The organism is Thioclava sp. DLFJ4-1, from assembly GCF_002020145.1.
GTDB classification, from domain to species: domain Bacteria; phylum Pseudomonadota; class Alphaproteobacteria; order Rhodobacterales; family Rhodobacteraceae; genus Thioclava; species Thioclava sediminum.
On record NZ_MPZT01000003.1, the window covers coordinates 56654 to 169968 of the forward strand.

Annotated in this window: 101 protein-coding genes, 1 tRNA gene and 1 riboswitch (2 of these 103 running past the window's edge); of the genes, 64 read left to right on the forward strand and 38 right to left on the reverse strand. The window is 64.6% G+C overall.

All coding sequences use genetic code 11. From position 1 onward, the window contains the following. Together BMI85_RS10160 and BMI85_RS10165 are read left to right on the forward strand one after the other, a co-directional pair. Positions 1 to 441: the final stretch of a biopolymer transporter ExbB gene (locus BMI85_RS10160; RefSeq protein WP_078520972.1), read on the forward strand. 756 nt of this gene lie to the left of the window's left edge; the window shows 441 of its 1197 coding nt (coding positions 757-1197); the start codon falls outside the window, past its left edge; the stop codon is at positions 439 to 441. Between the two features lie 3 nt (positions 442 to 444). Then, positions 445 to 1836, forward strand: coding sequence for a peptidoglycan -binding protein (locus BMI85_RS10165; RefSeq protein WP_078601223.1), 1392 nt, complete (start codon positions 445 to 447; stop codon positions 1834 to 1836). 183 nt (positions 1837 to 2019) lie between these two features. Here BMI85_RS10165 and BMI85_RS10170 read toward each other — a convergent pair whose 3' ends face one another. Beyond that, entirely contained in the window at positions 2020 to 3396 is a 1377-nt protein-coding gene (locus tag BMI85_RS10170; RefSeq protein WP_078570876.1) for a dipeptidase, read from the reverse strand. Between the two features lie 222 nt (positions 3397 to 3618). Here BMI85_RS10170 and hemA point away from each other — a divergent pair, with 222 nt between their 5' ends. From hemA to BMI85_RS10190, 4 genes are all read left to right on the forward strand, one after another. Next, the gene (hemA, locus tag BMI85_RS10175; RefSeq protein ID WP_078520969.1) at positions 3619 to 4848 is read left to right on the forward strand and encodes a 5-aminolevulinate synthase; all 1230 of its coding nucleotides are present in this window, start codon (positions 3619 to 3621) and stop codon (positions 4846 to 4848) included. Positions 4849 to 4956: 108 nt separating this feature from the next. Further along, positions 4957 to 6228, forward strand: a complete 1272-nt coding sequence (locus tag BMI85_RS10180) for a helix-turn-helix domain-containing protein (RefSeq protein WP_078520968.1) — start codon at positions 4957 to 4959, stop codon at positions 6226 to 6228. 84 nt (positions 6229 to 6312) lie between these two features. Continuing rightward, entirely contained in the window at positions 6313 to 7434 is a 1122-nt protein-coding gene (ispG, locus tag BMI85_RS10185; protein ID WP_078540524.1) for a flavodoxin-dependent (E)-4-hydroxy-3-methylbut-2-enyl-diphosphate synthase, read from the forward strand. Between the two features lie 155 nt (positions 7435 to 7589). Further along, positions 7590 to 8288 carry a DUF1236 domain-containing protein gene (locus BMI85_RS10190; RefSeq protein WP_078540526.1) on the forward strand — a complete coding sequence of 233 codons (699 nt, stop codon included), beginning with the start codon at positions 7590 to 7592 and terminating at the stop codon, positions 8286 to 8288. Positions 8289 to 8478: 190 nt separating this feature from the next. Here the strand turns inward: BMI85_RS10190 and BMI85_RS10195 are convergent, their stop codons facing one another. From BMI85_RS10195 to BMI85_RS10200, 3 genes are all read right to left on the reverse strand, one after another. Further along, positions 8479 to 10164: a methyl-accepting chemotaxis protein gene (locus BMI85_RS10195; protein WP_168174773.1), complete on the reverse strand. Its 1686-nt coding sequence runs from the start codon at positions 10162 to 10164 to the stop codon at positions 8479 to 8481. 70 nt (positions 10165 to 10234) lie between these two features. After that, positions 10235 to 10531: a hypothetical protein gene (locus tag BMI85_RS21140; RefSeq protein WP_143595052.1), complete on the reverse strand. Its 297-nt coding sequence runs from the start codon at positions 10529 to 10531 to the stop codon at positions 10235 to 10237. A 184-nt stretch (positions 10532 to 10715) separates the two neighbouring features. After that, the gene (locus tag BMI85_RS10200) at positions 10716 to 11486 is read right to left on the reverse strand and encodes a DsbA family protein (RefSeq protein ID WP_078601225.1); all 771 of its coding nucleotides are present in this window, start codon (positions 11484 to 11486) and stop codon (positions 10716 to 10718) included. 203 nt (positions 11487 to 11689) lie between these two features. Here BMI85_RS10200 and BMI85_RS10205 point away from each other — a divergent pair, with 203 nt between their 5' ends. From BMI85_RS10205 to BMI85_RS10215, 3 genes are all read left to right on the forward strand, one after another. Beyond that, positions 11690 to 12829, forward strand: a complete 1140-nt coding sequence (locus BMI85_RS10205) for an aminotransferase class I/II-fold pyridoxal phosphate-dependent enzyme (protein ID WP_078601226.1) — start codon at positions 11690 to 11692, stop codon at positions 12827 to 12829. Between the two features lie 202 nt (positions 12830 to 13031). After that, positions 13032 to 14246 (forward strand): N-acetylmuramoyl-L-alanine amidase, encoded by a 1215-nt coding sequence (locus BMI85_RS10210; RefSeq protein ID WP_246832538.1) that lies wholly within the window; start codon positions 13032 to 13034, stop codon positions 14244 to 14246. A gap of 167 nt (positions 14247 to 14413) precedes the next feature. Continuing rightward, entirely contained in the window at positions 14414 to 16981 is a 2568-nt protein-coding gene (locus BMI85_RS10215) for a PBP1A family penicillin-binding protein (protein ID WP_078601227.1), read from the forward strand. Positions 16982 to 17134: 153 nt separating this feature from the next. Here the strand turns inward: BMI85_RS10215 and BMI85_RS10220 are convergent, their stop codons facing one another. The 3 genes from BMI85_RS10220 to pyrC all read right to left on the reverse strand — a co-directional run bounded on the left by BMI85_RS10220 (position 17135) and on the right by pyrC (position 20697). After that, positions 17135 to 18634 carry a replicative DNA helicase gene (locus BMI85_RS10220; protein ID WP_078540536.1) on the reverse strand — a complete coding sequence of 500 codons (1500 nt, stop codon included), beginning with the start codon at positions 18632 to 18634 and terminating at the stop codon, positions 17135 to 17137. A gap of 235 nt (positions 18635 to 18869) precedes the next feature. Continuing rightward, a complete protein-coding gene (locus BMI85_RS10225) occupies positions 18870 to 19547 on the reverse strand; it encodes an orotate phosphoribosyltransferase (RefSeq protein ID WP_078550681.1) in 678 nt (225 codons plus the stop codon). A gap of 109 nt (positions 19548 to 19656) precedes the next feature. Continuing rightward, positions 19657 to 20697 (reverse strand): dihydroorotase, encoded by a 1041-nt coding sequence (gene pyrC, locus BMI85_RS10230; RefSeq protein WP_078601228.1) that lies wholly within the window; start codon positions 20695 to 20697, stop codon positions 19657 to 19659. Positions 20698 to 20869: 172 nt separating this feature from the next. On the opposite strand from pyrC, the gene BMI85_RS10235 reads away from it, so the two are divergent. After that, positions 20870 to 21082, forward strand: coding sequence for a DUF1127 domain-containing protein (locus tag BMI85_RS10235; protein WP_078601229.1), 213 nt, complete (start codon positions 20870 to 20872; stop codon positions 21080 to 21082). A gap of 93 nt (positions 21083 to 21175) precedes the next feature. Here the strand turns inward: BMI85_RS10235 and BMI85_RS10240 are convergent, their stop codons facing one another. From BMI85_RS10240 to infC, 5 genes are all read right to left on the reverse strand, one after another. Next, a complete protein-coding gene (locus BMI85_RS10240) occupies positions 21176 to 22114 on the reverse strand; it encodes a hypothetical protein (RefSeq protein ID WP_078601230.1) in 939 nt (312 codons plus the stop codon). Between the two features lie 176 nt (positions 22115 to 22290). Continuing rightward, on the reverse strand, positions 22291 to 23334 hold the full coding sequence (locus BMI85_RS10245) for a glycosyltransferase family 2 protein (RefSeq protein ID WP_078601231.1): 1044 nt from the start codon (positions 23332 to 23334) through the stop codon (positions 22291 to 22293). A 44-nt stretch (positions 23335 to 23378) separates the two neighbouring features. Continuing rightward, a complete protein-coding gene (locus BMI85_RS10250) occupies positions 23379 to 24044 on the reverse strand; it encodes an SDR family oxidoreductase (RefSeq protein WP_078601232.1) in 666 nt (221 codons plus the stop codon). Positions 24045 to 24109: 65 nt separating this feature from the next. Next, positions 24110 to 26425, reverse strand: coding sequence for a glycosyltransferase family 2 protein (locus tag BMI85_RS10255; protein ID WP_078601233.1), 2316 nt, complete (start codon positions 26423 to 26425; stop codon positions 24110 to 24112). Between the two features lie 639 nt (positions 26426 to 27064). Beyond that, a complete protein-coding gene (infC, locus tag BMI85_RS10260; protein WP_078549943.1) occupies positions 27065 to 27607 on the reverse strand; it encodes a translation initiation factor IF-3 in 543 nt (180 codons plus the stop codon). A gap of 234 nt (positions 27608 to 27841) precedes the next feature. Between infC and BMI85_RS21420 the strand changes: the two genes are divergently transcribed. The 4 genes from BMI85_RS21420 (at position 27842) to BMI85_RS10285 (ending at position 32406) form a co-directional block, all read left to right on the forward strand. Then, positions 27842 to 28825, forward strand: a complete 984-nt coding sequence (locus BMI85_RS21420; RefSeq protein WP_168174771.1) for a hypothetical protein — start codon at positions 27842 to 27844, stop codon at positions 28823 to 28825. Between the two features lie 138 nt (positions 28826 to 28963). Beyond that, positions 28964 to 29644: an FAD-binding oxidoreductase gene (locus tag BMI85_RS10275; RefSeq protein ID WP_078601235.1), complete on the forward strand. Its 681-nt coding sequence runs from the start codon at positions 28964 to 28966 to the stop codon at positions 29642 to 29644. Between the two features lie 144 nt (positions 29645 to 29788). Then, entirely contained in the window at positions 29789 to 30943 is a 1155-nt protein-coding gene (ctaA, locus tag BMI85_RS10280; protein WP_078601236.1) for a heme A synthase, read from the forward strand. Next, the gene (locus BMI85_RS10285; protein WP_078601237.1) at positions 30940 to 32406 is read left to right on the forward strand and encodes a carboxypeptidase M32; all 1467 of its coding nucleotides are present in this window, start codon (positions 30940 to 30942) and stop codon (positions 32404 to 32406) included. The genes ctaA and BMI85_RS10285 overlap by 4 nt, the downstream gene beginning before the upstream one ends. Before the next feature lie 85 nt (positions 32407 to 32491). On the opposite strand, the gene BMI85_RS10290 is transcribed toward BMI85_RS10285, so the two are convergent. Beyond that, positions 32492 to 34345: an ABC-F family ATP-binding cassette domain-containing protein gene (locus BMI85_RS10290; RefSeq protein WP_078601238.1), complete on the reverse strand. Its 1854-nt coding sequence runs from the start codon at positions 34343 to 34345 to the stop codon at positions 32492 to 32494. Between the two features lie 274 nt (positions 34346 to 34619). On the opposite strand from BMI85_RS10290, the gene ndk reads away from it, so the two are divergent. Continuing rightward, complete coding sequence (gene ndk, locus BMI85_RS10295) at positions 34620 to 35042, forward strand: nucleoside-diphosphate kinase (protein WP_078520946.1); 423 nt, start codon at positions 34620 to 34622, stop codon at positions 35040 to 35042. A 1-nt stretch (position 35043) separates the two neighbouring features. Here ndk and BMI85_RS10300 read toward each other — a convergent pair whose 3' ends face one another. Further along, positions 35044 to 35403 carry a TfoX/Sxy family DNA transformation protein gene (locus BMI85_RS10300; RefSeq protein WP_078601239.1) on the reverse strand — a complete coding sequence of 120 codons (360 nt, stop codon included), beginning with the start codon at positions 35401 to 35403 and terminating at the stop codon, positions 35044 to 35046. A 140-nt stretch (positions 35404 to 35543) separates the two neighbouring features. Here BMI85_RS10300 and BMI85_RS21555 point away from each other — a divergent pair, with 140 nt between their 5' ends. Then, positions 35544 to 35714: a hypothetical protein gene (locus BMI85_RS21555; RefSeq protein ID WP_158522176.1), complete on the forward strand. Its 171-nt coding sequence runs from the start codon at positions 35544 to 35546 to the stop codon at positions 35712 to 35714. A 246-nt stretch (positions 35715 to 35960) separates the two neighbouring features. Here BMI85_RS21555 and BMI85_RS10305 read toward each other — a convergent pair whose 3' ends face one another. Further along, positions 35961 to 36440 carry an Rrf2 family transcriptional regulator gene (locus BMI85_RS10305; RefSeq protein ID WP_078520944.1) on the reverse strand — a complete coding sequence of 160 codons (480 nt, stop codon included), beginning with the start codon at positions 36438 to 36440 and terminating at the stop codon, positions 35961 to 35963. Positions 36441 to 36763: 323 nt separating this feature from the next. Here BMI85_RS10305 and BMI85_RS10310 point away from each other — a divergent pair, with 323 nt between their 5' ends. Then, positions 36764 to 37774: an SLAC1 anion channel family protein gene (locus BMI85_RS10310; RefSeq protein ID WP_078601240.1), complete on the forward strand. Its 1011-nt coding sequence runs from the start codon at positions 36764 to 36766 to the stop codon at positions 37772 to 37774. A gap of 12 nt (positions 37775 to 37786) precedes the next feature. Here the strand turns inward: BMI85_RS10310 and BMI85_RS10315 are convergent, their stop codons facing one another. Then, on the reverse strand, positions 37787 to 38752 hold the full coding sequence (locus BMI85_RS10315; protein ID WP_078601241.1) for a homocysteine S-methyltransferase family protein: 966 nt from the start codon (positions 38750 to 38752) through the stop codon (positions 37787 to 37789). Positions 38753 to 39089: 337 nt separating this feature from the next. Here BMI85_RS10315 and speB point away from each other — a divergent pair, with 337 nt between their 5' ends. From speB to BMI85_RS10360, 9 genes are all read left to right on the forward strand, one after another. Then, on the forward strand, positions 39090 to 40061 hold the full coding sequence (speB, locus tag BMI85_RS10320; protein ID WP_078601242.1) for an agmatinase: 972 nt from the start codon (positions 39090 to 39092) through the stop codon (positions 40059 to 40061). Then, positions 40058 to 40483 carry a DUF1499 domain-containing protein gene (locus BMI85_RS10325; protein ID WP_078540557.1) on the forward strand — a complete coding sequence of 142 codons (426 nt, stop codon included), beginning with the start codon at positions 40058 to 40060 and terminating at the stop codon, positions 40481 to 40483. Before speB ends, BMI85_RS10325 begins: the two co-directional genes overlap by 4 nt. 113 nt (positions 40484 to 40596) lie before the next feature. Beyond that, entirely contained in the window at positions 40597 to 41643 is a 1047-nt protein-coding gene (locus BMI85_RS10330; RefSeq protein ID WP_078601243.1) for a DUF475 domain-containing protein, read from the forward strand. Positions 41644 to 41672: 29 nt separating this feature from the next. Next, positions 41673 to 41867: riboswitch (cobalamin riboswitch) on the forward strand. Between the two features lie 136 nt (positions 41868 to 42003). Then, positions 42004 to 43827: a TonB-dependent receptor gene (locus BMI85_RS10335; RefSeq protein WP_078601244.1), complete on the forward strand. Its 1824-nt coding sequence runs from the start codon at positions 42004 to 42006 to the stop codon at positions 43825 to 43827. A gap of 103 nt (positions 43828 to 43930) precedes the next feature. Continuing rightward, positions 43931 to 44680: an ABC transporter substrate-binding protein gene (locus tag BMI85_RS10340; RefSeq protein ID WP_168174774.1), complete on the forward strand. Its 750-nt coding sequence runs from the start codon at positions 43931 to 43933 to the stop codon at positions 44678 to 44680. After that, the gene (locus BMI85_RS10345) at positions 44677 to 45660 is read left to right on the forward strand and encodes an iron ABC transporter permease (RefSeq protein ID WP_078601245.1); all 984 of its coding nucleotides are present in this window, start codon (positions 44677 to 44679) and stop codon (positions 45658 to 45660) included. Before BMI85_RS10340 ends, BMI85_RS10345 begins: the two co-directional genes overlap by 4 nt. After that, entirely contained in the window at positions 45660 to 46406 is a 747-nt protein-coding gene (locus BMI85_RS10350; RefSeq protein ID WP_078601246.1) for an ABC transporter ATP-binding protein, read from the forward strand. Before BMI85_RS10345 ends, BMI85_RS10350 begins: the two co-directional genes overlap by 1 nt. Next, complete coding sequence (locus tag BMI85_RS10355; RefSeq protein ID WP_078601247.1) at positions 46406 to 47197, forward strand: cobalamin-binding protein; 792 nt, start codon at positions 46406 to 46408, stop codon at positions 47195 to 47197. Before BMI85_RS10350 ends, BMI85_RS10355 begins: the two co-directional genes overlap by 1 nt. Positions 47198 to 47274: 77 nt before the next feature. Next, positions 47275 to 48885, forward strand: coding sequence for an FMN-binding glutamate synthase family protein (locus BMI85_RS10360; protein WP_078601248.1), 1611 nt, complete (start codon positions 47275 to 47277; stop codon positions 48883 to 48885). 276 nt (positions 48886 to 49161) lie between these two features. On the opposite strand, the gene BMI85_RS10365 is transcribed toward BMI85_RS10360, so the two are convergent. Beyond that, positions 49162 to 50052: a serine hydrolase domain-containing protein gene (locus BMI85_RS10365; protein ID WP_246832539.1), complete on the reverse strand. Its 891-nt coding sequence runs from the start codon at positions 50050 to 50052 to the stop codon at positions 49162 to 49164. Between the two features lie 154 nt (positions 50053 to 50206). Between BMI85_RS10365 and BMI85_RS10370 the strand changes: the two genes are divergently transcribed. The 4 genes from BMI85_RS10370 to BMI85_RS10385 all read left to right on the forward strand — a co-directional run bounded on the left by BMI85_RS10370 (position 50207) and on the right by BMI85_RS10385 (position 53024). Further along, positions 50207 to 50722, forward strand: a complete 516-nt coding sequence (locus BMI85_RS10370) for a YeeE/YedE thiosulfate transporter family protein (RefSeq protein WP_078540566.1) — start codon at positions 50207 to 50209, stop codon at positions 50720 to 50722. Next, positions 50719 to 51369: a DUF6691 family protein gene (locus BMI85_RS10375; RefSeq protein ID WP_078540567.1), complete on the forward strand. Its 651-nt coding sequence runs from the start codon at positions 50719 to 50721 to the stop codon at positions 51367 to 51369. Before BMI85_RS10370 ends, BMI85_RS10375 begins: the two co-directional genes overlap by 4 nt. Positions 51370 to 51410: 41 nt before the next feature. Further along, a complete protein-coding gene (locus BMI85_RS10380) occupies positions 51411 to 52163 on the forward strand; it encodes a protein tyrosine phosphatase family protein (RefSeq protein ID WP_078520931.1) in 753 nt (250 codons plus the stop codon). Between the two features lie 69 nt (positions 52164 to 52232). Further along, entirely contained in the window at positions 52233 to 53024 is a 792-nt protein-coding gene (locus tag BMI85_RS10385; protein ID WP_078601250.1) for a hypothetical protein, read from the forward strand. A gap of 9 nt (positions 53025 to 53033) precedes the next feature. On the opposite strand, the gene BMI85_RS10390 is transcribed toward BMI85_RS10385, so the two are convergent. Further along, the gene (locus BMI85_RS10390) at positions 53034 to 53618 is read right to left on the reverse strand and encodes a hypothetical protein (protein ID WP_078549985.1); all 585 of its coding nucleotides are present in this window, start codon (positions 53616 to 53618) and stop codon (positions 53034 to 53036) included. Positions 53619 to 53729: 111 nt separating this feature from the next. Beyond that, the gene (locus BMI85_RS10395) at positions 53730 to 54548 is read right to left on the reverse strand and encodes an alpha/beta hydrolase (protein ID WP_078601251.1); all 819 of its coding nucleotides are present in this window, start codon (positions 54546 to 54548) and stop codon (positions 53730 to 53732) included. A 327-nt stretch (positions 54549 to 54875) separates the two neighbouring features. Here BMI85_RS10395 and BMI85_RS10400 point away from each other — a divergent pair, with 327 nt between their 5' ends. Continuing rightward, entirely contained in the window at positions 54876 to 55082 is a 207-nt protein-coding gene (locus tag BMI85_RS10400; RefSeq protein ID WP_078520927.1) for a cold-shock protein, read from the forward strand. Positions 55083 to 55145: 63 nt separating this feature from the next. Here the strand turns inward: BMI85_RS10400 and BMI85_RS10405 are convergent, their stop codons facing one another. From BMI85_RS10405 to acnA, 3 genes are all read right to left on the reverse strand, one after another. Further along, positions 55146 to 55757 (reverse strand): thioredoxin family protein, encoded by a 612-nt coding sequence (locus tag BMI85_RS10405; protein ID WP_168174775.1) that lies wholly within the window; start codon positions 55755 to 55757, stop codon positions 55146 to 55148. Between the two features lie 290 nt (positions 55758 to 56047). Next, entirely contained in the window at positions 56048 to 56509 is a 462-nt protein-coding gene (locus BMI85_RS10410; RefSeq protein ID WP_246832540.1) for a TM2 domain-containing protein, read from the reverse strand. A gap of 105 nt (positions 56510 to 56614) precedes the next feature. Then, positions 56615 to 59365: an aconitate hydratase AcnA gene (gene acnA, locus BMI85_RS10415; protein ID WP_078601252.1), complete on the reverse strand. Its 2751-nt coding sequence runs from the start codon at positions 59363 to 59365 to the stop codon at positions 56615 to 56617. A 307-nt stretch (positions 59366 to 59672) separates the two neighbouring features. Here acnA and BMI85_RS10420 point away from each other — a divergent pair, with 307 nt between their 5' ends. The 6 genes from BMI85_RS10420 (at position 59673) to BMI85_RS10445 (ending at position 63706) form a co-directional block, all read left to right on the forward strand. Further along, positions 59673 to 60515: a DUF1223 domain-containing protein gene (locus tag BMI85_RS10420; protein ID WP_232621609.1), complete on the forward strand. Its 843-nt coding sequence runs from the start codon at positions 59673 to 59675 to the stop codon at positions 60513 to 60515. Positions 60516 to 60719: 204 nt separating this feature from the next. Continuing rightward, a complete protein-coding gene (gene rpsF, locus BMI85_RS10425; protein ID WP_078520924.1) occupies positions 60720 to 61073 on the forward strand; it encodes a 30S ribosomal protein S6 in 354 nt (117 codons plus the stop codon). Between the two features lie 22 nt (positions 61074 to 61095). Next, positions 61096 to 61320: a 30S ribosomal protein S18 gene (gene rpsR, locus BMI85_RS10430; protein WP_038073027.1), complete on the forward strand. Its 225-nt coding sequence runs from the start codon at positions 61096 to 61098 to the stop codon at positions 61318 to 61320. 12 nt (positions 61321 to 61332) lie between these two features. Further along, positions 61333 to 61956, forward strand: coding sequence for a 50S ribosomal protein L9 (gene rplI, locus BMI85_RS10435; protein WP_078520923.1), 624 nt, complete (start codon positions 61333 to 61335; stop codon positions 61954 to 61956). Positions 61957 to 62165: 209 nt separating this feature from the next. Further along, on the forward strand, positions 62166 to 63329 hold the full coding sequence (locus BMI85_RS10440) for a YihY/virulence factor BrkB family protein (RefSeq protein WP_078601253.1): 1164 nt from the start codon (positions 62166 to 62168) through the stop codon (positions 63327 to 63329). Positions 63330 to 63415: 86 nt separating this feature from the next. After that, positions 63416 to 63706, forward strand: a complete 291-nt coding sequence (locus BMI85_RS10445; RefSeq protein ID WP_078601254.1) for a hypothetical protein — start codon at positions 63416 to 63418, stop codon at positions 63704 to 63706. A gap of 97 nt (positions 63707 to 63803) precedes the next feature. Here BMI85_RS10445 and tig read toward each other — a convergent pair whose 3' ends face one another. The 3 genes from tig to BMI85_RS10460 all read right to left on the reverse strand — a co-directional run bounded on the left by tig (position 63804) and on the right by BMI85_RS10460 (position 66761). Continuing rightward, positions 63804 to 65132 (reverse strand): trigger factor, encoded by a 1329-nt coding sequence (gene tig / locus BMI85_RS10450; RefSeq protein WP_078601255.1) that lies wholly within the window; start codon positions 65130 to 65132, stop codon positions 63804 to 63806. Positions 65133 to 65625: 493 nt separating this feature from the next. Next, the gene (locus tag BMI85_RS10455) at positions 65626 to 66615 is read right to left on the reverse strand and encodes a hypothetical protein (RefSeq protein ID WP_210402341.1); all 990 of its coding nucleotides are present in this window, start codon (positions 66613 to 66615) and stop codon (positions 65626 to 65628) included. Between the two features lie 62 nt (positions 66616 to 66677). Continuing rightward, positions 66678 to 66761 (reverse strand) — tRNA-Leu (locus BMI85_RS10460). A 173-nt stretch (positions 66762 to 66934) separates the two neighbouring features. On the opposite strand from BMI85_RS10460, the gene BMI85_RS10465 reads away from it, so the two are divergent. Then, positions 66935 to 67474: a Hint domain-containing protein gene (locus tag BMI85_RS10465; protein ID WP_168174776.1), complete on the forward strand. Its 540-nt coding sequence runs from the start codon at positions 66935 to 66937 to the stop codon at positions 67472 to 67474. A gap of 211 nt (positions 67475 to 67685) precedes the next feature. Then, on the forward strand, positions 67686 to 68417 hold the full coding sequence (locus BMI85_RS10470; RefSeq protein WP_078601258.1) for a Crp/Fnr family transcriptional regulator: 732 nt from the start codon (positions 67686 to 67688) through the stop codon (positions 68415 to 68417). A 6-nt stretch (positions 68418 to 68423) separates the two neighbouring features. Here BMI85_RS10470 and BMI85_RS10475 read toward each other — a convergent pair whose 3' ends face one another. Continuing rightward, on the reverse strand, positions 68424 to 69179 hold the full coding sequence (locus BMI85_RS10475) for a Crp/Fnr family transcriptional regulator (RefSeq protein WP_078520910.1): 756 nt from the start codon (positions 69177 to 69179) through the stop codon (positions 68424 to 68426). 215 nt (positions 69180 to 69394) lie between these two features. Here BMI85_RS10475 and BMI85_RS10480 point away from each other — a divergent pair, with 215 nt between their 5' ends. The 4 genes from BMI85_RS10480 (at position 69395) to BMI85_RS10495 (ending at position 74403) form a co-directional block, all read left to right on the forward strand. Further along, the gene (locus BMI85_RS10480) at positions 69395 to 69592 is read left to right on the forward strand and encodes a hypothetical protein (protein WP_078550005.1); all 198 of its coding nucleotides are present in this window, start codon (positions 69395 to 69397) and stop codon (positions 69590 to 69592) included. A gap of 76 nt (positions 69593 to 69668) precedes the next feature. Further along, a complete protein-coding gene (locus BMI85_RS10485) occupies positions 69669 to 71069 on the forward strand; it encodes a surface lipoprotein assembly modifier (protein ID WP_078601259.1) in 1401 nt (466 codons plus the stop codon). 284 nt (positions 71070 to 71353) lie between these two features. Next, positions 71354 to 73771 (forward strand): hypothetical protein, encoded by a 2418-nt coding sequence (locus BMI85_RS10490; RefSeq protein ID WP_078601260.1) that lies wholly within the window; start codon positions 71354 to 71356, stop codon positions 73769 to 73771. 26 nt (positions 73772 to 73797) lie between these two features. Beyond that, positions 73798 to 74403, forward strand: coding sequence for a hypothetical protein (locus BMI85_RS10495; RefSeq protein ID WP_078520906.1), 606 nt, complete (start codon positions 73798 to 73800; stop codon positions 74401 to 74403). Positions 74404 to 74581: 178 nt separating this feature from the next. Here the strand turns inward: BMI85_RS10495 and BMI85_RS10500 are convergent, their stop codons facing one another. The 3 genes from BMI85_RS10500 to BMI85_RS10510 all read right to left on the reverse strand — a co-directional run bounded on the left by BMI85_RS10500 (position 74582) and on the right by BMI85_RS10510 (position 79308). Further along, positions 74582 to 75886 (reverse strand): HlyD family type I secretion periplasmic adaptor subunit, encoded by a 1305-nt coding sequence (locus tag BMI85_RS10500; protein ID WP_078601261.1) that lies wholly within the window; start codon positions 75884 to 75886, stop codon positions 74582 to 74584. Continuing rightward, positions 75883 to 77580 carry a type I secretion system permease/ATPase gene (locus BMI85_RS10505; RefSeq protein WP_078601262.1) on the reverse strand — a complete coding sequence of 566 codons (1698 nt, stop codon included), beginning with the start codon at positions 77578 to 77580 and terminating at the stop codon, positions 75883 to 75885. The genes BMI85_RS10500 and BMI85_RS10505 overlap by 4 nt, the downstream gene beginning before the upstream one ends. Before the next feature lie 162 nt (positions 77581 to 77742). Beyond that, positions 77743 to 79308, reverse strand: coding sequence for an NAD(P)H-hydrate dehydratase (locus BMI85_RS10510; protein WP_078601263.1), 1566 nt, complete (start codon positions 79306 to 79308; stop codon positions 77743 to 77745). A 186-nt stretch (positions 79309 to 79494) separates the two neighbouring features. Between BMI85_RS10510 and BMI85_RS10515 the strand changes: the two genes are divergently transcribed. The 15 genes from BMI85_RS10515 to cysE all read left to right on the forward strand — a co-directional run bounded on the left by BMI85_RS10515 (position 79495) and on the right by cysE (position 93922). Further along, positions 79495 to 79833, forward strand: coding sequence for a P-II family nitrogen regulator (locus BMI85_RS10515; RefSeq protein WP_075775041.1), 339 nt, complete (start codon positions 79495 to 79497; stop codon positions 79831 to 79833). A gap of 71 nt (positions 79834 to 79904) precedes the next feature. Continuing rightward, positions 79905 to 81311, forward strand: coding sequence for a type I glutamate--ammonia ligase (gene glnA, locus BMI85_RS10520; RefSeq protein ID WP_078520902.1), 1407 nt, complete (start codon positions 79905 to 79907; stop codon positions 81309 to 81311). A 281-nt stretch (positions 81312 to 81592) separates the two neighbouring features. Further along, positions 81593 to 82024: a glyoxalase superfamily protein gene (locus BMI85_RS10525; RefSeq protein WP_078601264.1), complete on the forward strand. Its 432-nt coding sequence runs from the start codon at positions 81593 to 81595 to the stop codon at positions 82022 to 82024. 81 nt (positions 82025 to 82105) lie between these two features. Then, the gene (locus BMI85_RS10530) at positions 82106 to 82660 is read left to right on the forward strand and encodes a sugar O-acetyltransferase (RefSeq protein ID WP_078601265.1); all 555 of its coding nucleotides are present in this window, start codon (positions 82106 to 82108) and stop codon (positions 82658 to 82660) included. Between the two features lie 64 nt (positions 82661 to 82724). Further along, complete coding sequence (gene fabD / locus BMI85_RS10535) at positions 82725 to 83654, forward strand: ACP S-malonyltransferase (RefSeq protein ID WP_078601266.1); 930 nt, start codon at positions 82725 to 82727, stop codon at positions 83652 to 83654. A gap of 220 nt (positions 83655 to 83874) precedes the next feature. Further along, positions 83875 to 84612 (forward strand): 3-oxoacyl-[acyl-carrier-protein] reductase, encoded by a 738-nt coding sequence (fabG, locus tag BMI85_RS10540; RefSeq protein WP_078521048.1) that lies wholly within the window; start codon positions 83875 to 83877, stop codon positions 84610 to 84612. A gap of 215 nt (positions 84613 to 84827) precedes the next feature. Next, on the forward strand, positions 84828 to 85061 hold the full coding sequence (locus BMI85_RS10545) for an acyl carrier protein (RefSeq protein WP_075775036.1): 234 nt from the start codon (positions 84828 to 84830) through the stop codon (positions 85059 to 85061). A 106-nt stretch (positions 85062 to 85167) separates the two neighbouring features. Further along, positions 85168 to 85740 (forward strand): RNA 2',3'-cyclic phosphodiesterase, encoded by a 573-nt coding sequence (gene thpR / locus BMI85_RS10550; protein WP_078601267.1) that lies wholly within the window; start codon positions 85168 to 85170, stop codon positions 85738 to 85740. Between the two features lie 121 nt (positions 85741 to 85861). After that, positions 85862 to 87271, forward strand: a complete 1410-nt coding sequence (locus BMI85_RS10555) for a GGDEF domain-containing protein (protein ID WP_143595055.1) — start codon at positions 85862 to 85864, stop codon at positions 87269 to 87271. Positions 87272 to 87393: 122 nt separating this feature from the next. Then, the gene (gene fabF, locus BMI85_RS10560) at positions 87394 to 88656 is read left to right on the forward strand and encodes a beta-ketoacyl-ACP synthase II (protein ID WP_078601269.1); all 1263 of its coding nucleotides are present in this window, start codon (positions 87394 to 87396) and stop codon (positions 88654 to 88656) included. Beyond that, positions 88656 to 89822 carry an endolytic transglycosylase MltG gene (gene mltG / locus BMI85_RS10565; protein ID WP_078601270.1) on the forward strand — a complete coding sequence of 389 codons (1167 nt, stop codon included), beginning with the start codon at positions 88656 to 88658 and terminating at the stop codon, positions 89820 to 89822. Before fabF ends, mltG begins: the two co-directional genes overlap by 1 nt. 202 nt (positions 89823 to 90024) lie before the next feature. Further along, positions 90025 to 90345 carry a hypothetical protein gene (locus BMI85_RS10570; protein WP_078540609.1) on the forward strand — a complete coding sequence of 107 codons (321 nt, stop codon included), beginning with the start codon at positions 90025 to 90027 and terminating at the stop codon, positions 90343 to 90345. After that, positions 90275 to 92740: a glycoside hydrolase TIM-barrel-like domain-containing protein gene (locus BMI85_RS10575; protein WP_210402342.1), complete on the forward strand. Its 2466-nt coding sequence runs from the start codon at positions 90275 to 90277 to the stop codon at positions 92738 to 92740. Before BMI85_RS10570 ends, BMI85_RS10575 begins: the two co-directional genes overlap by 71 nt. Before the next feature lies 1 nt (position 92741). Beyond that, complete coding sequence (locus BMI85_RS10580; protein WP_078601272.1) at positions 92742 to 93086, forward strand: hypothetical protein; 345 nt, start codon at positions 92742 to 92744, stop codon at positions 93084 to 93086. Positions 93087 to 93115: 29 nt separating this feature from the next. Further along, entirely contained in the window at positions 93116 to 93922 is an 807-nt protein-coding gene (gene cysE, locus BMI85_RS10585) for a serine O-acetyltransferase (RefSeq protein ID WP_078550039.1), read from the forward strand. A 193-nt stretch (positions 93923 to 94115) separates the two neighbouring features. Here the strand turns inward: cysE and BMI85_RS10590 are convergent, their stop codons facing one another. The 4 genes from BMI85_RS10590 to BMI85_RS10605 form a co-directional block, all read right to left on the reverse strand. After that, positions 94116 to 95486: a pyruvate dehydrogenase complex dihydrolipoamide acetyltransferase gene (locus tag BMI85_RS10590; RefSeq protein ID WP_078601273.1), complete on the reverse strand. Its 1371-nt coding sequence runs from the start codon at positions 95484 to 95486 to the stop codon at positions 94116 to 94118. Positions 95487 to 95498: 12 nt separating this feature from the next. Continuing rightward, a complete protein-coding gene (locus tag BMI85_RS10595; protein ID WP_078601274.1) occupies positions 95499 to 96893 on the reverse strand; it encodes a pyruvate dehydrogenase complex E1 component subunit beta in 1395 nt (464 codons plus the stop codon). A gap of 14 nt (positions 96894 to 96907) precedes the next feature. Then, positions 96908 to 97933 (reverse strand): pyruvate dehydrogenase (acetyl-transferring) E1 component subunit alpha, encoded by a 1026-nt coding sequence (gene pdhA / locus BMI85_RS10600; protein WP_078520888.1) that lies wholly within the window; start codon positions 97931 to 97933, stop codon positions 96908 to 96910. A gap of 182 nt (positions 97934 to 98115) precedes the next feature. Beyond that, a complete protein-coding gene (locus BMI85_RS10605) occupies positions 98116 to 98412 on the reverse strand; it encodes a septum formation initiator family protein (RefSeq protein ID WP_152844401.1) in 297 nt (98 codons plus the stop codon). Between the two features lie 266 nt (positions 98413 to 98678). Between BMI85_RS10605 and BMI85_RS10610 the strand changes: the two genes are divergently transcribed. Further along, positions 98679 to 99623: a glycosyltransferase family 92 protein gene (locus BMI85_RS10610; RefSeq protein ID WP_168174777.1), complete on the forward strand. Its 945-nt coding sequence runs from the start codon at positions 98679 to 98681 to the stop codon at positions 99621 to 99623. Here BMI85_RS10610 and BMI85_RS10615 read toward each other — a convergent pair. The 3 genes from BMI85_RS10615 to BMI85_RS10625 all read right to left on the reverse strand — a co-directional run bounded on the left by BMI85_RS10615 (position 99585) and on the right by BMI85_RS10625 (position 103033). Next, the gene (locus BMI85_RS10615; RefSeq protein WP_078601276.1) at positions 99585 to 100508 is read right to left on the reverse strand and encodes a hypothetical protein; all 924 of its coding nucleotides are present in this window, start codon (positions 100506 to 100508) and stop codon (positions 99585 to 99587) included. The genes BMI85_RS10610 and BMI85_RS10615 overlap by 39 nt on opposite strands. A gap of 211 nt (positions 100509 to 100719) precedes the next feature. Further along, positions 100720 to 101613 carry a fructose bisphosphate aldolase gene (locus BMI85_RS10620; protein WP_078601277.1) on the reverse strand — a complete coding sequence of 298 codons (894 nt, stop codon included), beginning with the start codon at positions 101611 to 101613 and terminating at the stop codon, positions 100720 to 100722. A 223-nt stretch (positions 101614 to 101836) separates the two neighbouring features. Continuing rightward, complete coding sequence (locus BMI85_RS10625; protein WP_078601278.1) at positions 101837 to 103033, reverse strand: phosphoglycerate kinase; 1197 nt, start codon at positions 103031 to 103033, stop codon at positions 101837 to 101839. A gap of 181 nt (positions 103034 to 103214) precedes the next feature. Between BMI85_RS10625 and BMI85_RS10630 the strand changes: the two genes are divergently transcribed. Both BMI85_RS10630 and BMI85_RS10635 read left to right on the forward strand, forming a co-directional pair. Continuing rightward, positions 103215 to 103721, forward strand: coding sequence for a peptidylprolyl isomerase (locus tag BMI85_RS10630; RefSeq protein ID WP_078601279.1), 507 nt, complete (start codon positions 103215 to 103217; stop codon positions 103719 to 103721). Next, positions 103714 to 104319, forward strand: coding sequence for a peptidylprolyl isomerase (locus tag BMI85_RS10635; RefSeq protein ID WP_078601280.1), 606 nt, complete (start codon positions 103714 to 103716; stop codon positions 104317 to 104319). The genes BMI85_RS10630 and BMI85_RS10635 overlap by 8 nt, the downstream gene beginning before the upstream one ends. 170 nt (positions 104320 to 104489) lie before the next feature. Here the strand turns inward: BMI85_RS10635 and BMI85_RS10640 are convergent, their stop codons facing one another. After that, complete coding sequence (locus BMI85_RS10640) at positions 104490 to 105425, reverse strand: nucleoside hydrolase (RefSeq protein WP_078601281.1); 936 nt, start codon at positions 105423 to 105425, stop codon at positions 104490 to 104492. Between the two features lie 195 nt (positions 105426 to 105620). On the opposite strand from BMI85_RS10640, the gene BMI85_RS10645 reads away from it, so the two are divergent. After that, positions 105621 to 106394: a hypothetical protein gene (locus tag BMI85_RS10645; protein WP_078570942.1), complete on the forward strand. Its 774-nt coding sequence runs from the start codon at positions 105621 to 105623 to the stop codon at positions 106392 to 106394. Between the two features lie 85 nt (positions 106395 to 106479). Here the strand turns inward: BMI85_RS10645 and BMI85_RS10650 are convergent, their stop codons facing one another. Beyond that, positions 106480 to 107481 (reverse strand): Fe(3+) ABC transporter substrate-binding protein, encoded by a 1002-nt coding sequence (locus BMI85_RS10650; RefSeq protein ID WP_246832541.1) that lies wholly within the window; start codon positions 107479 to 107481, stop codon positions 106480 to 106482. A 231-nt stretch (positions 107482 to 107712) separates the two neighbouring features. Between BMI85_RS10650 and BMI85_RS10655 the strand changes: the two genes are divergently transcribed. Continuing rightward, the gene (locus BMI85_RS10655; RefSeq protein ID WP_078601283.1) at positions 107713 to 111087 is read left to right on the forward strand and encodes a transglutaminase family protein; all 3375 of its coding nucleotides are present in this window, start codon (positions 107713 to 107715) and stop codon (positions 111085 to 111087) included. 21 nt (positions 111088 to 111108) lie between these two features. Beyond that, positions 111109 to 113315, forward strand: the 5' portion of a protein-coding gene (locus BMI85_RS10660; protein WP_078601284.1) for a circularly permuted type 2 ATP-grasp protein. The gene runs 229 nt beyond the window's last position; only the first 2207 of its 2436 coding nucleotides appear in the window; it begins with the start codon at positions 111109 to 111111; the stop codon falls past the right edge of the window.

The following is a 113315-nucleotide window of genomic DNA, read 5'->3' on the forward strand; positions in this document are numbered from 1 at the left end:
TCGATGGTGGCGGGCGTCCTCGATCACATGTCCGAGCAGATGGACCAGATCCAGACGCTGTTCGTGCGCTCCGATGCGGGGCGCGTGCAGACCGAAGCACGGATCGCGCATCTGTCGAACGCCATTCACGACCTGTCGGAACGGCTCTCGGCGGAGATGGATGCGCGGCACCGCCAGCAAGGCGCGCTGCAGCAGATGGCCGAGGGGCAGGAGCGGCTGATCGGCGCGCTCGATCACCTCGCGCAGCGCACGGCCGAGGGCGCTCCCGAGGCGGAGGCGCTGATGGAGACCCGGATGCGGTTGCGCTCGATCGACCAGCAGATGATGCGGATGCTCGAGGAAGTCAGCGCCGGGCGGCAGGAAAGCATGGCCGAGCTGCGCCATGATTTCGCAGGTCTCACCCGGGCGATCCTCGGCTACAAACCGCATCGCGAGGATTAATTCATGGCTCTGGCACGGCGCGGCGGCAATCGGTTCTCGACCAATATCTGGCCGGGTTTCGTCGATGCGATGACGGCGCTTCTTCTGGTCCTGATGTTCGTGCTGTCGATCTTCATGATCGTGCAATCTGTGCTGCGCGATACGCTGAGCACCAAGGAAGGCGAGCTGATCCAGCTGAACGAACAGGTGTCGAACCTCGCCAAGGCACTGTCGCTGCAACAGACCAAGACGCAGCAGCTGACCGGCGAGTTGGAGAATGCGAAGGACAAGGCCGACCAGCAGGACTCGCTGATCGCGACGCTCACCTCGCAGCTCGATGACCGCAAGGCCGCGCTGGCCGATGCCAAGCAGAAGATCACCGAATTCGAGGCCCGCGTCGCGCAATTGGTGGGCGAGCGCAACGCCGCGCAGCAGGATGCGAGCGCCAAGGCCGACGAAATCCGGCTAAGCAAGGAAACCATCGCCGATCTGCGCGACAAGCTGACGAAATCGGGCGATGAGGTCGCGGCGATGACGCTGCAACTCGAAGAGGCGCGCAAACAGGCCGAGGACACGCTGACCAAGCTCGCCGCCGCGCAGACCGCGAAAGACGATCTGGAAAAGCAACTCGGCAAGCAGCTCTCCGAGGCCGAGAAGCAGGCGGCGCTGAAGGCCACCGCGCAGAAGGCGCTGGCCGATCAGCAGGCGATCTCGGAAGGCGCGCAGAAGAAAGTCGCGCTGCTCAATCAGCAGGTTGCGGCGCTGCGCGGTCAACTCGCCCAGCTGCAAAATGTGCTCGACGAGGCGCAGCAGAAGGATGCCGCGGCCAAGGTGCAGCTCGACAATCTCGGCCAGCAGCTGAACGCGGCGCTCGCCCGTGCCGCCTCCGAGGAGAAGAAGCGCGCCGATCTGCAGGAGAAGATGCGCAAGGAGGCCGAGGCCAAGGCAAAAGATCTGGAGAACTACCGCTCTGAATTCTTTGGGAAGCTGTCGCAGCTTCTGAAGGGCAAGCAGGGCGTGAAGATCGAAGGCGACCGCTTCGTGTTCTCCTCTGAGGTGCTGTTCGCGCCGGCCTCCGCCACCCTGTCGGATGCGGGCCGCGCACAGATCAAGCAGGTGACATCGCTGCTCGACCAGCTGCGTGGGGAAATCCCGGGCGACATCCCGTGGATCATCCGCGTCGACGGCCATACCGACGACACGCCGCTGTCGGGGCAGGGCGAGTTCAAGGATAACTGGGAACTGAGTCAGGCCCGCGCGCTGTCGGTGGTGAAATACATGGTCGAGAGCCTCGGCTTCCCGCCGCAACGCCTCGCCGCCGCGGGGTTCGCGCAGTTCGACCCGGTGAACACCGCCGACACGCCCGAAGCGCGCGCCCAAAACCGCCGGATCGAGTTGAAGCTGACCGAGCGCTGAGGCGTCGGTCAGCTGGGTTCCGTCCGCCAGTCGAGGAACGCCCCGAGCCGTCGCTCGGCACTGCCCTGCAAGCTGCGAAATGAGTGCGCCCCGATGACAAATGAAAAGGCTGCCGGGCCAAGCTCCGGCAGCCTTCTGCGTTAATCGCGTCTGCCGAGGGCCGCGAAGCCCCCGGCTGCGTGCTTATTTCGCGATCCGGTCGAGGATGCGCGCCCAGGAGCGGATGCCCTTGTGGAAGCTTTTCACGTCGTATTTCTCGTTCGGCGAGTGGATCGCGTCGTCGTCATTGGCGAAGCCGATCAGCATCGCGTCCATGCCGAGGATCGACTTGAAGTAGTAGCCGATCGGGATCGAGCCGCCCATGCCGACGATCACCGCCTCACGGTTCCATTCGTCCGAAAGCGCCTGACGCGCGGCTTCGAATTCGGGGCGCGAGGTGTCCATCACGGAAGCCGGTGCGCCATCGAGATCGCCGTCCCAGGTGATGCGCGCATCGACGGGCAGGCGTGCCTCGACATGGGCGCGCAGCGCCTTGCGGACGTGGGCGGGGTCCATGTCGCCCACGAGGCGGCAGGTGATCTTGCAATGCGCCTCGGCCGGGATCACGGTTTTCGAGCCCGCACCCTGATAGCCGCCCCAGAGGCCGTTGATCTCCAGCGTCGGGCGTGCCCATTGCTGCTCCAGCGTCGAATAGCCCTCTTCGCCATGCGGCACAGTCATGCCCGCGTGCTGAAGGTATTCCTTCTCGTCGAAGCCGCAGGTCTTCCACGCTTCGAGCTGTTCGGCCGGGACTTCGTGGACGCCCTCGTAGAAGCCATCCACCGCAACGCGGCCCTGATCGTCATGGAAGCTCGCGATGACCTTGGAAATCTCGCGCAGCGGGTTCAGGGCAGGGCCGCCGTAATGGCCCGAATGCAGGTCGATGCGCGGCCCGTGCAGGGTGAATTCTTCCTTCAGCATCCCGCGCAAGGAGCCTGCGATCGAGGGCACGCCGGGCGAGACCATCGAGGTGTCGCAGATCAGCGCCAGATCGGAGGTCAGCTCTTCGCGGTTGTTCTCGAGGAAGGGCACCAGCGAGGGCGAGCCCGATTCTTCCTCGCCTTCAAGAAAGATCACAAGATTGCCAGGCAACTCGCCGTTCACGGCCTTGTAGGCGCGGCAGGCCTCGATGAAGGTCATCAGCTGACCCTTGTCATCGGACGCGCCGCGACCGCGGATGACGCGACCGTTCTCGGTATCCTCGATCTGCGGCTCGAAGGGGGGCGTGTCCCACAGCTCCAGCGGGTCCACCGGCTGCACGTCGTAGTGACCGTAGAACAGCAGGCGCGGGCCCTCGCCCTTGGAATGCGCAACCACCATCGGGTGCCCCGTGGTCGGGCGCAATTCGGCGTCGAAACCCAGCGATTTCAATTCCTTGACGAGCCATTCCGCAGCTTCGTGGGTCTCTTCGCGATAGGCCGGATCGGTCGAGATCGAGCGGATTTTCAGCAGCTCGAAAAGACGGTCCATCGCGGCGTCCAAGCCGCTATCGATTTCGGTGAGAACCTCGTTCAGTGCCATGCTGGCCTCCTTTATTTTGGCCTCAGCCTAGGGCCGCGCGCGGCACTGTCCAGAGGGGGTGACGCAAGGGCGCGACAAATTGCGAAAACTGAATGTTTGCTTTTCATGACTATTTGCGACATTTTTGCGCTTCAGGGAGAGGAATTTGACATTTATCAATGTCGCGCTTTGTGGTGCCCGGTAGGGCAGACCCAGCGAACAGTCATGCAAGGGAAGCACGAGATGGATTACGACCGCGCACTCGATCAGGCGATTGACAAGCTGCACGAGGAAGGCCGCTATCGCGTCTTCATCGATATCGAGCGCGAGAAGGGTAATTTCCCCCACGCCGTCTGGACCAAGCCGGACGGGTCGAAGCAGGACATCACCATCTGGTGCGGCAACGACTATCTGGGCATGGGCCAGCATCCGGTCGTCCTGGCCGCGATGCACGAGGCGCTGGACGCCACCGGCGCAGGCTCGGGCGGGACGCGCAACATCTCGGGCACGACGGTCTATCACAAGCGGCTGGAGCATGAGATCGCCGATCTGCACGGCAAAGAGGCCGCTCTGGTCTTCTCCTCGGCCTATATCGCGAATGACGCGACGCTGAGCACGCTGCCCAAGCTGTTCCCCGGCCTCATTATCTATTCCGACGAGCTGAACCACGCCTCGATGATCGAAGGCATCCGCCGCAACGGCGGGGCGAAGCGCATCTTCCGTCACAATGACGTCGCGCATCTGCGCGAATTGCTGGCCGCCGACGATCCGGCCGCGCCGAAGCTGATCGCCTTCGAGTCGGTCTATTCGATGGATGGCGATTTCGGCCCGATCTCCGAACTGTGCGATCTGGCCGAGGAATTCGGTGCGCTGACCTATCTCGACGAGGTGCACGCGGTCGGCATGTATGGTCCGCGCGGCGCCGGTATCGCCGAGAAGCTGGGCGAGATGGACCGGATCGACATCTTCAACGGCACGCTGGGCAAAGCCTTCGGTGTGTTCGGCGGCTATATCGCGGCTTCGGCCAAGATGGTCGATGCCGTGCGCTCCTATGCGCCGGGCTTCATCTTCACCACCTCGATCCCGCCGGCGGTTGCGGCTGGCGCTGCCGCGTCGATCGCCTTCCTGAAAGGCGAGGGCGGTCAGGAGCTGCGCGACAAGCAGCAGCTGCACGCGAAGATTCTCAAGATGCGCCTGAAAGGTATGGGCATGCCGATCATCGACCACGGCTCGCATATCGTGCCTGTGATCATCGGAGACCCCAAACATACCAAGGCCTTGTCGGACATGCTGCTCGACGAGTTCGGGGTCTATGTCCAGCCGATCAACTTCCCGACCGTGCCCCGCGGCACTGAGCGTCTGCGCTTCACGCCCTCGCCGGTGCACGACACCGGTATGATTGACGGTCTGGTCAAGGGCATGGACGCGCTTTGGGCGCGCTGTGAGCTAAATCGCGCCGAAGCCAGCGCGTAAGCCACATAGGCGCGTGCGCGGCTCGCTTGCTTGTGATAAGCCTTTGTTAATCGAAGGGGCTATTGGCTCCGAATCGACGCAGGCGGGAAAACGGCAGGGACAGGCAGCATGATCGGGCGAAGGGCTAAACCTTCGACGGGGGACGAAGTCAAACCTAAAGGGTTCGACGATTTCGAACTTCGTCTTGGCGATGTGATGCGCGGCGAGCGGGCGACGCTCGCCAAATCGCTCCTTGATGTCCAGCGCGAACTCCGGATCAAAGCAGCCTATATCGCGGCCATCGAAGCCTGCGACGTGGAAGCTTTCGACACGCCTTCTTTCATCGCGGGCTATGTGCGTTCCTACGCGCGCTATCTCGGCCTCGACCCAGAATGGTCGTTCCAGCGCTTCTGCAACGAGGCTGGCTATTCGCCCGCCCACGGCATGTCCGAGGCCGCCTCCGGCCCGAAACCGCAGCGCGACCCGAAGGATATGGCCGAGGCGCTCGCAAATCCCGCGTTCATTCCGCGCAAGGAATCGATCTGGACCAAGATCGAGCCGCGCGCCGTCGGTGCGCTCTTCGTTCTGGCGCTGATCGGCGGCGGTATCGGCTATGGCGGCTGGACCGTGCTGCAGGAAGTGCAGCGCGTGCAGCTGACGCCTGTGGATCAGGCCCCCGGCGTGATGGCCGATCTCGACCCGCTCGACTCGGTTAAGGACGGGCCCGAGATGGCGCAGGCCGACGACACGCTGCCCGAGGTCAACCAACCCGAGCGCTCCGCGCGCATCTACCGTCCGGCGGCGCTCGACGCGCCGGTTCTGGTCTCGCGCGACGGGCCGATTGCTTCGATCGACCCCAATGCGACCGGCGCGCTGGCCGGGCAGGGCGTGGGCGCAGCCGCTCCGGGGCTGACCCCCAATCTCATCGGTCTGGCGCAGTCCAACACGTCCCCGAATACGCCGCAGGGCACGCAACTCGCCTCGGCGGCGGGCCCCGAGAACAATATCCAATCCGCCGTCGCCAAGGCGCTGGGAGCGGATCAACCCGATGTCGTCGTGCTGGCCGTGCGCCCGTCCTGGGTGCGGATCAAATCCGCCGATGGTGCGACGCTGTTCGAGAAGGTCATGGATGCGGGCGAGCGTTACGTGCTGCCCAAGCTCGAAGAAGCGCCGACGATGCGCACCGGTGAATCCGGCGCGATCTATTTCGCGGTCAACGGCGTGACGCATGGCCCGGTCGGCAAGCGCGGTCAGGTCACGAAGAACATCAAGCTGTCGTCGGCCGCACTCGACGAGGACTATCCGGTCGCCAATCTCGCGCAGGACAAGGACCTCGCGAAGATGATCGCCGTGGCCGATGCGGGCGATGCCGCCGCGCCGGCCCAGACCGACCAGCAATAAACCGCAGATCACGATCCGCCCCGGCCCGTTGCACCGCAGCGGGCCTTGGCGTATCAGGAGCCGAAGTCTCGAAGGAGCGTTTGCATGTCTCTCAACCCGGTCCGTCCGTGGCGCAATATCTACCGCCGCAAGTCTCGCCAGATCATGGTCGGCAATGTCCCCGTCGGGGGCGATGCGCCGATCTCGGTGCAGACGATGACCAATACCGACAGCTCGGATGTGCGCGCGACGCTCGATCAGGTGATCCGCGCGGCGGATGTCGGCGCGGATATCGTGCGCGTCTCGACCCCGGACGAGTCCAGCACGCGCGCCTTGCGCGAGATTTGCCGCGAAAGCCCGGTGCCGATCGTGGCGGATATCCATTTCCACTACAAACGCGCGATCGAGGCGGCGGAGGCGGGGGCGGCTTGCCTGCGCATCAACCCCGGCAATATCGGCGATGAGAAGCGCGTGGCCGAGGTCGTGCGCGCCGCCAAGGATCATGGCTGTTCGATCCGGATCGGCGTGAACGCGGGTTCGCTCGAGCGGCATCTGCTGGAGAAATACGGCGAACCGTGCCCCGAGGCTATGGTCGAGAGCGCGATGGACCATATCCGCATTCTCGAAGATCACGATTTCCGCGAATACAAGATTTCGGTGAAGGCATCGGACGTGTTCCTCGCCGCCGCCGCCTATCAGGGCATTGCGGATGCCACCGATGCGCCGATCCACCTTGGCATCACCGAGGCGGGGGGGCTGACTTCCGGCACGGTGAAATCCGCGATCGGGCTGGGCAACCTCCTGTGGATGGGTATTGGCGACACGCTGCGCGTCTCGCTCTCGGCCGATCCGGTCGAAGAGGTGAAGGTCGGTTTCGAGATTCTGAAATCTCTCGGGCTGCGCACTCGCGGCGTGCAGATCATCTCCTGCCCGTCCTGCGCGCGTCAGGGTTTCGACGTGATTGCGACCGTGGCGGAGCTGGAAGAACGGCTCGAACACATCAAGACCCCGATCTCCCTGTCGATTATCGGCTGCGTCGTGAACGGTCCCGGCGAGGCGCTGATGACCGATATCGGCTTTACCGGCGGCGGTGCCGGATCGGGCATGGTTTACATGGCCGGCAAGCAGGATCACAAGCAATCCAACGCGGATATGATCGACCATATCGTTGAACTGGTTGAGAAAAAGGCTTCCGAGATCGAAGCGGAGAAAGCCGCCGCCGAATAAGCGGAAAAGCGCCGCAGTGCCCCCGAAATCAGCCCCTATCACGCTGCCGTGATAGGGTTCCGGGGGAACGAATTGGCGCCCCTCCACATTTCCCTCCCCACAACGGAGAGAGGCCGTCCCTCGTGGCGGTCAGGGTAATGAAGGAGGTAAGTCCAATGACCCGCAAGTTCGCAACTATCCTCGCTGCTGCCGCCAGCACCACCATGATCGCCGGTACCGCTTTTGCCGAGACCAGCCCGCCGCTGATGGCCACCGCCCAAGGCGAGTTCGATATCCATGCCGGGGTCGAGGCCTCGTCGAAAACGATCGCGACGGTCTCCGACGGCACCATCGTCCCGGTGGAAGGCTGTCTTCCCGATGGCACGATCTGTCAGGTGACTTTCGATGGCATGAATGGCTATGCGCCCGCAGGTCAGCTGGGTGTGATGGTCGATGGCCAGATGGCGCTTTTGTCGACCGGCCCGCAATCGGTCACCGTGAACCAGATCCAGGTCCCGGGTGATAACGCCAACAAGGATGGCCAAGGCGCTGCGGCACTGACCGGTGCTGCTGCTGGCGGGGCAGCCGGTGCGGCCGTGGGTGGCCCCGTGGGCGCCGTGGTCGGCGCGCTGATCGGTTCCGCCGGCGTGGGCGCTGCGGCCAAGCCCGAGCCCACCACGATCACCTGGGTTGAGAAGCATCCCGTCGCGCCGGTCTATCTCGACGGGGAAGTCGCGACCGGCAAGGTCATTCCGGACATGGTGACGCTGACGCCGGTGCCGGACAGCACCTATGCCTATGGCAACATCAACGACAACACGGTCTTCGTGAACCCTGATAGCCGCGCGATCGTCTACGTCGTGCCCGCCTCGTAAGGCTCGATGATAGAGACCATAAAGAAAGCCGGCGCCTCACCGCGCCGGCTTTTTTATCGCGGTAGGCAGTTCGCACGCAGTCCTATCCGGTTCGCAGCCAAACGCGATCGACTTGCCGCGTCGCGGGCCTCGGCGAGCGGCATGGTCCTCGCCGCGGTCGAGCGCTCCGGCTATTGAGCCGGGCCAATCGTCAACTCGCTCGCGGAAGCGCGTCTTGGTCCTCAATCACAGCGGGGGAGGTCGAGAATTGCGTCACGGCTTTGCGGAGTGCCTCGGCGAGGTCGTCGAGCATTTTGCTTGCAGCGGTGGTTTCTTCGAACATCGCGACATTCTGGCGGGTGGCGTGGTCGAGCTGTTCGACCGAACCGTTGATCGCCGCGAGGGTGCGGGACTGCTCCTCGGAGGAGCGCGCCATCTGGGCGACGCGCTGCGAAATCTCTTCGACCGATTTCACGATGCCTTCGAGCGAGGCGACGGTCTTGCTGACGAGTTCGACGCCGGTGCTGACCTGTTGGCCCGAGGCTTCAATCAGTGCGGTGATCTCTTTTGCGGAGGCGGAGGAGCGCTGCGCGAGGTCGCGCACTTCAGAGGCGACGACGGCGAAGCCGCGACCGGCCTCACCTGCGCGGGCAGCTTCCACACCGGCGTTGAGCGCAAGGAGGTTGGTCTGGAAGGCGATATCGTCGATCACCGAGGTGATGCGCTCGATCTGTTTCGAACTGGTTTCGATTTCGTTCATCGCGCGGATCGACTCGCTGACCACCGCGGCGCTTTCCTTGGCGACGGTTTCCGCATTGCTGGCGGCACTCGCGGCCTCTGCGGCCATTTTCGCGCCCGATTGCACCGAGGAGGTCAACTCGTTGAGCGAGGCGGCTGCGTCGGCAAGGGTGCCCGATTGCTTCTCGGCCCGGGTCGAGAGGGAGGCGGAGGCGGCGCTGATCTCGCCGATCTGTTGGCGGATGTCGACGCTGTGGCCGGTGACAAGGGCAATGGCGCCCTCGAGTTGCTCGATCGCCGTGTTGAAATTGACGGCGAGCCCCGCGTAATCCGCATCCACCTCACCGAGCCGGGCCTTGAGGTCCTTGCGCGAGAGCTGTTGTAGGGCGATTTCGAGCGCTTCGACGACGCGGGTCTGGCGTGCTGTGGTTTCGGCGCGTTCCTGGGCGAGATCCTCTTCGGCCAGGCGGGCGAGGCGGGTCGCTTCTTCGACTTCACGCGCGTTGCGTTCCGCATCGACGCGCAGCGCCTCTGCCTTTTGGGCGGCCTCGCTGGCGGCGTCCTGCATCTGCTGGGCGCGCGTGGTCTCTCCCTCCGCTTGGCGACGGGCTTCGTCGGCTTGGGCGGTGGCGTCGATCGCCTCTGCCATACGCTCTTCCATCGAGCTTTCCATGCGGCGGCGGTTGAGCACGGCATAGACGAGCACCGCCGTTTCGATGGCGACGGTCGCACCGTGGAAAAGCGAGCGCGAGACATTCTCCCAGATATCCGCGCTGGGATAGATCAGGCTGGGCATCAGGACCGAGAGCGCGAGGTGATGCACCACCACAGTCGCGGCGGCGAAGAAGATCGCGCGGTTGTCGACCATCACGATCAGCACGGCCATCAGCGCGAAAAACGAAAGGTGCGCATCGATTTGCCACGGATGCCCGGAGAGCGCGGCGGTGAGGGCCACGGCCTGACCGATCACCCCTTGCGCGAGGATGGTGTTCCCGCGCCGCCGGTCGCGCATCTGCCACCCGAGCAGAGCGGCAGAGGCGAAGACCCAGGCGGTCACGCTGGCCACGAGGAAGGCCGTACCCACCAGATAGGCGGTTGCCGTGACGATCGCGGCCATGGCGACTGTTCCGAAGGCCAGCAATTTCCGCACCTGGCGCATATGCGCGTCTTTTTGTGGCGCTTGCACAGTGGTCGGCCCAGCGGTGTTCCCGTCAATCATCAGAGGTCCCTCAAATCTCGGCCGCCCCGCAGAGCCAGGCCATTTTCTTAGCGTCGAGAACGACCCATGCCCCCGCCGCCCGCAGCCGGGCGAGCGTGCCCGGCGCATCTGCTGCCGCGAATTCCCCCAAGGGCGCGCGCACCGGTCCCACGGGGTGCGCCCCTGCGGCGGCGATCACCTGATCGGCGGCGCGCCAGGGTGGGACGACGACGAGGTAAAGCCCCGCTTGGTCCTCTGGCAGCATGCCGAGGGCGGCGATTGGTGCGCAGAGCACCGAGAGGGTCATAAGCAGCAGTTCGAGTCGCATCACAGTCCTTTTCGAGGGCAGGCTACGCCCGATCCATTAACGGCCCCCTAAGAGGTGAAAACTTTGGACTCTCACGGTAAACGACATGAAAACGCCGCCCGGATCGCGATGGACCCGGACGGCGCTTGCTATCTTAAAAATCTCAATCCAAAGAATGCCGTGCGCGGCGTTCTTCAGATGCGGATCACTCGGCGTTGCGCTCTTCTGCTACCATTTTCGCCATTGCCGCTTCGGGCGCGTAGCCGCGCAGCAGCTGCCCGCCGATCACGAAGGCCGGGGTGCCCGAAATCGCCATGCGCTGTGCCAGCTGGTAGTTCTGACGCAGCACCTCGGTCACCTTGTCATCGTTCATCTGCTTCAGGATCGGATCGGGGTCGAGGCCCTGGTCCTTGGCGAACTGGCTCAGGCTTTCGACGGTGAGATTGCCGCGGGCCTTCATCAGCGTGTCGTGCATCTTCGCATAGGCGTCGTCGCCGTCGATCTGCTTCGTCGCGACCGCGAAGCGCGCCGCCAGTTCAGACTGCTGCCCGAGGATCGGGAATTCCTTGACGATGAAGCGGATATTGCCGTCCTTCGAGATCAGGTCCGAGACTTCGTCATAGGCTTTTTTGCAGTAGGTGCATTTGTAATCCATGAACTCGACGACGGTGATGTCGCCATCGGGATTACCGCCGACCCAGCTGTAACCGTCCTCGAAGATATCCTTCGCATTGGTCTTGATCAGCTGCTTGTCGTTATCGGCCTGCTGCGCCTGCTGCTTGGCTTCCAACTCGTTGATCGCCTCGACCAGAACCTGCGGATTGGCCATCAGGTACTCGCGCACGGCGTCACCGAAGGCGGATTTCTGGCTGTCGGACATGTTGGCGAAGTCGAAATCCTGCGCGGCTGCCGGGGTGAGCGGGGCGGCCGTGGCGAGCGCGGCGAAGGCGGTCGCGGCCAGAAGCGTGCGGAGCATGGGCGTATCCTTTGGATCGGGTCCTGTTGGTTCGCAAGCAACCTGACCGCTCGGGCGCGCGGGATCAAGAGGGCGTTAGCGCGCAGGGCGCGGCTTCATCGCGAGGCGCGCGACGACATATGCGTGCAGTGACGCCGCATTGACGCTCGGGCGGCTTCGGCCTAACCCCTTGGGCGAAATCTCAAGCGGCAAGGAGAAGGCGGATGCGGCAGTCGAAACGCGGGCAGGTGGAACCGTTCATCGCGATGGATGTGCTGCGCATGGCGGCAGAGGCGGAGGCTGCGGGCCGCGACATCGTGCATATGGAAGTGGGCCAGCCGGGCACCTCCGCGCCGAAGGCCGCCAAGCGCCGTCTGGCCGAAGCGCTGGAGAGCCAGCCGATGGGCTACACGGTGGCGCTGGGGCTGCCCTATCTGCGCGAGGGGATCGCGAAGCTCTACAAGCGCTGGTACGACATCGATCTGGATCCCGCGCGCGTGGTCATCACGTCGGGCTCGTCGGGGGCGTTCCAGCTGGCCTTCACGGCGCTGTTCGATGTGGGCGACAAGGTGGGTCTGGGCGAGCCGGGCTATCCGAGCTATCGCCAGATCCTCAAGGCGCTCTCGATTGAGCCGGTGGGCATTCCGACCGAAGCGCAGAACCGCTACCAGCCGACGCCCGAGGAAATCCCGGACGATCTGGCCGGGCTGATCGTGGCTTCGCCGGGCAACCCGTCGGGCACGATGCTGGGCAAGCCGGAGCTGCAGGCGCTGATCGAGCATTGTCAGGCCCGCGATATCGCCTTCATCTCGGACGAGATCTATCACGGGCTGCAATATGAGGGCCGTGCGGTCTCGGCGCTGGAGATCAGCGACGACGTCTTCGTGATCAACTCCTTCTCGAAATTCTTCTCGATGACGGGCTGGCGCGTGGGCTGGATGGTGGTGCCCGAAAACCATCTGCGCACCGTGGAGCGTCTCGCGCAGCACATGTTCATCTGCGCCCCCCATGCGAGCCAGGTGGCGGCCTTGGGCGCGCTGGAGAGCCTCGAAGAGATGGCCGAGAATGTCGCGCGCTACGGGCAGAGCCGGCAGATGTTGCTCGAAGAGCTGCCGAAGATGGGCTTCACCCGGATCGCGCCGCCCGATGGGGCGTTCTACCTCTATGCCGACGTGTCGGAGCTGACTGAGGATAGCGCCGCTTTCGCCGCGGAAATCCTCGAGAGCGTCGGGGTGGCGGTCACGCCGGGGATGGATTTCGACCCCCATCGCGGCGCGCAGACCATCCGGTTTTCCTATGCGCAAAGCCCCGAGCGGGTCGCCGAGGGGATCAAGCGGCTGCGGAGCTTCATGGAAAACCGCTGACGCCTTGCGATGAGGGGTGAGCCGGATCAAGCGTCCTTCCAGTGGAAGGACGTCCGGCGAACGCCTGTAGCGTAAGCGGAGGGCCGGGCAGGCGCGGCCCGAGCTGGGCGCCCCGCGCCAACGTGCCCATTCGCCCTTTGCTCCGCGCGAACCCGGCCGCTATAGTGCCCGCAAAACGAAAGCGCATAAAAACGGGGCGCGTATGATCGGGCGGTTCATTCTTCTTCTCGCGATGTCTCTCGCGCTGGCTCTGCCTGCGCGGGCGCAGGACCTGTCGGCCTTGGCGCAATACGCGCCCGAGCGCAGCCAGATCGCGCAAAGCGGCGATAAGGTCGCGATCACGCTCGGGATCAGTCAGCCCGTGCCGTATCGCGCCTTTCTGCTGGCCGATCCCTACCGGCTCGTCATCGACTTCCGCGAGGTGAATTTCGGCGCCAACCCGCCAGAAAGCCTGCTCAAGGGCAGCGATGCGATCAAAGGGCTGCGCTGGGGCAAGTTCCGGCCCGGTTGGTCGCGGATGGTGGCCGAGCTTGCCCATCCGATGCGCCTCGTCACCTCGGAGGAACGCACCAAGGGCGACCCCGAGATCGCGCTGACGCTGGCGCAGGTGCCCGCGGCGAAGTTCACCCCGCGCAAGGGGGCCGCCGATTCCGCCCTGTGGGATCTGCCGCAACCCGCACCGACCGTCGCGCCGCATCGCCGTCAGGACGGGACGCGACCGCTGAAGGTCGTGCTCGATCCCGGCCATGGCGGCATCGATCCGGGGGCGGAGGATGGCGGCGCGCATGAGGCCGATATCGTGCTGGGTTTCGCCCGCCAACTGCGTGACGCGATGCGCCGGGCAGGGATGCAGGTGGTGATGACCCGAGATCAGGACGTGTTCGTGCCGCTCGAAACCCGCGTGACGGTGGCGCGGGCGTCGGGCGCGGATCTCTTCATCTCGCTCCATGCCGATTCCATCGCTGAGGGGAAGGCGACCGGCTCCACCATCTATCGGCTCGCGGATCACGCCGAAACCGAGGCGACCCGCAAGCTCGTGCAGCGCCACGACCGCGACGATATCCTCGCGGGCGTCGATCTGAACGGGCAGGGCGATGCGATCACCCATATTCTCGTCGATCTGGCGCGGCGCGACACGCAGCCGCGCTCGGTCCGGCTGTCGCAGGTGCTGGCGGGCGCGATCAAGGGCGCGGGACTGCATATGCACAAACGCCCGGTGCAGGGCGCGAATTTCTCGGTGCTGAAATCGCCCGATATCCCTTCGGTCCTCGTGGAGCTGGGCTTCCTGTCGTCGCCCGCCGATCGCGCGCGGCTCAAGGATCCCGATTGGCGCGCACGAATGGCCGAGGCGATCACGAAAGGCGTCGAGACATGGGCGCAGGGCGATGCAGCGGAAGCGAAGCTTTTGCGCCAGTAATCGCGGGTTGTTCCCGGTCTGACGCGCGGTCATCCGCCCATTGAGCGGGATTGTGAACATCCGGAGTCTTCTCGGAAGCGTGAGCGCACATTACTTTGACCGTCACGAAGGCGCGATGTATAGGCTGGCGCGATGGGGTGATCTGCCCCGAGGCAAGGGGTGTATCTGTGATCCGTTTCATTCTCGGCTCGATCGGCGGCGTGTTTTCCTGGGTTGTGACCGGGCTGTTCTTTGCCGCGCTCACCATCGGGGCGATCTTCTGGATCTATTCGCGCGATCTGCCGAGCTATGACCAGCTTGCGCAATACCGCCCGAAGACCATTTCGCGCATCTATAACGGCGACGGTCGTCTGATCGACGAATTCGCCGAGCAGCGCCGCCTCTTCGTGCCGATCCGCGACATTCCCGATCGGGTGAAGGGCGCGTTCGTCTCGGCCGAAGACAAGAATTTCTACATCCACCCCGGTTTCGACCCGCGCGGGATCGCCGCGGCGATGTTTACGGCCGTGAAGTCGGGCGGGCGCGACGTGCGCGGCGCCTCGACGATCACCCAGCAGGTGACGAAGAACCTGCTTCTCTCTGCAGACCGCTCGGTGGAGCGCAAGATCAAGGAACTGATCCTGTCCTCGCGCATCGAGCATGTGCTGAGCAAGGACCGCATTCTCGAGCTCTACCTCAACGAAATCTATCTCGGGCAGAACTCCTACGGGGTCGCCGCTGCCGCGCAGACTTATTTCAACAAGCCGCTCGCCGATCTGACGGTGGGCGAGGCCGCTTATCTCGCGGCACTGCCGAAGAAGCCTGCCGATCTGCATCCCGTGCGCGACTACAAGACCGCCGTAGAGCGCCGCAACTACGTGCTCCGCCGGATGTACGAGGACGGCCGGATCGACAAGGCGACGATGGAGGCGGAGCAGAACAAGCCGCTGAAATCCGTGCAGAACGGCGATTACGCCCCGTTCCGTGCGCAGCTTCCGCCGCGCGACTATTTCACCGACGAAATTCGCCGTCAGCTGTCGAAGAGCTTCGGCGAAGAGGAATTCTTTGGCGGCGGCCTCACGATCCGCGCGACCGTGAACCCCGATCTGCAATCCCATGCGACGAAGGCGCTGCAACATGCGCTGGAGAAATACGACCGCGAGCAGGGCGTCTGGCGCGGCACCGGGGCGAAGATCGCCGAGGACAAGCTGGGCAAGGAAGCCGATTGGCGCGCCGCGCTCTCCGATGTCTCGACCGCGAAAGCCCCGCGCGACATCGACGGCTGGCACCCGGCCGTGGTGCTGGGCTTCGAGGGCGGCTCGGCTCGCATCGGCATCGAAGGCATCGAGGAAGACAAAGACGGCCACTGGATCCCGCCCGAGGATGTGACCTGGGCGCGCAAGCTGAAGGATGACGGCAAGCTCGGTCCGCGCGCGAAACAGGCGCAGGACCTGCTGGAGACCGGCGACGTCGTCGAGGTCCGCGCGATGACGAAGGATAGCGATGGCTCCTTCATCCGCTGGACGCTGCGCCAGGTGCCGAAGGTCGAAGGCGCCTTCATGGCGATGGACGTCAATACCGGCCGCGTGCTGGCGATGCAGGGCGGCTTCTCGTATCAGTCCTCGGTCTATAACCGCGCCACGCAGGCGATGCGCCAGCCGGGCTCGAACTTCAAACCCTTCGTCTATGCGGCGGCGCTGGATTCCGGCTTCTCGCCCGAGACGATCGTGGTCGACGCGCCGATCGAGATCAACACGCCCCAAGGCATGTGGCGGCCGAAGAACGCGTCGAACAAATATTACGGCCCGACGCCGATGCGCACCGGCCTCGAGCATTCGCGGAACCTGATGACGATCCGGATTGCGCAGGAAATCGGCATGGAGACGGTCGCGGCCTATGCCGAGAAATTCGGCGTCTACGACCATATGCGCCAGTTCCTCGCCAATGCGCTCGGCGCGCAGGAAACGACGATGTTCCGCCTGATCTCGGCCTATGCGATGTTCGCCAATGGCGGCGAGCGCGTGGAGCCGACGCTGGTCGACCGGGTGCAGGACCGCTATGGCCGCACGATCTACCGCCACGACCAGCGCAGCTGCGCCAATTGCGAAGATCCGAACCTGCCCGAGGGGCAGGGGCCGAAGATCGTCAGCCACCGCGACCAGATCATCGACCCGATCACCGCCTATCAGATGATCTCGCTGATGGAGGGCGTGGTGAAGCGCGGCTCCGGCTACGGCGTCGATCTGCCGGTTCCGATCGCGGGCAAGACCGGTACGACGAACGACGCGAAGGACGTGTGGTTCACCGGCTTCAGCTCGAACATCGTGGCCTCGTGCTACATGGGCTACGACAACCCGCGCTCGCTGGGCCGTCACGCCTATGGCGGCACGCTTTGTGTGCCCGTGTTCAACGAGTTCATGCGCGAGGCGATCAAGGAATTCGGCGGCTCGAAGTTCAAGGTTCCGCCGGGCGGCACCTGGGCGAAGTTCAACCGCTATACCGGCGAGCGTCTCTCGGACTCCGCCACCGGCGAATTCGTGCAGGCCGAGTATCTGCGCCCCGGTCAGGACATGTCGGGTCTCGGCTCGCTGGTCGTCGATGGTGGCTTCGCGATGGGCTCGAACCTGCCGCTGTTTGCGCAGGGCGAACGCGACGATGCGGGTTCTACGACGGTCACCACCTCGACCGGCCAGCAGAAGGTCATCCCGAAGAAGAAGGCCGATTTCGGCTCGCTATCGGCAGGCGGCCTCTACTGAGCGCGCCGCGCACTACAATCGACAGACACTAAAAAAAGGGGGGCGTTGGCCCCCCTTTTTCCGTTTCTGCTCGATTATGTCTGCCAGATCTCTGGCGGTTCGGGCTTGCCCAAATATCCCGTAAGGGGCGGGGGCAGAGCCCCCAATCCCGGCTCAGAAGCCTTCGTTGCCGTCGCCCTGCCAGGGCTTGGCCAGATCCGAGAAGCGCGTGAACTGGCTCTCGAAGGCCAATTCCACCGTGCCGATCGGCCCGTGACGCTGCTTGCCGAGGATCACCTCGGCCTTGCCATGCACGCGCTCGGCCTTCTGCATCCATTCGGCGAATTTCGGGTCGTCCTCCGGCGGCTTGAGACGCTCGTGATAATATTCGTCGCGATAGACGAACATAACCACGTCGGCATCCTGTTCGATCGAGCCCGATTCCCGAAGGTCGGAGAGCTGCGGGCGCTTGTCCTCGCGGCTTTCCACCGTCCGCGACAGCTGCGACAGCGCGACCACGGGGATGTTCAACTCCTTCGCGATGGCCTTCAGACCCATCGAGATCTCGCCGATCTCCTGCACGCGGTTGTCGCCCCGGCCCGAGCCGCGCAGCAGCTGCAGGTAGTCGACGATCACCACGTCGAGCCCATGCGTCCGCTTCAGACGACGGCACCGCGCGGCGACCTGACCGATCGGCAGGGCGGGGGTGTCGTCGATATAGAGCGGGCATTTCTCCAGCGCCTTCGCGGCCTCGACGAAGCGGCGGAATTCGCTCTCCGTCATGTCGCCGCGGCGGATGCGCTCCGAGGGCACTTCCGAGGCTTCGGACAAGATACGCGCAGCCAGCTGTTCGGCGCTCATCTCGAGCGAGAAGAACCCGACCACGCCGCCTTCGATCGCGCCCTCGACCCCGTCATGGCGCATGCCCTTCTTGTAGGCCTTGCCGATGTTGAAGGCGATGTTGGTCGCAAGCGAGGTTTTCCCCATCGAGGGACGCCCTGCGAGGATCAGCAAATCCGACGGGTGGAAGCCGCCGAGCTTCTTGTCGAGATCGACAAGCCCGGTCGAGACGCCCGCAAGCCCGCCATCGCGCTGATAGGCGGCGTTGGCCGATTGCACGGCCTCGGTCACCGCCGACAGGAACGAGGTCCAGCCCTTCTGCGCCTGACCCTCTTCCGCGAGGGTGTAGAGCCGCTGCTCGGCGGATGCGATCTGCTCCTTCGGGTCGTCGTCGATCTGCGGCTTGCCCGCGCGCGACGAGATATCCTGACCCAGTTCGATCAGCCCGCGGCGCACCGCCATTTCGTAGATCATCAGCGCATAGTCGCGCGCCGCATAGGCCGAGATCGCCGCCCCCGCCAGACGCGCCAGATAGGCCGGGCCGCCCAGTTCCTGAAGGCCCGCGTCGTCTTCGAGATAGGCTTTCAGCGTCACCGGCGAGGCGAGCGCGTTCTTCTGGATCTTCGCCGCCGCGACTTCGTAGATGCGCTGGTGCACAGGCTCGTAGAAATGCTCCGGTTTGATGACGGAGGCGATCCGGTCGAAGATGTCGTTATTGGTGAGGATCGCGCCCAGAAGCTGCTGTTCCGCTTCGATATTATGGGGCAGTGCGGTGCCCTCTGCGGGCAAATTTCCGGGCTGTCCCTCATCGGGTCGTTGTGCCTGATCGTTCATGTACCTGCCTCGGTGTCCCCGTCCCTCTGCGCGGTCTTCTAGCCGCAGTCGGGGGAAAAGGGAATCTGGATAAGATTGGGGAAAACCCCGCTGTTTCAGCGGAGTTTTCGGAATTTATGGTGTTTGCCCGTAGGGAGCCTACCACATCTCGCGATTATTTTCGAAGCGCGAGATTCGGAGCTAAAACGCTCCCCAGAGCATCCACAGGATCATCCACAGGAATCTCCGGGCTGTTTCAGCCCTTGCGCGCGTCCTGCCACGGGCGCGGATCGCTCAGGAAGGCCTCGACCTCGTCGAGCGTTTCCTTCGAGAAGCTGCCCTGTGCGCGCGCCTCGGCCAGCACGTCCCACCAGGTGCACAGGTGATGCAGCTCGACGCCATGCTCGCGCAGGTTCGGCACGGTCTCGGGGAAGATCCCGTAGTAGAAGATCACCGCTGTATGGCCGCAGCTCGCGCCGGTGTCGCGGATCGCGTCGACGAAGCTCAGCTTCGAGCCGCCATCGGTGGTCAGATCCTCGACCAGCAGCACGCGCTGGCCTTCGGTCATCGCGCCCTCGATGCGCGCGTTGCGCCCGTAACCTTTGGGCTTCTTGCGCACATAGGTCATTGGCAGGGCCAGACGCTCGGCCACCATCGCGGCGAAGGGGATGCCCGCCGTCTCGCCGCCCGCGATATTGTCGAACGCCTCGAAGCCCGCTTCACGCATCACCGTCACGGCGAGGAAATCCATCAAGGTCGAGCGGATACGCGGGAAAGAGATCAGCTTGCGGCAATCGATATAGGTCGGCGAGGGCAGGCCGGAGGCGAGCGTGAAGGGCTCGTCGGCGTTGAAATGCACTGCTTCGATTTCCAGAAGCATCCGCGCGGTCAGGCGGGCGATTTCTTCTTTGCTGGGGAAGGAGCTGGGGATCATCATCTCGTCCTTATCAAGGCTGGTTTCGGCTTGGTCTAAAAATCCCCCGCGGAGCGTCCTTCGGCTGACCCGGGAGCCTCCGGCGGGGATATTTTCGCCAAGGCGAAACTCAGCGTTTTACATGCCAATGGACCGGGAAACCCGGATCGAAGAGAGTGACGGGGCCCGCGCCGGTCTCGAGTTTGGCGGGCCAAGTGTTGGGCTGGTCGGTCTTCTCGAGCGTCAGCGTGCCCTCGTTGACCGGAAGCCGGTAGAAGGCGGGGCCGTTGCGCGAAGCAAATCCTTCGAGCTTGTCGAGCGCGCCCGCCGCTTCGAACACATGTGCGAGAAGCGGCATCGTGTGCGTCGCGGTGAAACAGCCCGCGCAGCCGCAGGCGGTTTCCTTGGCGGCGTCCACATGCGGCGCGCTATCGGTGCCGAGGAAGAAATGCGGATTGCCCGAGGTCGCGGCCTCAACCAGCGCCAGCCGATGCGTTTCGCGCTTGGCGACCGGCAGGCAGTAGTAATGCGGCTTGATCCCGCCCACGAGGATATGGTTGCGGTTGATGATCAGGTGATGGGTGGTGATCGTCCCGCCCATGTCGTCGCCCTGCGCGGCCACGTAATCCACGCCGTCTTTCGTGGTGATATGCTCCATCACCACGCTCAGCCCGGGGGTCTTGCGCCGGATCGGGTCCAGCACGGTCTCGATGAAGACGGCCTCGCGGTCGAAGATATCGACCTCGGGGCGGGTCACCTCGCCATGGACGCAAAGCGGCAGGCCGATCTCGGCCATCTTCTCCAGCACGCCGCGAACCTTGTCGAAATCGCGCACGCCCGAGTCCGAGTTCGTCGTGGCGCCCGCCGGATAGAGCTTCACCGCCTTGACCAGACCGGAGGCTGCGGCTTGCGCCACATCCTGCGGATCGGTCTTCTCGGTCAAGTAGAGCGTCATCAGCGGCTCGAAATCGCTCCCCTCGGGCAGCGCCTTCAGGATGCGCTCGCGATAGGCGGCAGCATCGTCTCCGCGCACCACGGGTGGCACGAGGTTCGGCATGATGATCGCGCGGGCGAAATCACGGGCGGTTTCGGGGGCGACACCTTCCAGCATCGCGCCATCGCGCAGATGCAGGTGCCAGTCGTCGGGGCGGGGCAGGGTGATCGTGCTCATGAAAAAGTCCTTAGCCCGAGGCTGCGTGCAAATCCAGAGGGAGCGCGCATGCCGCGCTGCAGCAATTGCATGGCGGGGATGCGGAGATGGCGGTACCACTGGCAGCAAAGCTGACCTAAATTCAGTGCCAAGGGAGAAAACGACCTGAACGCTGAACCTCAGGAGGTTTCCAATGGCATTCGTTACCACCGCCCATGGCGAACAATCGATCTTTGCCCGTATGGGCCACGCAATCACGCAAGGCCTCGTCGCCTATATGGAGCGCCAGTCGCGCCAAGAGCAGATCCGCGCGCTCGACGCGAAAAGCGACGCCGAGCTGGCCGAGATGGGTCTGACCCGTGACGGCATCGTGCGCCACGTGTTCCGCGACCGCTTCTACATCTGATCGCGGTCCGGGGCGCCCAAACGCCTCGCATTGAAAAAGGGCGTGCCCCAGCCGGGGCGCGCCCTTTTTACGTTTCAGTCTCTCGATCGGGGCTCAGGCCGCGCCAGCCCGTTCTTGTGGCTCCGGCAACTCGACCCCCTGCTCGGCGAGCTTCTGGGCGAGCGCCTCATAGCGGTTGCGGAATTTCGGACGGTTCTGGCTGGTCCCGACCGCGCGGCACAGGATCGCTTCCAGCACCGGGCGGCGCGCTCGGCGCAGGTGGTCGACCAGCCGGATCACGTAGCGTTTCGAGAGTCGCCGGGCGCGGAAGAAGGTCCAGAACAGGGACGGGGTCAGCTTGCCCGCGCCCGCAGCGATCAGAACCTCGTCGAGAATATCCATATCGAGTAGCCCCGCCGCCGGATCCGGGCCGATATGCCGGCACGGCATCAGCGTCACGCAAGGCCGCGCGAACAGCGCCGCGTGCATCGCGTCGAGCCGCTCGAACGGGTCATAGAAGACGAAGGCCCGCTCTACGCCATCGAGCATCTCAGGCGCGAAGCCGTAGCGATCGGTAAAGGACATGCGGCGGGTCTGCGGGAACCGGTCATCCCAGCCCGCGAGTGTCGGGTCGAGCGTTGCCTGCGGAGCGAGCGCGATCACCGTGGCGCCGGGCGCCGCGACCGAGAACGCCGCCGCCGCATAGCCGCAGGGACCGGCGCCGTAGAACACCACGCGGTCGAAATCCTCGAAGAAGGCTTCGTCGACGAGGCGGTCGAAATAGGCATAGATGGCGGGGTCGCGGAACCAGCTCTCGTCCGAAGCGATCACGCTGAGCGCGGACCAGCCCTCATCTCGGGCGATCTTGTAGCCGAAAGGCAGCGCCTCTTCGCGATCGGCCTCGATCTGTGCTCGGGTCTCGAAGCTGACGATCAGGACGGGCGAGTCGTCGTGAAACAGCACTTCGTGATCGGTGCCGAGCGGCTCGTGATAGCCGGTCTCGTCCGCGATCGCTTCCAGCCGTGCACGCCAGTCCGTGTCTGCCTTGTTCACCGTTGCCTCTTTTCAGCTTTCGTGCGCGCTTCGCTTGCTGCGGGCGCGGGCGGGACACCGCCAATTCTGCTCATCCAACGTATCACCGCAGGAAAGGGGCACAAATAGGAGCCAAGCGAGGAATCTGCCGCCACATTTCTTAATGGGCAACAATCGGCCTAGTTGGCTGCGTTTGTTCACGGGTTCTCGGTAATCGCCGCTTTTGCGAGGCGAACCATGAGTTTAGCGGCTTGCGGCGAGAGCGGGCGGCTTGGCGGGCAGAGAAGAAGCCTGCCAAAAAGCGCGCGATACGGCTCCTCGCGCAGAAGCGCGCGGGCTTTCGCTTTGCGCCACATAACCGCCTTATTGTGCAGGTCGGGCAGGTCAGAATCGGCGGTCAGCTCGGCGAGGCGCGCCTGCGTGCCCGCATCGTGGCGACGGATCGAATCGTCCTCCACGTCCGAGAAATTGCGCTCCACCCAGTAGGACATGTCGAAGGCGCCTGCCTGTCGGTTCGACCGGCCACGGTCGCATTTCACGAGGTAGCCCTCCATCGACCCAAGCGGATAATGGTTGAGCTGCACAAGATCGTAAGGCGCGCTGCCGGGCGGGGTGAACAGCTTCTGCCGCTGATAGTGAGGCGGTAGTTTGCGCCCCGATCCGTCGACCCAGAGCGTGCCTGCCAGCTTGTTGTCTTGCGGCGCGCGGGGGCGATGGACGCCGAGCTTGGCATAGGCGCCAGTATTGGCAAACAGCGTCTTGAACATCGACGCGCGCCACGGCCAGAGCATGTCCGGCGGCGCGCAGCGGGGGAACTGTTGCGTGACGGGGCGATCCTCGAAACCGACTACGCCGCAATTGCCGAAGAGCCGCCAAGTCATCGCGAAAGCGGTGGCCTGCGGGACCGCCTCGATCAGCGCGTCCAGCGTGCCGTCGCCGGTCTTTATGGTGACGAATTCGTCAACGTCGATCACCGCGATCCAGTCGGCTTGAGCCACCAGCGGATGCGCGTCGGCCTGTTTCAACGCCGCCCATTGCGGGCCTTCCTTCCACGGGCCGGGATTGGGCACATGGGTCAGCCAGCCGATCTCCTGCAGCCGATCCAGAATCGCATCGGTGCCGTCTTCGCAGTCATTGGAAAAGACGAGGAAATCCGTGAAGCCAATGGCGCGATGATGCGCCAGCCATTCCAGCAGAAACGGGCCTTCATTCTTGACGGATGTGATCGCGAGCGCACGCATTTCGCCACTGTAGTGAGGCCGCGCGCGCCCGCAAGTGTCTGGGATCACACGGCGACGTGGCGCGGCAGGGCGGCCACGCTTGCCGCGATCTCCTCGGTGCCGTCGGTCAGCTCGAGGATTTCATGGCTGATCTCGGGCACGTCGATCAGCGCGGCCAGAACCGCTGCGACATGGCCGCGGGCGACCGAGCCGTAATCGAGCGCATGGGCCAGCGCCACGCGCCCGTCGCCCTCCTCATGGAGAAGCGTGCCGGGGCGCAGGATGACATAGTCGAGCCCGCTCGCGACCACGGCAGCATCGGCCGTCTTCTTCGCCAGCATGTAATGCTCGAAGCCCGGCTTGATCTCCTTGCCGCGCCCGGCATCGGGGAAGGCGGAGACGAGGTAGAGCCGGGGCACCCCGGTGCGGTTCATCGCGGCAATCGCGTCGAGTGGCGCCTCGCCGTCGATCCGGGTGGTGCGTTCCAGCCCGGAGCCCGCAGCCCCCGCCGAGAAGACGACCGCGTCGTGGCCCTCGAACATCGGTTCGAAATCGCCCGCCGTCAGCTCCATCAGGTCGCCCTGCACGGGCGTCGCGCCCATCGCACGCAGGCTGTCGGCCTGCTCGGGTTTGCGGTGCAGCGCGGTGACCTCGTGTCCTGCCTCAATTAGAAGCGGGACCAGCCGATGCCCGACGCCGCCTGTCGCGCCGATGATGAAAATGCGTGCCATGTTTTCGTATCCTTTCCTTTGCTCGGAGAGCTAGGTCAGGACGCGCATGGGTAAAGGCGCCGCGCTTAGTGCGTCGCCTCGTCGGGGGCTTCGACGGTGAAGAAGAAGTCGTGGGGCAAATCGCGGGCGTGCAGGTCGTCGGGGATCACATGCGGGCCGGTGTTGAACACGGCCGAGCCGAAGACATGCAGCATCCGCGAGAGCGCCTCGAACCGCTCCGAGGTCAGGGTCTCGTAGAACTCCCGCTGATCGGCGCGCGCCATCAGCTCTTCGATCTTCGCACGGTGGCAGGCGACGGAATGGGCATGCGCGGCGGCGATCTCGGGATCGGCCATCATCTGGTCGAACTCAGCGCGAGCGGCGGGCAGCATCCGCTGGATCGAGCGATCCTCGACCGCGTTATGGTTCATCCGGAACCAGTAGTTCAGCCCCTGATCGCGATCGACATGGTTCACCCGGCCCCGGTCGCGCTTCACGAGGAAGCTCTCGGCCGAGCGCACCGCGTAATGGTTCAGCTGCACCCAGTCGTAGCCATAGGTGTCGAGCGTCGAGCGCCAGCCATTGCGGAACATCTCGCGCGGCATCGGCTGGCCCGAGCCGTTGAGCCAGTTCACCTGATCCCAGAGGTCCGGGTTCAGCCCCTTGGGGCGGTGGACACCCAGTTTCTTGTAGAGCGCGATATTGCGAAACAGCGTCTTGAAGCCCCAGGCCTGATGCGGCTTGCGCACGATCTCGGGGGCGCAGCGGGTGAATTGCCCGGTGATGAAGCTGTCCTCGTACTCATGGACATCCGCATTGCCGAACAGACGCCATGTCAGCGCGATCATGTTCGCCTCGCCCATCGCCTGATACAGCGATTTCAGCGTGCCGTCGCCGATCTTCACATTGATGAACTCGTCCACATCCATGCAGATCGACCAGCCCGCCTTGGTTATCACCGGCTCATTTTCCGCCGCCGCCAGCGCCGCGTGCTGCGGCTTCATGTCGACCATCGTGCGGAACGGGTTCTCGCGGTGCTGGACGTAGCCCTTGGCCTGCAGCAGATCGAGCATCGTATCGGTGCCGTCGGTGCAGTCGTTGGTATAGACGAGGAAATCATCCACCCCGATCGCGCGGTGATAGGCGATCCATTCGAGGATGAAGGGGCCTTCGTTCTTCATCGTGGTAACGATGGCGGTACGGCCTGCCTCGACGGCCTGCGCGGGCGCGTCCTTCACCTTGGAGACCGGCGGGCGCACCGGCTTGAACCCCCAGATGTCGCGCGACAGGTGCAGCAGGCGTTCATCCTCCACCAGCGAGGTCTTGGGCGCGAGTTCCGCAGGCGAGGTGCCCGGCACCCGCAGCGCCATCGCGCGCCAGAAGCCGTAGGTCAGCCCCGGATCGGGGCGGCAATAGCTGACGCGCAAGAGCCGCCATGTATTCTCCAGCCCGGCCTTTTGCGGCGCGCAACCCCAGCGCGCGATACCGCGCCGCGCGTCGAACTGGCGGCAGATATGGTCGGGGAAGCGCGCGGGCTGATCGTTGCGCACGCGCCAAGGGTAGATGCGGCGGCCCACCAGAAGGATTACGCCGTTTTCGGCCTCTTGCGTGGCTTCGAAAGCCGAGGGCTGGCCCGGCTCGCGCGCCGCCAGCAGATCGGTCACGTCGAGCACCAGCACCGAGGCCGCCTTTGCAAAGAAGCGCCATTTCGCGATCTCGAAGATCAGCGCCTGACCCAGCGGGCTGCGCTGCGGATCGGGGGCGGGCGGCTCCATCCGGTCCTTGCCGGGAGCGTCGGGGGCGAGGAAGACGTGGTTCTCCGGTCCCTGATCGGGTTTGCCGAGCGGCAGCGGGCTTTCAAGGATCGCGACCGGCAGGTCCAGCTCGCGCAGCGCCATGCCAGCTTCCAGCGCATCGGCGAAACTCTCGCCGGTGCCTGCGGGGCTGTCCTCGGGCGCGCGGTTCACGATCACCGCGCCTGTCGCGCCGTGATGGTCGTGATGCCAGCTCAGCCAATCGAGCACGGTCTCGACGCTTTCCTCCAGCCGCAGCCCGAACAGGCAGCTGCGGCCTTCGAACATCTCCCAATCGGGGGCGGCGGGCGTAATCTCGCGCAGGCTTGGCCCGTCCGGCCCGGACATCGCGGCCTGAATCGGGCCCGGCGCGGTCGGCTCGTAGATCGCCATCACCGCGCCCGCGACATTGCGGCCCTCGGCCAGATGCGCGGCCCCGGGCACGGCATCGAAGCTGAGATCATCGGCCTGAGACGGCGCGGCGAAGAAAGCGCGCAGATGGTGGCGGGGCCCGAGATCGGTGTCCTCGGTCCAGCCCACCGCGTCGAGCAGCGCAGGCTTGCCCGTCTGCGCCTGCATCCCGCGCCGGATCACTCGTTGCTTGCCCATGTCGATCTCGAAACTGCCTCTCGTTCCAACTAGCACGCAGGGGGTGACGCGATAAAGAGCGCGCGGCGGTCGCGCGCCTGCGGGAATCGATCTCGCCTCCGAACCGGGCGATTTCGCGCGGATCGGGTGGCGAAACCGGGGCAATCGCGACGAAGCGCGCGCAAGACCGGATGGGGCGGGAAGAAAAGGACATCGAGAGGTCGACCGGGCGACTCGCTTGCGTGATCGCGCCGTGTGCTTCCCGAGCCCGAAAAGACAGGTCCGAAGGCGGGGCGTCAGGCGTCAGGTATGGTTTTCCTCACACGCGGCTCACCAACCCTGCCAGAAACGTGACCATTGGAACAGTTTGTCGCAGTTCAAACCGGCTGAGTTTTGACCTAAGTCAAGTTCAGCACACGGATACTCCCATATCACAAGTGCATCGGGTTCTTGATCTCCCTGACGCGGCCCAAACCGCACAGAACCCGACCAGAGGAACAGACGTTCTCCCTCGTCTTTTCCCCAAAATGCGCCGCGGGTCTCCCTCCCGCGGCGCTTTAATTTTTCGTCCCCTCGAAATGCACGAGCCACCCGCGACGGGCCATGAAAAAACCCTCCCGGTGAGGGGAGGGTTCAAACCATCTCGCGATGCTCGGGCGGTTATTTCGCTGGCGCGATCATCATCACCATCTGGCGGCCTTCGAGCTTGGGCATGTTCTCGACCTTGCCCAACTCGCCCACATCGGTGCGGACGCGGTTGAGAAGCTCGAGACCCAGATCCTGGTGCGCCATTTCGCGACCGCGGAAGCGCAGGGTGACCTTCACCTTGTCGCCGTTCTCGAGGAACTTCACCACGTTGCGCATCTTGACGTCATAGTCGTGCACATCGGTGCCCGGGCGGAATTTGACTTCCTTGATTTCGATCGTCTTCTGCTTCTTGCGGGCTTCGGCTTCACGCTTCTGCTGTTCGTATTTGAATTTGCCGAAATCCATGATCTTGCAGACGGGCGGATTGGCGTTGGGCGAGATCTCGACGAGATCGAGCCCGGCCTCTTCGGCCATGGTCATCGCTTCGCGCGGGGTAACCACGCCGACATTCTCACCCTCGGCACCGATCAGGCGGATCTCGGTCGCACGAATGCGGCCGTTCACTCGGGGGCCGGTGTCACGGGTCGGCGGGGCGTTATGGGGTCTGCGGGCTATGGTGGGAATCCTTCTGTAGCCATTGAGTAATTTCGGGCGGAAAAGATAGTCCCGAGTGCCGCCGTATTCAACCGCAAAGGCACGGGAACCGGGCAGGGAGGAAACGCGTTGTGTCCTGCCGGGCAGGGCAAAGGCGTTTGCGGTGCGATTGCGGTCCGTGCGCGTGGCTGTGCTCAGTGGTCGAGGCGGGGTGAATAGCGCCCGCAGAGAGAGACAATCAAGGGAAAAAGCGTGATGAACAAGATTGTGGCAGCGGCGATCGTGGTGTTGGCGGTGGCCGCCGGATTGATCATCCTCAATACCGATATCACAGACTCGCCCGACGCGACCGATACGACGACAAACGCAACGGCTGGCACTGAGTCTGGCGACAAGAGCATGGCCGACAAGGCCAGCGATGCGGTGAAGTCTGCGGGCGAGTCGGTGAAGGCCGCCGCTGACAAGGCGAGCCAAGCGGCGTCCGACGCGGCCGATAGCGTGAAGGAAAAGGCCTCGGGCGCGATGGATACAGGCTCGAACGCGGCGGCGGACGCCGCCGATGCCGCGAAAGAGGCTGCGCAGAGCGGAGCCGATCAGGCACAAAGCGCCGCCACCGACGCCGCTCAAAGCGCCGCCGACACCGTCTCGAAAGCGACCGAGACCGCGCAGCAGGCGGCGAGCGACGCGAGTGACGCGGCCAAGGACGCCGCCTCCGCTGCAAGCAAGGCCGCGACAGCCACGATGGATTCCTCAAGCGATACGGCCAGCGCGGCTGCCACCGATGCCGCGAAGGCTGCAACGACGGCGGCGGAAGCGGCCGCGAAAGCTGCGAATGCGGCTGCCTCGGCGGCCAGCGGGGCGCAAGAGGAGGCGACCGATAGCGCTGTCGAAGGCGCGAGCACGGCGGCAAAAGCGGCAGCCGATGCCGCCAGCCAAGCCGCCAATGCCGCAGCCGACGCCGCAGCCGCTGCGACGAACGCCGCACAGTCGGCGGCCCCCGCAGGTACTGCGAGCGGTGGCGACACGCAAAAGCCGGTGCCGGCGCAGGGCGTGATGAGCGCGGCGAAGGCGCTGACCGTGGAAGGGTTCGACGCGGACCGGGTGATGGATATCGTCGACACGTCCGAGCTGCCCGAAGCGACGAAGGAGCAATTGCGCACAGCGGTGCAAAGCGCGCGCGACAATCCGCAACTCGTCGAAGGTGTGGTCGATCAGATCCGTGCGGCGCTGGGCTTCTGATCCGAGCCGCTGCATCCGTGGAAACGCCAAGGGCCGCGCGACATTCCCTCGCGCGGCCCTTTTCCTCGCGATCCGCCCAGTCGAGTGGGAACGTCTGCGCAAAGCCTTGCGTTCGCTCTTCAACGAAAGGAGCCCGCCATGAGCACCCGTCTCGAATTGCAAAGCATTTCCCCCGTCACCCATGACACGCATCACCTCGTCTTCCCGCGTCCCGAAGGGTTCGACTTCGCGCCCGGTCAGGCGGTCGATTTGAACCTGACCCGCGAAGGCTGGACCGACGAGCAGCGTCCCTTCACCTTCACCAACCCGGTAGATGGCGACACGCTGGAATTCGTCATCAAATCCTATCCCGACCATGACGGCGTGACCGAGCAGATCGCGACGCTCACGCCCGGCGAGGCGGTGGAGGTTTCCGACCCGTGGGGCGCGATCAAGGACGAAGGCCCCGGCACCTTCATCGCGGGCGGGGCAGGGGTGACGCCTTTCATCTCGATCCTGCGTGCACGTCTGGCCCGCGAAGGGACGCTGGGGGGCTGCCGCCTGATCTTCTCGAACAAGACGGAAGCCGACATCATCCTGCGCGACGAGTTCGAGGCGATGAAGGGGCTGGAGACCGTCTGGACCGTCACCGACCAGAGCGACCCCGGCAAGGGCGTCGTTTCGATGCATGTCGATCGCGGCTTCCTCGCGCCCTTCGTCGAGAAGGAGAGCGGCAAGTTCTACATCTGCGGTCCCGACAAGATGGTCGATGAGATCGAGGCCACGTTGAAGGAGCTTGGCGTCGAGGAAGACCGCATCATCCGCGAGGATTTCGACTGACGTTGTCCGATCACGTCTAAGTGCCCTGAGACCGCGCGCCCTGCGCCTTCCCGCCCCCTTGCCCCCGGTGAGGGGGCGGCCTAGTTTGCCCTCGCGCAAATTTCTGCCAAGAACAGGCGACAGACAAGCCGGGGGTCCGCACGCATGAGCGAGAAACGCAGCATCTTCGAGGAAGTTGGATCGGAGGGCACCACCACGCGGGCCGAACCCAAGGGCGGCATGATCGACGCAAAGCCCCGCGGTGCGCGCCGGGCGATCCGGATGTGGCTGTTTGTGTTGTTCACGCTGGTCGTGGCGATGATCGCCGTGGGCGGGGCTACGCGCCTCACCGATAGCGGGCTGTCGATCACCCGCTGGGACCCGATCTCGGGGGCGATCCCGCCGATGAGCGATGCGGACTGGCAGGCGGAATTCACCCATTACAAAGAGAGCCCGCAGTTCAAATACATGAACTCCAACATGACCGTGTCCGAATTCAAGGGCATCTTCTGGTGGGAATGGGGCCACCGGCAGCTGGGCCGCCTGATCGGCATGGTCTGGTTCATCGGCTTCATCGGCTTCTGGCTGACCAAGAAGATCCCGACGGGCTGGACCGGGCGACTGTTCAGCCTCGGGGTCCTGGGCGGTCTGCAGGGCGCGATCGGCTGGTGGATGGTGTCTTCGGGCCTCGTGGGGCGGATGACCTCGGTCGCCTCCTATCGGCTCGCCACCCATCTGGGCCTCGCCTTCATCATCCTCGGCCTGATCTCGTGGTTCGCGCTGCAGCTCTCGCGCCCGGAATCGGCGCTGCTGCAGGCCCGCCGTCTGGCCGAGCCGCGCCTGAGCCGGATCGGCTCGGTGCTGATCGGGCTCGTGTTCGTGCAGATCATCCTCGGCGCGCTGACCGCGGGGATCGACGCAGGCCTCGCCTTCCCGACATGGCCCTCGATGAACGGGCAGTTCCTGCCGTCGGAGAGCTTCGACTACACGCCGATCTGGCGCAACTTCTTCGAGAACCCGGCGCTCGTGCAGTTCCTGCACCGCATGGTCGGCTATCTCGTCTTCGCCTCCGGCCTTTACGCCGCATGGCGCGCGCGCAGCTCGGCCCATCCGCGCACCAAGGAAGCCTTCGCGCTGATGGCGGCGATGATCTTCTTCCAGATGGTGCTGGGCATCACCACCGCGCTTGAGCTGGTGAATTACTGGTGGCTGGGGCTCATCCACCAATTCGGTGCTATCATCACCTGGGTCCTCGTGATCCGTGCGCGTCACATGGCGCGCTTCCCCCTTGTTCGTTCCATCCGGGAGGGCCGCGTATGAGCGCCTATCAGGACCTGCTCGCGCATCAGCGCGAAACCGAAGCGCTGGGCAATATCGGCGGGCTGCTAAGCTGGGACCAAGAGGTAATGATGCCGCGCGGCGCCGCCGATCAGCGCGCCGAAGAATCCGCCGCGCTGGAATCGGTGCTGCATGCGCGCCGCACCGATCCGCGCATCGAGGACTGGCTGGCCCGCGCCGAGGCCGATGACGCGGTCAGCGCGCGCGTCCTCGATCTGGTGGGACGCAGCTACAACCGCGCGACCCGCATCCCGGCGCGCCTTGCGACCGAGATGGCGCGTCTGACCTCGCTGTCTCAGGGCATCTGGGCGGAAGCCCGCGCCAATGAGGATGCCTCCGCCTTCCTGCCGACGCTGGAAGAGGTTGTGCGTCTCAAGCGTGAAGAGGCCGAATGCCTGTCCGAGGGCAATCTCTACGATGCGCTGCTCGACGACTATGAGCCGGGCGCGACGTCGAAGGAAATCGCCACGGTCTTCGACCGGATGCGCGGCCCGCTGGTGGAACTGCGCGACCGGGTGCTGGGCTCGGAGGTCTCGCCGCAGCCCTTCGACAAGGTCTTCCCCGAGAACGCCCAGCTGCGGCTGGCGCGCAAATGCGCCTCCGCCTTCGGCTATGACTGGACGCGGGGGCGGCTGGATATGTCGGTACACCCGTTCTCCTCTGGCGGCGGCGACGATGCGCGCATCACGACGCGCATCTCCGAGAGCGACCCGTTCGGCAATATCTACTCGACGATCCATGAGGTCGGTCACGCCACCTACGAGCAGGCGATCAACCCGGCCTATCGCTTCACGCCGCTGGGCCATGGCGTCTCGATGGGCGTGCATGAGAGCCAGAGCCGGATCTACGAGAACCAGCTCGGCCGCTCGGCCCCGTTCACCGGATGGCTGCATCAGCGTATGACCGATGCGTTCGGCGATCTCGGCATGGATGCGGAGGCCTTCCACGCGCTGGTCAACCGCGTCGATATGGGCTTCATCCGCACGGAATCGGACGAGCTGAATTACAATCTCCACATCATGCTGCGCTTCGATCTGGAGCGCGATCTGATCTCGGGCAAGCTGGAAGTCGCGGATCTCGAAGAGGCGTGGAATGCCCGTTTCGAGCAGGATTTCGGCGTGAAGGTCACTAAGCCGAGCCAGGGCTTCCTGCAGGATGTGCATTGGTCGGTGGGGCTGTTCGGCTATTTCCCGACCTATGCGCTGGGCAATGTCTATGCGGGCTGTCTCGACGAGGCGATGCGCGCGGTCACGCCCGGCATCGACGCCGCATTGGCCGAGGGTGATGCGACGCCCGCCAAGCAATGGCTCGATGAGAACCTGCGCGTCCACGGCGGGTTGCGCACCCCGCGCGAGACGATCCAGCATGCCTGCGGCTTCGAGCCGACCGAGACGCCGCTGCTGGCTTATCTGACGCGGAAATTCGAGGGCATCTACAAGCTGTGATGCGCCGCGCTTTCTGAGGGGGCAGGCGCCTCCGGCGGGGGATATTTGGATCGAGAAGAAGGGGCGCGCGGCCCCTTCGATGCTCTCAGTCCTGCTCGGCGGTCTCGAGTTTCTCCAGCGCCGCCATCCAAAGCGCCTCAGCCTTCTCCATCGCCTTGGTCGCCTCGGTGTGCTTGGCTTGCCAGATCGCGAGATCCCTAGCTTTGTCAGGCTCGTAGAGCGTGGGGTCGGCGAGTTTCGCATCGAGCTTCTCGAGCATGTCGCTCAGCTTCTCGACCCGGGCCTCGCAGTCGCGCACCTCGCGCTTCATCGTAGTCATCGCACAGCGCGACGGTTTCGCGGCTTTCGGCGCGGCCGATTTCGCGGGCTTGTCTTCGGGCGGCGGCGCCAGCAATTCGGCTCGGTAACTTTCCAGATCGCCCTGATAGGGCGCGACCGCGCCGCCTTTGACCAGCCAGAGCCGGTCGGCCACCAGTCCCAGCAGGTGCATGTCGTGGCTGACAAGGATCACCGCGCCGGAATATTCGGTGAGCGCCGTCACCAGCGCCTCGCGGCTCTCGATATCGAGGTGGTTGGTCGGCTCGTCGAGGATCAAGAGATGCGGCGCGTCGAGCGTCGCCAGCAGCAGCGACAGCCGCGCCTTCTGCCCGCCCGAGAGCTTGCCCACCGCCGTCTCCGCCTGATCCGCACCGAGGCCGAAGCCCGCGAGACGGGCGCGCAGCTTGGCGGGATGCTCGTCGGGGCGCTCGCGTTTGAGGTGGGTCAGCGGCGTCTCTTTCAGGTCCAGCTCGTCGACCTGATGCTGCGCGAAATAGCCGATCCGCAGCTTGGACGAGCGCGTAATCTTGCCGTCCATCACCTGAAGTTTGTCCGCCAAGAGCTTGGAAAGCGTGGATTTCCCCTCGCCGTTCCGGCCCAGCAGCGCGATCCGGTCGTCCTGATCGATACGCAGGTTGAGCTGCTTGAGGATCGCGGGCCCGCCATAGCCGACGGCGGCACCTTCCATCGCGATGATCGGCGGCGAGAGCTGTTCCGGCGCGGGGAAGGTGAAGACCTGTTTCGCCGCTTCTTCCGGGGCGGTGATCGGCTCCATCTTCTCGAGCATCTTGACGCGCGCCTGCGCCTGCTTGGCCTTGGTGGCCTGCGCGCGGAAGCGATCCACGAAGCCTTGCAGGTGGGCGCGGCGGGCCTCCTGCTTCTTGGCTTGGGCGGCCTGCGCCTCGCGGCGCAGCCGGCGGGTGCGCGCAAACGTGTCGTAGCCGCCTTGATAAAGCGTGAGTTGCCGATCCTCGAGATGCAGGATCGAGCCCACCGCGCGGTTCAGAAGATCGCGGTCGTGGGAGATCACGATCACCGTATGCGGGTAGCGCATCAGATAGCTTTCCAGCCAGAGCGCGCCTTCGAGGTCGAGATAGTTCGTCGGTTCGTCCAAGAGCAGCAGATCGGGCTGCGCGAAGAGCACGCCCGCCAGTGCCACGCGCATCCGCCAGCCGCCGGAGAAATCGGAGCAGGGGCGCTTCTGCGCTTCCATGTCGAAACCGAGGCCCTTCAGGATGGCGCTCGCCCGCGCCTCGCCGGACCACGCGTCGATATCGACCAGCCGCGTCTGCACCTCGGCGATGCGATGCGCGTCGGTCGCGGTCTCGGCTTCGGCCAGAAGGCTCGCGCGCTCCTCGTCGGCGGCCAGCACCGTATCGAGCAGCGAAGTCGAAGAGGACGGCACTTCCTGCGCCACGCCGCCGACCCGGGCGCGCGAGGGCAGGCCGATCTCGCCGCCATCCAGCGTCAGCTCGCCCCGGATCAGCCGGAACAGTGTCGTCTTTCCCGCGCCGTTGGGGCCGACGAGGCCGACCTTGTGGCCTTCGGGAATGGTGGCGGAAGCGTTCGCAAAGAGCGGACGGCCTTCGATCGAAAAGGAGATATCGGAGATGCGCAACATGGGGCCTGACTTGGCGCAGGGGCGGGCAACAGTCAATCGCTGCTGCGCGCCGCGGCCCTTTCGGCTTGGCAAAAATATCCCCGCCGGAGGCATCGGCGGGCGCAAACCCGCGCAACGACCTGCCGATCGGCCTTGACCAAACGGTCACAAACCCAATCTAGAGTCGCCGCAGTCCCGCCCATGAGGGCTTTTCAAGGCTTCCCCTGCATGGTAGCAGGCGCGGCAGATATTTCGGACCGGATACCGGCCACGAACCACAAGGAAAGGGTCACACATGGCCATCGAACGCACGCTGAGCATCATCAAACCCGACGCGACCAAGCGCAACCTCACCGGCAAGATCAACGCCAAGTTCGAGGAAGCAGGTCTGCGCATCGTCGCGCAGAAGCGCATCCAGCTGACCATGGATCAGGCCGGCAAGTTCTACGAAGTCCACAAAGAGCGCCCCTTCTACGGCGAACTGTGCGAGTTCATGGCGTCCGAGCCGGTCGTCGTTCAGGTGCTCGAGGGTGAAGGCGCGATCGCCAAGAACCGCGAAGTGATGGGCGCGACCAACCCGGCGGAAGCCGACGAGGGCACCATCCGCAAGGAATACGCGCTCTCCGTGGGTGAGAACTCGGTGCACGGCTCCGACGCTCCGGAAACCGCTGCGGAAGAAATCTCGTTCTTCTTCTCGGGTCTCGAGATCGTCGGCTGATCTAGCGTTTCGCGATCAGACCAATTTCCGAGAGGGCCGCGTCCAGCCGGGCGCGGCCCTTCTCTTTTGCGGATTGGGTGCTGCTGTCGCTCGCCGCGATCCGCGCCTTAAGTGCATCGAATTTCTTGCGGAATTCGGCCTTCTCGGCGCCGCGGCAGTCGTTCCACGGGCGGCCCTGCAGTGCCATGTGCAGCGCGTAATAGCCGATGAAATGGGCGGGGTTCCCGACTTCGATCCAGGCGGCATAGGCGGCGTCCGCGCCGATCTCGCGCAGCTCCTCGGCCGAGGTGATACCGGCGCGAATGAAGCCTTCGGCGGTGGCGGGGCCAATCCCCTTTATGGATGTGAGAGAGGTGCTCATCGTGCCGGACGGTCCTTCGGGGCGCGCTGTATCAGTATCGCGCGGGCTGGCGTCGGGACAGTTTGAGAGCGGACTTCGCGCCACGCAAGAGCAGCGCGAAGGAGAGATCGAATGGCGGGCGGCGCGAAAACCGGCGGTGAATGAAGATGCCGGTTGCGGAGCCTGCCTGCGCCGCTATCATCGCGGCGCGAGAAAGGGCGTCAGATGGACGCCCAGTCGTCGAATACGGTGCCGTTCTGTTGGGTCGTATTGCCCGTTTGGCCTTGTTGCTGGCCAGGACGGTTCGTGCCGCCTTGCTGTTGCTGGCCTGATTGAGTGCCCGATTGCTGTTGCATGACCTAAGCCTTGTGATGAGTCGCGTTTAGCGGGGTCTTCCCGTTGGTGCGACAAGTAGACACAGGCTCTCGCCGGGAAAAGGGGTGGTCAAGCGAAACTGAATTTTGATCTCTTTGCCGTGAGCGGGTGTCATGAAACTGTGACGTTGGCGCCACGAAAGCGCTGCTGCGCACGGCAATGCGTCAGAAATATGGACCTACCGGAGCGTCATGTCGCGGCGGCTATTCCGCGGCGCGTGCGGTTGCGCAGATCGACAGCGGCTGCAGGCCGGGCAGGCTGAGCATCGCCTCCAGCGCGGTGTTATTGTCGACCAGATCGGCGAGCGTCTTGCGGTCCAGCGTCCCGTAGAAGGCCTCGAGCGCATCGGTCAGAGCATCGCGGAACAGACAGGCGTCGCGCAGCGGGCAGGTGTTGGTCTCGGTATCGAAACATTCGGCGAAGGGCAGGGCGGCCTCGAAGGCGCGCAGCACTTTGCCCACGCCGATCTCTTCGGGCGGGCGAGCAAGCTGCATCCCACCGGCGCGGCCGCGCAGGGTGGTGATGAAGTTCTCGCGCGCGAGCGTGTTGATGACCTGCGCGAGATGGTTCTCGGACGCGTTACAGGCTTCTGCGATCTCGTGTTTGCGCACGGTGCGATGCGGATTGACCGCGCAGAACATCAGCACGCGCATCGCGAGATTGGTTCGTGTGGTCAGACGCATCGCAACTCCTCCAGCTCACGAAGCGGTGATATAGGTAAGTTTACCTCGCAGGTTTGACCTATGTCACGTTCCTTGAAAATTTTCGTCACACAGAGAGGCGGGATCCAGCGGTGATCCGCCGGGGTCAATGTCCGCTGGACGGAGCCACGCGCGGCACCCGGCGCGGCGAATGCGTCCATTTGTCAGACTCCTCAAACACGGGTGCGTGAGTAAATGAGAGGTGTTGCCCGTCGTGTCGTTCGGTCCGGCGCTGCGCGGGCGGTCTGATCCGTCGCGGAGCGGCCATTTCGGGCGCGGGCGGCGATTCCCACGGGGAGGGCAAGATGAGCAGTCTGGCTGAAACGAGTGCCGCGCATAGTCGGCTCGAACATTTTCCGATCACCTTCTATGCGACGACGATGGGGCTCGGGGGCTTCACGCTGGCGCTGCGCGCGGCGGCCAAGCCGCTCGGGCTCGGGCCGTTGCCCTATCAGGTGATGTTCGCGGTGACCGCGACCGTGTTCGTGCTGATCTCGGTGTTCTATCTCACCAAGGCGCTGAAGCACCCGCAAGCTGTGAGCGCGGAATGGCATCACCCGATCCGGCTCGCCTTCTTCCCGACGGTCGCGATCTCGCTGTTGCTGCTGGCGACGGGGGCGTTGACGGTCTCGACCCCGCTTGCGCTCCTGCTGTGGCTTGCAGGCACGACCCTGCAGGGGATCATGACGCTCGCGGTCGTGACCAACTGGATCGGGACGCGCAGTTTCAAGCACGGGCAGCTGAACCCGGCATGGTTCATCCCGGCGGTGGGCAATGTGATCGTGCCAGTGGCGGGCGCGCAGCTCGGTTTCATCGAGATCAGCTGGCTGTTCTTCTCGGCCGGGATGCTGTTTTGGCTCGTGCTGCTGACGCTGGTGTTCAACCGGCTGATCTTCCACGACCCCTTGCCGAGCAAGCTGCAGCCGACGCTGGTGATCCTGATCGCGCCGCCCGCGGTGGCCTTCATCGCGTGGCTGCGCCTGACCGGCGAGCAGATCGTGCCCGGGGCCGGGATCGGGCAGGGCGTCGATCCTTTCGCGCATATCCTTCTGTCGCTGGCCTACGTCTTCGCCGCGCTCGTCGCAGTGCAGCTGCCGCGCATTCTGCGGCTGCCCTTCGCGATGAGCTTCTGGGCGCTGAGCTTCCCCATCGCGGCGCTGACGATCGCGACGTTCCTGCATGCCGAATACGCCCATTCCGAGCCGCATCTGCGCATGGCGGTGGCCTTCCTCGCGATCCTTGCCGTGGTGATCGTGGGGCTCGTCTGGCGCACGGGGCTTGCGATCCTGCGCGGAGAGATTTGCCAGCCGGAGTGAGGGGGCCGGAGTTCACGCAGGCAGCGGCTCCTGTCGCGCTTGTCGCACGTAATGCGCGATGCGGTCGAAATGCTTGTCCCATGTCCCGCAGCAGCCGCCCCAGATGTCGATGTCGGGATAGCGCTTTGCCAGATCGCCCATCATCTGGCCCAATTCCTCGGGATCGCCTTCTTCGATATGGCCGAGCTTGCAGAGCGAGACCTTGTCCATCTTCGCTGCATTCGGCCGCAACGAGCGCAACCTCCGCGCCCAATCTCCCGGTTCGAGCGCGGGTTCGAATTCCAGCGGATGCGAGCAATTGATTCCGTAGGAATCCGGGCGCGCAGCCCCGGCCTCAGTATCGGTCGCCTCAATCGCCTCTTTCAGGCTGGGACCCGATTTCAGCTTGTGGGAACTGTCGAGCGTGAAAGACATGTTCACCGGCAGCCCGACGCGCGCCGCCGCGCGGCTGATCCCGACCGCCTCGGGAATGTTGTTGATCGTGGCAGCCCAGATCAGATCGACGCCGCAATCCTTCAACGTCTCGCACTGGGTGGCGTGGTAGTCTTCGGCTTCCTCGGCAGTGATATCGCGGTTGAGCGAATAGGCATCGCCTTTCGGCCCGATACAGCCCGCGATCGCGATACGCTCGATCTGGTCCTCGTAAGCGCGCGAGACACCGCGCAGGAAGTCGATGCATTTGTGCTGCATCTCGCGAAGGCCTTCCGCAGAATAGCCCAGCTTCGCGCCCCAGTCCGGGCTCGCGCGGTAGTCGAACCCCGACATCAGCGCAGAGAACCCATATTGAGCTGCCTTGTCGAGATAGCGGCGATACATGTTTTCCATGTCACGCACCGCTTCGGGCTTGTTCATCAACTCGAACATCGCGAAGTCGCGCAGCTCGTGGCCGTGGCGATAGATCACCTCGGTCTCGGTGCCGCCTTCGGTGAGGTAGAGGATGCCGTCCTCTCGGGGAAACGTGGTGCTCTGCAACGTCATGACGCTCTCCTTGTGTGACGCGGTTCGGTTCGGAAAACTTTTTGAAAGCGCATGAGAGGCGGCGAAATCAGCACGCGGCGCAGGTCGTCGATCCGGTCGTGCCGGACTTTGTCTTGGTGGGGTGACGTAGGGTCACCTTATCACGCCATCCATTATGTGGCTACGTCGCCTCTTGTCGGCTCGGATCCGGTCGCGCGGTGACCTCTTGAACTGACGGATGAAACACGGGCTCCATGCCGGGCTCTGATGGGCGCGGTATGCTGCCGCTCCTTCTCGACGGCGCTTGACCTCCCGCGAGGGCGAGCGCAGATTTCGCGGGCGAAAAGGAGGGGCGATCATGGCTCTGGAAGATGCGAAAACGCAAGTGGATCAGGCTTTTACGCGGGCAGAGGCGCGTGGCCTGAGCTTCGAGAACACCTTCGGCGGGGCCACCAGCTTCCTGCGGCGGCGTTACACGAAAGATCTCTCGGGTGCGCAGATCGCCGTGACCGGCATCCCCTTTGATCAGGCGGTGACGAACCGCCCCGGCACGCGCTTCGGGCCGCGTGCGATCCGCGAAGCCTCGACGCTGCAGGCGTTCGACGCCCCCTATGGCTGGGGCTACGACCCGTTCTCCGAGCTCGCCATCGTCGATTACGGTGACATGCCCTTCGACTATGCCAATGTGCCGGAGGTGCCGGGCCGGATCGAGGCGCATCTGAACGCGATCTTCGGGGCGGGCGTCGTGCCGATCACGCTGGGCGGCGATCATTTCATCACCCTGCCGATCCTGCGCGCGGCCGCTGCCAAACATGGGGAGATCGCGCTCATTCAGTTCGACGCCCATTCCGACACCTGGGCCGATGACGATATGGACCGGATCGACCACGGCACGTTCCTCTACAAGGCGATCAAGTCGGGCGTCGTGAAGGCCGAGAATACCGTCTCGGTCGGTATCCGGACCGACAATCCCGATACGCTGGGCGTGACGATCGTGGACGCGCCTTCGGTGCATCGCGAGGGCGTCGAGGCCACGCTGGAACGCATCCGCGCGGTCGTGGGCGACAAGCCCTGTTACATCACCTTCGATATCGACGGGCTGGACCCGGCCTTCGCGCCGGGCACCGGCACGCCGGTCTGGGGCGGTCTGGCCAGCTGGCAGGCGGCAGAGCTGTTGCGCGGGCTCAAGGGCATCAACCTGATCGGCGGCGATGTGGTCGAGGTCTCTCCTCCCTACGATCCGACCGGCGTGACGGCCATCGCGGGCGCCCATGTCGCGACCGAACTGATCGCGCTGGCCGGTTGGGGGCTGCGGGAGGGCGCGGCATGAACCGGGCCGTGACGATCCTCGCGCTTGGACTGGCTGCGGTTGCCGTGGCCGACGGGTGGGTGCGCTTCGCCCCGATTGACCCTGCGCGCTACAAGGTCGAGGGGCTGGCGAAAGCGCCCGGCGATCACCCCGAGACGGGCGGGTTTCAGGCGGCCCGCGAGGTCTCCGACCCACTGGTGCAGATGGCCGCGCTCGACAAGATCATCCGCGCCACCGCGCGCACGAAGCAGGTGGCCGGCAGCGTCGATGAGGGGCATGTGGCCTATGTCACCCGCTCCGCCTTCTTCGGCTTTCCCGACGTCACCACGCTTTGGGTCGAGGGCAACACGCTGCAAATCCGCGGCCATCTCGTCTACGGCAGATCCGACCTCGGCGTGAACAAGGCCCGGATCATGGGCTGGCTCGACGAGGCGGGGCTGTAGCGGGTCTGATCCGAGGCGCGCCCACCGGGTCACAGCGATCAACTCTGACGGCGCGCTCCCTTGCGAAGAGAGGGGGCGGAGCCTAAGTGAGGCTCCATGCAGCCGGAGCCAGCATGACCACCATGTACCGTTATTTCTCCTGGGCCATCGCCGTCACTATCGCGGGGCTGGTCGGGTCGTTCGCGCTGGGATTTGCCCAGACCGGCGGGCTTGGCGGCGCGGTCTCTTTCCTGATGATAACGGCGGTGCTCGCCGTGCTGGAAATCTCGCTGAGCTTCGACAACGCCATCGTCAACGCCAACAAGCTGCACCAGATGACGCCGAAATGGCAGCGTCGCTTCCTGACCTGGGGTATTCTGATCGCGGTCTTCGGGATGCGTATCCTGTTCCCGCTGCTGATCGTCGTGATCGCCGCCGGGATCGGACCGTGGGAAGCGGTGCAACTGGCCGCGAAACATCCGGCGGAATATGCCGAGATCATCGAGGACGCGCATCTGTCGATCGCGGGCTTCGGCGGCGCTTTCCTGATGATGGTCGCGCTCACCTATTTCATCGACGAGGGCAAAGAGGTTGACTGGATCCGAGCGTTGGAGCGCCGTCTGCGCGCGCTCGCCTCGATCCGCGGCCTCGAGATCGGCCTCGTGCTGCTTATCATTCTGGTCTTCACCTGGATCCTGCCGGAAGGGCGCGAAGACGAGTTCATGTTCGCCTCTATCTGCGGGCTTGCGACCTTCCTCGGTGTCGAAGTGCTCAGCCACGTGCTCGACCGGACGAATATCGCTGCCGAGACGGCCAAGGCGGGCCTCGGCGCGTTCCTCTATCTCGAAGTGCTCGACGCGTCCTTCAGCTTCGACGGGGTGATCGGGGCCTTCGCACTGACCCAGAACCTGTTCCTGATCGCGATCGGTCTGGGGATCGGCGCGATGTATGTGCGCTCGATGACCCTGATGCTGGTGGAGCGCAACACGCTGAGCGAATTTCGCTATCTCGAGAACGGCGCCTTCTGGTCGATCCTGATCCTTTCGGTCGTCATGTTCGCGCAGACGCTGGTGGAAGTGCCCGAGGTGATTACCGGGCTGATCGGGGCGGGGCTGATCGGGCTGGCGCTGCTGTCCTCGATCCGTTTCAACCGGCGCAGCAGAGCCGCCGTCGAGAGTTGAAATTTTCTTGACAGACTGCGGCGCGCGCGGCACAGCAGGGGCACTTCGGTTCCGCCTTGGCGGATGAAAAGGGAACCCGGTGCGATGCGTGCATTCATTCCGGGGCTGCCCCCGCAACTGTGAGCGGCGAGTGACGGCTGACTGAGCCACTGGGGCGACCCGGGAAGGCCAGCCGAAACCAAGACCCGCGAGCCAGGAGACCTGCCGAGGCGCTCATCCTTTCTGCCTGTGCGGGGCGCGCAGCGGAGGCGGTCTTCCGTCAGTGGTGACATTCTCACCGTCGGCGGAAATTCCAAATTTCCAAAGACTTACGATACGAAGTTCACGCGACCACAGAGTCGCGATACGAGGGAATTGGATATGATCCGCACCCGTTTGACCGTGGGCCTGATGCTCACCACCGCGCTGGCAGCCCCCGCGCTTGCGCAAGACAGCCAACCTTACCAACTCGATGAGATCGTGATCTATCACGGCGCGCTCGAGCCGCAATCGTCGGACAAGACTGCGCAGGCAGTCACCGTGCTGTCGCGCAACGAGCTGGAGCGTTCGGGCCAGACGCGCCTTGCCAATCTGATCGCGCAATCGCCGGGCGTCGGCATCCTGTCGCGCGGGCCGATGGGCGCGCAGACCGGCTTCACCATTCGCGGCGTGTCGCAGAACTACGTGAAGGTTATGGTGGACGGGATCGGCGTCTCCGATCCCTCCGCGCCGCAGGTGCTGCCCGATCTGGGTCGGTTCAACACGTTCAATTATGACCGGGTCGAGATCATGCGCGGCTCGCAATCGGCGGTCTATGGCGGGCAGGCGGTCGCCGGTGTCATCAACCTCGACACGCCGCGCCCGACCGAGGATGGCGTGACCCAGAGCGTAAAGCTCGAGCTCGGCTCCTACCACACCGCGAATGCGGCCTATAACTTCGGTTGGAAGAAGGGTGACGACGAGCTCGCGATCCAGCTGTCGAAAGTCTACACCGCAGGCTTCTCGGCCGCCGACAAGAAGAACGGCAATACCGAGAAAGACGGCTACCGCGCCGATCGCGTGAGCCTGCGCGCGCAGAAGCGCATCTCCGACAATCTGCTGATCGGCTTCAACGGGTTTGCCCAGAACGACCGGGGCGAATTCGATAACGGCTTCAGCTCGCCGCCCACGGACAGCAACGAATACACCATCCACAAGGAACGCGGCGGGCGTCTCTTCGCGAAATTCGCGACAGGTCCGCTCGATCACGAACTCGGTCTGACCTATTACACCACCTCGCGCTGGTATCCGGTCTATGACTATGGCTACGAGGGCAAGCGCCGCAAACTCGACTGGAAAGCCTCGACCGATCTCGGGCCGGGCCGCGTGACCTTCGGCGCGGATCGCACGCTGGAAACCTATACCGGTACCTATGTCACGGGGGATGTTCTGACCGCCGATACGGGCGTCTTCGGTGAATATGCCTTCTCGCCGATGGACGGGGTGAACGTGACCGCCTCGGCGCGCCATGACGATCACTCGGATTTCGGCGGCAACACCACGGGCCGTCTGGGCGTTACCTGGCAGGCCGATGCCGCGACCCTCTTCCGCGCATCGGTGGGCAACGGGTTCCGCGCGCCGTCGGGCTACGAGCTCTATGACGGCTATGCGGGCAATCCCGATCTCAAGCCCGAGAAATCGCTGAGCTACGATCTGGGCGTCGAGCGCGATTTCGGTGCGCATAAGCTGACCGCGACGCTGTTCCATATCGAGGTGGACGACCTGATCGACTACAGCAACACGACCTACAGCTACTACCAGACCTCGGGCACCGCCAAGCGGCAGGGTCTGGAGCTGGGTCTGAAAGGGCCGATCTCCAGCACGGTCAATTACAGCCTCGGCTATACCTATCTGGATTCGAAGAACCCCGACGGGCTCTCTGCCGGCTCGACGTGGAACTCGGCCTTCGGGCGCCACACGCTGACCGCCGGGATCGACGCGCAGGTGATTGACAAGCTCACGCTCGCCGCCGATATGCGCGTGGTCACCGATCGTCAGAGCCAGCCCGATTACGGCCTGCTGAACGCGCAGATGACCTACGATCTGGGCAATGACAAAGAGGCCTATCTGCGCATCGAGAACCTGACCGACACCGATTACCAGCTCTGGCCCGGCTACGGCACCTCGGGTCGCGCCGCCTATGTGGGGCTGCGTGCGCGGTTCTGATCTGAAAGGGGCGGTTTGCGCCGCCCTTTTCGCCGCCTTGGCGGCGACCTCCTCTGCGTGGGCGGAGGAACCTGCGCGCGATTTGCCTGCACGGGTCGTGTCCATGAACCTCTGCACGGATCAGTTGGCGCTGGCGCTGGCCGATCCGTCGCAGATCGTCTCGGTCAGCCATTTCGCGACCGATCCGTCGATGTCTGTGCATTGGAAACAGGCTGAAGAACTGCCCGTAAACTACGGGCGTGCCGAGGAAATCTCGATTCTGCACCCCGATCTCGTTCTGGCCGATACATGGTCGAACCCCGACACGATCCGCATGTTGCGCACGCTCGGAATCCGGGTAGAGCAACTGCCGCCCGGCACCTCGCTGCCTGAGATCCGCGGCCGGATCGAGACGATGGGCAAGCTGCTTGGCCATCCTGACCGCGCGGCGAAGATGCTCGCGGATTTCGATGCGCGGCTGGCGGCGATCAAGACGCCCGCGCCGGGGCTGAAAGCTGCGATCATCGGGCCCTCAGGCTATGGCTACGGGCCGCGGACCCTTGAAGGGCAAATCCTTGAAATGGCAGGGTTTCAGAATGTCGTCAGCGGGCCGGGGCTCGACTGGGGCGGGCGGTTGCCGTTGGAAGATCTGGTGATGGATCGCCCCGATCTGGTCGTCGTCGGCGGCTCGCAAGGCGGCTCCGGCACGAGCCGCGCGCAGGAGGTGCTGGCCCACCCGGTGTTGCGCGATCTGCCGGTCGTGCGGGGGCTGCGCGATGCAAGCTGGACCTGCGGCGCACCGGCGATGCTGGGCGCGGTGGAGACGCTGGCGACGCTCGGGCGTAAAATCGAGAAAGAGAATCTGAAGCAATGAGTTATCGCACGATCCTCATCCTTCTCTCCATCATTTGTGCGGTGCTGTTCGCGGCCTCACTGCTGATCGGGCCATCGGGGATTTCGCCGCTTGATGGCGTCTCTGCGCTGATCTCGGGCGATGGCGCGGCGGGCCTTGTGATGCGCGAGCTGCGCCTGCCGCGCGCGATCCTCGGGATCGGCGTCGGCGCCGCGCTGGGGCTGTCGGGCGCCGCGATGCAGGGCTTCTTGCGTAATCCGCTGGCCGAACCGGGGCTGATCGGCACCTCGGCTGGCGCCGCGCTTGGCGCGGTGATTGCGATCCAGACCGGGCTCTACGCGCTCTTCGCGCTGGCCCTGCCGCTGGCGGCGCTGGCGGGCGCGGGTGTGGCCGTCGCACTGATCCTGATCCTTGCGGGGCGCGAGGGCCGGGCGCTGGTGCTGATCCTTGCAGGCATCGCCGTCTCGGCGCTGGCGGCGGCGGCGACCGCGCTGGTGCTGAACCTTGCGCCGTCGCCCTATGCCGCGGCCGAGATCGTGTTCTGGATGATGGGCTCGCTTGCCGATCGTTCGATGACCCATGTCGCGCTGGCGCTGCCGTTCCTGATCGTCGGCGCGCTGATCCTGCTGCGCGCGGGCGCGGGGCTCGATGCGCTGAGCCTTGGGGAAGATGCTGCAGCTTCGATGGGTATCTCGTTGAAAAAGCTCAGGCTTCAGATTGTCTTCGGCACGGCGCTGATGGTCGGTGCGGCCACGGCTGTCGCGGGCGCGATTGGCTTCGTCGGCCTCGTCGTGCCGCATCTGTTGCGCAAATCCGTGGGCGCGCGGCCCTCGCGGCTGCTTCCGGCTTCGGCGCTTGGCGGGGCGGCGATGCTGACGCTGGCCGATATTGCGACGCGGGTGATCGCGCCCGAGCGTGACCTGAAGTTGGGCGTGCTGACCGCGCTGGTCGGCGCGCCGTTCTTCCTGTCGATGATCCGAAAAATGGGGCGCGAGGGCTGATGCTGGAGCTGGAAAACCTTACCGTTCTGCGTGGCGAATGTCCGGTGGTCGATCGCGTCTCGGCGCAGGTCGGGCCGGGCGAGGTGATCGGTCTGATCGGGCCCAATGGTGCGGGCAAGACCTCGCTGCTGCGCGGGGCGATGGGGCTTTTGGCGCATCGCGGGGACAGTTCGCTATCGGCGCTCGACCCGATGGCGCGGGCGCGGGCGGCGGCGTGGCTGCCGCAGGCGCGCGAGATTGCCTGGGGGCTGTCGGTAGCCGATCTCGTCGCGCTGGGGCGGCTGCCGCATGGGCGCGATCAGGCGACGCGCGGGGCGGCTGCAGTGGAGGAGGCGCTGCGCCGGATGGGGCTCGACAACTACCGCGACCGCGCCGCCACGCAGCTCTCTGGCGGCGAGCAGGCGCGGGTGCTGATCGCGCGGGCGCTCGCGCAGGAAAGCCCGCTGATCCTTGCGGACGAGCCGATCGCAGGCCTCGATCCGGCGGCGCAGATTGCGACGATGCAGGTCTTCACCGCCCATGCGCAGGCGGGCGGGGCGGTGGTCACTTCGCTGCATGATCTTGGGCTGGCCGCGCGCCACTGCACCCGGCTTTGGGTGATGGATCGCGGGCGGCTGGTCGCGGACGGTGCGCCCGGCGAGGTGCTGACCGAGACGCTTCTGGCCGAGGTCTTCCACATCCGCGCGCACTTCAAGATCACGCCGGAAGGTCCTGTTTTCCAACCGCTTGCCACTTTGGGGGTCTGATGGCATTTCCGCCCGAGCGCATCGTCTGCCTGACCGAGGAGACGGTCGAGACGCTCTACCTTCTGGGTGAGGACGCGCGCATCGTCGGCGTCTCTGGCTACGCGGTGCGACCCAAACGGGTGCGTCAGGAGAAGCCGCGCGTCTCGGCCTTCATCTCCGCCGATCTGCCGAAGATCCTCGCGCTGGAGCCGGATCTCGTTCTGACCTTCTCGGACCTTCAGGCCGATATCGTCGCGGGGCTGGTGCGCGAGGGCGTCGCCGTTCACGCGTTCAACCAACGCTCGGTCGCGGGCATCCTCGACATGATCTGCACGGTTGGCGCGCTGGTGGGTTGCACCGAGCGTGCGGAGTTGCTTGCTGCGGGTTACGAGGCGCGTCTGGCGGAGATCGCCGCCAAGCCGCGCCCCAACCGTCCGCGCGTCTGGTTCGAGGAATGGGACGAACCGCTGATCTCTGCCGTGGGTTGGGTGTCGGAGCTGATCGAGATCGCGGGCGGGCGCGATGTCTTCGCCGATCTGGCGAAAGAGGGCAAAGCCAAGGATCGCATCGTCACTCCCGAACAAGTGATCGCCGCCGCGCCCGAGGTCATTGTGGGGTCGTGGTGCGGCAAGAAATTCCGCCCCGAGAAAGTTTCCGCAAGGCGAGGCTGGCAGGACGTTCCGGCTGTTGCGCGAAATCGGCTGCACGAGGTCAAATCCACCCTGATCCTGCAACCCGGGCCTGCAGCGCTGACCGACGGGCTCGACGCGCTGGAGGCCGCGATCTGGTCCGATCCGGGGTTGCGGGCGTAATAGTTCTTAGACATAGAGCCCTCGCGCGCTAGAGTGTCCGCGCAGGAACAGAGGCTACTTACCCCGCGGGAGGGGGCATGTTCACGCGTTTTGTACGGTTTTCACCACTCGTCTTGTCAGCTCTGCTGACGCTCGCCGCAGTTTCCGGTTTGATCCTTACCGATTGGTTTCTGGTCATCGCGATCCTCTTCGGTTTCCTGACGCTTGTCGGGATCCACGATCTGATCCAGACCAAGCACGCGATCACCCGGAACTATCCGATCCTCGGCCATCTGCGGTTCTTCTTCGAAGAGATCCGCCCCGAGATCCGCCAATACCTGATCGAGGGGGACGACGAAGACATTCCGTTCTCCCGCGCGACGCGCACGATCGTCTATCAGCGCGCCAAGGATATCGAGGATGCCAAACCCTTCGGCACCCGTATCCGCGTTTCGGAATCGGGCTATCAGTGGATCACCCATTCGGTGAAGCCGCGCCATATCGAGGATAGCGATTTCCGCGTCGAGATCGGCGGCGAGGCGTGCAAGCAGCCCTACAAGGCGTCGATCTACAATATCTCGGCCATGTCTTTCGGGGCGCTGTCGGCGAATGCGATCATGGCGCTCAACAAGGGCGCGAAGATGGGCGGGTTCGCGCATGACACGGGCGAGGGCGGGATTTCGCGCTATCACCGTGAGGGCGGCGATCTGATCTACGAGGTCGGCTCGGGCTATTTCGGCTGCCGCAATCACGATGGCAGCTTCAACCCCGAGAAATTCGCCAAGCGCGCGCAGGATCCTCAGGTCAAGATGATCGAGCTGAAGCTGAGCCAGGGCGCGAAGCCGGGCCATGGCGGGATGCTGCCTGCGGCCAAGATCACCCCCGAGATCGCCGAGGCGCGCGACATCCCGATGGATCGCGACTGCATCTCGCCCGCCTCGCACTCGGCCTTCTCGACCCCGCTGGAGATGATGGAATTCATCGGCCAGCTGCGCGAGTTGTCGGGCGGCAAGCCGGTGGGCTTCAAGCTCTGCGTCGGTCACCGCCGCGAATTCATGTGCATCGTCAAGGCGATGCTGGAAACCGGCATCACCCCCGATTTCATCGTGGTCGACGGCAAGGAGGGCGGCACCGGGGCCGCACCTCTGGAATTCGCGAACCACATGGGCTTCCCGCTCGTGGAAGGTCTCAGCTTCGTGCACAACACGCTGCGCGGGGCGGGCTTGCGCGATCAGGTGAAGATCGGGGCCTCGGGCAAGGTCGTCACCGCCTTCCATATCGCCAAGGTTCTGGCGATCGGGGCGGATTGGGCGAACTCGGCGCGCGGCTTCATGTTCTCGATCGGCTGCATTCAGGCGCAGTCGTGCCACACGAACAAATGCCCGACCGGGGTGACCACGCAGGACCCGATCCGTCAGCGCGCGCTGGTGGTGCCTGAAAAGTCGCAGCGCGTGGCCAATTTCCACCGCAACACGATGAAGGCGCTGGCCGAGATGACGGGGGCCGCGGGTCTCACCCATCCGGGGCAGTTCCTGCCGCATCACCTGCTGGTGCGCGACCGCGAGCGCGATTTCAAAGTGGGTGACGAGATCTATCACTACATGCCCGAAGGGTTCCTCCTGCGCGAGGATGACGACCGCTTCGGCTATCTCAAGCGCTGGAAACGGGCCCGCGCCGAGGCGTTCGAGCCCTTCGACAGCGGCGTGTGAGGTCGGATTTCACAGTATCTCGGGAGAGGCGGCGACGGTGGTTGCCGCCTTTCTTTTTGGCGGCGTCTCTTGCTTGCGGTGAGGGGGGCGCCCGAGGTGTCAGAACGCGTCTGAAACCGTGCCTTCGCCCGGGCGGCCAGCCCGGGCCGCGCCCGACGCTCCCCCGGGAGGGCGCATCTGCACCGGTGCCGCGCGAACGCAGGTTCGGGAGAGGAGGATTGATAAACGAAATCCATCTAGGGAGCGCATGCGACCACCCAGGCTCGGGCGCAGCCCTCACCGTCCCGCTACGAGCTTGGCCACGACTTGTTCCGCCGGTCCTTCGAAGGGGCCATGCGTGAAGGCGGCGGCGGTGCGGCCGGTCTCGGGGCAATGATAGACGGCGTTGGAGCTGAACGGCCCCGCGCCGGAATGGCCGAAGACGCGGGTGTTGCCCCAGTCGCCGCACATCAGCCCCAGCCCGTACCCATGCCGCGTCCAAGGGCGGTCGGGCAGTGCGCCTCCCAACTCGCGACAGGCGGTCATGCGGGCGAATGCGCGTACCGGGAGAAGCCCGCCCAGCCCGTGCAATAGCCGCGCGGCATCGCCCGCCGTACCGATCAGTGTGCGGTGATAGACCCAGCCGGGGTCGTAGTCGCGCGCCTCGGGCCAGTGAAGCGCTGCGAAATCAGCGGGCGTTTGGGCGAGTTGGACGTTCTCCAGCCCCAGCGGCTCTGTGATCCGCTCCTGCACCAGTTCCGCGAGGCTCCGGCCTGCGGCGCCTTCGATCACCTCGCGGGCGAGCATGTAGCCGAGGTTGGAATAGCGCCAACCTTCGCCGGGCGGAAATGGCGCGGGCTGCGCGAGCGTCCGCGTCACCAGCAGATCGCGCGGCCATGGCGTGCGTCCCGCCGCGACATCCGCGTGATAGGCGGGCAGGGTGCCGTAATCGGGCAGGCCTGCGCTGTGCTCCAGAAGCTGCGCCAGCGTACCCCCCGCGCGCAGCTCCGGCAGATCGAGCGGCGCGTCCAGATCGAGCCGCTTCTCAGACTCGAGCATCAGCGCCAGCGCCGCGATCACGGGCTTGGTGAAGCTCCAATACGGAAAGAGCCGCGCCCCTGACTGGTCCGTTTGGCAGCGGCCGTCGCGGTCGATCGTCGCGGTGAAGGCGGTGGCGGTTTGGGTCAAAGCTTTGTCTTTATATGATTTTTCAGATGGAGCGGGCAGGGCGTTTTCCAATGGTATGTCATTTGCCGCATTGCGGCGCTGAAAAAAGTTGAAACGGCTTTGGCGTTTTGTATCATCACCTATGAATATGATCATGGGAGGAAGGGAGGCTTTCATGAGAGACGCACCCAAAGCATTTTGGTCACCGCTCGCCGCCGGCACCGCGCTCGGCCTGGCGTTGCTGTTGACCTTCGTCGTGACCGGGCATGGGCTCGGCGCATCCGGCTTCGTGACCCGCTTCGCGGCACAGGCCAATGACTGGGTCGCCCCGCAGGCGACCGCTGACAATTCCTATTTCGGGCCTTTCATGGCGGCAGGTAGCCCGCTTCTGAGCTGGATCACCTGGGAAGTGGTCGGCGTCCTGATCGGTGCGTGGCTCGGCGCGAAAGGCGCGGGCCGAATCTCGGTCAAGGTGGAGCGCGGCCCGCGCACCACGAGCGGCAATCGCCTCGTCTACGCGCTGCTTGGCGGCGCGCTCGTGGGCTTCGGCGCGCGTCTGGCGCGCGGCTGCACCTCGGGTCTGGGCCTGTCGGGTAGTGCTACGCTCGCCGTGGCGGGCTTCGTCTTCCTGATCGGCTTCTTCGCGGCGGGCTTCGCCGTCTCCATGATGATGCGGAGGATCTGGCAATGAGCATCCCTCTTTACGATAGCGGCATAGCCTCGGGCCTCCTGTCGGGCATTCTCTTCGGCTACGCGCTGGAGGCGGCGGGCTTCGGCTCTCCGCGCAAGCTGACGGGGCAGTTCACCCTGCGCGACTTCTCGGTCTTCAAGGTGATGTTCACCGCCGTGATCGTCTGCGCCGTGGGGCTTTACGTGCTGCGGACGATGGGCTGGATGGGCCCGGCTGCGGTCTTCATCCCGACGCTCTTCTTCTGGGCGATCCTGCTGGGCGGCGTCTTCATCGGCGCGGGCTTTGCCGTGGGCGGCTATTGCCCGGGCACCTCCGTGGTCGGTGTGGCCTCGGGCCGGATCGACGCGGTGGTCTTCGCGATCGGCATGGTGCTCGGCACCTCGGTCTTCGCCTGGGTCTTCGACCCGATCAAGGATTTCTACCTCGCGGGTCAGGGGCCGACGGCACAGACCCTGCCGCAGCTCTTCGGGCTGCCGGAATGGGTGATCCTGCTGGCGCTGATCATCATCGCCGCCGTGGGCTTCCGCCTCGGCACGATCCTCGAGCGGTCGCGCGGCGGTCCGTTCACCGCCGAAGAAGTCTGCGCCCCGGATGACGAGGCCGACGAGTTCGCCCTCACGTCCGCATCGGCAGATGCGCGCGGGTAACGGTTTGTAATACGGACGAAATTCTAGGGAGGAAAAAGTCCATGAAACTGCATAAGAAACGCAAGAGCCTGCTGCGCGCCGCGATGGTGCCGGTGACTGCGGTCGCGATGAGCGCCGCCGTTCCCGCCACCTCCAGCGCGCAGGCGACCAACCCCTGCGCTCCGGCTGTGACGAACCCCTGTGCGCCGGCCAACCCCTGCGCACCGGCGGCCGCCAACCCTTGCGCACCGGCAGCGGCAAACCCCTGTGCGCCCTCGGCGGCCAAGGCCGCGGATGCGGGCAGCGACGCGGCACCGATGGCCAGCGGGCCCTATGACACCACCGTCAAGGCAACCCAGGCGCCCTATGGCGACAAGATGCCCCCGATCGTCGACAACTACCTGCGCGCGACGCCCTATGTCGGCACCGGTGGCTTCATCGACCCGACGGGCATTCCGATGCTCAAGATGCTCGGCTTCAAGACCGTCGTCAGCCTGCTTAAGCCCGACGAGGGTGCGCCGAACGAGGGCGACTTGGTGCAGAAGGCCGGGATGAACTACATCCAGATCTCCGTGCCGACCAAGGCGCCGACCGAGGAACAGGTCGCCGAATTCGCGAAGATCGTCGAAGACCCGGCGAACTACCCGATCCTGCTGCATTGCGAGAGCTCGAACCGGGTGGGCGCGATGTGGGCGCTCTATCGCGCGTCGAAGGGCGTGCCGAACGAGATCGCCATCGAGGAAGGCCGTCAGGTCGGTCTGAAGACCTCGCGCGAACCGGCTGTGCGTGAAATGCTCGGCATGGAGCCGCTCTGAGCGCAGATGTCGCGATGACAAGGACGGGGTCAGCGCCTAGGCTGGCCCCGTTCGCATGAGGAGAGACCGATGACCCGACCCGAAACGCCCTCCGAGATGTCACCCGATAGCGCCAACCCGGCGACGCCCGCGCCCACGCTGCGCATCGCCAATCCCGGGATAGAGGGGCTGCCCCGCGCGCGCCTGGAAGAGATGCACGACGCGGCCGAGACCGTGCTCGAATGCGAGACGGTGCTGGCGAAGTCGGGGATGAGCGTGGTGTCGGAAGTGCTGCGCGGGCAGGGGGATTTCCTCGTCTGGTCGCGCTATCCGCAGGGCGACGTCTTCGATACCGAGACGCATTGCCATTATTTCTACCACGCCCACGATGCGCGCGAGATGGCCGAGGGCGAGAACGGGCATTTCCACTTGTTCATGCGCCCCGAAGGGATCATTCCGGGGCTGGAGCCGTGGGACCTGCCCGGTGCGAAGATCCCCGAGGATGCAGCTGCGCGCTTCGTCCATATCGGCGCGATCAGCGTGGATGCGAAGGGCCGGGCGATCCGCATCTTCACGACCAATCGCTGGGTAACGGATGAATGCCTCTACCGCGCCGAGGACATGATCCGGCTGCTCGATCATTTCGCGATCGAACTGGCGCATCCGAACTGGGCGGTGAACCTGTGGCTGAGCGGAATGGTGACGCTCTACCGTCCGCAATTCGCGGCGCTCCTGCGCGCGCGGGATGCGCAGATCGAGGCGTGGCTGGCGGATCATCCGGGCAGCGAGGTGCTGGAGGATCGCGGCTTGCAGAATATCAGCCAGTGGCCCGTCGATCCGGTCGCCCAGATCGGCGCGATCGAGGACAAGCTCGACCTCTGAGGCGCGGGGCTACACCGGCACGCTCGAGGGCGCGCAGTCATTGACCGAGAGGATCTCGGGCGCGCGCGTCTTCGCGTTCCATTCCACCTCCCAGGCGCGGCAGGGGCCGGATTTGTTCTTCAGCTGCCGCCAGCGCAGCCGGGGCGAGTCCACCCCCTCGCGCAGCAGCTTGTCGTAGACGGGCATCGCGTGCCAGCGCGTCTCCGCCGCGTTCGAGCCGCCATCGGGCAGGATCAAGCACAGCCCCGTGGCGCGGCCCTCCTTGGCGGCCAGTTGCAGCCGCCGCCCCGCCGTCAGCCCGATCTCGCGCGGCAATTCCCCGATCACCAGTGGCACCGAGCCGTCGCGCAACGCCTCTTCCATCACGGCGAGCGTGTCGGTCTGGTCCTTGCCGCGCGCCAGCAGAAGCCGCGCCGGATCGAAGAAGCTCACCAGCCCGCGCGGATTGAGCCCCTCGCGGCGATGGCGTTCGTTCACCCAGAGGATCGGCCCCGTGGTGCTGGCGCAGACCGCGCAGGCGAAGCTCGTGGTGCCGATGCCGCAAACCTCGTGGGTGCGGCCTTCGCGCAGGGGGAACGGGTGGGGCGTGGTCATCGGTGCGGCAGGTGGTCAGGGTGAAACAAAGCATGAACATTGTAGGCAAGAGAAACCCGGCCTGCAAGGGATCGCAGGCCGGGCAAACAGAATGCCGAAAGCGGCGGAGCGTTACCTCAGGAACTCGAGCAGCGCGATGTTGAACTCTTCCGAATGGGTCACGTTGCAGCCATGCGGCGCGCCCTTGATCGTGAAGAACTGGCTGTCGGGGATCGCGTGGTAGGTTCGCGCACCGGAGCCTTCGAGCGGCACGATCGCGTCGCTGTCGCCGTGGATCACCAGAACCGGGACGCGCACCGCCTCCAGATCCTCGCGGAAATCGGTCGTGCCGAAAGCCTCCATGCAGCCAAGTGCGGCGCTCTGGTCGGACTGGTTGCACAGCGTCACCGCCTGTTCGCATTCCTCGGCAGAGGCTTTGAGATCGCCGTCGACGCTGTAGAAATTCTCGACGAATTGCGGGAAGAACGCGTCGCGCCCGTCGCGCAGGCCCTGTTCCATCTCGCCTGCGGCTTCCTTGGTCAGCGGGCCGTCGGGATTGTTTTCGCTCTGCATCAGGCAGGGCGTCACGGCGGAGGCGAAGACGGCGGCGCGCAGCCGGTCCTCGCCATGGTTGCGGATGTAGCGCGCGACCTCGCCACCGCCCATCGAGAAACCCACCAAGGTCACGTCGCGCAAATCCATCGCGGTGAGGATCGCATCGAGATCGGCGGCAAGCGTGTCGTAATCGAAGCCTTCGGTGGGTTTTTCCGCCAGACCGAAGCCGCGACGGTCATAGGTTATGACGCGGTGACCGGCAGCGATCAGCGCCGGGACTTGTTTTTCCCACGCCTTGCCCGAGAGCGGCCAGCCGTGGATCAGGACCACGGGCCGACCCGAGCCGCCATGGTCGATTGCGTTGAGTTGGCCGGGGCCGAGCGGGGCTGCTGTCATGGGGGTCCTCCTGCGTCTTCAGCGTTTGAAGATCTCACCTGTTCACTGAAGTAACGCAGGCGACGCAGGCAAAGGTCCGAAATCTCATATATTTTTTGCATGTTTTCACGCCTCGGCGGGAGGGCGCCGAATTCCGTCGATCGCGGTGCCGTGCAACCCCCTCACATGCTTTGATCATTGCAATTAGCGCCCGTTCGCCTTATGTATTCTCTCGCTACGTTTGATTCCCAGATGCACTGTCTCCTTACGGCTTCAGTTTGCTTTCAAGAACTGACTACGCCGAGCTGACGCATTTCGCAGGCAGCATAATTTAATAGGAGACTCACGATGGCCGAAGGCACCGTGAAATGGTTCAATAGCACCAAGGGTTATGGCTTCATCGCACCGAACGATGGCGGCAAAGACATCTTCCTTCACATCTCCGCCGTTGAGCGCGCTGGCATCCAGCGTCTCGATGACGGTCAGAAAGTGACCTACGATCTGGAAACCGGCCGTGACGGCCGCCAGTCGGCAGGTAACATCGCGCTCGCGTAAGCTGAGCCCGTGTGACGGTTTGAGACGGCCCGTGCAATCGCGCGGGCCGTTTTCACTTGGGCCTTACCACACGTCCGGGTCGATGCCCTTCGCGCTGAGTTCCGAAAACTTGTCCTGCAAGAAGCGCTGGAACGGTTGATCCGCGTAAGCGCCGCTGGCCACGTATTCGAGCCCCGCCAGATGGTGGAAGGGCTTGAAATAGCCCGGCATTCTGAAGGCTTCCGCCTCGCGCACGGATTGCGCGCCTGCATTCGCGGCCGGGATCAGCACCTGCGTCGGCGTGAAATTCACCGCCCATTTCTGCGCCAGCGCGCGTTCCTCCAGAGCCTCACCGTCGAAATCGGTGACTTCGCGCGCGCCCCAGAGATCGAGCTGCACGACCATGTAGCTCTTCTCGATCAGCCCGGTGATCTCGGGCTTGGCGAAATTCACCAGATGCATCTCGCGGCAATAAGGGCAGCCGCGCTGTTCGAAGAGCACCAGAAGCCCCTTGCCCTGATCGGCAGCCTCCTGAAGATCCTCCCCCAGATCGAGAAAACCCTCGTGGAAGAAGGGCTGCTGATAGAGCCCACCATCGCCCATCACTGCCTCGGCCTGCACGGGCCGCGCGCCTCCCAACGCACCTCCCACCGTCATCGTCCCGACCGTCAGGGCCAACATCTCGCGTCTGTTCATCGCGTCGTCCTCCCTTGTGAGAGGGGAAGTATAGCACAGGCGGTGGGTTTGGCGGGAATTGCGCGCTGAGGGCCGCGCCCGACCTCGGGTGGGCGCTTCGCTCCGCATGTGACCGGGCCCTTTATCTCGCAAGTCCGAATGTAGGTTGTGCCCGCGATGACGTCGCCAATGCGCCCTCCCGGGGGGAGGTCGGGCGCGGCCCGGGCTGGCCGCCCGGGCGGCTCGCAATCGCCTGACCCGCAAAAAAAAGACCCCGCACTCGGCGGGGCCTTGGATTTCTTCGAATGCGTTCAGACAGTCGGAATGGCCGGAGCCATCGTGCCGCCGAGCTGCATGCGCATCTTTTCGCGCGACTGCGTGATGATCGAGGGGATTAGGAACGCATCGACAAGAACCCACACGCCTAGCGCGAGCAGGAGAAATATGCCGACATAGACGACGAGCGTTAGCCAGCCGAGAATGCACAGAATAAGCTGAGCGACCCCAGTTCCGGTCTTGCCAAGGTAGAAACGATGCGCGCCGAGCATTCCTAGGAAAAACCAGAGAAGATACGCAACGACCGGGGATTTCGCGTCATTCGCAATGCGTTGTTCAATAAGAATTTGTTGTTCAGTTGTCAGAGCCATGATGTCCTCAAAAATTGCCTCTCGAGGTTGAATCTCAAGGTTTCGTGAAGACTTCAGGGTGAAAGCAAGGCGAGAAAAAGAACTTATGTTTATTTTGGTCTGGGAAAAGTAGTCGTGCGGGTTCATTGCGCCTTGCAATGCTTGCCGAACGGACGGTTCGCCAAAACTTGTTCACCAAACGAAAAAGGCCCCGCGCTCGCGGGGCCTTTTCCAATCTCGTGACCGTCAGCCTCAGGCTTTGGCGAGGTTGCGCAGCACGTAGTGCAGCACGCCGCCGTTCTTGAGGTATTCGATCTCCACCGCGGTATCGATCCGGCTCTTGAGCTTGATCTCCTTGGTGGTGCCGTCCTTGTAGGTGATGGTGCAGGGCACGATCGACTGCGGCTTGATTTCGCCTTCGAGACCTTCGATCGAGACCTCTTCCTCACCGGTCAGGTTCAGATCCTTGCGGGTCTGGCCTTCGGTGAACTCGAAGGGGATCACGCCGAAGCCGACGAGGTTCGAGCGGTGGATACGCTCGAAGCTCTCCGCGATCACGGCCTTGACGCCGAGCAGGTTGGTGCCCTTCGCCGCCCAGTCGCGCGAGGAGCCTGCGCCGTATTGCTCGCCACCGAAGATCACCAGCGGCTTGCCGGCTTTCTCATAGGCCATCGCCGCGTCGAAGATCGAGGTCTGCTCGCCATCGGGGCCCTTGGTGTAGCCGCCCTCGACGCCGTCCAGCATCTCGTTCTTGATGCGGATGTTGGCGAAGGTGCCGCGCATCATGACTTCGTGGTTACCACGGCGCGAACCGTAGCTGTTGAAGTCCTTCGGCGCGACCTGACGCTCGACCAGGTATTTCCCGGCCGGGGTGTCGGGCTTGAACGAACCCGCCGGCGAGATGTGGTCGGTGGTCACGAAATCGCCCAGCACGGCGAGGATACCCGCGCCCGAGATGTTCGAGATCGTGCCGGCTTCCGGCGACATGCCTTTGAAGTAGGGCGGGTTCTGGATGTAGGTCGACTGCGGCGGCCAGTCATAGGTTTCGCCGCCTTCGACTTCCACGCCCTGCCACTTCTCGTCGCCTTTGAAGACATCGGCGTATTTCTCGATGAACTTCTCGCGGGTGACGACCTTCTCGACGAGATCGGCGATCTCTTTGTCCGAGGGCCAGATGTCTTTCAGGTAGACGTCCTTGCCGTCCGGCGTCTGCGCGATCGGGTCGCTCGACAGGTCGATGTTCATGTCGCCGGCCAGCGCGTAGGCCACCACGAGGGGCGGGGAGGCGAGGTAGTTGGCGCGCACGTCGGGCGAGATCCGGCCTTCGAAGTTCCGGTTGCCCGAGAGCACCGAGGTCGCGATCAGGTCGTTGTCGTTGATCGCCTTCGAGATTTCCGGCTGGAGCGGACCCGAGTTACCGATACAGGTGGTGCAGCCGTAACCCACGAGGTTGAAGCCGACCGCGTCGAGATCATCCTGAAGGCCAGCGGCTTCCAGATATTCCGACACGACCTGCGAGCCAGGTGCGAGCGAGGTCTTCACCCAGGGCTTGCGGTTCAGGCCCAGTTCACGCGCTTTGCGCGCCACGAGACCCGCGCCGATCAGCACGTAGGGGTTCGAGGTGTTGGTGCAGGACGTGATCGAGGCGATCACCACCGAGCCGTCGCGCAGCTCGTAATCTTCACCTTCGACCTTGGCGGTCTTGCCGATGGTGACCGATTTGGTCGCGATCGGGCCTTCGGCGGCCATGTTCTTGGCTTCCGACGAGATGTCGATGCCACGGTAATCGGCAACCACGCCTTCGAACGCGTCAGCGGCGTTGGTCAGCGCGACATAGTCCTGCGGACGCTTCGGACCCGAGATCGCCGGAACGATCGTGTTCATGTCCAGCTCGAGCGTCGAGGAGTAGACCGGCGCGTAATCCGCGTCGCGCCACATGCCGTTTTCCTTGGCATAGGCTTCGACCAGCGCGATGCGGTCCTTCTCGCGGCCCGTCTGCTCGAGATAGCGCAGGGTTTCATCGTCGACCGGGAAGAAGCCACAGGTCGCGCCGTATTCGGGCGCCATGTTGGCGATGGTCGCACGCTGAGCCAGCGGCAGATTGTCGAGGCCGTCGCCGTAGAATTCGACGAACTTGCCGACCACGCCGTGGGCGCGGAGCATTTCGACGACTTTCAGCACGAGGTCGGTGCCGGTGGTGCCTTCTACCATGGCGCCGGTCAGCTTGAAGCCCACGACTTCCGGGATCAGCATCGAGATCGGCTGGCCGAGCATGCCGGCTTCAGCTTCGATACCGCCCACGCCCCAGCCGAGAACGGCCGCGCCGTTGACCATGGTGGTGTGGCTGTCGGTGCCGACGAGCGTGTCGGGATAGGCGACTTCGGTGCCGTCCTGATCCTTGTCGGTCCAGACGGTCTGGGCGAGATATTCGAGGTTCACCTGGTGGCAGATGCCGGTGCCCGGCGGAACCACGCGGAAGTTCTCGAACGCGGTCTGGCCCCACTTGAGGAACTTGTAGCGCTCGATGTTGCGCTCGTATTCGCGGTCGACGTTCATCTGGAACGCGCGCGGGTTGCCGAATTCGTCGATCATCACCGAGTGGTCGATCACGAGGTCGACGGGCACGAGCGGGTTGATCTTCTGTGCGTCGCCGCCAAGACCCTTGATGCCGTCACGCATTGCCGCGAGGTCGACCACGGCCGGAACGCCGGTGAAGTCCTGCATCAGCACGCGGGCGGGGCGGTAGGCGATCTCGCGCGGGTTCTTGCCGCCTTGCTCGGCCCATTCGCCGAAGGCTTTGATGTCGTCGGTCGAGATCGTGAAGCCGTTATCCTCGAACCGCAGGAGGTTCTCCAGAACCACCTTCAGCGAAGCGGGCAGCTTCGAGAAATCACCCAGGCCAGCCTCGGTGGCGGCGGGGATCGAGTAATAAGCATAGGTTTTCGAACCGACGCTGAGTTCGCGGCGGGTCTTTGCGGTATCCTTACCGGTAACGATGGGCATGAGAATGGCCTCCCTTCAAGGGTCCTAAGGGTGTCGCTGGCGTGTGTTTGCCCCAAGCGTGCGATCCGTTCAAGAGGGTCGGGGCATTTTTAGTATACCATTGCACACAAAAACACGCGACTGGAGCGACCCAGCGTCATCTTGAACCGCGCATGGGCCGTATACGTTGGACATATATCGTTTCGCGCGCCCGGACAGAAAGAAATCTCTCAAAACATTGATTAGGCATGGTCTGAGCAGAAACGCTAGGTATAAAGACGGCGAAGTGAGGAGTGTTTTTCGAGTGCGCGCAGGACGTTTGACCGCGATGGGAGCTGCTTTCGCCGCAGGGCTGGTAAGCTTTGCGGAATTTGCGTCTGCCCAAGGGGCAGCCGACGCGCCGCCCGGGATGCGTCTCAACGCCTCCGAGGCGCTTCTCGACCAGATGGCCTCCGAGAAATCCGACACCCCCGCGAAGCCGAACCCCGTGGCGCCCGATCCCGACACCGAAGGCGAGCACGACCCGGTCGTGGTCGAGCTTTATACCTCGCAAGGCTGTTCGTCCTGCCCGCCGGCGGATGCGCTCTTGAAGGAGCTCACGGATCGGGACGATGTGATCGCGCTGGCGCTGCATGTCGATTACTGGGACTATCTCGGCTGGAAGGATCCCTTTGGAAAGCCTGAGTTTTCCGCCCGGCAGAAATCCTATGCGATCGCCGCGGGCGAGCGCACGGTCTACACCCCGCAGATGATCATCGCGGGCCGCGAGGCCCTGATCGGGCCGCAGGAAGCGGCGCTCGATACCGCCATCGCACGCGAAAGCGACGCCCATCCCGAGGTCGATCTGAAGATCACGGGGAAGGGCGATCATTACGAGATCGCGCTGAGCCCGGTCGATAAGCTGGAGACGCCGGCGATGGTGCAGCTCGTGCGCTACAAGCCCTCCGCCACGGTGGACATCCTGCGCGGCGAGAATGCCGGGCGCACGGTGACCTACAAGAACATCGTCACCAGCCTGACCGGCATCGCCGAATGGGACGGGCGCGCGCCGGTGACGCTCTCGGTCGATCTCGACGGGGACGCGCCCGCCGTGGTGATCGTTCAGGAATCCCGTCCGAGCAAGAACGGCCCGCTGCCCGGTCCGATCCTCGCCGCAGGTCAGCTGGACTGACCGGGGCGGATCGAGCTGCGCCGAGCCCGTCAGGGCAGGGCGCAACCGTCCCTTCGGTACCCTGATTTTTCCTTGCATCCAGACGCGCATCCCGTATAAGGCCGCATCTTCCGCGTTTGCTATGAACCGGCGGAGCCTCTCGTGTTGGGTTGCGGAAGTGTCAGACGCCCAACTTTGAAGCCGCCTCGAAATACAGGAGTTCGCATGCCGCTTTACGAGCATGTCCTCATCGCGCGTCAGGATCTGTCCAACGCGCAGGCCGAAGGCCTTGTCGAACATTTCTCCACGGTCCTGTCGGACAACGGCGGCAAAGTCGTCGATTCCGAATACTGGGGCGTGAAGACCATGGCCTACAAGATCAACAAGAACCGCAAGGGCCACTACGCCTACCTGCGCACCGACGCCCCGTCGGCAGCCGTGCAGGAAATGGAGCGTCTGGCCCGTCTGCATGACGACGTGATGCGCGTCCTGACCATCAAGGTCGACGAGCACGAAGAGGGCCCCTCGGTCCAGATGCAGAAACGTGACGAACGCGACAACCGTCGCGAGCGCCGTTGATCGGTAGACAGGAGTAGACACCATGGCAAAACCGTTTTTCCGCCGTCGTAAGGTCTGCCCGTTCTCGGGTGAGAACGCGCCGAAGATCGACTACAAGGACACCCGTCTTCTGCAGCGCTACATCTCTGAGCGCGGCAAGATCGTCCCCGCCCGCATCACCGCCGTTTCGGCGAAGAAGCAGCGTGAACTGGCCCGCGCGATCAAGCGCGCCCGCTTCCTCGCCCTGCTCCCCTACGCCGTGAAATAAGGAGACCGACCGATGGAAGTGATCCTTCTCGAACGCGTGGCCAAGCTCGGCCAGATGGGTGACGTCGTCACCGTCAAGGACGGCTTCGGCCGTAACTACCTGCTGCCGCAAGGCAAGGCACTGCGCGCCAACGAATCCAACATCAAGAGCTTCGAAGAGCGCAAAGCGCAGCTCGAGGCCCGCAACCTCGAAACCAAGAAAGAAGCCGAAGCTCTGGCGTCGAAGATCGACGGCGAGACCTTCGTCGTGATCCGTTCGGCTTCGGACGGCGGCAACCTCTACGGTTCGGTCACCACCCGCGACGCGGCGAACATCGCCTCCGAGCAGGGTTTCTCGGTTGACCGCAAGCAGGTCATCATCCGCCAGCCGATCAAGGTTCTCGGTCTGCATGACGTCGAAGTGCACCTGCACCCCGAAGTCGTCGCCGAGATCCAGCTCAACGTCGCTCGTTCGCCCGAAGAGGCCGAACTGCAAGCGTCGGGCAAGTCGATCCAGGACGTGGCGGCCGAGGAAGAGGCTGCAGCCGAATTCGAGATCGCCGAACTGTTCGACGATATCGGCGGCGCGACCTCCGACGACGACGAGGGCGGCCCCGTTGCCACCCCCGAGTCGGCCGAAGACGAAAACAACGCCTGATCGGTCGCTACGACCTTTCAGTCCGAAAGACAGAGAACCGCGCCTTCCGGGGCGCGGTTTTTTCATGCTTGCCTGTCAGGGTAGTTCTGCTGAAATATGTCTAATGACATAGTCGGGCCGCGACGCGCGGCGCAGACCCCGGAACCGCGTGCCGCAATCCGGCGTTGGCCCCTAAATGGCCCTCAGGGCTTTGAAAACAGGGGACATGCATGACGAAACGATCGGGGCAGGGCCCACGCGACGACGCATCGAGCCGACGCGACCGGCTCGTGCAGGCGGGGCTTCTGGGCTTCGGCGTCTATCTCATGTGGCGGCGCTATCAGGACGATCGACAGGCCGCGATCCACGGGCCCACGGAAGGTCGCAGCGCCCGCCATGTTCCCGCGACCCGCACCGACCGCTATGACCGGCCCGCCGACCGCGCGCTGGGACGTCAGGCGGAAAGCCCGTTCGATATCCCCCGCGCAGGCTGGAAGGCCATCGCCAAGCGCGCTTACGGTCAGATCGACGAGGACCGCGTGCTGGCCGTCGCCGCGGGCGTGACCTTCTACGCGCTGCTCGCCCTGTTCCCGGCCCTGACCGCCACCGTCTCGATCTACGGCATTTTCGCGGATCGCCAGACCATGCTGCAGGACCTCGACGCGCTCAAGAACGTCATTCCTCCCGAAGCGCTGACGCTGATCCGCAACCAATTGGAGCAGTTGATCGGGTCCAGTTCAAACGCGCTCGGGCTGGCCTCGATCTTCGGCATCCTGCTGGCGCTCTGGTCGGCCAATGGGGGTGCGAAAGCGATGATCGGCGCGCTCAACGTGGCCTATGGCGAAAAGGAGCGGCGCAGCTTCGTGCAGCTCAACGCTTTTGGGCTGGGCATGACGATCACCGGGATTGTCATGGTCTGCGCACTGATCCTCGTCGCCGCCGTGCTGCCCGTGATGCTCGACTACATCCCGATGGGTGGGGCGCTGGATGCGGTGCTGCGCTGGGGGCGCTGGCCGGTGATGGCGCTGGTGCTGATGGGGATGCTGATGCTGCTCTATCGCTACGCGCCCGCCCGCAACGCGCCGCGCTGGATCTGGGTGGTGCCGGGGGCGATTGCGGCGTCGATCCTGCTGCTGATCGTCTCGGCGGGCTTCTCGTTCTACACGTCGAACTTCGCGAATTACTCGAGCACCTATGGCTCGATCGGCGCGGTGGTGGTGCTGATGATGTGGATCTGGCTCTCGACGACGGCGGTGCTTCTGGGGGCCGAGATCAATTCCGAGGCCGAGCATCAGACCGCGCAGGACAGCACCATCGGAGACCCGCGCCCCTTGGGCGCGCGGAACGCCGTGGTGGCAGACGCGGTGGCGCCTGCGCCCGCGCGCAAGCGCTGAGCGCGGCAGGGCGCGCGAACGAGCCTCAAAATCGCCGTTTTTACAGGGAATCCTGTCCGGGCAAGCAACCCTGACGAGGCCCTGCCATGCGGCTGTTTTCGATCCTGCACTTCGCGCTGACCCACACGATCCTCGTGACGGGCGGACTTCTGTACCTGCATGATCCCGAAGGCGCGCGCGACCGGCTCGCATCGGCGGGCGAGGTGCTGCGCACCGCGATTTACGACCGGGTCGCACCGGCCAATCCGGCGGCGGATCGCACGGCGTCCCTGCAGGTGGATCGTGCTGCCCAGAAGTTGCGCGAGGTGGCGACCGCGACCGATCTGCCCTCGCTGATCCCGAACGCGAAATTCCTGAAAGTACCGTCCGCGGAGTGAGCCGGGGTAGGCTCAAGTCGCGCCACATCCCTTCCGCGAACGCAAAAGGCCGCCCCGAGAGGCGGCCTTCGCAATTACTGGGCTGAGCGCCCGAAGATCACAGCTCGTCGAGCTTCTCGATCTCTTTCTGCAGCTCTTCCTTGGTGACTTCCTTGTCGTCCACCTTGGCTTCGCCAGCGATGTAATCGACGACCTTGTCTTCGAAGAGCGGCGCGCGCAGCTGCTGCTGCATCTGCGGGTTCTGCTGCACGAATTCGAAGAAGGCGCGCTCCTGACCCGGGTACTGACGTGCCTGGTTCATGATCGCCTGGGTCATCTCGGCGTCGGAGACCTCGATCTCCTGCTTGCGACCGATTTCGGCGAGCAGCAGGCCAAGGCGCACGCGGCGCTCGGCGAGGGTGTTGTGCTCGTCGGTGGTTTCGATCTCGCCGTGGTCATGGCCGTGATCGTCCGGGTTCTCTTCGTGATAGAGCTGGTGCGCGATCTGCTTGGCCTCGGCTTCCACGAGCGAGGGGGGCAGGTCGAACTTCACCTGATCGTCGAGCTGGTCGAGCAGGCCACGCTTCATCACCTGACGTGCAGCGCCCTGATACTCGGCTTCCAGACGCTCTGCGACCTGCGCTTTCAGCGCGGCGAGGTCTTCGGCGCCGAACTGCTTGGCCATCTCGTCGTCGATCTCGGCAGCCTTGGGCGCCTTCACTTCGTGGACCTTGCACTTGAACAGCGCTTCCTTGCCCGCGAGATGCTCCGCACCGTATTCGGTCGGGAAGGTCACGGTCACTTCGACGTCGTCACCGGCTTTCGCGCCGACGAGTTGCTCTTCGAAGCCCGGGATGAACGAACCCGAACCGACTTCCAGCGGGTAGCCTTCGCCCTTGCCGCCTTCGAACGCTTCACCGTCGACGAAGCCTTCGAAGTCGATCACGACCTGATCGCCGTTCTCGGCCTTGCCTTCTTTGGTCTCGAAGTTCTTGGCGGTCGCGGCGAGGCTTTCCAGCGCTTCGTTCACTTCGCCCTCATTGGCCTTCACGACCAGACGCTCGAGCTTGACGCCCGACAGATCGACATCCGGGATTTCCGGCAGCGCTTCGTACTCGACGGTCACGACCACGTCGTCACCCTCTTTCCAGTCTTCGCCGTCTTTCATCTCGATCTTCGGCTGCATCGCGGGGCGGTCGCCGGTCTTCTCGAAATGCTCGCTCATCGCGCCGTCGACCGATTCCTGCATCGCTTCGCCGAGGATGCGCGGGCCGAATTGCTTGCGCAGCATCGCCATCGGAACCTTACCCTTGCGGAAGCCCTTCATCTCGATCTCGGGCTGCGCTTCGGAAAGCTTCGCGGTGACCTTCTCGTCGAGTTCCTTGGCGGTGATGGTGATCTCGTAGCCGCGCTTGAGGCCGTCGTTCTGGGTCTCGGTGACCTGCATGGTTTGTCCTTTGTCTCTGGGCGCCGCGCGGATCGCGGCCGGTTCTCGAATTTCAGGCGTCCTTCTATTGAGCCTCAGCCATGGTGGCAAGGCGAAAAGGGGCTGCAGGGCGGCCTCCGGGCGGTGAAATACGCGCGCGGGCGGGCGCGTGCGAGGAGATGCCGGGAACACAGGATCGAGAGCGGGTAGGGCGGGCGCTGACAAAGCGGTGCAAGGTGCGGCGCGCGGCTGCGGCAGATCGGGCGGGAAGTTGCAGCCGGGACGCACCACCCCACAATGGTCGCCCCGGCCGCGAATCCGGGACTGCGCCGAACGGGCGCGTTGTCGCGATCTCTCTCCGCTTCGGCGGATCCGCCCCCTTGTTTGCGGAGCCCAAGCAGGGACGTCACGATCTCCCTTACCGTCATCCTAGGTCAGAAGTGTTTGAAACTCAGCGGTCATTTTCGGACAGATCGCCTTTTTGCGGCCCGTGCTGTGGTCGAAAAATCCGACTTCACGCGACGGCGCGCCAGCCGCGTTCGACACATTCGAACTTCACCGCCTGCCTGCGGAAGTGGTCGCGCACGAACCCGGGCGAGAGCCAGAGCCGGCCCCGCCTGCGCGGCAATTCCCACCCAAGATTGCCCGCCTCTTCGGCCTTCTGGACCATGCGCTTGATCTTCGAGACCGAGATCAGGAATTGCTCGGCCAGCGCGGCGATGCTGACCGGTTCGAGATAGATGCGCCCGTCGGTCTCGCGCAGGTCGATGAGCATGCGGATCAGCGCATGGAGCAGGATGCCGCCAGTGTCGGAGCCGAGGAAATGCGCCATCGAGGGCGGAGGCGCGCACCATTCGGGATCGGCGCGGATGATCTCGACCATGTGCCGCTGCATCGCGAAGGGAAGATCGGGATCGTTGCGCGCCGCTGCCAGCCGCGCGCCACCGTCGAGCATGTCGAGGCAATGCAGATGCCCCTCGCACCAGCGCCGCATCCCCTGTTCGGCGATGGGCGTCGTGGTGACGGGCCGCAAGCGCCCGTCGCCCTTGGGCTCGGAGGGCGGGGCGAGCAGGCCATGGACCTCCATCTCACCCAGATACTGGCTCAAAGTCTTGCGGTTGATCTCGACATGGGGCGTCAGCGCCGCAAGAAGGCGGCCCGGCGTCAGCTCCGGAGCGACCGGCTTCGTCTTCGCCCGCATCGCCAGCGCGAAACTGGTCTGGCTGACGAGCCAGCGCCGATGCGAGGCCATGTGCCGCGCGATCCGCGGCGTCTGCGCCTGCACGTCGAGCAGCATCGTCGCCACCGCCTTCTGTGTGGCGAAGAAATTCGGATCGGCCGCAATCGCGTCGCGGCTGAGCGCGTGGCTGGAATTGGGGGAGCGCGAGCCGGACTCCGGCGCGTCTTCGACAGGCCGCCGGGGCGGCATTTGCGGGCCTTCGACCATCACGCCTCCCACGCTTTCGGTCACCAAAGCGGGGGCGTAGCAGGCCCGCGCAGCCATCCGAAATTAGCACGCTCGCGTGATAAGGCGAGGGTATCTTGTGATATTCCGCAAGTGGGGAGTGGTGCGGGTGAAGGGACTCGAACCCCCACGCCAAAGGCGCCAGAACCTAAATCTGGTGCGTCTACCAGTTCCGCCACACCCGCATCAGGGGCGTAATAGCAACAGGCTGCGGGCTCGGAAAGAGGAAGATGCGATTTTGCTCGTCTTAACGCGATGGTGAGGGTTAGCCTGTAACCAAAGGCGCGTCAGACGCCGAAGTTACGAGTAGGCAAGAGCAGGTATCGCCATGGGACAGGCACCAGGGCGGGGGGATGGCATGGCCATGCTCCGCCAGATCATCGAATCCAATCCACGCCACGCATTGCCGGGCCCGGCTGGCCCGAACGTGACAGAGCGCGTATCGCCAACCGAGGCGCGCAAGCCGAAGCCGGATCTCAGCGCGGGGATCGCCGCCGGGGCGCGGGTCTACACGCTCGACGGGGCCATCCCGATCGAGTTTCTCGAACCCGGCGACCGGATCGTGACCCGCAGCGGGACATGCAAGCTCAAGGCGTTGCGGGCCGGTGACTATGTCGGCGCGCTGATCCGCATCTCGCCCGGCGCGCTTGGCCATGACCGGCCCGGGGCGCCGCTCCTGATTGCGCAGGGCGCGCAACTGATGATGCGCGACTGGCGGGTGCAGGTGATCTACGGCAAGCGCGAGGCGCTTCTGCCAGCGCAATCTGTCGTCGACGGCCACTATGTCACGCTGGGCCAAGGCCGTGCGCGGCTCTTCGTGCTGGAATTCGAGACGCCCGAAGTGATCTATGTCGATGGTGTGGAAATGGCCGCCGCAGTGGCAAGCGTCGACGCCTGATCGACGCGGAATTCCCGACAATTTTCATAAGTCTCAGAGGGTTGCGAGGCGTCGTCTCCTCACATCTGCGATAGTGATTTGACATAAACGTACCTGATCACGCGCTTGTGTTGACAGGATGATATGTCATTTGCATAGTCTTATTATGCACTAGGGGACGAGTACGCAGTTTCGCTGCGAAACGCGTGGTTAAATCTGTTCGGAGATTTTGATGACGGCACCTTTGCGAAATGCAGAGGCGATCTTGCATTGCGCGGGTTGCGCTGGACGTAACCATGGCGTGTGCGGATCCCTCTCGGATCGAACCCTCGCCCGGGTCGCGCAACGGGCGCGCGCGATCTCCGTCGCGGCTAATGACCGGCTGTGCGAGGAAGATGTCACCTGCCACCACATCGCGCTGGTTCAGAGCGGCATGTTGCGGATGCAGAGCCATTCGCTCGCGGGGCGTCGCAAGATCACCGGGCTCGTCGTTCCGGGCGACAGCATCGGTCAGATCATCCGGGGCACGCGGGACACCGCGATCGAAGCCGTGATCGACACCAGACTTTGCCTGTTCGAGTCGGCGAATTTCGCTCAGCTGATCGAGCAGGAGCCCGAATTGCGCCGGGCCCTGTGTCATCAGGTTGAAAACTGGACCGAGAAAGCGCGGCGGTTGAGCTTGCTACTGGGCGCCTATGGACCTGCGAGCCGACTGCGCGCGCTGCTGCTGCTGGCGCCCAGTATCATGCCTTGGAAAGCCCTGCCTGACGGGGGTGGCGTGTTGACGATGCTGCTGCCGCGTCAGGACATCGCCGATCTCATCGCCACGACGCAGGAGACGGTCAGCCGCTCGCTGCATCAGTTCCAGAAAGACGGGCTGATCGATATCCTGAACGCTAGGCAATTCCGCCTGAACGACCTCGAGGCCCTGTCCGAAGGGCTGGAGGAGATCCTGCACCACTGAGCGCGCTCACTCGTCGCGCATCTCCAGCGAATTTCCCGAGATTTCGATAAGCCTCTCCAGATTGGCGAGCTCGACATCGTAAGGCGTGACGATACGGATCGCGCCCGTGCGCTCGAGCTGGTGAAACGCCCGGCTCAGCGATTCCGGCGAGGTGCCCAGCAGATGCGCTATATCGACCCGCTTGATATGGATATGCAGGTTCAGCTGGATGGGCGCATGCGCGGTGCCTTCGAGGGTCCGGTATTTGTGGCGGCTCAGGATGATCAGGAGCGAGGCGAGCCGCTCGACGACTTTCGAGCTTCCCAAGACCATCACCCACTCGCGCGCGGCGTCGAGCTCGTCGAGAATGCTCAGCAGGAACAGCCGCTCCGCCTCATGCGAGCGGGCGATGATCGCTTCGAATTTCTGCCGGTCGCAGGTCAGAACCGCCCCGTCGCTGAGCGCCTCGATCCGGTAGCCGGAGGGGCCGTTGAAGGCGCGCCCGAACATGTCCGACGGCGTGATCAGCCCGATGATGTGCCGATGCCGGTCCTGCAGGGTTTTCGACATCGCGAGAAACCCGTCGGTCACGAAGCCAATCCGGTCCGCGACCTCGCCGTCTTCGATCAGCACATCGCCCGGCGAAAAGCGAATGCTTTGCCAGAGCGGCATCATCTCGCTGCGCAAATCCTCCGGGAGTACGTCGAGCAGGCGCTGCAATTTGCCCTGCGCCACCACGCCCTCGATCTCGACCGGCTGTCCGGATTTCGGATGCTCGTTCATGCGTCTCCTCTCCCTGTCGCGGGAAGGATTCTAGTCCGGGTCAGATCGGGATGCGAGAGCTACGAGGTCGAAAAGCCGGGATTGTGCCGCTCTTTTCTGCGCCTCTCATCATGAAGTTGCAGGAAAAATCGCGCGGCACAGGTAGCACGTTGATCGGCATCAAAGAATCACGCTGAACAGTCACGGTAAAATATCTTGCAACAAAGGAGAGACAGATGAAAAACCTGCTTATCATTCTTGGCGTGACTGCGGCTCTGGCTGGCTGCGAGACGATGACCGGTCCGGCAGCGTCCGACATGACCGATGAGGCTATGATGGCCCCGGCGGGCACTTCGACGGACACCACGGACACCTCGGGTACGCACACCAACACGAACACGCAAGATCGTTCGCGCGAGCAAGCGTCGCAATGATCTGACACGGGCGGCGAGGGGCTGATGCATCTCGCCGCCCGCATTGTCTGGGGCGCGCGACCTCAAAGGGGTGACAATGACCGACGGCCATATCGACGGGCGCAAACTGCGGCGCGCCTGGCGTTTTCTGTGCGGCGGGGCGATGGCCCTGCTGCTTGTCTTGGGGCCCGGTCCCGCGGTCGCGGAGGCTCCCGTCGCTGGTGCTATCACCGACGCGGCGCTGTTGCAGGTGCTGCGGTCGGGCGATTGGCCCGCGGCGGAGGCAGCGGCGCGCGCGCGCTTGGCGCGCAATCCAGACGATGTGGGCGCGCTTGTCGTGCTGGCGCGGGCGCTGCGCGCGAAGGGCGACGCGGCAGGCGCGAAGGCGGCGGCGACCCGCGCCAATGCGCAGGCCCGGACGCAGCAGGAGAAATATGTCAGCGCGGTCGAGATGGCGGCGGCGAGCTACGATCTCGGGCATCCGTTCGCGGCCCAGCTCTGGCAACGCCGCGCAATCGAAATGGCGCCCAATGATGCGGTGCGCGCGTCGAGCGTACGGGACTATCGCGTCCTGTCCGCGGCCAATCCGTGGAGCTTCTCCGTCGCTTTCGACGCGGGCGCGTCGAGCAATGTCAACAATGGCAGCCTCGCCGATACCGTCGATATCGGCGGTATCGACTTCACGCTCAATCCCGATGCGAAGGCGCTGTCGGGCTATGAAATTTCGTTGTCGCTGAAGGCGCGCTACAACTTCGCAGGGTTTGGGGAGTTGCCCGCGAGTTTCGGGGCGCAGATCTACACCAAACAGGTGGTGCTGTCGGGCGATGCGAAGGACTCGGTGCCCGATGCGCGTGGCTCGGATTACGCGTTCAACGCGGTCGAGGCGACGCTGGGGCAGGCGCTCAGCCCGACCGATGCGCCTTTGCGCTATCGCCTCGACCTTCTCGCGGGCAAGAACTGGTATGGCGGCGACGATCTGAGCAACTATCTGCGGGTTTCGGGAAGCGCGCAGTGGGGCGATCCGCGGCGTTCGCTGACGCAGGTGACGCTCTCTGGCGAACGACAGTTGCGCCTCGACAATTTCCGCAACTCGGCGAATGTGGTCACCGCGAGCCTGAGCCATCACCGGCGGCTTGAGGGAGGGGATCGGCTGGGGCTGTCCTTTGCCCTGCGCGACGCGTCCTCGGAGGCGGTCGAGATCGATCATCGGGCGATGCTTGCGGGCGTGTCTTACGATTTCGCCAAGCCTTTGGCCGGGACCGTCACCGTCGGCGCGGCGCTGGAACTGGAGCGACGCGATTATGATGCGACGCTTTACGGGCCCGGCGCACGGCGCGACACGCGCGGGCGGCTGGCGCTGCAATTCGGGTTCCCGAAGCTCGAGTTCTACGGCATCTCGCCGACCCTGCGGCTGGAGGGCGAAGAGACCCGCTCCAATGTCGATTTCTACGACAGCTCGCAGGTGAAATTGCGGCTCGGACTTCGGTCGAATTTCTGACCTCGCGCCCCGGTTTGGGGCTTTCATCTGTAAATATTGCGATTTCTGCGACTAAGTGGCCACGCTGCCCATCTCCTCTCGGTTTCGTTGACACACATCAATGCGAATCACGAAGTTCTCACGGGAATGTGAGCCGTGGCTGAAGGTAAATTCGCAGTGAAAACAGAGGGATAAGTCTCTATTTCCTGACTGGACGCCATTTGACGTGGGGACGCGGCGGATGACGGGAGGGCAGGTGCCTGAGGGGTCATCGGTTCGCTCATATGGATAGAGGGGACGCAGATATGGCGACACAAATTGACCCGAGTAACGTCGACGATTGGGACGAACCGCTGAACACCGACCCGATGTTCCGTTCGTCGCATGTTTTCAGCACGGCGGATATCACGGTGACCTTCGACGGGATGACGGTCGGGAACTCCGAAGACCCGCAGGCGGTCTTTGATACCGTCGACGATCCGAACGATCCCGAGGATACCAAGATCACCAAGGAGGGCGTGACGCTTTATCCGATCGACAGTGAATTCGGCTATTACGTCAGTGATTTTCAGAATGCCGAGCAGAAAGAGCTCGATGGCGACTATGCCGAGGGCTGGGCGGGCGATATCTACGATTCCGAGGGCAATCAGCTTGGTCTCGTGATCTCGGATTCACCCACCGACACGTTCAAGACGCCCGCCGTCTATGGCACCTGGCTCGCGGGTCTGGGCGGCAACACGGTGAAGGCCTCGACCGAGCATTACGTCGTGATGCAGAACATCCTGTCGGACCAGCGTTTCCCGGGGGATACCGAGGCGCTCTATCCGCTCGACGACGAGCTTTTCATCGTCGGCGGTGAGTATGATGGGAAGTCGGTGCGCGGCCTGCTCGAGGGAGAATATGAAGGCATCACGATCACCGACACCAATGGTGACGGCAAGGTCGACATCAAGGATATCCTCTCTGCCAACGAGACCGAGATCGACAGCAATATCGCGGTCAGCAGTGACTACTCGGTGACGCTGAAGGATGACGGCAAGCTGCTCTATCGCTGGGGTAACACGATCAAGAAGCCCAATGATGTGCGTCTTGAAGCGACGATGGACCTGCCCGACGAGTGGAGCGAGTACAACCCCTACACCTCGCTGCGTAACATCTACCACGTGACCGAGGCCGAGCTGGTCGTGCATCACACGATCACCAACAACCCCAACGACCAGATCCGTCCCGAGGATTTCGAGAACGAGGCCGCGATCGGCACGTTGCCGGAATATATCATCGTACCGGACTACAACCTTGACGGGCAGGGTGCCCGTGAGGTCTGGATCACCGCCGATGACTACTATGCGGGGGATGGCACGCTCTACGAGGCGGGCACGATCCTGCGCGATGATCTTCTGGCGCAGCAATGGGCAGCGAGCGATCTCGCGACGATCGGGGCCGAGGATGGGGCGGCGGGCTTCACCAACGCGTGGTACACCACGATGGACCGCGAGCCCTTTGAGCCGGTGCTGAACGAAGATGGCACCGAATATGCCGATAGCGGTCCGCGCTGGCGTCTGAAGACCGACAAATATGGGCAGGATCTGCCCTCGGTGGTGATCCCGATCGACCCGAGCGACGAGCCGCCTCCCACCAATGACGAGGTGAAATACGAGGTCGGCGCAGAGACCCAGACGGTGATCAACCTGCTCGATTGGGGCTATCCCGCCCAGCCGCTCTCGGTCAGCTCGGGCTGGCAGAACAAGCCCGGCGAGGTGTCGGTCAACGGGATGAACTATTCCGACGGCTTCGATATGGCGGTCTACATCAAGGGCGACATCAAGCCCGCGACGATCTACAGCGCCGAATTGCTGATGGATTACGAGTTGGTCACGCCCTACGCGGTCGGAGCTGATGTCGTCGGCACGGACGGGAATGATTTCCTTGTCGGGATCGGCTCGAACGCCTTCACGGGCGGTGCGGGCACGGATCTCTTCGTCCTCAGCTACGGCTCCTCGGTGGAGGGTGTGCCGCTGACCGCGAGCACGATCAGCGATTTCGAAGTCGGCACCGATGCGATCGGCCTGATCGGTCTGGGTGTCTCGGACACGAATTTCGCCGACAACATCTCGCAAGTGGTGAACGGGACCGATCTTGAAATCTACCTCGACACGGATGGTGCCGAAGCCGGTGCCGACCCGGTTCTGATCGCGACGCTGACCGACGTGGCGGGCGATCTCGGGCCGAGCCAGGGCCTCGTCATGGAGGAAGACTTCCTTCTGGCCAACCCGGGTGCGGGCGATGATCCGGGCACAACGGGCCCCAACGAGATCATCGGCACCGATGCGAGCGAGACGCTGATGGGGACCCCGGGCGACGACATCATCACGGCGCTGGGCGGAAACGATATCCTCTACGGCCTTGCGGGCACCGACCTGCTCGACGGGGGGGGCGGGCTCGACCGTCTCTATGGCGGTCTGGACGCGGATGGGTTCGTCTTCGCAGAGGGCACCACGCTCGACATCGTCTACGACTTCGAAGACGGGGTCGACATGATCGCACTCGACGGGGGGCTGACCTTCGCCGACCTCGAGATCACCAGCTACCGCACGACGGGCACTCAAATCACCGCAGGTGACGACCGGATGATCCTGCGCGATGTGGATGTGAGCCTGATCACCGAGGATGATTTCACAACCGTCGATCAATTTGTCGCCGACATGACGCTCGTGAGCGTCTGATCCGGGTTTCTAGAAGGACAATACGAATGAACAACAAAGTAACTTTCATCGCACTGGCGGCTGCGGCCGCCACTCTCTCGGCCTGCGGCGGCAGCGGAACCACGGTCAACACCGCCCCCACCTATGCGGAACTCGTGGCGCGCGCCGATACGGCGGCGGCTGGGGTCGTGGATCTGAGTACCGGGGATGTGACTGGCGGACGCGACGATGTGCCGAATTCGGGTACGGCCAGCTACACCGGTTACGTCAAGGGCGACCTTGACAGCGGCGGGACGTTAATCGGCGAGCTATCGCTCGACGCGAATTTCTCGGGCGGGACGGTCACCGGCTCGGCGACGAATTTCCAGCACTCGACGAAGGACGCCTATACCGGCTCGCTTACGCTTTCCGGCGGGACGATCACCGATAGCGGCGTTGTCGGGACGGCCGATACCTTCGGAGGCAGCCTCGATGGGACGCTCTCCAACGGCGGCACCGATTACACCACCTCGATTTTGCTCGACGGCGAATTCGTCGGCGGGAGCGGAGCAACGCTGCCCGACAATATTGCTGGCTATGCAGACGGCACGCTTGATGACGGGGTGACGAACGATGCGTTCACCGGAGCGTTCATCACCACGCAAACGCCCTGACCGACCCCACTTTCATCAGTGGTACCGGAAAGGCCCGGCGGAGCGATCCGCCGGGCCTTTCTCTTTCCTCCCTCGCGGCGCAGTAACCTGACCCCGATCACGAAAACGGCCCGGCGAGGTATCCCGCGGGGCCGCTTATCTTTATCGTTCGTGATGCTGCCTGAAGCGGCCCGCTCCTTCATTCCCCCCGGAAAGCGCGGTTGAAATAGATCGTCAACGGCTGGGTCAGGTAGGATAGCGGCGTGCGCGCGTCGGTCTTGAGGAAGGCCTCGACCGGCATGCCGGGCATCAGCTTGACCTCGGGCAGGGCGGCCAGAGCCTCTGGATCGGGCTCCACCGTCGCCTCGTAATAGGTCTCGCGGTTCGCCTCGTCGGTCTGCACGTCGGGCGAGACCCGCAGCACCTCGGCCGGGATCGCGGGCGTGGTGCGGCGATTGAAGGTCGAGAATTGCAGCGAGACCTGCTGACCGGAATAGACCTGATCGATGCTCGTCGGATCGACGCGGACCGAGACATAAAGCGGCTGATCGCTGGGCACGAGGAACATCATCGGCTGGGCGGGTTGAATGACCGATTGCAGCGCGAAGACCTGCGAGCCGAACACCACGCCATCGACCGGCGCGCGCACGTCGAGCCGCGCGAGCTTCTCGCGCAGGGTGGTCTCGCGTTCGACCAGCGAAATCTCGTTATATTGCAGGTCGCGCAGCTGGGTGATCGCGGCCTCGCGGCGATCCTCGGACAGGCCCACGACTTCGATCTCGAGCGCCGAGATCCGCACGCGGGCCTCCGCGATGACCGAGTTCAGCCGCCCGATCTCGCCGGTCAGCTTGGCGTGTTCGCGCTGGGTGGCGAGCACGCGCGAGGCTTCCATCAGCTTGCGCTCGTAAAGGCTCTGCTTGTCCTCCAGCTCCTGCGACACGAGGTCGAGCTGCTCCATCAGCGAGACGCGCTGCGCCTCGACGCCTTCGATCTGCTTTTCGATCTGCTGCTGTTGCTCGCGCAGCTGGTTGATCTTCTTGGCCATCGTCGCCTGACGCGCGGCAAAGAGATTGCTCTGGCCCTCGCGTTGCTGGGCGACCTGCTCGGGATCGAGCATCGGGAAGTCGGGCAGAACCGTGAAATCGACCTTTGCCAGATCGTCGCGCTCGGCGGCGAGCCGCGCCTTGCGCACCGCGATCTCCAGAAGCTGCGCCTGCACGATCGCAAGCTCCGAGCGCAGAAAGGTCCCGTCGAGGCGCAGTAGCACGTCGCCCGCATGCACCTGATCGCCGTTATGGGCGAGGATTTCGCCCACGACGCCGCCGTCGGGGTGCTGGATCACCTGCCGTTCGCTCTCGACCTTGACCACGCCGCGGGACACGACCGCGCCGTTGATCTTCGCGCCGACGCTCCAGGCGCCCATGCCGCCGACGAGGAGGGTGATCGCGCCGAAGCCAGCGACGAGCAGAAGTCGGCTATTTGCGAAATCGGAGGATTTGCTCATTTCTCGGCCCTCATCGTCAGAATGCGTTGCACGTCCTGCGCGTTCTTGATCATCGACTGGATGACCTCGTCGCGCGGCCCCTGCGCGGTGATCTGGCCGCTCTCGAGGATCACAAGGCGCGAGCAGGCCTTGATCGCATTGGTGCGGTGGGTCATCAGCACGACGGATTTGCCTTCCTCGGTCATCGCCTTCACCACGGCGTTCAGCGCCTCGGAGCCCTCGGAGTCGAGTGCCGAGTTCGGCTCGTCGAGCACCAGAAGCACCGGATCGTTGTAAAGCGCACGGGCCAGACCCAGCCGCTGGCGCTGGCCGCCCGAGAGCTGCGCATCGCGCGCGCTGATATGGGTGTCATAGCCCTTGGGTAGTTGCAGGATGATCTCGTGGATATGCGCTTTCTTGGCGGCGGCCACGACCCGCTCGGCATCCGGCGATTGGGCCATCTGCGCGATGTTCTCGGCGATGGTGCCGTCGAAGGTCTTCACCACCTGCGGAAGATAGCCGATGAACTGGCCCAGCCGCTCGGGGCTGTATTGGTCGAGCTTGGCGGCGGCGAGGCGCACCTCGCCCGCGGTGGGCGAGACGAGACCCACCAGCGCCCGCGCCAGCGTCGTCTTGCCCGAGCCGCTCTTGCCGATCACGCCGATGGCTTCACCCGGCGCGACATCGAAGCTCACGTTATACAGGATCGGACGCTCGCCGCGCTTGCGCGAGACCGAGACGCCGCGCACCGACAGATCGCCCGTCGGCGCGGGCAGTTCGGTCGGCTTTCGCGCCTCGGGCACGGAGCCCAGAAACGCCCGCAGCGAAGCCCAGCCGTTGCGCGCGCGGTGCAGCAGCGTCCATTGGCCCAGCACCTGCTCGACCGGGGCCAGCGCGCGGCCCAGCAGGACCGAGCCCGCGATGATCGCGCCGGCCGTCATCTCATGTTGCAGCACCAGATAGGCGCCTACGGCCAGCACCGCCGATTGCAGCAGCATCCGGAAGCCCTTGGAAAATGCGCCGAACGCGCCGGTCCAGTCGGCCGCGCGCAGCATCTTGCGCTGACCTTCGGTCTGGGTGTCCTGCCAGCGCGCGCGCATGGTCTCTCCCATGCCCTGCGCCCAGAGGTAATCGGCCCCGTCCTCGACCTGCCGCGCGATCTGGTTGCCCGCGAAAGAGGTGCCCTGCGCCTCGGTCAGGCGGGTCTGGGTGAGCCAGTGGTTGAGCAGCGAGGTCACGATCAAAAGTGCGCCGCCCGCCAGTGCCAGCCAGCCCAGAAGCGGGTGGAAGATGAAGATCGCGGCGGCGAAGACCGGCGTCCACGGAATGTCCAAGAGCGACAGCAGCACCGGCGAGGCGAAGACGGTTTTCACCGCATCGAGGTCCTGCAACGCGCTCGCGCCCTTGTCGGTGCGCCCGAGTGCTGCGCGCTCCAGCGAGGCGCGGAAGACCCGGTCGGAGAGGTTGGCGTGAAGCCGTGCGCCGACCCGCGCCATCACGCGGGCGCGGACGAACTCCAGAACGGTGTAGAACAGGTAGAGGAACACCACGAGGCCGAACAGCGCGACCAGCGTCTCTTCCGAGCGCGAACCGATCACCCGGTCATAGACCTGCAGCATGAAAAGCGGCCCGGTCAGCAGCAAAAGATTGGTGAAAAAGCTGAACAGAACAGCCGAGCCGATCAGCCCCCGGCTCCCGGAAAAAGCGCGCCGCATTTCCGACCGCGCGCCCGAAGAAGAAAGTCCCACGCCAATACCCCAAAGTTGCGTATCCCCGGGTTCATTTTCACGACGCGGTGAGGGGTATCATTGATTGATGTCAATTTTGCGCGAGGCGGGTCGAAAAAGCTGCGCGGGCAGCCGGGCGCGCAGGTGGTGTCAGCCCTGCGCCATCAGCGCGCGCAGCACCTGCGGGACCGCTTCGGGGAGGTCCTCGGCGATCAGGCCGGGGCCGAACCTGCGCGCGGCCTCCACGTGGAGCCAGGCTGCGGAGGTCGCGGCGTCGAAGGGTTTGAACCCGCGCGCAAGCAGCCCCGCGATCAGCCCCGCCAGCACATCGCCTGCGCCTGCGGTCGCAAGCCACGGCGCCGCGCGGTCCTGCGTCGCCGAATGCAGCGCGACGCGCCCGTCGGGGTCGGCAATCGCGGTGTCGGCCCCTTTGAGCAGTACCGTACAACCCGCGCGCGCGGCGGCTTCGCGGGTGGCTTCCAGCTTGGAGTAGCTTGGATCGTCGCCTGACAGCTTCTCGGCCAGATCGGGGAAAAGTTTTTTGAATTCGCCCGGATGCGGGGTCAGCACGCAGGTCGCGTGAAGCTGGCCGAAGAGCACGCTCGGATCCTCGGCAAAGGCGCTGAGCGCATCGGCATCCAGCACCGTCGCGCGTTTGCCCCAAAGCGCGGCCGGCACCATCTCCTGCGCGCGCGCCATGCCCAGACCGGGGCCGAGGCAGAGCGCGTTGAGACGGTCGTCGCCCAGCATCCCGCGCAAACTATAGGCGTCGGGCAGGGCGTTCAGCATGATCGCGTCGAGATGGGCTGCGTTCTCGGCCAGCGCCTTGGGCGGGCAGGCGAGTGTCACCAGCCCCGCGCCGATCCTGAGCGCCGCGCGCGCCGCCATCCGCGCCGCGCCGCCTTTGCCCGCACCGCCCGAGAGCACCAGCGCATGACCGTGGCTGTATTTGTGGCCCGACTGCTTCATCAGGAAATTCGACGGGCGGTCGATCAGCTGCGCGGCGCCCGCAATCGCATCCTGCGGCAGGCCGATATCGGTCACGACCAGATCGCCGCGCATCGACGCACCTCCGCCGGGCCGGTCGGGCCCGTCCGAGGGGTCGAGGTAATGGCCGCATTTCGCGCGGTGGAAGCTGACCGTCAGATCGGCGGGGAAAGCGCCCCCGAGATTGCGCCCGCTATCTGAGGAAATCCCGCTGGGAATATCGACCGCAACGAAGCGCGGGCGCGGTCCTGAGGGATTGGAAAAGCGCCGCGGATAAATCCCGCGCCATGTCTTCGCGGTGTCGTCGGGCATCGGACGCGTCAGGCCGGTGCCGAACAGCGCGTCGATCACCAGCCCGCCCTCCATCTCGTCGATCCGGTCCTCGATCGCGGCATCGTCCCAGGGCAGGACCGCGCCGATCTGCGCCCAGCGGTCGTGATTGGTCTGCGCATCGGGGGGCAGGCGGGTCGGATCGCCATATGCGTAACAGGCGATGGTCCAGCCACGCTCGGCCAGAAGCCGCGCGATCACATAGCCGTCGCCGCCATTGTTGCCCGGACCGCACAGCACCACCGCCTGCGAGGGCCCCGGATCGGGCCAGCGCGAGAAGATTGCCGTGACAACGCTTTCCCCGGCGCGCTCCATCAGTTCAAGGCCCGTCACCGCGCCGCTCTCGATCTCGGCGCGTTCGCATTGGCGCATTTGGCTCGCGGTCAGGATTTCGGGCATGGTCCTCGGGTCTTCAAAGGAATCGTTTTCAAACTGCTGCTTTTTTGTGCTACTTGCACGAATTGCGGGCGCGGCTTTCGGAATTCCGATCCCCTTTTCGCTCCCGTCCAGCCTAGCCGATTGCGGGGGCTTTGGGAAAGTGGTCTGAGGGGGTCGGAACGAAGACCTGACGGAGGAGTCGGCGGCATGAAAAAGGTGGAGGCGATCATCAAGCCCTTCAAACTCGATGAAGTGAAAGAAGCACTTCAGGAAGTTGGTATTCAGGGCCTTTCGGTGATCGAGGTGAAAGGGTTCGGGCGCCAGAAGGGCCATACCGAGCTTTATCGCGGCGCCGAATATGTCGTGGATTTCCTGCCCAAGGTGAAGATCGAGATGGTGCTGCCCGACGACCTCGTCGACGCCGCCATCGAAGCGATCACGAATGCCGCGCGCACCGAGAAGATCGGCGACGGCAAGATCTTCGTCTCTCCGATGGAGCAGGCGATCCGTATCCGCACCGGCGAGTCGGGCGACGACGCGCTGTAACTTCCGCCATTCCCGCCGGGCCTCGTTGCGGGTCCGGGGATAACCCAAGCTCAACGAAAGGGTAATGTGACATGAGCATCAAGGACGCTCTCAAACTGATGAAGGACGAAGACGTCGAATACGTCGACGTTCGCTTCACCGATCCGCGCGGCAAGCTGCAGCACGTGACGCTGATGCATACCGAGGTCGACGAAGATTTCTTCGAAGAAGGCTTCATGTTCGACGGCTCCTCGATCGCGGGTTGGAAGTCGATCGATCAGTCCGACATGAAACTGATCCCGGACGCGTCCTCGGTCTATATCGACCCCTTCTACGCCGAGAAAACCATGTGCGTGCACTGCACCGTGGTCGAGCCCGACACCGGCGAACCCTATGCCCGCGACCCGCGCGGCACCGCCGAGAAGGCCGAAGCCTATCTCGTCGCCTCGGGCATCGGTGACTCGGCCTTCTTCGGTCCGGAAGCGGAATTCTTCCTCTTCGACGACGTGAAGTTCTCGGTCTCGATGAACAAGGTCTCCTACGAGGTCGACGCGCTCGACGCAGCCTGGAACACCGACACCGATTACGAGATGGGCAACATGGGCCATCGTCCGGGCGTCAAGGGCGGCTACTTCCCGGTCAACCCGGTGGATGACGCGCAGGACCTGCGTTCGGAAATGCTCTCGACCATGAAGCGCATGGGCATGAAGGTCGACAAGCACCACCACGAAGTGGCTTCGTGCCAGCACGAGCTGGGCCTGATCTTCGGGACGCTGACCAAGCAGGCCGACGACATCCAGAAGTACAAATACGTGATCCACAACGTGGCGCACGCCTATGGCAAATCGGCGACCTTCATGCCGAAGCCGATCGCGGGCGACAACGGCACCGGCATGCACGTGAACATGTCGATCTGGAAAGACGGCAAGCCGCTCTTCGCAGGCGACAAATACGCCGACCTGTCGCAGGAAGCGCTGTACTTCATCGGCGGTATCCTGAAGCACGCGAAGTCGCTCAACGCCTTCACCAACCCGTCGACCAACTCCTACAAGCGTCTGATCCCGGGCTTCGAGGCTCCGGTTCTGCGCGCGTATTCGGCTCGCAACCGCTCGGGTTGTGTCCGTATTCCGTGGGCTGAATCCCCCAAGGCAAAGCGCGTCGAAGCCCGTTTCCCCGATCCGTCGGCGAACCCCTACCTGTGCTTCTCGGCTCTGCTGATGGCTGGTCTCGACGGCATCAAGAACAAGATCGATCCGGGCCCGTCCTCGGACAAGGACCTCTACGATCTGCCGCCGGAAGAACTGGCCTCGATCCCGACCGTTTGCGCCTCGCTGCGTGAAGCGCTCGAGACGCTGGAAGCCGATCACGAGTTCCTGCTGGCCGGTGACGTGTTCACCAAGGACCAGATCGAGGGCTACATCGCACTGAAGTGGGAAGAAGTGTACGCGTTCGAGCACACCCCCCACCCGGTGGAATACAAGTACTACTACTCCTGCTAAACGGGAGAGGGACAGTGATGGGAAGGGGCGTCCGTTTGGGCGCCCCTTTCGCTTTGGGGCCTGAGATATGGCGCTTTCGCATCGCCCGACGCGGGGTAAGGCCCCGCCACTTGACAGACGCACCTGCGCCGCCCATCTGTCGGGCCTTGGCTGCCGGATGCCTGCCGCCCGCGGGGTGTGACCCTTGGTGAAATCCGGTTCACGATCGCTCTCCATTCTTTCGGGGGCTCTTCGGCAATGCGGGCCCCGAAGCGGTGGATCATCCCCGTGGAGACGAGACAATGACTGTGAACACAGTGAAAGACGTGAAGGCGCAGGCGCGCCGGTTGAGCGAGGCGATGGCGCGCGCGGGCAATCCCGTTGCGCTGTCGAAAGCCTATGAGCTGACCGCGCAGGCGGCGGGTCATGCGGATTGGAACACGATGGTGGCGGCGCTGCGACGTGCCGAACCGGCCGCGCAAGCGAAGGGCTATGCTCTGGGCGATGCGGTGCGCGGGCGCTATCTGGGCCATCCGGTGAGCGGGCGCGTCCATGCGCTGCGCCGCAAGGGCGCGACCCATTACGACATCGAGATCGCGCTGGACGAGCCGGTTGATGTCGTTGAAAGTGCTGCGTTTTCCTCGATGCGGCGGCGCGTGCGTGCGACCATTGGCGCGGATGGGCGTTCGATCGGGCGCCGCTCCGACGGGGTCGCGCATCTCGAACTGGACTGAGGAGAAGGGGCGCATCGAGCGCCCCTTTTTCTTTGCCCGGAAACGGGGCAGGATCATCCGGCGATATGGCGGGGAGGGATCATGCGCTCTGAGAAGGACAAGATGCTGGCGGGCGAATTGTATCGCGCCGAGGGCCCGGAGATCGAAGCCGATATGGCGCGGGCCGCGGCGTGGATGGATCGGTTCAACGCCACCGTCGCGCACAGTGCCGAAGGATGCCACGCGCTGCTGACGGAGCTGTTCGCGGACGTGGGGGAGGGCGCGCGCATCCGCCCGCCATTTCATTGCGATTACGGCAGCAATATCCGGCTCGGGGCCGGGGTCTTTCTGAATTTCGGCTGTGTCATTCTCGATGTGGTTGCGGTCACGATCGGCGATCGGACACAGATCGGGCCGAAGGTGCAGATCCTGACCGCCGATCATCCGCGCGATCCGGAGACGCGCAGGACGGGGCTGGAATTCGGGCGGCCCGTGCGGATCGGCGAGGATGTCTGGATCGGCGGCGGCGCGATCCTTCTGCCGGGTATCACGGTGGGCGATGGCGCGTTGATCGGTGCGGGCGCGGTGGTGACGCGCGACGTGCCTGCGGGCGCTACGGTCGCGGGCAATCCGGCGCGGATCATCGGCAAGGCTTAGCGAAACTTGCCCCGCCGCGCCCTTCTCGCTAAGGGAAACCAAAGATCAATCAGGAGGATCAGGCATGAGCCGCGCATTCGTATTCCCCGGTCAGGGTGCACAGGTCATCGGCATGGGCAAGGCACTGGCCGACGCCTATCCCGCGTCGAAAGCGGTGTTCGAGGAGGTCGATGAGGCGCTCGGGCAAAAGCTGAGCACGCTCATCTGGGAAGGCGAGCAGGACGAGCTGACGCTGACCGCCAACGCGCAGCCCGCGCTGATGGCGACCTCGATTGCGGCTTTGCGCGCGCTGGAGGCCGAAGGCTATGCGGTCACCGATGCGGCTTATGTCGCGGGTCACTCGCTGGGCGAATATTCGGCGCTTTGCGCGGCGGGGTCGCTGAGCCTAGCCGATACAGCGCGCCTGCTGCGCGTGCGCGGTGATGCGATGCAATCGGCCGTGCCGGTGGGCGTGGGCGCGATGGCCGCGATCCTCGGGCTCGATTTCGAGGCGGCGTCGAAAGTCGCGGCTGAGGCGGCGCAGGGCGAGGTGTGCCAGGCGGCCAACGATAACGATCCGAGCCAGGTCGTGATCTCGGGCGACAAGGCGGCGGTCGAACGCGCCACGGTGCTCGCCAAGGAAGCGGGCGCGAAACGGGCCGTGATGCTGCCGGTCTCCGCACCGTTCCACTGCGCGCTGATGCAGCCCGCCGCGGATGCGATGGATGCGGCTCTGGCAGGCGTCGAGATCAAGGCGCCGGTCGTGCCGCTGGTCGCCAATGTGCGCGCCGAGGCGGTGAGCGACCCGGCCCTGATCCGCGAGCTTCTGGTCGAGCAGGTCACGGGCTCGGTGCGCTGGCGCGAGAGCGTGGCGTGGATGGCCGGTCAGGGCGTCGACGAGATCTGGGAAATCGGCGCGGGCAAGGCGCTGTCGGGCATGATCCGCCGGATCGCGAAAGAGGTGACCTGCCGCGCGGTCGGTACGCCGGAGGATATCGCCGCGCTGAAGGGCTGAGGGCTGCGCCGGGGGATCCTCCCCCGGACCCCCTGGGATATTTCCGCCAAGAGGAAGCTTAGGCCGACCGGTTCGAAAGCGAATTGGTCGGCTTTTTCATACGTTTGTGATCGCGATGGGCTGTCGCCCCGACGTGCGCAACCATGGCGTGTAGCACTTAGAGTTCCCTAACGGCGCTTTCGCTGCTAAGAGAGCGCCAACTTAGATATGAGGTAGCATGATGTTCGATCTGAAAGGCAAACGCGCGCTTGTCACCGGGGCTTCTGGCGGGATCGGCGCCGAAATCGCGCGGGCCCTCCATGCGGGCGGTGCGTCGGTGGCGCTGTCGGGCACGCGGGTCGAGCCGCTCGAGGCACTGGCTGCCGAGCTGGGCGAGGGCGCGTATGTTTGCCCGGCGAATCTGAGCGATCCGGAATCGGTCGAGGCGCTGCCGAAAGCGGCCATCGAGGCGATGGGCGGTTTGGATATCCTCGTGAACAACGCCGGCATCACGCGTGATCAGCTGACGATGCGGATGTCGGACGAGGATTGGCAATCGGTGATCGACGTGAACCTGACGGCGGCGTTCCGCCTGATGCGTGCGGTTCTCCGCCCAATGATGAAAGCGCGCTGGGGCCGGATCATCAACATCACCTCGGTGGTCGGGCAGACCGGCAATCCCGGTCAGGTGAACTATGCGGCTGCCAAGGCGGGTCTTGTCGGCGCGTCGAAATCGCTCGCGCAGGAAGTCGCGACGCGCGGCGTGACGGTGAACTGCGTGGCGCCGGGCTTCATCGAGACGCCGATGACGGAAAAGCTCACCGAGGCTCAGAAGGACGCGATCCTGTCCGGTATCCCGGCCGGGCGCATGGGTACGCCGGAAGAAATCGCGGCTGCGGTGCGCTACATCGCAAGTCCCGAGGCGGGCTACGTCACCGGTGCGGTGCTGCACGTCAACGGCGGCGGGACGATGGCCTGACGTCTTTGTGACCCTAGGGCACGAAGGCCTTTGATAGGATAGAGAAACGTCTTGCCATGGGCCACGGCAATCGCTAAGAGCGCTGCAGACGGGCCGGGCGTAAAAGCCACGGCTCTGAATTGCGGTCTTCGGGTTGACCCGGGGCGCGCGGGTTGAGACGCTCGTATTCGAGCAAGCATGAACGGGCTAGGCCCTATAAACTTTGAGGAATTGACATGAGCGACATCGCTGATCGCGTGAAGAAGATCGTCGTGGAGCATCTCGGCGTGGAAGAGGACAAGGTCACTGAGAGCGCCTCGTTCATCGACGACCTCGGTGCGGACAGCCTCGACACGGTCGAGCTGGTCATGGCCTTCGAAGAAGAGTTCGGCATCGAGATCCCCGATGACGCCGCCGAGAACATTCAGACCGTCGGCGATGCGGTGAAATTCATCTCGGAAGCGCAGTAAACCTTTTACGGCTGACGCTGAGAGAGAGTTAAGAGCGGCGCTTCGGGGAACCGGAGCGCCGCTTTTCTTTTGCGCGAAGCGCGCGCCTGCGTTCGGGGGAGGGAAGATGCGGAGTTTCGTCGCGATCGAGCTGCCCGAGGCGCATGTCGAGGCCATCGAGCGGTTGCAGCAGGCTCTGGGCGCAGGCCGGATCGTGCAGCCCGAGAACCTGCACCTGACGCTGGCCTTTCTCGACGAGATCGACGCCGGCCAGTTGGAGGCGCTGGACGAGGGGCTGCGGGCCATCGACTGGGCGCCCGGGCCGCAGGTGGTGCTGGCGGGGCTGGAGCTTTTCGGCAGTGCCGCGCGTCCGGAGGCGTTGGTGCTGGGCGTGCATCCCGATCCCAACCTCGATCGCTGGCACCGCGCGGTGATGGGCGCCGCGCGTCTGGCAGAGATCGACCTGCCGCGGCGGCGGTTTCGCCCGCATGTCACCCTGGCGCGGTTCGGCAAGCGCGCATCTCCGGGGGATTTGCTGCGGCTGGGGCGACTCATGGCGGCGGAAGGCGCTGTGAAGCTGCCCGCTTTCACGCCCGAGCAGGTGGCGTTGATCCAGTCCACGCTGGGACACGGGCCGCCGCGGCATGACGTTTTGATGCGCTATCCGGATGAAAAATCTGTGCAATTCGCGAAGACCTGACCGAAAGTGCAATCGCGTCCGCGTGGCTGTTAACCCTTCGTTAACGAATTAGGCGTCCCTTGGAGAGGTTGCGGGTGCCTTATGAAAAATGCCCTTCTGCCCGCGCAGTTGAGGTCTCGTTATGTCTGTGTTTCGCCGGGCTCGGGTTCTGATCCGTCCTCTATTGGTTTTCGCCGCCGCGCTTGCGGGGTTGGCCCTGCTGGCGCATGTCGCCACCGCGTTGTCGGGGGAAGATATGGTCGTCCGCGCGATCATGTCCTGGAACGCGATGGGCGGGTGGACGGCGCTGGCCATTCTGGCGATGGCGGGGGCTATCGCGTTTCGGCGCGAGGCGCCGAATGTGGCGCGCGGGCTGGCGGCGGGAACGCTGTTGCTGTGCCTGTTCTCGAACGTTGCGGAGGTCTATGACCTGAGCGGAGCGGGGGCGATCGGGGAAGGCGCGGCCGCGCTCTTGGCGATCGCCGCGGCGGGGTTCTTCGCGCTGGAGGCGGGTGCCTATCTATTTGGAACGATTGCCTATCTGACGGTGTTCGGCGGGGCTTTGATGTACCTGCTGTCGCACAGTATCGTGGCCAGCCGGCTGGCGGAGGGCGTGTCGATCGGGGCGGCACTGGCGATCATGTGTCTCGCCTATGCGGGGCTCATCTGCCGCAGCGATCGTGGGGTGATGCGGGTGCTGCTCAACGAGCATGCCTCGGGGCGGCAGGCACGGGCGCAGATGCTTCTGGGGGTCGTCGCGCCCTTCCTGCTGGGCACGTTCTACCTGCTCAGCGATCAGGGGAGTCAGGTGCGCGCGGAGCTACTGTTGCTGGTCGCGACCATCGTGGGGGTGAATATCGGGCTGATCATCCTGATGGCAGTATCGCTGGAGCGGGTGGATCATGCGCGGCGCAAGGCCGAGCGGGAACTGGTGAACCGGGCGATGCGCGACGGGCTGACGGGGCTGTTCAACCGGGAGATGCTCGGGCGGCGTTTCGCGCAGTATTTCGCGCAGGGGATGCGCGAGCAGGTGCCTTTCACGGCGCTGATGGTCGACCTCGACCATTTCAAGCGGATCAACGATCTGGGTGGGCATTCTCTGGGCGATCGCGTTCTGCGCCGCACGGCGCGGGCGATGCGGGCGCAGCTGCGGCTGGAGGATACGATGGCGCGGGTCGGCGGCGAGGAATTCGCGGTGATCCTGCCGGGGGCAGGGCTGGTCGAGGCGCTCGAAGTGGCGGAGCGGCTGCGCGCCTGTGTGGCGGGGCTGCGTTTCGAGGATCAGTACGGCGCGGCGCTGCAGGTCACTGTCTCGATCGGGGTGGCCGAATGGGAGCGCGGCGAGGAGCTGCGGAGCCTCTATGCGCGCGCTGATGGGGCGCTCTACGCGGCGAAGAATGGCGGGCGCGACCGGGTGTTGCTGGCGCCGCCCACCGCTCAGATGCGCTGTACCGCGCAGGCGTTGCCGCCCCTGACCACCGGGCGGGCGCCGCTGGCTGAGCCGAAGCGTCCGGCCCGGCAGCCTGAACCGGTTCGCGCGCCGATGCGCTAGCGCCCTCGCGCGCAGTTCTGCGCTGAACGACAACCCGCTTGTCACAATGGGTTATGATTGCGCCTTTGCGCGCCCCCGTGTATCAGGTCTGCCAAGATATTTGGCTGAGAAAGAGGTCGGGCATGCGTCGGGTAGTAGTCACGGGTCTGGGAATGGTCACGCCGCTGGCTTGCGGCGTCGAGGAGACCTGGTCGCGGCTTATCGCGGGACAATCGGGGGCGGGGACGATCTCGCGCTTCGATGCGTCCAATGTGACCACGAAATACGCCTGCGAGATTCCGCTGGGCGACGGGTCCGACGGCACGTTCAATGCCGACGACTGGATGGAGCCGAAAGAGCAGCGCAAGGTCGACGATTTCATCCTCTACGGGATGACCGCGGCGACGCAGGCGGTGAAGGACTCCGGCTGGGAGCCGCAGGACGAAGAGAGCCGTCTGCGCACCGGTGTGATGATCGGCTCGGGGATCGGCGGCCTCAGCTCGATCGCGGATACGGCCGTACTGATCAAGGAAAAGGGCGTCCGCCGCGTCAGCCCGTTCTTCATTCCGGGCGCGCTGATCAACCTCGTCTCGGGACAGGTCTCGATCCGCTTCGGCTTCAAGGGCCCGAACCATGCGGTCGTCACGGCCTGCTCGACCGGCGCGCATGCCATTGGCGACGCCGCGCGTCTCATCATGCTCGGCGATGCCGATGTGATGGTCGCGGGCGGCGCGGAAAGCCCGATCTCGGAGATCGGGATCGCGGGCTTCAACGCCTGTAAGGCGCTGTCCACGAAGCGCGGCAACGAGCCGGAAGCGGCGAGCCGTCCGTGGGATGCCGATCGCGACGGGTTCGTGATGGGCGAGGGCGCGGGCTGCGTCGTGCTGGAGGAATACGAGCACGCCAAGGCGCGCGGCGCGAAGATCTATGCCGAAGTGCTGGGCTATGGCCTGTCGGGCGACGCCTATCACATCACCGCGCCGTCCGAGGATGGCGACGGTGGCTTCCGCGCGATGAAAGCGGCGCTGGAGCGGGCCGATCTGAACCCCGATCAGGTGGATTACATCAACGCGCATGGCACTTCGACCATGGCCGACGTGATCGAGTTGGGCGCGGTGCAGCGCCTGCTGGGCGACGCGGCGAGCAAGGCCACGATGAGCTCGACCAAGTCGTCCGTTGGCCACCTGCTGGGCGCTGCCGGTGCGGTGGAGGCGATCTTCTCGATCCTTGCGATCCGCGACCAGATCGCACCGCCGACGCTGAATCTGGAAAATCCGCCGGAAGAGGCCGTGATCGACCTCGCGCCGAAGGCCGCGGTCAAGCGCAAGATCGACGTGGCGCTGTCCAATAGCTTCGGCTTCGGTGGCACCAATGCGAGCCTCGTGATGGGCAAGGTGGATAACTGATGTGGCGTAACATCGTCTCGAATTTCCTGACGCTGCTGATCGTCATTCTCGTCGCTCTGGGCGGGTTGGTCGCCTGGGCGAAGAACCAATATGTCGAGCCCGGCCCGCTGGCCGAGGCGATGTGCCTGCGCGTCGCGCCGGGCGAAAGCCTGCAAGGCGTGTCGTCCAGTTTGAAAGACAAGGGGGCGATCTCGTCCTCCTATCTGTTCCGCACGGGCGCGCAGTATGAGGAAAAGGCCGACAAGCTGAAATTCGGCTCCTACCTGATCGAGCCGAACGCCTCGATGCAGTCCATCGTCGGGCAGATCACCTCCGGTGGTCCGTCGACCTGCGGCTCGGAACTGGTGTTCCGGATCGGGGTGAACGGCAACGAAGTGCTGCTGCGCGAGCTGGACCCGACCACGGGCGATTACCAGAAGGTCGCGGAGTACAATCCCGAGAGCGAGAAGCCGCCCGAAGGGTTCGAGGACAAGGCCGACCGTGCCGATGTCCGCACCCGCGTGACGGTGGTCGACGGTGTGACCAGCTGGCAGATCGTGCAGGGGCTGCAGGAAGCGAGCTTCCTGTCGGGCAAGATCGACGGGGTGCCGGGCGAAGGCACGCTCGCACCTGACAGCTACGAGGTGACGCGCGGGGCCGACCGGCAGGCGCTGATCGGTCTGATGGCAGATCGCCAGTCGAAAATCCTCGCCGACGCCTGGGACGGACGCGCCGAGGGACTGCCCTATGACGATCCGCAGCAGGCGCTGACCATGGCGTCGATCGTCGAGAAGGAAACCGGTGTGCCTGAAGAGCGCCCGGAAGTGGCGAGCGTCTTCATCAACCGTCTCGAGAAGGGGATGCGTCTGCAGACCGACCCGACGGTGATCTACGGCGTGACCGAAGGCAAGGGGGTGCTGGGCCGCGGTCTGCGCCAGTCCGAGCTGCGCAAGGCGACGCCCTACAACACCTATGTTATCGACGGGTTGCCGCCCGGACCGATCGCGAATCCGGGCAAGGCGGCCATCGAGGCGGCGATGCATCCCGATTCGACCGACTACCTGTTCTTCGTGGCCGATGGCTCCGGCGGACATGCGTTCTCGAGCACGATCGAGGAGCATAATCGGAACGTGGCGAAGTGGCGCGAGATCGAGAAACAGCGTCAGGAAGATGCGTCAAGCAACTGATAAATAAGAAAGAACCCCGGTTTTCGCCGGGGTTTTTTCTTGGCCGGATCGCACAACCCAGAATTTAGAGCTTGACTTTGCGAACGCTCTCGGGTAGAGATTTTGCATGCTAGGAGAAGTGGGCAAGCGCCGCGGGGAAACCCGACGGCGTTTTTTCATGTCTCTCGAACGGACCAACTTGGAACGGGTGGGTTCGTCAGTGATGCAAGACAACAAAGTGAACGAGGCGGGGGCGCCGGTCGATCTTCTGGATCAGACCGAAGCGCTCTATCGGGACGTGGCCGAGGAGCTGGCGCAGGCGCTGCAGGGGGTGCGGCGCGGCGACATATCCGAGGCGAAAGCGGCGGTGCAGGCGGTCAAGGACCTCCGCACCGCTTTTCATTTGGTGATGGAGGAACGATCGCGTGTCGAGAAACTCCGCAGACAGCTGGCAGGTGTCGCCGCCGGACGCGATGGCGCGCTCGACTTCGATGCCGCCAGAGCTGAAATCGGGCGCCGCCTGGCTCGCCTCCGCGACGCCTGAGAGCGTCGAGGCGTTTCTAGACGGGCTCGACGACAATGCATTGCTCGCGCTGCCCTGGATCTTCGAATTCTGGGCGTTGGATCATCAGTTTCCGCCCGAAGGGGATTGGAAGTCCTGGGTGATCATGGGCGGACGCGGCGCGGGCAAGACGCGGGCCGGGGCCGAGTGGGTGCGTGCGCAGGTGGAAGGCGCACGCCCGCTCGACCCCGGAAGGGCGCGGCGCGTGGCGCTGGTCGGCGAGACCTTCGATCAGGTGCGCGATGTGATGGTGATGGGGGAGAGCGGGATACTCGCCTGCTCTCCGCCCGACCGCAGGCCCGATTGGGAAGCGGGAAGACGGCGGCTCGTCTGGCCGAACGGGGCGACGGCGCAGGCCTTCTCGGCTCATGAGCCCGAGGCGCTGCGGGGGCCGCAATTCGACGCGGCTTGGGTCGATGAAATGGGTTGTGCGGCCATCGACAAGGGCACCAACGAGCCCAACAAGTTCCTCGACCCGAAAAGCTCGGAAAGCGCGCTGCCGCATTACTCGGATGGGCGGCGCGATGATTACATCCAGATGCAATATCTGCGAGCGATGACCGAGTATTGGGGGGAAGCGGCCAACAATCCGATTTCGGAATATTACGGCGGTCCGATGGTGGATATGGCGCGCGCCCATGTCTGGGCGTGGGATGTGCGGCCCTATCCGCAATTTCCCGGTCTGCCGGAGGTATGGGACGACGCGGCGAACTACGCTCGGGGGCATTGGATTTCGGGGCGGGCGACAGCACAGCCTCTGGCGCATGTCGTAGGCGAGATTTGTGCGCTCGCGGGGGTCGAGGTGTTCGATGTGAGCGCGCTGCACGGGGTGGTGCGCGGATATGCGATGCCCGGGGGGATCACGCCGCGCGGCGCGTTGCAGTCGCTGAGCCTGATCTACGGTTTCGATGCCGTGGAGCGCGACGGGGTGCTGGTGTTCCGGATGCGCGATGCGTCGGTCGATGCGGAGGTGCTGCCTCCGCTGCTGGCGCTGGACGGCGACGATCAGAGTCTTGAGACGCGTCGTGCGCCGGAGGCGGAGATCGCGGGACGCGTGCGACTGGCTTATGTCGAGGCCGATGGCAGTTTCGAGACCCGCGCGGTGGAGGCGATCTTCCCCGACGAGGAAAACGGCCCCGCCTCTGCGAGCGAGGCGCCTCTGGCGCTGACGCGGGCGGAGGGAATGCGCGTCGTGAACCGCTGGCTCTCGGAGGCGCGGGTGGCGCGCGATACGGCGCAGTTCACGCTTCCGCCCTCGATGGGGTGGCTCGGGCCGGGGGATGTCGTGGTGCTGCAAGCTGAGGAGGGCGCGCGGCGCTATCGGATCGACCGGATGGAGCGTGCCGAGGCGATCCGCGTGGAGGCGGTCCGGGTCGAGCCGGGGATCTATGAGGCCTCGGAGGAAACCGACGAGGTGGCGCGGATCGAGAGCTTCACGCCGCCTGTGCCGGTGACGCCGGTATTCCTTGATTTGCCGTTGCTGACAGGTGCGGAAGACCCTTGTGCGCCGCATCTGGCCGTCACGGCCAGCCCCTGGCCGGGGGCGGCCGCGCTGTATTCGGCGCTGGAGGATGCGGGCTATGCGCTTAATACCAAGGCCGAAACCCAAGCGGCGATCGGTGTGACACAGACAATCTTGCCGCATGCGCAGACCGGGCTCTGGGATCGCGGGCCGAGCCTGCGGGTGAAGATGCTGTCGGGGGCATTGGAGAGCGTGAGCGAAGAGGGTGTGTTGGCGGGGCTGAACGCGATGGCGATCGGAGATGGCTCGTCGGATCGCTGGGAGGTGTTCCAGTTCCGGACCGCCGAGCCGGTCGAGCCGGGCGTCTGGGACGTCTCGTTGCGCTTGCGTGGGCAGGCGGGGAGCGATGCGCTCATGCCCGATGCTTGGCCGGAAGGCTCGGTGGTCGTGCTGCTCGACGGGGCGCCGCGCCAGATCGAGGTGTCGCCCTCGGCGCGAAATCAGGCGCGTCACTACCGGGTGGGGCCTGCCGGTCGTGGCTATGATGATCCCTCCTATATTCATACGGTTCAAGCCTTTGCGGGCATCGGGCTGCGGCCCTTGTCGCCTTGTCATTTGTGCGCGCAGTCGCTGGGCGGGGATCTGCGGCTGAGTTGGGTGCGGCGGACGCGGGTCGGGGGCGACGACTGGGAGGCGCTGGACGTGCCTTTGGGCGAGGTGTCGGAGCGCTATCGGGTGCGGGTGTTTGAGGGGCAGGCGATCCGGCGCGAGGTTGTCGTAAGCGCACCGGATTGGACTTATGGCGCGGCAGAGCGCGCGGAAGACGGGAAGATCGGCGCGCCGAGCTTCGAGGTGGCGCAGATATCGGATGTCTTCGGGCCGGGGTTGCCAGCACGGCTGACCTGGACCGGGTGAGATGCGCGCGGTGCTGGACGGCGATCTGATGGCGCTCGCGCGGGTGGTGATGCTTTGGCCCGATGAGCAGCGTCCGGACCAGCTTCAGCGACTCCTCGACCAGGTTCACGCGGCGGACCTCTATTGCAAGCGATTCCGCCGCGCGCATCCGCACTGGGGGAACGGCTCGGTTCTGAGCATGGCGCTGGGCCTGCCGCGGGCGAAGGCCGGGCCGGGCGATCCGCGCTATCTGCGCGCGCTGGGCTGTGTCTGTGCGGGGATGGCCGCTTGGCGCTTGACGCGACAGCCCCTTAAGCGAAATGACGAAATGCCCCTTCCTCTATTCGCCGGAAAGCCTATGTGTTAAGTTCTTGCGCGCGAAGAGGGAGTAATCCGATGAACAAGCAGATGGCCAAGGTTGCAACCGTCGATCCGGTCTGGACGCAGATTTGCGACGAGGCGCGGGCTGCGGTGCGTGACGAGCCGCTTCTGGGGTCCTTGATCCATGCCGGGCTCTTGCATCATCCGACGCTCGAACGGGCGCTGGCCTATCGTTTCTCGATGAAACTGGCCTCGGCGGAGATGAGCGAGCAGCTTCTGCGCGAGATCGCCGAGGAAGCCTTTGCCGCCGATCCCGCCTTGGGGCAGGCGGCGCGGGCCGATCTGGTGGCCGTGCATGAGCGCGACCCGGCCTGCCACCGGCTGATCCAGCCGCTGTTGTTCTTCAAGGGGTTTCAGGCGCTGCAAAGCTACCGGATCGCGCATTGGCTGTTCACGAACGGTCGCCGCGACATGGCCTATTTCGTGCAGATGCGCACCTCCGAGCTGTTCGGCGTGGACATCCATCCCGGCGCGAGGATCGGGCGCGGCATCATGATGGACCATGCCCATTCGATCGTGATCGGGGAAACGGCTGTCGTGGGCGACAATGTCTCGATGCTGCATTCGGTGACGCTTGGCGGGACCGGCAAGGAAGACGAGGAGCGTCACCCGAAGATCGGCAATGGCGTGCTGATCGGGGCGGGCGCGAAAGTACTCGGCAATATCCATGTCGGTGATTACAGCCGGATCGCGGCGGGCTCGGTGGTGCTGGAAGACGTGCCGTGCTGCAAGACCGTCGCCGGGGTGCCCGCGAAGATCGTCGGCGAGGCGGGCTGCGACCGTCCTGCGCGCGAGATGGATCAGCTTTTGCACAGCAAGTGAGCGGATCTCACACTGGATAGACAGGCGGGGCTTCGGCCCCGCTTTTTTTGTGTTTTGCCGTCGGTTTCCAGTTCGCACGAATGACCTCGCGCATGGGTCTTCCCCTTGGTGGAAATATCCCGGGGGGTGAATTCGCGAATGCGACAAGGGGGGCAGCGCCCCCCTTTCCTGCGTTTCAGATTGTGCGGCCCGATCAGGCCAGCATCAGCATCGGGTTCTCAAGGTTCTCGCAGATCGCCTTCATCAGCTCCGCGCCGAGGGCACCGTCGATCACGCGGTGATCGACCGAGAGCGTCATCGACATGACGGTCGCCACTTCGATCTCACCCTCGTCATTCACGACCGGCTGCTTGATGCCCGCGCCGACGGCGAGGATCGCGCCGTGGGGCGGGTTGATGACCGCGTCGAAATTCTCGATCCCGAACATGCCGAGATTGGAGATCGCGAAGCTGCCGCCCTGATATTCATGCGGCGCGAGCTTGCGGTCGCGGGCACGGGTGGCGAGGTCCTTCATCTCCGCAGACAGCGTCGAGAGCGACTTCATCTCTGCATCCTTCAGCACCGGGGTGAACAGCCCGCCTTCGATTGCGACCGCGACGGCCACGTCCGAGGGCTTCAGCTTGAACACCTTGTCACCGGCCCAGACGGCATTCGCATCCGGCACCGATTGCAGCGCCAGCGCGCAGGCCTTGATGATGAAGTCGTTGACCGACAGCTTCACGCCGCGCCCCTCGAGCTGCTTGTTGAGCTGCGAGCGGAATTTCATCAGCGCGTCGAGTTTGACCGAACGGCGCAGATAGAAATGCGGGATCGTCTGCTTGGCCTCGGTGAGACGCGCGGCGATGGTCTTGCGCATCCCGTTAAGCTCGATCTCCTCGTATTCGCGACCCTCATACATCTTCGCGATGGTCGAGGAGGAGACGGATGCCGCTGCCGGGGCAGGGGCCGCAGCCTCCGCTTTCGGAGCGTCCGCCTTGGCCGGGGCTGCCTTGCCACCTTGGGCGGCTTCGACATCGGCCTTCACGATACGACCTTTCGGGCCCGAGCCTTTGAGCGCGGCCAGATCGACGCCCTTGTCGGCGGCGATGCGGCGTGCGAGCGGCGAGGCGAAGACACGCTTGCCATCCGCATCCTGCGGCGCGGCAGGCGCTTTTTCCGTCTTCGGTGCGGCGCTCGCACCTTTCGAGCCACCGGCTTTCGCGCCGGTCTTTTCGGCGGGCGCGTTGTCGGCGTCCTTGGTCTCTTTCGCATCTTCGGCGGCTTCGGCTTGTGCTTCCCCGGGAACGGGGCTCTCGGCCTCGTCCACGGCGGAGGCATCCTCGCCCTCTTCCAGCAGCACGGCGATCGGGTCGTTTACCTTCACGCCGGAGGTGCCTTCCGAGACGAGGATCTTGCCGATCACGCCCTCATCCACGGCCTCGAATTCCATCGTGGCCTTGTCGGTTTCGATCTCCGCGATGATGTCGCCAGAGGAGACTTCGTCCCCCTCTTTCACGAGCCATTTCGCGAGCGTGCCTTCCTCCATCGTGGGCGACAGGGCGGGCATCAAAATCTGGGTTGCCATTGCGCTATCCCCTTACCGGTAGGTGACTTTTTTGACCGCATCGACGACCTCGTCCGAGGTCACGAGCGCCATTTTCTCGAGGTTCGCCGCGTAGGGCATGGGCACGTCCTTGCCGGTGCAGTTGATCACCGGCGCGTCGAGCCAGTCGAAGGCGCGCTCCATGATCACGGCCGACAGGTGGTTGCCGAAGCTTGCCACGGGGAAGCCTTCCTCGACGGTCACGCAGCGGTTGGTCTTGCGCACCGAGGCGAGCACCGTGTCGTAATCCACCGGGCGCAGGGTGCGCAGGTCGATCACTTCCGCGTCGATGCCCTCTTTCTCGAGCTTGTCTGCCGCTTCCAGAGCGTGGCTCATGCCGATGCCCCAGCTGACGATGGTGACATCCGCGCCTTCGCGCCAGATTTTCGCCTTGCCGAAGGGGATGGTGAAGTCCTCCAGATCCGGCACCTCGAACGAACGCCCATAGAGGATTTCGTTCTCGAGGAAGATCACCGGGTTCGGGTCACGGATCGCCGATTTCAGCAGGCCTTTCGCATCGGCTGCCGAGTAGGGCTGCACCACTTTCAGGCCCGGAACGCTGGCATACCATGCGCCGTAATCCTGGCTGTGCTGCGCCGCCACGCGGGCGGCCGCGCCGTTCGGACCGCGGAACACCATCGGTGCGCCCATCTGACCGCCCGACATGTAGAGCGTCTTCGCCGCCGAGTTGATGATCTGGTCCATCGCCTGCATGGCGAAGTTGAAGGTCATGAATTCGACGATCGGGCGCAGGCCACCGAAAGCCGCACCGACGCCGAGACCCGCGAAACCATGCTCGGTGATTGGCGTGTCGATCACGCGGCGGTCGCCGAACTCGTCCAAGAGCCCTTGCGTGACCTTGTAGGCGCCTTGGTATTCGGCGACTTCCTCGCCCATCACGAAGACGGAGTCGTCGGAGCGCATTTCCTCGGCCATCGCATCGCGCAGCGCCTCGCGGACGGTCTGCGTCTTCATCGGCGTGCCTTCGGGCCAATCCGGCGTGGTGTCGGGCTTGGGCATGTCGTCGCCCTCATCCGAGGATTTCGCCTTGGCCGGGGTCTTCGCAGGCTCGCCTTCGTCGTCGCTTTCGGCGGCGTCCGACCCGGTATCGGGCGCTTCGGCCTCTTCGGCGGCGGAGGCGTCTTCGCCTTCTTCCAGCATCACCGCGATCGGGTCGTTGACCTTCACGCCGGAGGTGCCTTCGGCGACGAGGATCTTGCCCAGCGTGCCTTCGTCGACCGCTTCGAATTCCATCGTGGCCTTGTCGGTCTCGATCTCGGCGATGATGTCACCGGCCGAAATCTCGTCGCCCTCTTTCTTGAGCCATTTCGCCAGCGTGCCCTCTTCCATCGTGGGCGAGAGCGCGGGCATCAGAATCTTGGTTGCCATCTGTCTTTCCCCCCTCAGGCGTTCTGCGGCGCGACATCGGTATAGATGTCGGTGTAAAGTTCATCCGCGGAGGGCTCGGGGCTCTCTTTGGCGAAATCGGCGGCGCCGTTGACGATCGCCTTGATATCCTTGTCGACCTGCTTGAGCTCGTCCTCGGTCGCGTGCTTGCCGGTCAGCAGAAGCTGGCGGATATGCTCGATCGCGTCGCGCTCTTCGCGCATCTTCTGCACCTCTTCGCGGGTCCGGTATTTCGCCGGGTCCGACATCGAGTGGCCGCGATAGCGATAGGTCTTGATCTCGAGAATGTAGGGGCCCTTGCCCGAGCGGCAGTGCGCGACGGCCTTCTCGCCGGCCTGCTTCACCGCCAGCACGTCCATCCCGTCGACCTCTTCGCCCGCGATGCCATAGGCGATGCCGCGCTCGTAGAAGTCGGGCGACTTGGTCGCACGCTTCACGCTGGTGCCCATGGCATATTGGTTGTTCTCGATCACGAAGACGACCGGAAGATCCCAGAGCTGCGCCATGTTGTAGGTCTCTGCGACCTGGCCCTGGTTCGCCGCACCATCGCCGAAATAGGTGAAGGTGACGTTGTCGTTGCCCTTGTACTTATCCGCGAAGGCGAGGCCCGCGCCGATCGGCACCTGCGCTGCGACGATGCCGTGGCCGCCGTAGAAATGCTTCTCTTTCGAGAACATGTGCATCGAGCCGCCCTTGCCCTTCGAGTAGCCGCCATCGCGACCCGTGAGCTCGGCCATCACGCCTTTCGGGTCCATCCCGCAGGCGAGCATATGCCCGTGATCGCGATAAGAGGTGACGCGCTTATCGCCTTCCTTCGCCGCAGCCTCGAGGCCGACGACCACCGCTTCCTGCCCGATATAGAGGTGGCAAAAGCCGCCGATCAGACCCATGCCGTAAAGCTGACCGGCCTTCTCTTCGAAGCGCCGGATCAGCAGCATGTCATGGTAATATTGCTTGAGTTCCTCGGCCGAGACATTCGCGCCCGCTTTGGCGCCGCTCGCCGAGCCTTTCCGTGCTGCCATTGGTCAGACCTCCCTTGGCCGGAATAGTTTAGCGTTAAACCATTCCTTACAGCAATGCCGGGCCGAAGGCAATGACCCTGCGGTATCGCAGGGCAGGAATGGCGCTCACGTTTCAACTAGGGCCGGTGAGGCGGTTTTCGAGCGATGTTTGTGCCGCGAAAATGGGCAGGCCTATAAGCCTCTCAGCGGATCACGATCTCGTCCGAGCGCATCGCGCCCAGCACTTCGCGCGCCCGGCTGTCGAGGAGGTCCAGATCGAGGTAATCGTCGGAGAGGCGATGGGTCAGGTTGGCCATCCGGTCGACCTTGGCGCGCAGGGCATCACGCTCGGCGCGCTTGGCGTCGATCTCCGCTTCGATCTGCACGCGGCTGAGAATCCCGTAACGCCCCTGCACGGCGGCAAAGGCGAAATAGGCGCCCAGCACCACCGCCACGGTCACGAAAATCAGAGGCCCGATCGTGGGGCGTCTCATCACCATTGTCCTGCCTCGCTTCTTCGCTGGTCGCGTGCCTGTCCCCCAGACCCGCGCCATGGCCTCTGACGGGCCCCGTGTCTCGAATCATGTCACATGTGATTCGTCATTGGAATCCCCCGGATGATCAATTCTGCAAAGATTTCGCATGCCGTTGCGCACTGTGTTGCGCATTCAGCGGTCCGCCCCGCACGCGTGGCCCCGCATGCGCGCAGACTTGCCCCGGCGCGCGCATCTGGCTAGGCAGGTTTCGCAGCAGGAAAGGCGCGCATGTGAGCATCTCCGGGTTCATCAAGGCGGTCGGGTCGAAGAAGATGCGGCTCTTCGGCATCACCGCGCCGCGCGCAGCCGAAGGGCGCGAGGGACTGGCTCTCGTCGCCATCGTGAAGAACGTGGGCGACTACATTCTCGAATGGCTGGAATTTCATACGGCGGCCGGGGCGCGCCACGTCTTTCTCTATGACAATGGTTGCACCGACGACACGCTGGCCAAGATCGCCGCGTCGCCCTTCGCGGCGTCCGTCACCGTGACCCCCTGGCGCATGGCGGGCTACGATCCGGCGACGCAGCGCCGCATCTCGCAGCAGGTCGCGGCCTATGCCCATGCGGTCACCACCTTCGGCGCCGATTTCGAGCGCATGGCCTTCATCGATATCGACGAATTCCTCGTCCCCGATCCCGGGCTGAGCCTGATGGAGGCGATCACGCAGCATGGTGATCACTCGAACATATCGCTGCCCTGGCACATGTTCGGTCACGCGGGCCACGAGACGCGCCCCGAGGCCTGGGTGACGCGCGCCTTCACCGACCGCGCGCCCGTTCCCTACGCCCGCGACAGCGATCTGCTGCGCTTCAAATGCATCGTCGATCCGTCCCGCGTCTCCGCTGTGGGCGTGCATAGTTTCGAGACCGTGGATATGGGCGACCGCACCGCCAACGCGGCGGGGCAGGTGGTGTCAAACCGCGCGCGCAAGCAGGCGGCGTTCTTCACCTCGAGCCCGCTGCAGCTGAACCACTACTATCTGCTGTCGAAAGCCGAGCTGGAGACCAAACTCTCCCGCGGCCCGATCAATTTCGGCGGCGCCGAAGGGTATCGCAAACGCGTGCTGCAGAAAGTCGCCGAGATCGAACGCGCGCCGGTCGAGGACCGCAAGGCGGTGGCGTATTATGACGCGCTCTCAGCCCAGAGGGGCGGCGCGGGTAATAATTTCGGTTAACTGCCGCGCGAGGGCGGCCGGTTCGACCGTCGCGCGCATCGCCTCCATCCGGTCCAGCGCGTCACGCCAGAGCGGCCCGCCATAGCTGTCCTGTGCCAGCCGGAATGTCTCGGTGATGCTCTCGGGCGTCGGGTCGGTCAGAAACGGATAATCCGCACCGAGCATCTCCACCGCATCATCGACATCGCGATTGACGAGGATATTCGCGTTGCAGGCCGCGGCGGTGAAGCCCTTCGTAAACGGTTTGTAGCCGCGATTGACGCCATGCGCGGTCTGGCTCTCGGGGCGCACGCCGTAATGCAGCGCGAAGCTTCCGATCCGAGGCAGGGCGCGTTCGAAATCCTCGACCACCGAAATATCGACCGTCTCAACCTCGGCGCGGATCGCCCCGGGGATCATCGCATTGTCCGGTCGCCCGATATAGCCGCAGGAGAACTCGGGTCGCTCGGGCAGCGTCAGCGCTTGCAGGCGTGGGTCGAAATGGTGATGCAGCAGCTCGACCGGACAGGAAAGGCCCTTGTCAGCGCAAAGGTCTCGCAGCGCCTGTTGGCCGCGCAGCGAAGCCGCGATCAGCAAGTCGAACAATTCGGGCCGCACATGGCGCAGCTTCATGTCGACCACATCCTGCGCGACGATGATCCCGCGTTTGCGTAGCGGGGCCAGATGCGCGCGCGTGAGGTGTTTCGCGGCGGATTTTACGAAGATGCACAGCGCGCCGCGCGGAATGCTGCGCGCCACGGCGCGCATCGCAATCGGCGGCATCACGAGCGCATGGAACGGACGTACAGACAGAGTGATCCCCGGATCGAGATGGGGTCTCAGCAATTCGACCAGCTGCTCGGCCCGCATATAGGCCGACCCACGCTGCGCGAGCGGCCGCGCCATGCGACGAAACAGAACGACATGTCGTTGCACGGAGCCTGCACCTTTCCTGTCTGGGATGTTCAGCTTTAGCGTGTCCCGGCGCGACGCCGCAAGGTCGTGTGCGGTGCAAAAAGCGGGCCGCCTCCCGACGCCCCGCTTCGGCTTGGTTCAAATATCCCGGGGGAGCTCCCGCAGGGAGTGGGGGCAGAGCCCCCTGATCGGTTAACCGATCTTACCCCGCCACCGAGGCTGCGTGGATCGAGGTGATCGCCTCTTCCAGCATCGCGTTGAACTCCTCGTCCGACTGCTGCGCCGAGAGGCCCTCGGTCAGCGCGCGCGAGAAGGACGCGATCATGCCGGTGTTCTTGGCCAGCTTCTCGTTCGCCTCGTCGCGCGAATAGCCGCCCGAGAGCGCCACGACCTTCAGCACCTTCGGGTGATCGACCAGCGGCTTGTAGCGGTTCGGCTCGGTCGGCAGCGAGAGCTTCAGCATCACCTGCTTGCCCTCGGGCACCGTGTCGAGATGGCTCAGGATCTCGGCCAGCAGCATCTGCTCGGCCTCGTCCTTGTCAGCAATCGAGATCGTCACTTCCGGCTCGAGGATCGGCACGAGCCCGTGGCTCAACACCTGCATGCCCAGCTCGAACTGCTGATCGACGATCGCCTTGATGCCGCCGACATTGGCCGCCGAGATCACCGAACGCTCCTTGGTGCCGAAGATGCCCGCCTTGACCGCGCGCGACAGCAGATCGTCGAGGTTCGGGATCGGCTTCATCAGCTGCACGCCGTTTTCCTCGGCTTCCAGCCCCTTGTCGATCTTCAGGAAGGGCACCACGCCGCGCTTTTCCCAAAGGTAGGTGGCAGTGGGCGTGCCGTCGATCTCGCGATCCATCGTCTGCTCGAACAGGATCGCGCCGACAACTTTCTCGCCGGTAAAGGCGGGGGATTTGATGATCCGCGCACGCATCTGGTGAATCAGGTCGAACATTTCCTCTTCGCCGTTATAGGCGTCTTCCTCGATCCCGTAGAGACGCAGCGCCTTGGGGGTGGAGCCGCCCGATTGGTCGAGGGCTGCGATGAAGCCGTTGCCCTCGCGCATCTGCTCGGTCTGCTTGGCGTTGGACATGGAAATTCCTCCTGCGGGATATTGGGTCGTCTGAAGGGATAGTTTCCGCGCCGAGGCGATGCAACGCTGGTGACGCTAACATCGCGAAATGGCGTGAATTTTGGCGTGACCTCGCCGCTGCGCAGCGTCCCGCGCCGCGAAAAGACGCGCAAATGAAAAGGGCCGGGGCGCTCTCGCAGCCCCGGCCCGATCGGTCTCTGCGCCCTGTCACAGGGCGCCAAGCTCAGCTTTGCTGGTCGAGCGCCGCGACGCCCGGCAGGACCTTGCCTTCCATCCACTCGAGGAAGGCACCGCCCGCGGTCGAGATATAGGAGAAGTCCTTCGCCGCATCGGCCTTGTTGAGCGCCGCGACCGTATCGCCGCCACCTGCGACCGAGATCAGTTTCTCGTCGCGGGTCAGCTCGGCCGCTTTCGCCGCCGCCGCATTGGTCGCCGCATCGAAGGGCGCGATCTCGAACGCGCCGAGCGGGCCGTTCCAGATCAGCGTGCGCGAGTTCTCGAAGACCTTCGTGATCTCCTCGACGGATTTCGGACCGGCATCGAGGATCATCGCATCCGCCGGGCAGGCGTCATTGGCCACGGTCTCGTTCTCGGCGCCCGCCTTGAACTCGCGCGCCACGACCACGTCGACGGGCAGGTGGATCTTGCAGCCCGCATCCTTGGCCTTCTCCATGATCTCTTTCGCCGTGTCGGCCATGTCGCGCTCGGCCAACGATTTGCCGACATCGATGCCCTGCGCCACGAGGAAAGTGTTGGCCATGCCGCCGCCGATGATCAGGTGATCGACCTTGGCCACCAGATTGCCCAGCAGGTCGAGCTTGGTCGAGACCTTCGCGCCGCCCACGACCGCCGTCACCGGACGCTCGGGGTCACCGAGGGCCGCCTCGAGCGCCTTCAGCTCGGCTTCCATCAGGCGACCGGCGGCTGCGGGCAGAATCTTCGCGATGCCTTCGGTCGAGGCATGGGCGCGGTGCGCCGCCGAGAAGGCGTCGTTGACGTAGACCTCGCCAAGCGCGCCCATCTCGGCGGCCAGCATCGGATCGTTCTTCTCTTCGCCTGCGTGGAAGCGGGTGTTCTCCAGCAGAAGAACCTCGCCTTTCTGCAGCGCGCCCACGGCTTCCTTCGCGGGGCCGCCGACGCAGTCCTTGGCGAATTTCACCGGGAAGCCGAAGGCCTTCTCCAGCGCGGGAACCAGCGGCTCGAGGCTCATTTCGGGGACGACCTGGCCCTTGGGGCGACCGAAATGCGCCAGCAGCACCGGCTTGCCGCCCTTCGACATGATGTCCTGCACGGTCGGCACGATCTTCTCGATGCGCGTGGCATCGGTCACTTTTCCGTTCTCCACGGGCACGTTGATATCCACGCGCACCAGCACGACCTTGCCGTCCAGATCGACCTCGTCGAGGGTTTTCCAAGCCATGAAATCACTCTCCCTATCGGCGCAGGGGACCATCGTGAATGTGGCCCGCTCCCGCGGCTTGCGTTCTTCATGCCTGCGGCGATGGGTCGCGTCAACACGGCTGACCGAACTGCGGCGCTTTGTCCTTGCCGCGCAAGGGCCTCGCTCCTATGGTCGGCCCAAATTTTCAACGGAGGACCCAATGGCCGATATCAAGGATCCCGAGAACACGATCATCATCGAGCTCAAGGACGGGCCGGTCGTGATTGAGCTTCTCAGCGACGTCGCCCCGAAACATGCCGAGCGCATGAAGCAACTCGCCCGCGACGGCGCCTATGACAACGTGGCCTTCCACCGCGTGATCGAGGGCTTCATGGCCCAGACCGGCGATGTCGCGAACGCGAATATGGAAAAGGACTACAATCCGGGCCGCGCGGGCACGGGCGGGTCGCAATATCCCGATCTTCCGGCGGAATTCTCGAAGCTGCCGCATGATCGCGGGACGCTGGGCGCTGCGCGCTCGCAAAACCCGAACTCGGCCAACTCGCAGTTCTTCATCAACTTCAAGGACAACCATTTCCTCAACGGTCAATACACGGTCTATGGCCGCGTGATTGAAGGCATGGAGAATGTCGACAAGATCGCGCGCGGCGAGCCGCCGCAGAACCCCGACCGGATGATCTCGGTGAAGGTGGCCGCCGATGCGTAATATTCTGCGCCGCACCGTTCTCGCCGCCGCCGCAAGCCTCGTGGTCGCAGCGCCTGCTGCCTTCGCACAAGACAGCTCGGGCGTGGCCGATACCGGCGGTCCGAAGCTCGTCCTGCAGATCGGCGGTCAGACCGAGGGCAAGGTCGTGATCGACCTGCTCACCGACAAGGCCCCGAAATCCGCCGAACGCCTGATGACGCTCGCCAAGGAAGGCAAATACGACGATGTCGTCTTCCACCGCGTGATCGACGGCTTCATGGCCCAGACGGGCGATGTGCAGTTCGGCAAGAAGGGCGGAGATACGTCGATGGCCGGTATGGGCGGCTCCGATCTGCCCGACCTTCCGGCGGAATTCTCGAACATCTCCTTCCAGCGCGGCATCGTGGGCATGGCCCGCTCCGCCGATCCGAACTCGGCCAATTCGCAGTTCTTCATCATGTTCGCCCCCGCGCCCCATCTCGACGGGCAATATACCGTCGTGGGCCATGTCGTGAGCGGCATGGATGTGGTCGACAAGATCAAGAAGGGCGACGCGGCGCGCAACGGCGTGGTCGAGGACCCCGATTACATCGTCAAGGCGACGGTGGAAGACAAGTAAACCGGGCAGGGGGGGCGCTGCCCCCTCAGGCCTTGCGGCCTGTCCCCCCGGGATATTTGGAAAGAGCGAAGACGCGGGTCGATCCGGTCTTCGCTCTTTTCATCTTCGCTCTTGAGAAAATATCCCGGGGGCTTCGCGTCAGCGAAGCGGGGCAGCGCCCCTCCCAGCTTTCAGAGCCGCGCGATCCGCTCGGTCAGGAGCGTGTAGAACCCTTCGGCATCCAGGTCGCCCATGAACATCGCATTCGGCGCCCGGTCGGTCACGCGCCACCAGTCGGCGACGGTCATGCCCATGGTCAGCTCCGACACGGTCTCGATCTCGACATTGATATGCCGTCCGATGAACAGGTCGGGCTTGAGCAGATAGGCGATCACGCAGGGGTCGTGCAGCGGCGCACCTTCGGAGCCGTATTTCGCCATGTCGAACCGCTCGAAGAAATCGGTCCAGCTGGCGACCGCATGGCCGACGCGGGTGCCGAGATTGCGGAACGCCTCGACGCGGGCGCGGGTGGTGAGCGCCTTATGCGTCACGTCGAGCGGCATCACCACCAGCGGCACGCCGGATTTGAACACGATCTCGGCGGCCTGCGGGTCGACATGGATGTTGAATTCGGCGGCGGGCGTGGTGTTGCCCACCTCGAAATAGGCGCCGCCCATCAGCACGATCTCTGCGATCTTCTCGGCGATGTCGGGGGCGCGTTGGAGCGCGGTCGCGATATTGGTGAGCGGGCCCAGTGGGCAGAGCGTCACGCTGCCGGCGGGATGGGCGCGCAGCGTCTCGATCAGGAAGTCGACCGCGTGCTGGTCCTGTAGCGGCATCTGAGGCTCGGGCAGTTCGATCCCGTCGAGCCCGGTCTTGCCATGGACATATTCCGCCGTGACCAGGTCGCGCGCGAGCGGCCGGTCGCAGCCCGCATAGACCGGCACATCCGTCCGCCCGGCCAGTTCGCAGACCACGCGCGCGTTCTTGGACGTCAGCGGCAGCGGCACGTTCCCGGCGACACAGGTGATGCCCAGAACTTCGAGGTCGGGGCTGGCCAGCGCCAGCAGGATCGCCACCGCGTCATCCTGTCCGGGATCGGTATCGATGATGATCTTGCGCGCCATATTCGCCTCCTTCGCGGGTTCGGCGCGACCTTGGCGCGGCGGCGCGGCGATGTCCAGATATGGGGAGGGGTGACCCTCGGGCACACCAAATCGACATTACCTATGCGTGTGTTCGCCGCGAAGCTTTCCTGCGGGCGGCCACATTTGGCCACAATCGGTCTCTAGACCACTATCTGCAGGGAAGGACACCCAGACATGAACCAGCATCACATCTTCATCGCAGCGCCCGCTTCGGGTGGAATGAGTGGCCAGATGGCACGCACGCTTGGCTGTGGGCAGGACGCTTTGGCCCGCGCAGGCTATGGTCCGGCGGTGATCGGGGCTGCGGCTGGCGGGCGTGTCCACCTCGATTCCCAATTGATCGGCGATGCGGCGGCGGGGCTCTATCACCTTTTCGCCCGGGCTCAGGAACGGGCCGAGCGGTTCCGCGAGGCGCTGAGCGGTTCGGTCGGGCGCGTGGTGCTCTATGCGCCGAGTTATGAAGACTATTACCCGGCGCTCTGGCGTGATCTCGCCGCGCGCCGCCCGCTCAAGCCCTTCGCAGAGCTGACGCCGCGCCTGATGGCGCGTCCGCGCCGCTGGGTGAACGTGGTGCGCGATCTGAAAGCCGGTCTCAACCCGCGCGAAATCATCGTGCTGCCGCATGGCTCGAAGATCGGCGAGGCGATGGCCGCGCTGGTGCCGGGCGCGTCGCTCGATCCCGCGCCCGATGCCGAGGCCGCGCATGCCGATACGGTGATCGCGATGATGCAGCGCCTGCACCATTCGGGCGTCGTGATCGGGCCGAAACAGAAACGCCGTCTGGCGCGGTTCCATCACCAGCAGCCGCAAGGCACGCCGATCGCCGAGTTCGATCCGCTCGACCGGGCCTCGCTGCAGCGCCGCTACGAGCAGGATCTGGAGCAAATGGCCGCGATCGACGGCGTGCGCATCGGCCCCGACGAGGCGCTACAGATCGCGGCCCAGTAACCGCATCGGTTGCTCACCATTTCCGGACAATGAAAAAAGCGGCGCCCGCTGGACGCCGCTTTCTCTGTTTCGTGTCTGATCGCGATCAGCCGTCGAGATCGACCTCGTCGATCAGCTTGAGCGCGGTTGGGCGCAACTCGGCCAGCTTCGCGAGGTCCAGCGTATCGGGCGTGAACTCGCCCCAGCTTTGCACCAGTTCGGACCGCGCAACGCCCGGCTTGATCGGGAATTCGTGGTTGGTCTGGGCGTAGATTTCCTGCGCCTCATCCGAGACGAGGAATTCCATCAGCTTGAGCGCGTCCTCGCGGTTCGGCGCGGATTTGGTCATCGCCATGCCCGAGACGTTCATATGGGTGCCGCCTTCCTCGAAGACCGGGAAGGTGATGCGCACGGAATTGGCCCATTGCGCCTGCTCGGGATCGGCGAGCATCTGACCCATGTAATAGGTGTTGCCCAGCGAGATGTCGCACTCGCCCGCCCAGATCGACTTCACCTGGCTGCGGTCGTTGCCCTCGGGCGTCTTGGCGAGGTTCGCCTTCAGCCCTTCGAGCCATTCCTTGGTCGCCTCTTCGCCGTGATGGGCGAGATAGGCCGAGGTCAGCGCGACGTTGTAATCCGAGGTGAAGGAGCGGGTGCAGATGCGGCCCTTCCATTTTTCGGAGGCGAGGTCTTCATAGGTCGTGACCTCGCCATCGGACACGCGCTCTTTCGAGGCATAGACGATGCGGGCGCGCGAGGTCAGGCCGAACCAGTGGTTCTGCGGGTCGCGGAATTCGGCGGGGATCGCGTCTTGCAGCGCCGGGTCCTCGACCGCCTGCGTCACGTCCGCATTCACCACTTCGCTCAGCCGCGCAATGTCGACGGTCAGCACCAGATCGGCGGGGGAGCGGTCGCCCTCGGCTTTCAGGCGCTCGACCATGCCTTTCTCGACATAGGCGATGTTCACCGCGATCCCGGTCTCTTCGGTGAAGGCGTCGAGCACGGGCTGGATCAGTTCGGGCTGACGGTGGGAGTAGATGTTCACATCCGCAAGCGTCGGCGTGGCGAGGGCCGTGCCCATCAGGGCGAGGGCGAGGGTCCGGGTCATTGAAGTCTCCATTCGCGTTTTCGTGAGCGAAGAGGTAGCGGTCGCTCACGAACGCGTCAATGCCTGAGTGAATTGATCGGAAATATTTTGCCGCTGCCTGCCTGCCCGCTTTTTGGGCGTTCGATTGACCAATGGGCAGGGGCAGGGCGCATTTTTTGAAATTGCGGCTTTTACCCGAGCGCCGCCTCCGTCATCGTGAAATCGCGAAGACTTATTGCGGGAGCGAGACTTATGGCGATCCATGCCAGCATTTATCACCTGACCCATTACACCTATGACCGCCCGGTGACGCTCGGCCCGCAGATCATTCGCCTGCGGCCAGCGCCGCATTCGCGCACCCGGGTGATCTCGCATTCGCTCAAGGTCTCGCCCGGCGGGCATTTCGTGAATCACCAGCAGGACCCCTACGGCAACTGGCTCGCGCGCTTCGTCTTTCCCGAGCCGGTGACAGAGCTGAAGATCGAGGTGGACCTGACGGCGGACATGACCGTCTACAACCCGTTCGACTTCTTCACCGAGGAATTCGCCGAGGAATGGCCCTTCGACTATCCCGAAGAACTGCGTGACGACCTGTCGATCTACCGAACCCCCGAGCCGGAAGGCCCGCGTCTGGCGCAGTTCATCGGCGAGATCGACTACACGATCAAAGGGACGGTCAATTTCCTCGTCGCGCTGAATGCGCATGTCTCCAAGGTCGTCGATTACACGATCCGCATGGACCCCGGCGTGCAGACGCCCGAGGAGACCCTAGAGAAACGCTCGGGCTCGTGCCGGGACAGCTCGTGGCTCTTGGTGCAGGTGCTGCGGCATCTCGGCTTCGCGGCGCGGTTCGTTTCGGGCTACCTGATTCAGCTGAAGCCCGATCTGGAGGCGCTCGACGGGCCGTCTGGCACCGATCACGACTTTACCGATCTGCACGCTTGGTGCGAGGTCTTCATCCCTGGCGCGGGCTGGATCGGTCTGGACCCGACATCCGGATTGCTGACCGGCGAGAGCCACATCCCGCTGGCGGCCACACCCCATTTCCGCAATGCCGCGCCGATCTCGGGGGGCTTCTCCTCTGTCGGCAGCCCGGAGGTGAGTTTCGCTTTCGACATGACGGTGGACCGGGTGGCCGAACATCCGCGCATCACCAAGCCGTTTTCCGACGAGGCCTGGGAGCGGCTCAATGCGCTGGGGCGCAAGGTGGATGAAAGCCTGAGAGCGGGCGATGTGCGTCTGACGATGGGGGGCGAGCCGACCTTCGTCTCCATCGACGACTTCGAGAGCGACGAGTGGAACACCGCCGCCGTGGGGCCGCAAAAGCGTGCGCTGGCCGATGAACTGATCCGGCGGCTGCGCGATCGCTTCGCGCCGGGGGGCTTCCTGCATTATGGGCAGGGGAAGTGGTATCCGGGCGAGAGCCTGCCGCGCTGGACCTTCTCGCTCTACTGGCGGCGCGACGGCAAGCCGATCTGGCGCGACGAGGATCTGATCGCCAAGGAGGGCGACAAGACCGGCGCGGGGCCGGAGGAGGCCGGTACCTTGATGCGCGGCATCGCCGAACATCTGGGGATCGAGCCCGAGCACGCCCAGCCCGCCTATGAAGACCCCGCCGAATGGATGCTGAAAGAGGGCAACCTGCCGGAGAATGTCACGCCCGATGACAGCAAGCTGAAGAACCCCGAGGATCGCGCGCGCTTCGCCCGGGTCTTCAGTCGCGGGCTGGAGACGCCGACGGGCTATATCCTCCCGGTGCAGCGCTGGCAGGCCAAGGCGCAGCCCGGCCATCGCTGGCGCTCGGAGAAGTGGAAGACCCGGCGCGGCAAGCTGTTCCTGATCCCCGGGGACAGCCCTGCGGGCTTCCGCCTGCCGCTGGGCGCGCTGCCCTATGTGCCGCCCGCGCAATATCCCTATCACTACGTCACCGACACCTCGCTGCCCAAAGGCGATTTGCCCGACTTCCATGCCGAGATGGAGAAGGCTGCCGAGAAGGGTTTGGTCGACAAGCCCACGGAGGAGCACAGCCAGCCCGTCTCTGAGGCGCAATCGGCCGAGCCGGGGCAGCGGATCGTCGAGCAGGATCTCGATACCATCGACGGCGTCGTGCGCACCGCGATCTCGGTCGAACCCCGCGATGGGCGGCTATGCGTCTTCATGCCGCCGACCGAGGATCTAGAGGATTACCTCGAACTGATCGCCGCCGCCGAGGAAAGCGCCAAGGCGATGGGGCTGCCGATCCATATCGAAGGCTACGCCCCACCGCATGATCCGCGTCTCAACGTGATCCGTGTCGCGCCCGATCCCGGCGTGATCGAGGTGAATATCCATCCCGCCCATAGCTGGGAGGACTGCGTCGCCACCACCGAGGCGATCTACGAGGAGGCCCGCCAGTCGCGGCTGGGGGCCGACAAGTTCATGATCGACGGGCGCCATACCGGCACGGGGGGCGGCAACCATGTCGTGGTCGGAGGGGAGACGCTTCTCGACAGCCCCTTCCTGCGTCGCCCCGATCTGCTGAAATCGCTCATCCTGATCTGGCAGCGGCATCCCTCGCTGTCCTATCTGTTCTCGGGCCTCTTCATCGGCCCAACCTCGCAGGCACCTCGCATCGACGAGGCACGGCACGATACGCTTTACGAGCTGGAAATCGCGCTGAGCCAGATCCATCCGCCAGAGGCAGGCAATGTGCCGCCGCCGTGGCTGGTGGATCGGCTTCTGCGCAACATGCTGACCGACGTCACCGGCAACACCCACCGCGCCGAGATTTGCATCGACAAGATGTATTCGCCCGACGGGCCGACCGGTCGCCTCGGCCTCGTCGAGTTCCGCGGCTTCGAGATGCCGCCGGACCCGCGCATGTCGCTCGCGCAACAACTCCTGCTGCGCGCCATCATCGCGCGGTGCTGGAATGCGCCGGTAGAGGGGCGTTCGGTGCGCTGGGGGACGGTGCTGCATGACCGCTTCATGCTGCCGCATTACCTCTGGGAGGATTTCACCGATCTTCTCGCCGACCTGCGTCGCCACGGCTTCGATCTCGATCCGCAATGGTTCGAGGCGCAATCGGAGTTCCGCTTCCCCTTCTGCGGTCAGATCGAGGCCGAAGGCGTGCATCTCGAGATCCGTCAGGCGCTCGAGCCGTGGCATGTGCTGGGAGAGACCGGCGCCATTGGCGGCACAGTGCGCTACACCGACAGCTCGGTGGAGCGTTTGCAGGTGAAGATGACCTCGCTCCATCAGGACCGCTACAAGGTGATGTGCAACCGTCGTCCCGTGCCGCTGGCGCGCACGCAGGAAAGCGGGGTGTCCGTCGCCGGGGTACGCTTCAAGGCGTGGCAACCCGCCGAGGCGCTGCATCCGACGCTGCCGGTCAATGCGCCGCTGACCTTCGACATCTATGACGATTGGACGGGCAGGGCGATCGGGGGCTGCATCTATCACGTGGCCCATCCGGGGGGGCGCAACTACGATACCTTCCCGGTGAACGGCAACGAGGCGGAAGCCCGCCGATTGGCGCGCTTCGAGGGGCACGGTCACACGCCGGGGGCCTATCGCCCGGAACCGGAGACCCCCCACCCGGAGTTTCCCCTGACGCTTGACCTGCGACGTCCTGTCGGGCTGAGTTGATCCGAGCCTAACGGAGACCCGATGCAAAGCCCCAATACGTCCGACGCTGCGAGCCCGCTCGAACAGCACCCGCTTCTGGCGGGCTATGCGCCCGTGCCGGGCGTGGCCGACGAGCTGTTCGAACGCTCCGGTGCGATGCGGCGCGTCTGGCGGCCCTTCGTGGAGAAGTTCCTGCAGCTCGAACCCGGGGAAATCCCGCAACGCTTCGAACGCGCCAATCAGTACCTGCGCGATGCGGGCGTCTATTACCGGCAATATTCCAATGATGTGCTGGCCGAGCGCGAATGGCCGCTGAGCCATATCCCCGTCGTGCTGCATGAAAGCGAGTGGTCGGGCATCTGCGAGGGGCTGGCACAGCGGGCCGATCTGCTCGAGGCGGTGATGGCCGATCTCTACGGGCCGGGAAGTCTCGTCGCGAACGGACATCTGCCGCCGGAACTGATCGCGGGCAATAAGCACTGGATGCGCCCGATGGTGGGGGTGCAGCCCAAGGGGGGCAATTACCTGCATTTCCTCGCCTTCGAGATCGGGCGCTCGCCGGACGGGTCGTGGTTCGTGCTGGGGGATCGGACGCAGGCGCCCTCGGGGGCGGGGTTCGCGCTGGAGAACCGTATGGCCACGGGGCGCATCTTCCCCGAGAGCTTCCCGCGCGATCATATCCATAAGCTCGCCACATTCTTTGGTGACTTCCGCGCCGCGCTAGAGACGCTTGCGGGGCGGGGCGAGGGCGATATGCGCCGCGCCGCGATCCTGACGCCGGGCCCGGCCAATGACAGCTATTACGAGCATACCTATATCGCGCGCTACCTCGGCCTGTCGCTTCTCGAAGGCGAGGATCTGCTGGTGCAGAATGGCGAGGCGATGGTGCGCACGATCGAGGGGCCGCAACCCTTGGGCGCGCTCTGGCGGCGGATGGATGCGGGCTTCGTCGATCCGCTCGAGATGGACCCCGACACCCAGATCGGCACGCCCGGTCTGATGGAGGCGGTGCGCGAGGGCAATCTCGCGATGGTCAATGCGCTGGGCGCGGGCGTGCTGGAGACCCGCGCGTTGATGGCCTTTCTGCCGAAGATTTCGCGGGTGCTGACGGGGCAGCCGCTCGCCATGCCCAATATCGCGACTTGGTGGTGCGGCGGCGCGTCCGAGCGCGCCCATGTGCGCGCCAATGCCGAGAACATGATGATCGGCCCTGCGATGGCGGTGAACCTGCCCTTCGATCTGGATGCCGCGACCGCGCTGGGCGGGCAGTTCCGCTCGGGTGCGGAGGCGTCCATCGCGGATTGGCTGGAGGCCGAGGGCCGGCATCTGGTGGGCCAGGAGGCGGTGACGCTGTCCACGACGCCCGCATGGCATGACGACGGGCAGGGCGGCGGCTCGGTCCGGCCCTGTCCGATGACGGTGCGGGTGTTTGCCGCGCGCACGCCGCAGGGTTGGCAGTTCATGAAGGGCGGCTATGCCCGGATCGGACCAGAGGGCGATGCGACCGCGCTGTCGATGCAGCAGGGCGGGGCTGTGGCCGATGTCTGGATCGTCTCGGACAAGCCAGTGCCCTCGGCGAGCATGGCGCCGCGCCAGACCGGCACCTTCCGCCGCAAGATTCCCGGCACGCTGCCTGCACGCGCCGCCGACAACCTTTATTGGCTCGGCCGCTACATCGAGCGCTGCGAGGACTCGATCCGGGTGATCCGCGCCTATCACCTGCGCCTCGCCGCGACAGGCAGCCCGGAAGACGAGCGGTTGGCTCGTCTGGCGGAGTTCCTCGGCGCGCACGGGTTCGATATCTCGCAACCCGTGCCGGATGCACTTTTGCAGCGGCTCGATGCGGCGCAGGCCTGTGCGTCGAAAGTGCGCGACCGGTTCTCGACCGATGGCTGGCTCGCGCTGAAGGACCTGTCGAAGACCGCCCGCGGGATGGTGAGCACCGCGCGCCCCGGCGACGATACGGCGCGCGCGATGGGGGTGCTTTTGCGCAAGATCACCGGCTTCTCCGGTCTCGTGCACGAGAACATGTATCGCTTCGAGGGCTGGCGCTTCCTGTCGATCGGGCGGGCGTTGGAACGCGCCGACGGGATTGCCGCGCTGCTCATCCGTTTCACCGCCGAGGATGCGCCGGAAGGCGCGCTCGATCTGACGGTGGAGGTGGCCGACAGCGTCATCACCCACCAGCGCCGCTACCGCGTGCGCACCAATCTGGAGACGGTGCTGGACCTGCTGGTGCTCGACGCCGC

Coding starts and splice junctions, on each gene's coding strand:
- BMI85_RS10165 (WP_078601223.1), top strand. CDS start 445: ATGGCTCTGGCACGGCGCGGCGGCAATCGGTTCTCGACCAATATCTGG.
- BMI85_RS10170 (WP_078570876.1), bottom strand. CDS start 3,396: ATGGCACTGAACGAGGTTCTCACCGAAATCGATAGCGGCTTGGACGCC.
- hemA (WP_078520969.1), top strand. CDS start 3,619: ATGGATTACGACCGCGCACTCGATCAGGCGATTGACAAGCTGCACGAG.
- BMI85_RS10180 (WP_078520968.1), top strand. CDS start 4,957: ATGATCGGGCGAAGGGCTAAACCTTCGACGGGGGACGAAGTCAAACCT.
- ispG (WP_078540524.1), top strand. CDS start 6,313: ATGTCTCTCAACCCGGTCCGTCCGTGGCGCAATATCTACCGCCGCAAG.
- BMI85_RS10190 (WP_078540526.1), top strand. CDS start 7,590: ATGACCCGCAAGTTCGCAACTATCCTCGCTGCTGCCGCCAGCACCACC.
- BMI85_RS10195 (WP_168174773.1), bottom strand. CDS start 10,164: ATGCGCCAGGTGCGGAAATTGCTGGCCTTCGGAACAGTCGCCATGGCC.
- BMI85_RS21140 (WP_143595052.1), bottom strand. CDS start 10,531: ATGCGACTCGAACTGCTGCTTATGACCCTCTCGGTGCTCTGCGCACCA.
- BMI85_RS10200 (WP_078601225.1), bottom strand. CDS start 11,486: ATGCTCCGCACGCTTCTGGCCGCGACCGCCTTCGCCGCGCTCGCCACG.
- BMI85_RS10205 (WP_078601226.1), top strand. CDS start 11,690: ATGCGGCAGTCGAAACGCGGGCAGGTGGAACCGTTCATCGCGATGGAT.
- BMI85_RS10210 (WP_246832538.1), top strand. CDS start 13,032: ATGATCGGGCGGTTCATTCTTCTTCTCGCGATGTCTCTCGCGCTGGCT.
- BMI85_RS10220 (WP_078540536.1), bottom strand. CDS start 18,634: ATGAACGATCAGGCACAACGACCCGATGAGGGACAGCCCGGAAATTTG.
- BMI85_RS10225 (WP_078550681.1), bottom strand. CDS start 19,547: ATGATCCCCAGCTCCTTCCCCAGCAAAGAAGAAATCGCCCGCCTGACC.
- pyrC (WP_078601228.1), bottom strand. CDS start 20,697: ATGAGCACGATCACCCTGCCCCGCCCCGACGACTGGCACCTGCATCTG.
- BMI85_RS10235 (WP_078601229.1), top strand. CDS start 20,870: ATGGCATTCGTTACCACCGCCCATGGCGAACAATCGATCTTTGCCCGT.
- BMI85_RS10245 (WP_078601231.1), bottom strand. CDS start 23,334: ATGCGTGCGCTCGCGATCACATCCGTCAAGAATGAAGGCCCGTTTCTG.
- BMI85_RS10250 (WP_078601232.1), bottom strand. CDS start 24,044: ATGGCACGCATTTTCATCATCGGCGCGACAGGCGGCGTCGGGCATCGG.
- BMI85_RS10255 (WP_078601233.1), bottom strand. CDS start 26,425: ATGGGCAAGCAACGAGTGATCCGGCGCGGGATGCAGGCGCAGACGGGC.
- BMI85_RS21420 (WP_168174771.1), top strand. CDS start 27,842: ATGAACAAGATTGTGGCAGCGGCGATCGTGGTGTTGGCGGTGGCCGCC.
- BMI85_RS10275 (WP_078601235.1), top strand. CDS start 28,964: ATGAGCACCCGTCTCGAATTGCAAAGCATTTCCCCCGTCACCCATGAC.
- ctaA (WP_078601236.1), top strand. CDS start 29,789: ATGAGCGAGAAACGCAGCATCTTCGAGGAAGTTGGATCGGAGGGCACC.
- BMI85_RS10285 (WP_078601237.1), top strand. CDS start 30,940: ATGAGCGCCTATCAGGACCTGCTCGCGCATCAGCGCGAAACCGAAGCG.
- BMI85_RS10290 (WP_078601238.1), bottom strand. CDS start 34,345: ATGTTGCGCATCTCCGATATCTCCTTTTCGATCGAAGGCCGTCCGCTC.
- ndk (WP_078520946.1), top strand. CDS start 34,620: ATGGCCATCGAACGCACGCTGAGCATCATCAAACCCGACGCGACCAAG.
- BMI85_RS10300 (WP_078601239.1), bottom strand. CDS start 35,403: ATGAGCACCTCTCTCACATCCATAAAGGGGATTGGCCCCGCCACCGCC.
- BMI85_RS21555 (WP_158522176.1), top strand. CDS start 35,544: ATGAAGATGCCGGTTGCGGAGCCTGCCTGCGCCGCTATCATCGCGGCG.
- BMI85_RS10305 (WP_078520944.1), bottom strand. CDS start 36,440: ATGCGTCTGACCACACGAACCAATCTCGCGATGCGCGTGCTGATGTTC.
- BMI85_RS10310 (WP_078601240.1), top strand. CDS start 36,764: ATGAGCAGTCTGGCTGAAACGAGTGCCGCGCATAGTCGGCTCGAACAT.
- BMI85_RS10315 (WP_078601241.1), bottom strand. CDS start 38,752: ATGACGTTGCAGAGCACCACGTTTCCCCGAGAGGACGGCATCCTCTAC.
- speB (WP_078601242.1), top strand. CDS start 39,090: ATGGCTCTGGAAGATGCGAAAACGCAAGTGGATCAGGCTTTTACGCGG.
- BMI85_RS10325 (WP_078540557.1), top strand. CDS start 40,058: ATGAACCGGGCCGTGACGATCCTCGCGCTTGGACTGGCTGCGGTTGCC.
- BMI85_RS10330 (WP_078601243.1), top strand. CDS start 40,597: ATGACCACCATGTACCGTTATTTCTCCTGGGCCATCGCCGTCACTATC.
- BMI85_RS10335 (WP_078601244.1), top strand. CDS start 42,004: ATGATCCGCACCCGTTTGACCGTGGGCCTGATGCTCACCACCGCGCTG.
- BMI85_RS10340 (WP_168174774.1), top strand. CDS start 43,931: ATGAACCTCTGCACGGATCAGTTGGCGCTGGCGCTGGCCGATCCGTCG.
- BMI85_RS10345 (WP_078601245.1), top strand. CDS start 44,677: ATGAGTTATCGCACGATCCTCATCCTTCTCTCCATCATTTGTGCGGTG.
- BMI85_RS10350 (WP_078601246.1), top strand. CDS start 45,660: ATGCTGGAGCTGGAAAACCTTACCGTTCTGCGTGGCGAATGTCCGGTG.
- BMI85_RS10355 (WP_078601247.1), top strand. CDS start 46,406: ATGGCATTTCCGCCCGAGCGCATCGTCTGCCTGACCGAGGAGACGGTC.
- BMI85_RS10360 (WP_078601248.1), top strand. CDS start 47,275: ATGTTCACGCGTTTTGTACGGTTTTCACCACTCGTCTTGTCAGCTCTG.
- BMI85_RS10370 (WP_078540566.1), top strand. CDS start 50,207: ATGAGAGACGCACCCAAAGCATTTTGGTCACCGCTCGCCGCCGGCACC.
- BMI85_RS10375 (WP_078540567.1), top strand. CDS start 50,719: ATGAGCATCCCTCTTTACGATAGCGGCATAGCCTCGGGCCTCCTGTCG.
- BMI85_RS10380 (WP_078520931.1), top strand. CDS start 51,411: ATGAAACTGCATAAGAAACGCAAGAGCCTGCTGCGCGCCGCGATGGTG.
- BMI85_RS10385 (WP_078601250.1), top strand. CDS start 52,233: ATGACCCGACCCGAAACGCCCTCCGAGATGTCACCCGATAGCGCCAAC.
- BMI85_RS10390 (WP_078549985.1), bottom strand. CDS start 53,618: ATGACCACGCCCCACCCGTTCCCCCTGCGCGAAGGCCGCACCCACGAG.
- BMI85_RS10395 (WP_078601251.1), bottom strand. CDS start 54,548: ATGACAGCAGCCCCGCTCGGCCCCGGCCAACTCAACGCAATCGACCAT.
- BMI85_RS10400 (WP_078520927.1), top strand. CDS start 54,876: ATGGCCGAAGGCACCGTGAAATGGTTCAATAGCACCAAGGGTTATGGC.
- BMI85_RS10405 (WP_168174775.1), bottom strand. CDS start 55,757: ATGAACAGACGCGAGATGTTGGCCCTGACGGTCGGGACGATGACGGTG.
- BMI85_RS10410 (WP_246832540.1), bottom strand. CDS start 56,509: ATGAACCCGCACGACTACTTTTCCCAGACCAAAATAAACATAAGTTCT.
- acnA (WP_078601252.1), bottom strand. CDS start 59,365: ATGCCCATCGTTACCGGTAAGGATACCGCAAAGACCCGCCGCGAACTC.
- BMI85_RS10420 (WP_232621609.1), top strand. CDS start 59,673: ATGGGAGCTGCTTTCGCCGCAGGGCTGGTAAGCTTTGCGGAATTTGCG.
- rpsF (WP_078520924.1), top strand. CDS start 60,720: ATGCCGCTTTACGAGCATGTCCTCATCGCGCGTCAGGATCTGTCCAAC.
- rpsR (WP_038073027.1), top strand. CDS start 61,096: ATGGCAAAACCGTTTTTCCGCCGTCGTAAGGTCTGCCCGTTCTCGGGT.
- rplI (WP_078520923.1), top strand. CDS start 61,333: ATGGAAGTGATCCTTCTCGAACGCGTGGCCAAGCTCGGCCAGATGGGT.
- BMI85_RS10440 (WP_078601253.1), top strand. CDS start 62,166: ATGACGAAACGATCGGGGCAGGGCCCACGCGACGACGCATCGAGCCGA.
- BMI85_RS10445 (WP_078601254.1), top strand. CDS start 63,416: ATGCGGCTGTTTTCGATCCTGCACTTCGCGCTGACCCACACGATCCTC.
- tig (WP_078601255.1), bottom strand. CDS start 65,132: ATGCAGGTCACCGAGACCCAGAACGACGGCCTCAAGCGCGGCTACGAG.
- BMI85_RS10455 (WP_210402341.1), bottom strand. CDS start 66,615: ATGGCTGCGCGGGCCTGCTACGCCCCCGCTTTGGTGACCGAAAGCGTG.
- BMI85_RS10465 (WP_168174776.1), top strand. CDS start 66,935: ATGGCCATGCTCCGCCAGATCATCGAATCCAATCCACGCCACGCATTG.
- BMI85_RS10470 (WP_078601258.1), top strand. CDS start 67,686: ATGACGGCACCTTTGCGAAATGCAGAGGCGATCTTGCATTGCGCGGGT.
- BMI85_RS10475 (WP_078520910.1), bottom strand. CDS start 69,179: ATGAACGAGCATCCGAAATCCGGACAGCCGGTCGAGATCGAGGGCGTG.
- BMI85_RS10480 (WP_078550005.1), top strand. CDS start 69,395: ATGAAAAACCTGCTTATCATTCTTGGCGTGACTGCGGCTCTGGCTGGC.
- BMI85_RS10485 (WP_078601259.1), top strand. CDS start 69,669: ATGACCGACGGCCATATCGACGGGCGCAAACTGCGGCGCGCCTGGCGT.
- BMI85_RS10490 (WP_078601260.1), top strand. CDS start 71,354: ATGGCGACACAAATTGACCCGAGTAACGTCGACGATTGGGACGAACCG.
- BMI85_RS10495 (WP_078520906.1), top strand. CDS start 73,798: ATGAACAACAAAGTAACTTTCATCGCACTGGCGGCTGCGGCCGCCACT.
- BMI85_RS10500 (WP_078601261.1), bottom strand. CDS start 75,886: ATGAGCAAATCCTCCGATTTCGCAAATAGCCGACTTCTGCTCGTCGCT.
- BMI85_RS10505 (WP_078601262.1), bottom strand. CDS start 77,580: ATGCGGCGCGCTTTTTCCGGGAGCCGGGGGCTGATCGGCTCGGCTGTT.
- BMI85_RS10510 (WP_078601263.1), bottom strand. CDS start 79,308: ATGCCCGAAATCCTGACCGCGAGCCAAATGCGCCAATGCGAACGCGCC.
- BMI85_RS10515 (WP_075775041.1), top strand. CDS start 79,495: ATGAAAAAGGTGGAGGCGATCATCAAGCCCTTCAAACTCGATGAAGTG.
- glnA (WP_078520902.1), top strand. CDS start 79,905: ATGAGCATCAAGGACGCTCTCAAACTGATGAAGGACGAAGACGTCGAA.
- BMI85_RS10525 (WP_078601264.1), top strand. CDS start 81,593: ATGACTGTGAACACAGTGAAAGACGTGAAGGCGCAGGCGCGCCGGTTG.
- BMI85_RS10530 (WP_078601265.1), top strand. CDS start 82,106: ATGCGCTCTGAGAAGGACAAGATGCTGGCGGGCGAATTGTATCGCGCC.
- fabD (WP_078601266.1), top strand. CDS start 82,725: ATGAGCCGCGCATTCGTATTCCCCGGTCAGGGTGCACAGGTCATCGGC.
- fabG (WP_078521048.1), top strand. CDS start 83,875: ATGTTCGATCTGAAAGGCAAACGCGCGCTTGTCACCGGGGCTTCTGGC.
- BMI85_RS10545 (WP_075775036.1), top strand. CDS start 84,828: ATGAGCGACATCGCTGATCGCGTGAAGAAGATCGTCGTGGAGCATCTC.
- thpR (WP_078601267.1), top strand. CDS start 85,168: ATGCGGAGTTTCGTCGCGATCGAGCTGCCCGAGGCGCATGTCGAGGCC.
- BMI85_RS10555 (WP_143595055.1), top strand. CDS start 85,862: ATGTCTGTGTTTCGCCGGGCTCGGGTTCTGATCCGTCCTCTATTGGTT.
- fabF (WP_078601269.1), top strand. CDS start 87,394: ATGCGTCGGGTAGTAGTCACGGGTCTGGGAATGGTCACGCCGCTGGCT.
- mltG (WP_078601270.1), top strand. CDS start 88,656: ATGTGGCGTAACATCGTCTCGAATTTCCTGACGCTGCTGATCGTCATT.
- BMI85_RS10570 (WP_078540609.1), top strand. CDS start 90,025: ATGCAAGACAACAAAGTGAACGAGGCGGGGGCGCCGGTCGATCTTCTG.
- BMI85_RS10575 (WP_210402342.1), top strand. CDS start 90,275: ATGGCGCGCTCGACTTCGATGCCGCCAGAGCTGAAATCGGGCGCCGCC.
- BMI85_RS10580 (WP_078601272.1), top strand. CDS start 92,742: ATGCGCGCGGTGCTGGACGGCGATCTGATGGCGCTCGCGCGGGTGGTG.
- cysE (WP_078550039.1), top strand. CDS start 93,116: ATGAACAAGCAGATGGCCAAGGTTGCAACCGTCGATCCGGTCTGGACG.
- BMI85_RS10590 (WP_078601273.1), bottom strand. CDS start 95,486: ATGGCAACCCAGATTTTGATGCCCGCCCTGTCGCCCACGATGGAGGAA.
- BMI85_RS10595 (WP_078601274.1), bottom strand. CDS start 96,893: ATGGCAACCAAGATTCTGATGCCCGCGCTCTCGCCCACGATGGAAGAG.
- pdhA (WP_078520888.1), bottom strand. CDS start 97,933: ATGGCAGCACGGAAAGGCTCGGCGAGCGGCGCCAAAGCGGGCGCGAAT.
- BMI85_RS10605 (WP_152844401.1), bottom strand. CDS start 98,412: ATGGTGATGAGACGCCCCACGATCGGGCCTCTGATTTTCGTGACCGTG.
- BMI85_RS10615 (WP_078601276.1), bottom strand. CDS start 100,508: ATGGCGCGGCCGCTCGCGCAGCGTGGGTCGGCCTATATGCGGGCCGAG.
- BMI85_RS10620 (WP_078601277.1), bottom strand. CDS start 101,613: ATGTCCAACGCCAAGCAGACCGAGCAGATGCGCGAGGGCAACGGCTTC.
- BMI85_RS10625 (WP_078601278.1), bottom strand. CDS start 103,033: ATGGCTTGGAAAACCCTCGACGAGGTCGATCTGGACGGCAAGGTCGTG.
- BMI85_RS10630 (WP_078601279.1), top strand. CDS start 103,215: ATGGCCGATATCAAGGATCCCGAGAACACGATCATCATCGAGCTCAAG.
- BMI85_RS10635 (WP_078601280.1), top strand. CDS start 103,714: ATGCGTAATATTCTGCGCCGCACCGTTCTCGCCGCCGCCGCAAGCCTC.
- BMI85_RS10640 (WP_078601281.1), bottom strand. CDS start 105,425: ATGGCGCGCAAGATCATCATCGATACCGATCCCGGACAGGATGACGCG.
- BMI85_RS10645 (WP_078570942.1), top strand. CDS start 105,621: ATGAACCAGCATCACATCTTCATCGCAGCGCCCGCTTCGGGTGGAATG.
- BMI85_RS10650 (WP_246832541.1), bottom strand. CDS start 107,481: ATGACCCGGACCCTCGCCCTCGCCCTGATGGGCACGGCCCTCGCCACG.
- BMI85_RS10655 (WP_078601283.1), top strand. CDS start 107,713: ATGGCGATCCATGCCAGCATTTATCACCTGACCCATTACACCTATGAC.